At 57.8% G+C, this 111,693-nt stretch carries 112 protein-coding genes, 3 tRNA genes and 2 pseudogenes (2 of these 117 cut by a window edge); 46 read left to right on the forward strand and 71 right to left on the reverse strand.

Annotation, left to right across the window (positions count from 1 at the left end; translation table 11 throughout):
* The 18 genes from GQE98_RS09640 to GQE98_RS09725 all read right to left on the reverse strand — a co-directional run.
* A protein-coding gene (locus tag GQE98_RS09640) for a hypothetical protein (RefSeq protein WP_161315433.1) crosses the window boundary here: on the reverse strand, positions 1–759 show its 5' portion. The gene continues 60 nt to the left of window position 1, outside the view; only the first 759 of its 819 coding nucleotides appear in the window; the start codon lies at positions 757–759; the stop codon falls past the left edge of the window.
* A 1-nt stretch (position 760) separates the two neighbouring features.
* Complete coding sequence (locus tag GQE98_RS09645; RefSeq protein WP_161315434.1) at positions 761–4,102, reverse strand: phage tail protein; 3,342 nt, start codon at positions 4,100–4,102, stop codon at positions 761–763.
* Positions 4,102–4,515 (reverse strand): NlpC/P60 family protein, encoded by a 414-nt coding sequence (locus GQE98_RS09650; RefSeq protein WP_161315435.1) that lies wholly within the window; start codon positions 4,513–4,515, stop codon positions 4,102–4,104. The genes GQE98_RS09645 and GQE98_RS09650 overlap by 1 nt, the downstream gene beginning before the upstream one ends.
* Complete coding sequence (locus GQE98_RS09655) at positions 4,508–5,353, reverse strand: DUF2163 domain-containing protein (RefSeq protein ID WP_161315436.1); 846 nt, start codon at positions 5,351–5,353, stop codon at positions 4,508–4,510. Before GQE98_RS09655 ends, GQE98_RS09650 begins: the two co-directional genes overlap by 8 nt.
* Positions 5,350–5,958 carry a DUF2460 domain-containing protein gene (locus GQE98_RS09660; RefSeq protein WP_161315437.1) on the reverse strand — a complete coding sequence of 203 codons (609 nt, stop codon included), beginning with the start codon at positions 5,956–5,958 and terminating at the stop codon, positions 5,350–5,352. Before GQE98_RS09660 ends, GQE98_RS09655 begins: the two co-directional genes overlap by 4 nt.
* Before the next feature lie 3 nt (positions 5,959–5,961).
* Positions 5,962–6,705 (reverse strand): hypothetical protein, encoded by a 744-nt coding sequence (locus GQE98_RS09665; RefSeq protein WP_161315438.1) that lies wholly within the window; start codon positions 6,703–6,705, stop codon positions 5,962–5,964.
* A complete protein-coding gene (locus GQE98_RS09670) occupies positions 6,695–7,003 on the reverse strand; it encodes a hypothetical protein (protein WP_161315439.1) in 309 nt (102 codons plus the stop codon). The genes GQE98_RS09665 and GQE98_RS09670 overlap by 11 nt, the downstream gene beginning before the upstream one ends.
* A 53-nt stretch (positions 7,004–7,056) precedes the next feature.
* Positions 7,057–7,449, reverse strand: coding sequence for a hypothetical protein (locus GQE98_RS09675; protein ID WP_161315440.1), 393 nt, complete (start codon positions 7,447–7,449; stop codon positions 7,057–7,059).
* A 10-nt stretch (positions 7,450–7,459) separates the two neighbouring features.
* Entirely contained in the window at positions 7,460–8,365 is a 906-nt protein-coding gene (locus GQE98_RS09680; protein WP_161315441.1) for a phage tail tube protein, read from the reverse strand.
* Positions 8,366–8,377: 12 nt separating this feature from the next.
* Entirely contained in the window at positions 8,378–8,767 is a 390-nt protein-coding gene (locus GQE98_RS09685; protein ID WP_161315442.1) for a phage tail terminator-like protein, read from the reverse strand.
* Complete coding sequence (locus tag GQE98_RS09690) at positions 8,764–9,123, reverse strand: hypothetical protein (RefSeq protein WP_161315443.1); 360 nt, start codon at positions 9,121–9,123, stop codon at positions 8,764–8,766. The genes GQE98_RS09685 and GQE98_RS09690 overlap by 4 nt, the downstream gene beginning before the upstream one ends.
* A gap of 2 nt (positions 9,124–9,125) precedes the next feature.
* Positions 9,126–9,596: a DnaT-like ssDNA-binding protein gene (locus GQE98_RS09695; RefSeq protein WP_161315444.1), complete on the reverse strand. Its 471-nt coding sequence runs from the start codon at positions 9,594–9,596 to the stop codon at positions 9,126–9,128.
* Between the two features lie 68 nt (positions 9,597–9,664).
* Complete coding sequence (locus GQE98_RS09700) at positions 9,665–10,936, reverse strand: major capsid protein (RefSeq protein ID WP_161315445.1); 1,272 nt, start codon at positions 10,934–10,936, stop codon at positions 9,665–9,667.
* Positions 10,876–11,580, reverse strand: coding sequence for a hypothetical protein (locus tag GQE98_RS09705; protein WP_161315446.1), 705 nt, complete (start codon positions 11,578–11,580; stop codon positions 10,876–10,878). The genes GQE98_RS09700 and GQE98_RS09705 overlap by 61 nt, the downstream gene beginning before the upstream one ends.
* A 66-nt stretch (positions 11,581–11,646) precedes the next feature.
* Positions 11,647–12,969 carry a DUF4055 domain-containing protein gene (locus GQE98_RS09710; RefSeq protein ID WP_161315447.1) on the reverse strand — a complete coding sequence of 441 codons (1,323 nt, stop codon included), beginning with the start codon at positions 12,967–12,969 and terminating at the stop codon, positions 11,647–11,649.
* Positions 12,966–14,306 carry a phage terminase large subunit gene (terL, locus tag GQE98_RS09715; RefSeq protein WP_202526215.1) on the reverse strand — a complete coding sequence of 447 codons (1,341 nt, stop codon included), beginning with the start codon at positions 14,304–14,306 and terminating at the stop codon, positions 12,966–12,968. Before terL ends, GQE98_RS09710 begins: the two co-directional genes overlap by 4 nt.
* Positions 14,299–14,700 carry a terminase small subunit-like protein gene (locus tag GQE98_RS09720; protein ID WP_161315449.1) on the reverse strand — a complete coding sequence of 134 codons (402 nt, stop codon included), beginning with the start codon at positions 14,698–14,700 and terminating at the stop codon, positions 14,299–14,301. The genes terL and GQE98_RS09720 overlap by 8 nt, the downstream gene beginning before the upstream one ends.
* 284 nt (positions 14,701–14,984) lie before the next feature.
* Complete coding sequence (locus GQE98_RS09725) at positions 14,985–15,497, reverse strand: hypothetical protein (protein ID WP_161315450.1); 513 nt, start codon at positions 15,495–15,497, stop codon at positions 14,985–14,987.
* 423 nt (positions 15,498–15,920) lie between these two features.
* Between GQE98_RS09725 and GQE98_RS09730 the strand changes: the two genes are divergently transcribed.
* The 5 genes from GQE98_RS09730 (at position 15,921) to GQE98_RS09750 (ending at position 20,025) form a co-directional block, all read left to right on the forward strand.
* Positions 15,921–16,931 (forward strand): cysteine synthase A, encoded by a 1,011-nt coding sequence (locus tag GQE98_RS09730; protein WP_161315451.1) that lies wholly within the window; start codon positions 15,921–15,923, stop codon positions 16,929–16,931.
* A 16-nt stretch (positions 16,932–16,947) separates the two neighbouring features.
* The gene (locus GQE98_RS09735) at positions 16,948–17,661 is read left to right on the forward strand and encodes an alanyl-tRNA editing protein (protein ID WP_161315452.1); all 714 of its coding nucleotides are present in this window, start codon (positions 16,948–16,950) and stop codon (positions 17,659–17,661) included.
* A 38-nt stretch (positions 17,662–17,699) separates the two neighbouring features.
* The gene (gene sseA, locus GQE98_RS09740) at positions 17,700–18,557 is read left to right on the forward strand and encodes a 3-mercaptopyruvate sulfurtransferase (RefSeq protein ID WP_161315453.1); all 858 of its coding nucleotides are present in this window, start codon (positions 17,700–17,702) and stop codon (positions 18,555–18,557) included.
* A 2-nt stretch (positions 18,558–18,559) separates the two neighbouring features.
* The gene (locus GQE98_RS09745) at positions 18,560–19,117 is read left to right on the forward strand and encodes a GNAT family N-acetyltransferase (RefSeq protein ID WP_161315454.1); all 558 of its coding nucleotides are present in this window, start codon (positions 18,560–18,562) and stop codon (positions 19,115–19,117) included.
* Positions 19,118–19,209: 92 nt separating this feature from the next.
* A complete protein-coding gene (locus GQE98_RS09750; protein ID WP_161315455.1) occupies positions 19,210–20,025 on the forward strand; it encodes a hypothetical protein in 816 nt (271 codons plus the stop codon).
* Positions 20,026–20,090: 65 nt separating this feature from the next.
* On the opposite strand, the gene GQE98_RS09755 is transcribed toward GQE98_RS09750, so the two are convergent.
* From GQE98_RS09755 to GQE98_RS09770, 4 genes are all read right to left on the reverse strand, one after another.
* Positions 20,091–20,846, reverse strand: a complete 756-nt coding sequence (locus GQE98_RS09755; protein ID WP_161316261.1) for an amino acid ABC transporter ATP-binding protein — start codon at positions 20,844–20,846, stop codon at positions 20,091–20,093.
* A 27-nt stretch (positions 20,847–20,873) separates the two neighbouring features.
* Positions 20,874–21,977, reverse strand: a complete 1,104-nt coding sequence (locus tag GQE98_RS09760) for an amino acid ABC transporter permease (RefSeq protein ID WP_161315456.1) — start codon at positions 21,975–21,977, stop codon at positions 20,874–20,876.
* 1 nt (position 21,978) lies between these two features.
* On the reverse strand, positions 21,979–23,169 hold the full coding sequence (locus GQE98_RS09765; RefSeq protein WP_161315457.1) for an amino acid ABC transporter permease: 1,191 nt from the start codon (positions 23,167–23,169) through the stop codon (positions 21,979–21,981).
* A gap of 119 nt (positions 23,170–23,288) precedes the next feature.
* Entirely contained in the window at positions 23,289–24,305 is a 1,017-nt protein-coding gene (locus GQE98_RS09770) for an amino acid ABC transporter substrate-binding protein (protein ID WP_161315458.1), read from the reverse strand.
* 313 nt (positions 24,306–24,618) lie between these two features.
* Between GQE98_RS09770 and metC the strand changes: the two genes are divergently transcribed.
* The 4 genes from metC to modC are packed head-to-tail and all read left to right on the forward strand — an operon-like array spanning position 24,619 to position 28,009.
* Positions 24,619–25,794, forward strand: a complete 1,176-nt coding sequence (gene metC, locus GQE98_RS09775) for a cystathionine beta-lyase (RefSeq protein ID WP_161315459.1) — start codon at positions 24,619–24,621, stop codon at positions 25,792–25,794.
* Positions 25,795–25,846: 52 nt separating this feature from the next.
* Positions 25,847–26,248, forward strand: a complete 402-nt coding sequence (gene hisI / locus GQE98_RS09780; protein WP_161315460.1) for a phosphoribosyl-AMP cyclohydrolase — start codon at positions 25,847–25,849, stop codon at positions 26,246–26,248.
* Positions 26,245–26,946, forward strand: coding sequence for a molybdate ABC transporter permease subunit (modB, locus tag GQE98_RS09785; RefSeq protein WP_161315461.1), 702 nt, complete (start codon positions 26,245–26,247; stop codon positions 26,944–26,946). Before hisI ends, modB begins: the two co-directional genes overlap by 4 nt.
* Entirely contained in the window at positions 26,936–28,009 is a 1,074-nt protein-coding gene (gene modC, locus GQE98_RS09790) for a molybdenum ABC transporter ATP-binding protein (protein WP_161315462.1), read from the forward strand. Before modB ends, modC begins: the two co-directional genes overlap by 11 nt.
* 12 nt (positions 28,010–28,021) lie before the next feature.
* On the opposite strand, the gene GQE98_RS09795 is transcribed toward modC, so the two are convergent.
* Positions 28,022–28,723: a Crp/Fnr family transcriptional regulator gene (locus GQE98_RS09795; RefSeq protein ID WP_161315463.1), complete on the reverse strand. Its 702-nt coding sequence runs from the start codon at positions 28,721–28,723 to the stop codon at positions 28,022–28,024.
* Between the two features lie 152 nt (positions 28,724–28,875).
* Here GQE98_RS09795 and paaX point away from each other — a divergent pair, with 152 nt between their 5' ends.
* The 3 genes from paaX to GQE98_RS09810 are packed head-to-tail and all read left to right on the forward strand — an operon-like array spanning position 28,876 to position 31,977.
* Positions 28,876–29,844 (forward strand): phenylacetic acid degradation operon negative regulatory protein PaaX, encoded by a 969-nt coding sequence (gene paaX / locus GQE98_RS09800; RefSeq protein ID WP_161315464.1) that lies wholly within the window; start codon positions 28,876–28,878, stop codon positions 29,842–29,844.
* A 9-nt stretch (positions 29,845–29,853) separates the two neighbouring features.
* Positions 29,854–31,170, forward strand: a complete 1,317-nt coding sequence (locus GQE98_RS09805) for an FAD-dependent oxidoreductase (RefSeq protein WP_161315465.1) — start codon at positions 29,854–29,856, stop codon at positions 31,168–31,170.
* Positions 31,171–31,173: 3 nt separating this feature from the next.
* Positions 31,174–31,977, forward strand: a complete 804-nt coding sequence (locus tag GQE98_RS09810; RefSeq protein ID WP_161315466.1) for a phosphodiesterase — start codon at positions 31,174–31,176, stop codon at positions 31,975–31,977.
* 12 nt (positions 31,978–31,989) lie between these two features.
* Here GQE98_RS09810 and tenA read toward each other — a convergent pair whose 3' ends face one another.
* From tenA to epsC, 4 genes are all read right to left on the reverse strand, one after another.
* The gene (gene tenA, locus GQE98_RS09815) at positions 31,990–32,658 is read right to left on the reverse strand and encodes a thiaminase II (RefSeq protein WP_161315467.1); all 669 of its coding nucleotides are present in this window, start codon (positions 32,656–32,658) and stop codon (positions 31,990–31,992) included.
* Positions 32,658–32,987: a ferredoxin family 2Fe-2S iron-sulfur cluster binding protein gene (locus GQE98_RS09820; RefSeq protein ID WP_161315468.1), complete on the reverse strand. Its 330-nt coding sequence runs from the start codon at positions 32,985–32,987 to the stop codon at positions 32,658–32,660. Before GQE98_RS09820 ends, tenA begins: the two co-directional genes overlap by 1 nt.
* Before the next feature lie 67 nt (positions 32,988–33,054).
* Positions 33,055–34,173: a cysteine desulfurase family protein gene (locus tag GQE98_RS09825; RefSeq protein WP_161315469.1), complete on the reverse strand. Its 1,119-nt coding sequence runs from the start codon at positions 34,171–34,173 to the stop codon at positions 33,055–33,057.
* Positions 34,174–34,202: 29 nt separating this feature from the next.
* Positions 34,203–34,973, reverse strand: a complete 771-nt coding sequence (gene epsC, locus GQE98_RS09830) for a serine O-acetyltransferase EpsC (RefSeq protein ID WP_161315470.1) — start codon at positions 34,971–34,973, stop codon at positions 34,203–34,205.
* 213 nt (positions 34,974–35,186) lie between these two features.
* Here epsC and GQE98_RS09835 point away from each other — a divergent pair, with 213 nt between their 5' ends.
* The gene (locus GQE98_RS09835) at positions 35,187–35,846 is read left to right on the forward strand and encodes an alpha/beta hydrolase (RefSeq protein WP_161315471.1); all 660 of its coding nucleotides are present in this window, start codon (positions 35,187–35,189) and stop codon (positions 35,844–35,846) included.
* Positions 35,847–35,849: 3 nt separating this feature from the next.
* Here the strand turns inward: GQE98_RS09835 and GQE98_RS09840 are convergent, their stop codons facing one another.
* Positions 35,850–36,971: an anhydro-N-acetylmuramic acid kinase gene (locus tag GQE98_RS09840; protein ID WP_161315472.1), complete on the reverse strand. Its 1,122-nt coding sequence runs from the start codon at positions 36,969–36,971 to the stop codon at positions 35,850–35,852.
* An 83-nt stretch (positions 36,972–37,054) separates the two neighbouring features.
* On the opposite strand from GQE98_RS09840, the gene tyrS reads away from it, so the two are divergent.
* Entirely contained in the window at positions 37,055–38,308 is a 1,254-nt protein-coding gene (tyrS, locus tag GQE98_RS09845; protein ID WP_161315473.1) for a tyrosine--tRNA ligase, read from the forward strand.
* Positions 38,309–38,313: 5 nt separating this feature from the next.
* Here tyrS and GQE98_RS09850 read toward each other — a convergent pair whose 3' ends face one another.
* Positions 38,314–41,490 carry a YhdP family protein gene (locus tag GQE98_RS09850; protein ID WP_161315474.1) on the reverse strand — a complete coding sequence of 1,059 codons (3,177 nt, stop codon included), beginning with the start codon at positions 41,488–41,490 and terminating at the stop codon, positions 38,314–38,316.
* 90 nt (positions 41,491–41,580) lie between these two features.
* Between GQE98_RS09850 and GQE98_RS09855 the strand changes: the two genes are divergently transcribed.
* Positions 41,581–44,571: a bifunctional [glutamine synthetase] adenylyltransferase/[glutamine synthetase]-adenylyl-L-tyrosine phosphorylase gene (locus tag GQE98_RS09855; RefSeq protein ID WP_161315475.1), complete on the forward strand. Its 2,991-nt coding sequence runs from the start codon at positions 41,581–41,583 to the stop codon at positions 44,569–44,571.
* A gap of 140 nt (positions 44,572–44,711) precedes the next feature.
* Here GQE98_RS09855 and GQE98_RS09860 read toward each other — a convergent pair whose 3' ends face one another.
* Complete coding sequence (locus GQE98_RS09860; protein WP_161315476.1) at positions 44,712–45,242, reverse strand: hypothetical protein; 531 nt, start codon at positions 45,240–45,242, stop codon at positions 44,712–44,714.
* Positions 45,243–45,531: 289 nt separating this feature from the next.
* Between GQE98_RS09860 and bcp the strand changes: the two genes are divergently transcribed.
* From bcp to GQE98_RS09880, 4 genes are all read left to right on the forward strand, one after another.
* Complete coding sequence (gene bcp, locus GQE98_RS09865; RefSeq protein ID WP_161315477.1) at positions 45,532–45,999, forward strand: thioredoxin-dependent thiol peroxidase; 468 nt, start codon at positions 45,532–45,534, stop codon at positions 45,997–45,999.
* 3 nt (positions 46,000–46,002) lie between these two features.
* Positions 46,003–46,833, forward strand: a complete 831-nt coding sequence (locus GQE98_RS09870; protein ID WP_161315478.1) for a DUF455 family protein — start codon at positions 46,003–46,005, stop codon at positions 46,831–46,833.
* Positions 46,834–46,929: 96 nt separating this feature from the next.
* Positions 46,930–48,372 (forward strand): M23 family metallopeptidase, encoded by a 1,443-nt coding sequence (locus GQE98_RS09875; RefSeq protein ID WP_161315479.1) that lies wholly within the window; start codon positions 46,930–46,932, stop codon positions 48,370–48,372.
* A 21-nt stretch (positions 48,373–48,393) separates the two neighbouring features.
* A complete protein-coding gene (locus tag GQE98_RS09880) occupies positions 48,394–48,816 on the forward strand; it encodes a bactofilin family protein (RefSeq protein WP_161315480.1) in 423 nt (140 codons plus the stop codon).
* 70 nt (positions 48,817–48,886) lie between these two features.
* Here the strand turns inward: GQE98_RS09880 and ndk are convergent, their stop codons facing one another.
* Both ndk and GQE98_RS09890 read right to left on the reverse strand, forming a co-directional pair.
* On the reverse strand, positions 48,887–49,309 hold the full coding sequence (ndk, locus tag GQE98_RS09885; protein ID WP_161315481.1) for a nucleoside-diphosphate kinase: 423 nt from the start codon (positions 49,307–49,309) through the stop codon (positions 48,887–48,889).
* 146 nt (positions 49,310–49,455) lie between these two features.
* On the reverse strand, positions 49,456–50,298 hold the full coding sequence (locus GQE98_RS09890) for a TauD/TfdA dioxygenase family protein (protein WP_161315482.1): 843 nt from the start codon (positions 50,296–50,298) through the stop codon (positions 49,456–49,458).
* A gap of 107 nt (positions 50,299–50,405) precedes the next feature.
* Here GQE98_RS09890 and GQE98_RS09895 point away from each other — a divergent pair, with 107 nt between their 5' ends.
* On the forward strand, positions 50,406–51,050 hold the full coding sequence (locus GQE98_RS09895; protein WP_161315483.1) for a TetR/AcrR family transcriptional regulator: 645 nt from the start codon (positions 50,406–50,408) through the stop codon (positions 51,048–51,050).
* A 6-nt stretch (positions 51,051–51,056) separates the two neighbouring features.
* Here the strand turns inward: GQE98_RS09895 and GQE98_RS09900 are convergent, their stop codons facing one another.
* Together GQE98_RS09900 and GQE98_RS09905 are read right to left on the reverse strand one after the other, a co-directional pair.
* Positions 51,057–51,533, reverse strand: coding sequence for an SRPBCC domain-containing protein (locus tag GQE98_RS09900; protein WP_161315484.1), 477 nt, complete (start codon positions 51,531–51,533; stop codon positions 51,057–51,059).
* Positions 51,523–51,849: an ArsR/SmtB family transcription factor gene (locus GQE98_RS09905; RefSeq protein WP_161315485.1), complete on the reverse strand. Its 327-nt coding sequence runs from the start codon at positions 51,847–51,849 to the stop codon at positions 51,523–51,525. Before GQE98_RS09905 ends, GQE98_RS09900 begins: the two co-directional genes overlap by 11 nt.
* Before the next feature lie 126 nt (positions 51,850–51,975).
* Between GQE98_RS09905 and GQE98_RS09910 the strand changes: the two genes are divergently transcribed.
* Complete coding sequence (locus tag GQE98_RS09910; RefSeq protein WP_161315486.1) at positions 51,976–53,868, forward strand: ABC-F family ATP-binding cassette domain-containing protein; 1,893 nt, start codon at positions 51,976–51,978, stop codon at positions 53,866–53,868.
* A gap of 72 nt (positions 53,869–53,940) precedes the next feature.
* Here GQE98_RS09910 and GQE98_RS18545 read toward each other — a convergent pair.
* The 6 genes and pseudogenes from GQE98_RS18545 to GQE98_RS09935 all read right to left on the reverse strand — a co-directional run.
* Positions 53,941–54,009, reverse strand: a pseudogene (locus tag GQE98_RS18545) (hypothetical protein); the annotation flags it as partial.
* A gap of 51 nt (positions 54,010–54,060) precedes the next feature.
* Positions 54,061–54,306, reverse strand: a complete 246-nt coding sequence (locus GQE98_RS09915; RefSeq protein ID WP_161315487.1) for a CPCC family cysteine-rich protein — start codon at positions 54,304–54,306, stop codon at positions 54,061–54,063.
* 495 nt (positions 54,307–54,801) lie between these two features.
* Positions 54,802–54,969 (reverse strand): annotated as a pseudogene (locus tag GQE98_RS18445) (RHS repeat-associated core domain-containing protein); the annotation flags it as partial.
* An 18-nt stretch (positions 54,970–54,987) separates the two neighbouring features.
* Positions 54,988–55,590: a hypothetical protein gene (locus GQE98_RS09925; RefSeq protein WP_202526217.1), complete on the reverse strand. Its 603-nt coding sequence runs from the start codon at positions 55,588–55,590 to the stop codon at positions 54,988–54,990.
* Between the two features lie 6 nt (positions 55,591–55,596).
* The gene (locus tag GQE98_RS09930; protein ID WP_161315488.1) at positions 55,597–56,049 is read right to left on the reverse strand and encodes a DNA polymerase III subunit chi; all 453 of its coding nucleotides are present in this window, start codon (positions 56,047–56,049) and stop codon (positions 55,597–55,599) included.
* A 6-nt stretch (positions 56,050–56,055) separates the two neighbouring features.
* On the reverse strand, positions 56,056–57,564 hold the full coding sequence (locus GQE98_RS09935) for a leucyl aminopeptidase (RefSeq protein WP_161315489.1): 1,509 nt from the start codon (positions 57,562–57,564) through the stop codon (positions 56,056–56,058).
* Between the two features lie 130 nt (positions 57,565–57,694).
* Between GQE98_RS09935 and lptF the strand changes: the two genes are divergently transcribed.
* The 6 genes from lptF to rsmA all read left to right on the forward strand — a co-directional run bounded on the left by lptF (position 57,695) and on the right by rsmA (position 65,258).
* Positions 57,695–58,828: an LPS export ABC transporter permease LptF gene (gene lptF / locus GQE98_RS09940; protein ID WP_281351272.1), complete on the forward strand. Its 1,134-nt coding sequence runs from the start codon at positions 57,695–57,697 to the stop codon at positions 58,826–58,828.
* The gene (gene lptG, locus GQE98_RS09945; protein ID WP_161315491.1) at positions 58,828–59,922 is read left to right on the forward strand and encodes an LPS export ABC transporter permease LptG; all 1,095 of its coding nucleotides are present in this window, start codon (positions 58,828–58,830) and stop codon (positions 59,920–59,922) included. Before lptF ends, lptG begins: the two co-directional genes overlap by 1 nt.
* 12 nt (positions 59,923–59,934) lie before the next feature.
* Positions 59,935–62,094 carry an LPS-assembly protein LptD gene (locus GQE98_RS09950; RefSeq protein ID WP_161315492.1) on the forward strand — a complete coding sequence of 720 codons (2,160 nt, stop codon included), beginning with the start codon at positions 59,935–59,937 and terminating at the stop codon, positions 62,092–62,094.
* A gap of 76 nt (positions 62,095–62,170) precedes the next feature.
* Positions 62,171–63,436 (forward strand): peptidylprolyl isomerase, encoded by a 1,266-nt coding sequence (locus tag GQE98_RS09955; protein WP_161315493.1) that lies wholly within the window; start codon positions 62,171–62,173, stop codon positions 63,434–63,436.
* 18 nt (positions 63,437–63,454) lie between these two features.
* Positions 63,455–64,432 (forward strand): 4-hydroxythreonine-4-phosphate dehydrogenase PdxA, encoded by a 978-nt coding sequence (gene pdxA, locus GQE98_RS09960; RefSeq protein ID WP_161315494.1) that lies wholly within the window; start codon positions 63,455–63,457, stop codon positions 64,430–64,432.
* Complete coding sequence (rsmA, locus tag GQE98_RS09965) at positions 64,425–65,258, forward strand: 16S rRNA (adenine(1518)-N(6)/adenine(1519)-N(6))-dimethyltransferase RsmA (protein WP_161315495.1); 834 nt, start codon at positions 64,425–64,427, stop codon at positions 65,256–65,258. The genes pdxA and rsmA overlap by 8 nt, the downstream gene beginning before the upstream one ends.
* Here the strand turns inward: rsmA and gmk are convergent.
* From gmk to fabD, 8 genes are all read right to left on the reverse strand, one after another.
* A complete protein-coding gene (gmk, locus tag GQE98_RS09970) occupies positions 65,255–65,905 on the reverse strand; it encodes a guanylate kinase (protein WP_161315496.1) in 651 nt (216 codons plus the stop codon). The two genes, rsmA and gmk, sit on opposite strands and share 4 nt — an antisense overlap.
* A 12-nt stretch (positions 65,906–65,917) precedes the next feature.
* Positions 65,918–66,808: a YicC/YloC family endoribonuclease gene (locus tag GQE98_RS09975; protein ID WP_161315497.1), complete on the reverse strand. Its 891-nt coding sequence runs from the start codon at positions 66,806–66,808 to the stop codon at positions 65,918–65,920.
* Positions 66,809–66,884: 76 nt separating this feature from the next.
* Entirely contained in the window at positions 66,885–68,039 is a 1,155-nt protein-coding gene (locus GQE98_RS09980; protein ID WP_161315498.1) for a chorismate mutase family protein, read from the reverse strand.
* Between the two features lie 87 nt (positions 68,040–68,126).
* Positions 68,127–69,104, reverse strand: a complete 978-nt coding sequence (gene mltG, locus GQE98_RS09985) for an endolytic transglycosylase MltG (protein WP_161315499.1) — start codon at positions 69,102–69,104, stop codon at positions 68,127–68,129.
* A 22-nt stretch (positions 69,105–69,126) separates the two neighbouring features.
* On the reverse strand, positions 69,127–70,386 hold the full coding sequence (gene fabF, locus GQE98_RS09990) for a beta-ketoacyl-ACP synthase II (RefSeq protein ID WP_161315500.1): 1,260 nt from the start codon (positions 70,384–70,386) through the stop codon (positions 69,127–69,129).
* Positions 70,387–70,443: 57 nt separating this feature from the next.
* Positions 70,444–70,674 carry an acyl carrier protein gene (locus tag GQE98_RS09995; protein ID WP_161315501.1) on the reverse strand — a complete coding sequence of 77 codons (231 nt, stop codon included), beginning with the start codon at positions 70,672–70,674 and terminating at the stop codon, positions 70,444–70,446.
* 181 nt (positions 70,675–70,855) lie between these two features.
* Entirely contained in the window at positions 70,856–71,593 is a 738-nt protein-coding gene (gene fabG / locus GQE98_RS10000) for a 3-oxoacyl-[acyl-carrier-protein] reductase (protein ID WP_161315502.1), read from the reverse strand.
* Positions 71,594–71,616: 23 nt separating this feature from the next.
* Positions 71,617–72,570, reverse strand: a complete 954-nt coding sequence (gene fabD / locus GQE98_RS10005; protein WP_161315503.1) for an ACP S-malonyltransferase — start codon at positions 72,568–72,570, stop codon at positions 71,617–71,619.
* 198 nt (positions 72,571–72,768) lie between these two features.
* On the opposite strand from fabD, the gene rpsF reads away from it, so the two are divergent.
* The 12 genes from rpsF (at position 72,769) to GQE98_RS10065 (ending at position 83,735) form a co-directional block, all read left to right on the forward strand.
* Entirely contained in the window at positions 72,769–73,203 is a 435-nt protein-coding gene (gene rpsF / locus GQE98_RS10010; protein ID WP_161315504.1) for a 30S ribosomal protein S6, read from the forward strand.
* On the forward strand, positions 73,203–73,439 hold the full coding sequence (rpsR, locus tag GQE98_RS10015; RefSeq protein WP_161315505.1) for a 30S ribosomal protein S18: 237 nt from the start codon (positions 73,203–73,205) through the stop codon (positions 73,437–73,439). The genes rpsF and rpsR overlap by 1 nt, the downstream gene beginning before the upstream one ends.
* 46 nt (positions 73,440–73,485) lie before the next feature.
* Positions 73,486–74,439 carry a DUF2232 domain-containing protein gene (locus GQE98_RS10020; RefSeq protein ID WP_161315506.1) on the forward strand — a complete coding sequence of 318 codons (954 nt, stop codon included), beginning with the start codon at positions 73,486–73,488 and terminating at the stop codon, positions 74,437–74,439.
* Positions 74,439–75,050 (forward strand): 50S ribosomal protein L9, encoded by a 612-nt coding sequence (gene rplI / locus GQE98_RS10025; RefSeq protein ID WP_161315507.1) that lies wholly within the window; start codon positions 74,439–74,441, stop codon positions 75,048–75,050. The genes GQE98_RS10020 and rplI overlap by 1 nt, the downstream gene beginning before the upstream one ends.
* A 170-nt stretch (positions 75,051–75,220) precedes the next feature.
* Positions 75,221–76,699: a replicative DNA helicase gene (locus tag GQE98_RS10030; RefSeq protein WP_161315508.1), complete on the forward strand. Its 1,479-nt coding sequence runs from the start codon at positions 75,221–75,223 to the stop codon at positions 76,697–76,699.
* 17 nt (positions 76,700–76,716) lie between these two features.
* A complete protein-coding gene (alr, locus tag GQE98_RS10035; protein ID WP_161315509.1) occupies positions 76,717–77,829 on the forward strand; it encodes an alanine racemase in 1,113 nt (370 codons plus the stop codon).
* Positions 77,830–77,833: 4 nt separating this feature from the next.
* Positions 77,834–78,610, forward strand: a complete 777-nt coding sequence (locus tag GQE98_RS10040) for an MlaE family ABC transporter permease (RefSeq protein WP_161315510.1) — start codon at positions 77,834–77,836, stop codon at positions 78,608–78,610.
* 5 nt (positions 78,611–78,615) lie between these two features.
* Complete coding sequence (locus GQE98_RS10045; protein ID WP_161315511.1) at positions 78,616–79,392, forward strand: ABC transporter ATP-binding protein; 777 nt, start codon at positions 78,616–78,618, stop codon at positions 79,390–79,392.
* Positions 79,393–79,459: 67 nt separating this feature from the next.
* Positions 79,460–80,839, forward strand: a complete 1,380-nt coding sequence (radA, locus tag GQE98_RS10050; RefSeq protein WP_161315512.1) for a DNA repair protein RadA — start codon at positions 79,460–79,462, stop codon at positions 80,837–80,839.
* Between the two features lie 8 nt (positions 80,840–80,847).
* Entirely contained in the window at positions 80,848–81,543 is a 696-nt protein-coding gene (locus GQE98_RS10055; protein WP_161315513.1) for a CvpA family protein, read from the forward strand.
* Positions 81,540–83,012, forward strand: a complete 1,473-nt coding sequence (gene purF, locus GQE98_RS10060) for an amidophosphoribosyltransferase (RefSeq protein WP_161315514.1) — start codon at positions 81,540–81,542, stop codon at positions 83,010–83,012. Before GQE98_RS10055 ends, purF begins: the two co-directional genes overlap by 4 nt.
* Before the next feature lie 24 nt (positions 83,013–83,036).
* Positions 83,037–83,735, forward strand: a complete 699-nt coding sequence (locus GQE98_RS10065) for an SDR family NAD(P)-dependent oxidoreductase (protein WP_161315515.1) — start codon at positions 83,037–83,039, stop codon at positions 83,733–83,735.
* Here GQE98_RS10065 and der read toward each other — a convergent pair.
* Genes der through GQE98_RS10080 form a run of 3 tightly spaced genes read right to left on the reverse strand, consistent with a single transcriptional unit; the run spans position 83,732 to position 87,088 of the window.
* Positions 83,732–85,069, reverse strand: a complete 1,338-nt coding sequence (gene der, locus GQE98_RS10070) for a ribosome biogenesis GTPase Der (protein WP_161315516.1) — start codon at positions 85,067–85,069, stop codon at positions 83,732–83,734. The two genes, GQE98_RS10065 and der, sit on opposite strands and share 4 nt — an antisense overlap.
* Before the next feature lie 17 nt (positions 85,070–85,086).
* Positions 85,087–86,436: an outer membrane protein assembly factor BamB family protein gene (locus GQE98_RS10075; protein WP_161315517.1), complete on the reverse strand. Its 1,350-nt coding sequence runs from the start codon at positions 86,434–86,436 to the stop codon at positions 85,087–85,089.
* A 4-nt stretch (positions 86,437–86,440) separates the two neighbouring features.
* Complete coding sequence (locus GQE98_RS10080) at positions 86,441–87,088, reverse strand: tetratricopeptide repeat protein (RefSeq protein WP_161315518.1); 648 nt, start codon at positions 87,086–87,088, stop codon at positions 86,441–86,443.
* A gap of 164 nt (positions 87,089–87,252) precedes the next feature.
* On the opposite strand from GQE98_RS10080, the gene GQE98_RS10085 reads away from it, so the two are divergent.
* From GQE98_RS10085 to GQE98_RS10095, 3 genes are all read left to right on the forward strand, one after another.
* Positions 87,253–87,432: a hypothetical protein gene (locus GQE98_RS10085; RefSeq protein ID WP_161315519.1), complete on the forward strand. Its 180-nt coding sequence runs from the start codon at positions 87,253–87,255 to the stop codon at positions 87,430–87,432.
* Positions 87,433–88,371: 939 nt separating this feature from the next.
* Positions 88,372–88,563, forward strand: coding sequence for a hypothetical protein (locus tag GQE98_RS10090; protein WP_161315520.1), 192 nt, complete (start codon positions 88,372–88,374; stop codon positions 88,561–88,563).
* Between the two features lie 87 nt (positions 88,564–88,650).
* Positions 88,651–89,268, forward strand: coding sequence for a glutathione S-transferase family protein (locus tag GQE98_RS10095; protein WP_161315521.1), 618 nt, complete (start codon positions 88,651–88,653; stop codon positions 89,266–89,268).
* 39 nt (positions 89,269–89,307) lie between these two features.
* On the opposite strand, the gene GQE98_RS10100 is transcribed toward GQE98_RS10095, so the two are convergent.
* The 7 genes from GQE98_RS10100 to GQE98_RS10130 all read right to left on the reverse strand — a co-directional run bounded on the left by GQE98_RS10100 (position 89,308) and on the right by GQE98_RS10130 (position 96,888).
* Entirely contained in the window at positions 89,308–89,697 is a 390-nt protein-coding gene (locus tag GQE98_RS10100; protein WP_202526218.1) for an MAPEG family protein, read from the reverse strand.
* Between the two features lie 235 nt (positions 89,698–89,932).
* Positions 89,933–91,480, reverse strand: coding sequence for a glutamine-hydrolyzing GMP synthase (gene guaA / locus GQE98_RS10105; RefSeq protein WP_161315522.1), 1,548 nt, complete (start codon positions 91,478–91,480; stop codon positions 89,933–89,935).
* A 72-nt stretch (positions 91,481–91,552) separates the two neighbouring features.
* Positions 91,553–92,050, reverse strand: a complete 498-nt coding sequence (locus GQE98_RS10110) for a tetratricopeptide repeat protein (RefSeq protein WP_161315523.1) — start codon at positions 92,048–92,050, stop codon at positions 91,553–91,555.
* Between the two features lie 138 nt (positions 92,051–92,188).
* Positions 92,189–93,499: an RsmB/NOP family class I SAM-dependent RNA methyltransferase gene (locus tag GQE98_RS10115; RefSeq protein WP_161315524.1), complete on the reverse strand. Its 1,311-nt coding sequence runs from the start codon at positions 93,497–93,499 to the stop codon at positions 92,189–92,191.
* On the reverse strand, positions 93,496–94,959 hold the full coding sequence (guaB, locus tag GQE98_RS10120; RefSeq protein WP_161315525.1) for an IMP dehydrogenase: 1,464 nt from the start codon (positions 94,957–94,959) through the stop codon (positions 93,496–93,498). Before guaB ends, GQE98_RS10115 begins: the two co-directional genes overlap by 4 nt.
* Before the next feature lie 172 nt (positions 94,960–95,131).
* Positions 95,132–95,878 carry an RlmE family RNA methyltransferase gene (locus GQE98_RS10125; RefSeq protein WP_161315526.1) on the reverse strand — a complete coding sequence of 249 codons (747 nt, stop codon included), beginning with the start codon at positions 95,876–95,878 and terminating at the stop codon, positions 95,132–95,134.
* On the reverse strand, positions 95,875–96,888 hold the full coding sequence (locus tag GQE98_RS10130) for a Ppx/GppA phosphatase family protein (protein WP_343044217.1): 1,014 nt from the start codon (positions 96,886–96,888) through the stop codon (positions 95,875–95,877). The genes GQE98_RS10125 and GQE98_RS10130 overlap by 4 nt, the downstream gene beginning before the upstream one ends.
* A 299-nt stretch (positions 96,889–97,187) precedes the next feature.
* On the opposite strand from GQE98_RS10130, the gene GQE98_RS10135 reads away from it, so the two are divergent.
* Positions 97,188–97,261 (forward strand) — tRNA-Gln (locus GQE98_RS10135).
* 10 nt (positions 97,262–97,271) lie between these two features.
* On the opposite strand, the gene GQE98_RS10140 is transcribed toward GQE98_RS10135, so the two are convergent.
* From GQE98_RS10140 to GQE98_RS10155, 4 genes are all read right to left on the reverse strand, one after another.
* Complete coding sequence (locus GQE98_RS10140) at positions 97,272–98,507, reverse strand: acyl-CoA dehydrogenase family protein (RefSeq protein WP_161315528.1); 1,236 nt, start codon at positions 98,505–98,507, stop codon at positions 97,272–97,274.
* Positions 98,508–98,703: 196 nt separating this feature from the next.
* The gene (locus GQE98_RS10145; RefSeq protein ID WP_161315529.1) at positions 98,704–99,207 is read right to left on the reverse strand and encodes a hypothetical protein; all 504 of its coding nucleotides are present in this window, start codon (positions 99,205–99,207) and stop codon (positions 98,704–98,706) included.
* 163 nt (positions 99,208–99,370) lie between these two features.
* Complete coding sequence (locus GQE98_RS10150) at positions 99,371–99,976, reverse strand: hypothetical protein (RefSeq protein WP_161315530.1); 606 nt, start codon at positions 99,974–99,976, stop codon at positions 99,371–99,373.
* Positions 99,977–100,133: 157 nt separating this feature from the next.
* The gene (locus GQE98_RS10155) at positions 100,134–100,385 is read right to left on the reverse strand and encodes a hypothetical protein (protein WP_161315531.1); all 252 of its coding nucleotides are present in this window, start codon (positions 100,383–100,385) and stop codon (positions 100,134–100,136) included.
* A gap of 150 nt (positions 100,386–100,535) precedes the next feature.
* Here GQE98_RS10155 and GQE98_RS10160 point away from each other — a divergent pair, with 150 nt between their 5' ends.
* A complete protein-coding gene (locus GQE98_RS10160; RefSeq protein ID WP_161315532.1) occupies positions 100,536–100,916 on the forward strand; it encodes a PilZ domain-containing protein in 381 nt (126 codons plus the stop codon).
* A 2-nt stretch (positions 100,917–100,918) separates the two neighbouring features.
* On the opposite strand, the gene GQE98_RS10165 is transcribed toward GQE98_RS10160, so the two are convergent.
* Complete coding sequence (locus GQE98_RS10165) at positions 100,919–101,176, reverse strand: hypothetical protein (protein WP_161315533.1); 258 nt, start codon at positions 101,174–101,176, stop codon at positions 100,919–100,921.
* A 175-nt stretch (positions 101,177–101,351) separates the two neighbouring features.
* Between GQE98_RS10165 and GQE98_RS10170 the strand changes: the two genes are divergently transcribed.
* Positions 101,352–102,632, forward strand: a complete 1,281-nt coding sequence (locus GQE98_RS10170) for a pentapeptide repeat-containing protein (RefSeq protein WP_161315534.1) — start codon at positions 101,352–101,354, stop codon at positions 102,630–102,632.
* 15 nt (positions 102,633–102,647) lie between these two features.
* Here the strand turns inward: GQE98_RS10170 and GQE98_RS10175 are convergent, their stop codons facing one another.
* From GQE98_RS10175 to GQE98_RS10210, 8 genes are all read right to left on the reverse strand, one after another.
* A complete protein-coding gene (locus GQE98_RS10175) occupies positions 102,648–102,950 on the reverse strand; it encodes a hypothetical protein (RefSeq protein ID WP_161315535.1) in 303 nt (100 codons plus the stop codon).
* Positions 102,951–103,051: 101 nt separating this feature from the next.
* Positions 103,052–103,126: transfer RNA gene (locus GQE98_RS10180), tRNA-Glu, on the reverse strand.
* 29 nt (positions 103,127–103,155) lie between these two features.
* Positions 103,156–103,230, reverse strand: a tRNA-Glu gene (locus GQE98_RS10185).
* 92 nt (positions 103,231–103,322) lie between these two features.
* Positions 103,323–105,110 (reverse strand): single-stranded-DNA-specific exonuclease RecJ, encoded by a 1,788-nt coding sequence (gene recJ, locus GQE98_RS10190; protein WP_161315536.1) that lies wholly within the window; start codon positions 105,108–105,110, stop codon positions 103,323–103,325.
* Positions 105,111–105,123: 13 nt separating this feature from the next.
* Entirely contained in the window at positions 105,124–106,083 is a 960-nt protein-coding gene (gene glpX / locus GQE98_RS10195; RefSeq protein WP_281351274.1) for a class II fructose-bisphosphatase, read from the reverse strand.
* A gap of 59 nt (positions 106,084–106,142) precedes the next feature.
* Positions 106,143–107,435 (reverse strand): homoserine dehydrogenase, encoded by a 1,293-nt coding sequence (locus GQE98_RS10200; RefSeq protein WP_161315537.1) that lies wholly within the window; start codon positions 107,433–107,435, stop codon positions 106,143–106,145.
* Between the two features lie 2 nt (positions 107,436–107,437).
* Entirely contained in the window at positions 107,438–108,646 is a 1,209-nt protein-coding gene (locus tag GQE98_RS10205) for an LL-diaminopimelate aminotransferase (RefSeq protein ID WP_161315538.1), read from the reverse strand.
* Between the two features lie 102 nt (positions 108,647–108,748).
* Positions 108,749–109,879, reverse strand: coding sequence for an OmpA family protein (locus GQE98_RS10210; protein WP_161315539.1), 1,131 nt, complete (start codon positions 109,877–109,879; stop codon positions 108,749–108,751).
* A 217-nt stretch (positions 109,880–110,096) separates the two neighbouring features.
* On the opposite strand from GQE98_RS10210, the gene GQE98_RS10215 reads away from it, so the two are divergent.
* Positions 110,097–111,693, forward strand: the 5' portion of a protein-coding gene (locus tag GQE98_RS10215) for a PHA/PHB synthase family protein (RefSeq protein ID WP_161315540.1). It continues 242 nt past the right edge of the window; 1,597 of the gene's 1,839 nt are visible here — the first part of the coding sequence; the start codon lies at positions 110,097–110,099; its stop codon lies off the right edge, out of view.

Here is a 111,693-nt window from a genome sequence, read left to right on the forward strand (position 1 = left end):
GCCGCTGTCCTGCCAGGCGACCAATTCAAAATAATCCCCGGGTGTGACGGCCAGCACCGGCGAGACAAAGCTCTGCATGGTGCGGTTCGTTTGCGCGTCGATATGCTCGAACGGGCGACCGTCGAAACTGCTCGATCCGTTTTTCTCGAGCAGGATTTCACGGGTGCCGCTCGAATTGCTGTCCCAGCGGACCTGCCCGCTCACGATCACTTTCGACACCCCGCTCGGTACGGTCAGGCGGCTGTTGTTGGTGGAATTGTCGTGATAATCGTCGGTATCATAGCTTTCGCTCGCCCAGTTGAGCGTAGTGTTGGTGCTGTCGGCAATGCTCTGGTTGGAACTCATCTTGACCAGCGCCCCTGCGTGGGTTCCGCCGCCCCCACCGCCCGAGGTACTGTCCGTCAGGCCGAGGACATCCGTCCCGTCGCAATAGAAGAGCCGGGTTTCCCCGTCCAGCACCTGCCCCGCCGCGCCGGAAGCGGTCTTGACCGTTGCCGTCTCCCCGCTCGCATTGGTCACCATGAAGGGGCGCTTGATCTCCGGCACGATGAAGTTAAAGCCGCCAGAGGGGCTGCCGCCGATGACATGGTGCCAGGCTTCCCGGAACTCGGCATCGCTGAGCGTTATGTCGCCCGCGCTCGGATCATGGCTCGCAATCTCATCACAGAGCGCGGATTCCAGCTTTGCGTCCGCGTCGTTGGAGGTGACGTAGGCAAGTGCCTGGCTCTCGGCGATCTGCGGTAAATCAAGTTCTGACATGCTAGATAATCTCCGTTGCCGGAAAACCCCGGCCTATGGTTTCAGAAAGTTGATAAAGGGTAAGGGAAAGCTCCGGCACCGCGACTTCGGAAGCACCGAAATCCGCGTTGAAGTCGGCCAGCTCATAGGTATATTCCGTGACGTCATACACGAATTTGGAGACACTCTCCCCGTCATAGGTAAAGACCAGCTCATACCGCTCCGACGCTTCGGAGAGCGGGACGCCGCCGCTCAAACTGCCGCCGCCGATCCGCGTACGCCGCTGCCAACTCAAGGAGAGGTCCCCGCCGTCACGCTCTCCCGTAATATGGACCGGTGCGTAAGGTTTGAGGTCATTGCCGGTCAGGGCCTTGATGGTTGGCGAAACCTCCTCAATCAGGCGGCCCGCCCCCACCGCTTTCCAGCGGCGCGGCATATCGATTGTATTGATCGCGGCAAAGCCACCCCCGATATCGCCGGAGCGCAGCAGGATCGCCCGCTCCCCCACCTTGTGCGAGCCGGTCGCCCCTTCCGTGCCGCGGCGACCGCGCAGAAGGGTCGAGAGGCGATAACTGCCATCCGCATTCTCCGACACATTAGCGAACTGGATAATCTCCTCGCCGACAAGCAGGGCATTCCCGCCGTTCAACAATGCGGATGAGGTAATGCTTTCGAGTTCGTCCCCGCCGCTCACAAAGCGGATATCGAGGCTGTTGGTTTCATCCGTCTGAAACGGCGCCGTCGTATCACCAAGGGCAGTTAGCGTCACGCCCCAGACAGCCTCGTTGCTGATTGCGCCCTCCACCTGATAGCTGTCCTCATCGAAGGCGGAATAGAGGGTGCCGCCGGTCCAGCCGGACTGATAGCCATCCATGGCGAAATAGAAGCGGCTTCCGTTCCCCGCCGTCGCGTCCTGGTCCCTGAGCAACGGCAGATCGAGGAGGAACAACTCCGCATAGCTTCCCTTGCGGATCAGCACCTGTTCATAGCCCGAACCCGCATCGCCAACTTCCGCCGCGTCATAGCTCAAGGGGGAAAGGGTCACGGCCTCGGTCTCAATCGTCATATCCGCGCCGAAATGGGACTGCATCAGCCGGGCGCTGCTGGTCGCTCCGTTGATCTCAAGGCTCAGCACATCGGCCGGGTCGAGCGCAAGGTATTTCAGCGGCAGCGACGCGCTCACCGTCTGTCGCTCGGCCCAGGCGGAATAGAGCGTTTTCGCCGCCGCCTGCCGCGCGAGATCAGCGGTCAGCGCCATCGGCAGATCCCGCGCGATCTGGTTGCGCCCGAACATGGTGGCGACGGGACGGAAGGCGCGCTTCTCCGACTGGGTGCCGATCTGGTAGCCCGCATCGGACGCAAGATAGGAGAGCGATATCTTCTCCGGCAGTTCGCTTTCCTGCAACCGGCGCATGGCGGGCGGCGCGATCATCTCCTTATCCGTGATGGTCACGCCGCTGTCGGCCTGATTGCGGGGGATGAATTTCAGCATATCGCCGCTCTCCACCGCATCGAAAAAGGCATAGTCGCTGAGCGGGGTCAGCGCCTCGGCAATCGACATCGGGCGGCTCACCAGATAGCCCGGTATGCTGCCCGAAAGGGCGGAGACATCGACATCCTCATCCGTCAGACGCCCACGCGCACAGAGGTCACTGACGATATCGGCAAGCTCGGCCCCCGCCCCGCTCGCGCGGCGCAAGAAAAGCCTTTTCACCCCGAAGGAACTGTTGAAAACGAACAGGCTGTCCGTCGCCGCGTCATAGACGCCATTGACGGACGCACTAACCCCATCGAACTCATAAAGATCGACCCGCTCCAGCTCTTCGAGCGTCTCGGCGCTCAAATACACTGCATAGCGCCCGGCGCTGATAAAGACGATCTCGCTGCCGTTATGCGTATGGACAAGGGAGAGGCTGCCGCTCAAATCGCTTACATCGCGACTGGCGGTGATTTCATGGGTACGCGTCGACCATTTGAAAATACGGTAATCATTCTGGAACAAAAGCTCATCGCTCGCGGGCAGATAGGCAACCAGCCGGGTGATATTGTTGGTTTCGCTCCCCGTCCCGCCCAGTGGCGTGAGATCGGCGGTGGCGATGGTAAAAATCTCACTCTCGACGGAATAGTCCGTGCCCGAAACACCCGGGCTTCCGAAAACCGACACGCGGACGATCTCAAGGTCGCTGAACACCGGGCCGGTCGCCCAGCCGGACAGGACGACCCAGGCCGCCTCATCCGCATCCGTTACCGCACCTGTGCAACCGCGTGCGGTTGTTGTTATGGTATCGACCACCTCCAGCGCCTCATCGAAGATCACCACCTGATAGCTCTGCTGCGATCCGGCGACCTGGAACTGCGCGCCGTTAAGCGGGTTGATGATATCGGTCGAATGGGTGATGGCACCCACGCCACTCGGTAGATCGGCGCTGTCGTTGAGTTGCATTGTCTCGCCGTTCACGTGATGGATTTGCCGCCCGGCGAGCAGGGCCGCGCCCGTCCCGATCCAGAAATTGCCCTTGCGATCCCGCGAAAACCCGATCGCCGCATCGGGAAGGCGCGGAAAGTCCGTCTCCACCTCGGCTGTCGCGAGTTCCTCCAGCGTCAGGGCATCGATCTTGCGGACCATATCGACACCGCCCACCACCTCATAGCTGTAGACAAGGCCCCGCTCCGCGTCATAGGCAAAGCTGCCCGCATCGACGGAGGCAATTTCACTATCCGTGACCGGATAGGCGCCGACGCCCTCAGTGGTGACCAGCACTTCGATATTCGGGATGCGATTGCCGAAAGAGGAAAGCGACAGATCATCAAACACCAGATAACAAAGCCCGCGATAGGCGGGCGTGTTGTCCTCCCCTTCCGCCGCCTCGATAACACTGTCGGGGAGTTGGTCCTCATCACCGGGGTAGAAGCGGAACCGCACGTCGGAGGCGATCACGTCCCCCTCCGCGCCCGCATCATAGATGACCTCCCCATCGGCCCAGATTTTAAGGAGGTTCGATACCTCTCCCTCGCAGATAGCAACGGCGAAACTGGTGTAATAATTGTAACCGGTTACCTGGTATGAGCCGCCCGCGCCGCCCTTGCCGCCGCCGCTGCTGCTGGTCACAGCCTCACTTCTAAGCTCGCCCGCCCAGATAATATTCCCGGCGAGGCGCATGGTGCCATAAAGACGCGGGATCGCCGCGCCATAGCTTGCACCCGTGACATTGAGATCGGTGAGCCGCGTGGCGGAGGATGAATTGCCTTCTTCAGGGAAGAGAACGCGGCCCAACGTCGTACCGAGGAGCCAACCAGCCCCGGCGCCGACACCGGTTACGGCGCCAATACCGGCGCCTGCGAGTCCAAGTGCCAAAGTCGCCATTAATGAACCTCCGGAAATGAGAAAACCACGAAGGGCGCGCCGTACGGGAGCAGTGCTTCCTCGATCACCTGCCTTCTCCGGGCATGGGCATGGATGACCGTCGGCACTCCATCGCGTTCGCTTAAAAACCCGACATGGATAGGAAAGGCGCTTTCCTTAAAAACACCGATATTTCCTATTCTCCAGTCAGTTACTGGTTTTAACTCAAGTTGTTTGTGAAGATAGCGTAGAAGCGCCCGGCCATCCTGCCGCCGCGTATATCCGGTCACATCCTCCGGTTCCAGCCCGAGAGTGCGCGCCACCAGAACGACCAGCCCGACGCAATCGACGCCCGCCTGGCTGCGCCCCTGATGTCGCCAGGGCGTGCCGATCCAGCGGCGTGCCTCGGTGATAATGTCATCGCGCTCATGCATCGCCGGTCTCCAGCAGGGCATCGGTGCCCGGAATATGCGGAAAGCCGCGGAAATTGAGATGGTTCGAATAGGTGTCGCGGCAGGTCGCATAGCGCTTGTCGCAGCCGGGAAAGAAGGAGACCTCATCTCCCGCCTGAACCTCATACGGCATTTCCAGATAAAGGGTCAGCGTCTTGCCCGATTGCGTCCAGTCACGGATTTCGCAAGAGCGCCCGACGTTCGCACCGCTGGTAAAGGTCAGCACCCCGCCATTCAGCACATCATCCGCACCGTTATAGTCGGTGAGCGTGAACAGGTCGCGCGAAGTGACGCTCGCCACCACATCGGTTTGCGTGATCGCCTCCACATCCACACCGCAGCGGCTATCGCCGAGGTCCGCGCCGCAGAGGGGGGAATAAACCTCCCCCACCTCATAGAGAAGTGCCTGGGCAAGGCCGCGTAGCTCTGCCGTGAAGGCCCCGTCCTGCGCTGAAACCTCCCCGATCCAGCCGCGCCGGAGCGGAATGGTGCCTTGGGAAAGATCCTGCCAGTTGACCATGAAAATCCGCACCTCGGCGAAGTCATAGAGTCCGGCGAAAAGATCCTCTTCGCGGATGACATCGCTGGTGAGATTGCCAATGATATCAAGGTTATCGACGCTGAAGCTGCTACTATTGGCGATGGCCGAGCGGGAATAGCCGCTCGCCGCCAGATAGGTGTCGCCGTCAATCACCAGATCCTCATCGAAATCGGTGAAGAACATTTCCGTCCCGTCCTGCCGGGTCAGCGCCCAGCAGGTCGCGAGTGTGGTCACCTCCCCGGCGATATGGCTGTTCAGGGCCGCACTGAGAGACTTCATATCCGTATCTCCACCAGTTTAACGCTCTGCCAGTGATGGATGTCCGGCCCCGGAATGGCGGCCTGCATCAAGTCCGTATCGAAGCGGACCGGCACGTCGAACTCACAAGCCACCGCGATATCCGCGTCCGTCACGGGCGCAACATCGAAGGTAAGGATGCCGGTCGTTTCATCCACGCTCCAGCCACTGGCCAGCGGTGTGCCATCGACGGACACCTCCACTGTATCGGCGACGATCTTCTTCAGCTCCCGGTCATAGGGCGGGGCAAGTTCATCATCGTCGATATAGCGCTTGAAAATCTGGAACTCGGTGGTGCTGTTATCCCCGGTGCCGATGGATTGCTCGGCAAGCTCGAAATCCGAGAAATCCTTGAGGCGAAAGCCATAGGCCCGCCCGCGCCGGGCGTGAAAGAAATTGAGGACGGTGGTCCAGTCCTCTCCCCGGCTCGGGCTGATATCGAAGCTATATTCGCGCCGCGCCTGCGCCCAGTTGATATTGCGCTGCTCAAACCCGGAGTTCAGTATCTGCACCGTGGTCGAAAAGCGGGGCCCGCCCACTGCGCCATAGGAGATGCGGGTCGGGAATCTGACGTCATGAAAGCTCATGGTTTAACCGTTCCTTCTAAGGCTGCGTTGTGCCTGACGAAGCGCTTCGCCCTGGATTTGCGTCTGGCTGAGGCGGAAACTCGCCGCATCGGGCGTCGAGATATTGAACGCCATATTGATGACGGGTGCCGCTGTGGCATTATTCGCTTGCCGCTGCTGCGCCGGGGTTTCGATCGTCACCCGCTCCCCCCGCGTCAGACGGAGGGGCACAAGATTCTGGTCCACCCCTGTCGCGCCGCCGACGGTGAACTGCCCGCCGGTCGAAAAGCCGGGGATCAGGCTGGTGAGCGATGAACCGCCACCGCCGCCGAAAAACGCACCCGCAAGTTCGGTGAGCAACCCGCCCGATCCGCCAAGGCTCTGACCCGCCGTCGAGGTAAAGGTCTTTGTGCCGAGGCGAATGAGGTCGGCTTCCAGCCCTTGCAGGACCGTCTTGAAATCCTTGCCCGACAGGAGCAGTTTCTCGAACGCGCCCTCGAACGCGGTGCCGATACCCGCCGCGACCTTGCCCGAAATCTCCGCGAAATCAGTCATTTCCTCCTTCGCGGTTTGTAGGCCGGCGTTCAGATCATCAACGAAACCGCCCGTCCCGCTTGAGCTGGCAAGCCCGTTTTGCAAGCCGGAAAACTGCTGCGTCAGGCGCGCGGCTTCTTTTTCTGCCTTGCGGGTCTTGTCGCCGAGCGTGTCGAGATTTCTGAGCAACCCGTCCAGCCCGCCGAGGGCGGTGAAATCACTGTTATTTGCCATTTTCCAAATCCTTTTTATGCATCGCTGCTTTCCGCTGCCAGAGCGCGAAGAGATCGAGGAGGAGCGCGATCTCAAATCCCGTGGGGTGAAGGCCGAAGCGCGCCTCGATATCCTCCGCAATTGCTGCTGGGCGCGGCAGAACCCCCGCCGCATGGAGGGGCAAAAGCGCCATAAACCAGCTCCATACATGAGCAAGGCAGGAAGGCGGCGGTGCGGGCGTTTCTGTCTCCGCAATCTTCCGGCCCGTTACTTTGGCAAGCTGCTGATGAGCCGCCGCTCGGGTGATACCGGGGCCCACCTCCTCTGCCAGATGAAACTGATGCGCCGCCCAGTCCTTCAGCCGGGCGGCGGTCAGGGCAAAAAATTGGCCCGGTCCTCCACGAAGGCGGCGACCTGCTCCCGTATCCAGAGATGTTCCCGATAGAGTTTTATGACATTCGCGGGCGTGGTGTCGTAGGTGACGCCATCGAACTCGATATTCTCAAAACGCTGCGTGATCGCGGCGAGCCGTTCAATCAACCGCTCCTCCAACTCCGCCGCGGTCAGTTCCAATTTCCGTTCCGCAATCTGCCGGTCAATCTGCGCGCGGAGACATTTGCGGTAAGTCTCCGCATCCTCGCCCTGCAGCCAGATAACGGCCGGAAGCGTTTCTCCCGTTTTCGGATGACGGAGGGTGAGCGGCGCGCCCGCCTCCGACCGGACCTTCAGATCGAAGGCCGCGACATCAAATACATTCTTTGGCATATTACACCTCTTAAGCGGCTGTCCGGGTGATCTTGAGATTGGTCGCCTCATCGCTGTCATAGAGCGCGGTGAAGGGGAGCGAGAGGGTGATTGGCCCCGCGCCCAGCGTCGGGTTCTCCGCCCCGGTGTAGACGATCCGCGGGAGGACGAATTTCAGGCTGCCGCCGTCCCCGCTGCAGGTCAGGATGAGGCTGCTCTCGGTGCGGGCGGCAAATTTGTTCAGCAGCGCCGCGTCCTCGAAATAGGTGGTGATCTCCCCGGTAATACGCGATTGCCCGGCGAGGAGGCTGCTTGCCTCATCCTCCCCAATGACGAAGGCCTGCTCCAGGGCGTTATCGATATTCAGATCCAGCCCGACAACAATACCGATGCTGCTGCCCCCCTCTTCCAGCGAGCCGGAGAAACTGTCCATCGGGTCATTAGCGGCGGCGGCCGTCGGGCTGCCATCCACGGAAGAGGAACTGATCGCGGAGGATTTGCCGATCACGCCGAACGTGCCGGTGATTAGCCGGTCGGGCCGGACGTTGAGGCGCAGGCGGTCGATCACGCAGCCGGTCAACAACTGATACTGCCCGATGTCGGCGAAGGCCCGCTCAAAAGTGAAGCTCGGCTGGCTCGCCCCCGCCTTTAACACATCCGATGACCAGCTTGACTGCATCACAGTGGCGAGCAGGTCATCAAACGCGCCATAGGAAAGTTCCGTCTCGATCGTGCCGGAGACGGTCTTCTGCCCGTGTAGCAGATGAGCGATCTGCCGGTCGCTCCTGATTTCCGCGCTTTCCAGTGTCGTCTTGGAGAGGCCGAGGCTACAAGCCGTATGGCGGATCGCCGTCATGTCCGGGGAGGACGGCGTCGTGCCGAAGGTTTCTTCGGCGATATAACTCAGCCCGTGCCGGGCTCCGGTGGCAAAAGTCATGGATTTCGCTCCTTAAAAATAGCTGCGCCAGGAAATGCTGAGCGGCAGGGCGACTTTCTTGAGATTTCCCTCATTGGCACCGAGGGACGCCCCATCGAGATACACATCGAGGCTGTCGAAGGTCAGCACCCGGCCCTTGTCAAAATGGGCACGAAGGGCATCGATGCGGCTCTGGGCGGCAGTCATGTCGGCGTCATGCACGGTGATGCGATACTCGCCCGTATGCAGCTCCACCGCGCTAACGCCTAAGAAAATTCCCTCCGCCGGGGCGGGCAGGAACTGAACTTCCAGATAGGCCGTGCCGTGGGCGGGGTAATAAGGCGCGCCCGGAAAGGCCACATCGTCAGACTCATAAGCCTGAAGCCGCGCATCCAGCGCCGCCTGAATTTTGCGATAGCTCATTGATAGCTCACCTCGTAAAGAATGCTCGCGCCGGTATCGACGGCAACCGCCTGCAGCAGGGTGAAAGTCGAAGAGCCGATAATCAGGTCGTCATCCGCTTTCGGTGTCACGTCCTCGCATTCGATCAGCGCGTGATGGAGCGTGGGGTTTATTGGCGTGCCCACCGCATTTGCGGTGTCGGAGAGGGATTTCTCCGTCCTCACCAGTCGGATGGTGGTGTCGGTTGTTGTCTCACTCGCGCCGCTGCCGGGCTCATACGCGCCTTGGGTCTTCTGACGGAGTGTGGCGCTCACGGCCACCTCGCCGATGGTATCGAAAAGATCGCGCACCATCTGCCGGATCATGTCATGACGCATGGCTATCCCCTCACCATCTGGCTGTCCTGGGCGCGCGCTCCGATCTGTTGCAGCAGGCGAAAGACGAAGCTCATGCGCTTTCTGCCTTCCTCATACGTCATCTCAATGGGGCCGATTTTCTGCCGTGTTATCTGCCGGTCATCGAGGCCGTTGGGATCGCGGAGAAAAATATCCGCAAGCTCCAACGTCGCGGTGCGAAGCGCATGAGGGATGCCGGTCATGGCCCGCCCGTCGCGGTCATAGGCGCCACTTCGCGGCCATTTCAGGCCCTGATCCCAATCAAGGACCCTGCCGGGATAGAGATAGCTGTCGATATGCAGGGCCGCCCGGATCAGGGCAAGTTCGCGCTGGCCGTCCGTGGCGCTGGTCCAGTCATCATTGGCAAGCGCAGTGAAATGACTGTCCGCCTCGTCAAGGGACACGTAACTCGTCGCCCCGGTCACGCCGCTGCCGGTTTCGGTTATCAAGGTCATGGATTTTTTCCTGCTAGATCAGAAAAGAAAAAGGGAGCGGCGATGTTTCGCACCGCTCCCCACTCCGGTCAGCCAGCGAGACGGACCGCCAGCTCGGGCCGGACCAGCGCGACACCCCAGAGAATGTCGAACTCCCAGACGACCTGCTTGTACTGTCGCGCCACCTCAAGGCGGAGCGAGATGCCAGTCATCGGATCGGTCATCGACAGGATCTGGCTGCCAAGTCCCATGTCCTGCGTGCTATGGGCCAGCGGACGGTTGGCGAAGGCAAAGGCGTCACGGTTGAACACCAGGTTGACCACATGATCATCGACGAAGGTCATTGCCGCGTTATCCGACGGCGCGGAACTAATCGCCGGGGCGATGGTCAGGGTCGATTCCGTGCCCAACAGGTCCGTTGCGGCCTGCACCACATATTGCTGCGTATCGCCATCTATGGTGAAGATATCCCCGACGGCGGGCTTGGTCGTAAAACCATCGGCGATGAGCGTCGTGCCTGCCTGCGATCCGCCTTTCACCAGCGGCGTTCCCTCCGCCCCGGTGACATGGGTGGCAACATGATCATCGCTGTACCAGTCGATGCCATATTTGCGGCCGATCTCGCCTTCGATCTTGGCGGAGCTGCTGCCCGCTCGGTCCGCATCGGCGAAGGCCGCAAGATCAAGCGCGTTGGATTCCGCATCGAAATCAAGCACGCCATAGCGGTACTCTTTCGGGGCCTTTTGCTCCAGCAGCAGCTTTCTGGCTGCCGTCGCATCGCTCGCATCCGACGCAAAGGGTGTCGTGCCCGCCGTGCCGACCAGACCATAGATGCCGGTATATTTCGCATGGATCGACTGGTTGACCGCATTGGCAAGCGCACGAATAGCCGCGCTTGCCTGCACGGGCATGAAATTCTCCCGCGCCTCGACCTCCATCATTTCCTTGTCGGTGAGATAGAAATCCGCCTTCTTCCAGTTGTTAAGCTCGATCTGCACCTTCTCAAGCGTTGAACTGGTCGGTGTCGGCGGGGTGGTGCCGGGCGTCACGTCATCCGCCGTCAGGTCGGACGGCAGGATCACATCGATGGTGTCGCCCTTCTCAGCCGCATCGGCACTGAAATCGCCATTCACGAGGCGGGGCATCACGGTCTGTTCGCGCAGGGCCATCAGGCCGCGCGCAAGGATCTTCGGCATGGCGGCCGAGATATCATTTGCCATTGTCATATCTCCAGATTGGGAATTTGAAATATAGATGGGGCCCATCCCGGACCCGTGCCGCCTCTCGCGGACTTGGTTCACTACATCGAGACCGATACCTTCCCGGCGGCGATATCCTCGATCCGGGCGTTGAGCGCCCATTGGTTCTGTCCGTTGATGGTCGCGAGATTGACGGGAACCCCGCTCGGGTCCATGCCGCTTCCCTTGCTGCCGGTCGGGTTGAAGGCGCGGGCAAAGACGGGGGAGCTGCGCATTTCCGCTACCAGATCCTCAACAGTCAGGGGCACCCCTTCCGCCTTCTCGCGGAGGGAGCCGTCGGTATCAATAATTCGAAGGGATGGCGCCCCCTCCTCCTCAACCAAAGTGACGGCGGCGCGGATATGGGGCATCAGAAGCTCGACGCTCCCGCCGGCTTTGAGCAGGGCTTCTGTTGCATGGGTCGTGATCAGGAAGTCGGCATTTCGCTCTTTCAGTCGGGCGATTTCCTCATCCTTCTCCGCCAGGATCGCGTCGAACTGTTCGGTAAATTCCGCAGTAAGCGCCTTCTGCTTATTCGCCCATGCAGTCTCCGGATCACGGCCGAGCGTCTGCCAGGCCTTCAGTTCCTTCTCGAAATTTTGCGCATTGCCGCGCTCCTTCTCCAGCGCCGAGAGCAGCCCGGAGACATCCAGCTTCTCTGCCAGATGAGGGTCGAGGGTGAACCCCTCCTCCCCCGGTTGGTAAAGGCTGCGATAGGCTTCCGGCACCTCGTTCAGGTCGGTTACGTCATTGGGAAAGTCAAACATGGAAAACCTCAATAAAAAAGCCCCGAAACGGGGCCCTGCAAATTAAAAGATCAAATCGTGTCGGCGCTAGTCGGCGGCGGCGTTCGCCTGTAAGCTGTCGCCAAGAAGCCCGCGCGCCTTTGCCTCGCGGATCAGTTCCTCCCCGCTTACATCGCCAAGGCGGCGCGCCTCCAGCAGGAAGTCAAGATCGCGCTCGCTCGCCTGCGCCGCGCCAGATTTCGCCGCAACTGCAATGCTGCCGGTGAGCGGCATCTCCATCCAGGAGGCGAACAACGACAGCAGGGTGTTGAGGCTATCCTCCAGATTCATCGCCATGGCCGACAGCGGCGAGAGCGCATCGGCGGCATCCAGCGCGCGGCCGGTTGCCGTCTCCCGTTCCTTCGGGGTTTCAAACTGCAACCCGAACAGCAGCATGGCTTTTTCCAGCGCTTCCAGCTCCTTCGCGCCTGCCTCCAGCGCCGCGCCGGAGCTTTCGACATAGTAATATTTGCCCTCGCTCTCGCTGGTGGTCAACACCTTGTTGGGGCCAACCTCGATCGGGCCGTCAATCTCCGGGTTGTAGCCGGAGGCCGCGAGGATCGGGAAGGACGCGACATTGAGCGCGTTGCGCTGATCGGAGCGGATCTGGTAATGCTCCAAATTCAAAAAGGCGAGATCCTCAAGCGGCGGCTCGGCCTGCAAAAATCCTGTCCGCGCGGTATATAGCGTGACGAGCGGAATACGGCCCAAGGTATTCTCCCCGGCGTCCGACTCCTGCCAGACGCCTTTTTTATCCATACGGTAAAGACGCCAGTGATCCGGCTCGATCACGCGGATCTGCTCCTCCTCCCGCTCCTCATAGCCGTGATAGCGCAGCGCCTTCTCGCGGATGCGGATCTGCGTGAGCACCTTGTCGCCGCCCCGGACATCCCACTGTGCGGCAATCAGTTGATCTGCCCGGACATGCACCGCATAGGGCCGCGCGCCCTGCTCCCGCTCCTCGGCGAGCGACTGGCCGTCCACCGCCGCTGGAAAATCCACCAGCACATGCGAGAGACCGAAGACCAGCGCATCCTCGAACCAGTCGCGGGCAAAGACATTGAGGCCGCGCCCCACCAGATCGATATTGCGCAAAATGCTGACCATCTCCTCCGGCATATCGTCGGAAAGGATCAACGGTTCGGCAAAGATGCGGCCGACCAGGCGGCTCACCGTACGGCGGAAATGATTGCGCAGCACGGTCCGGCTCGCCCGCTCCGTATAGATGGCGCTGTTCTCCGCCGGATGGCGCGGCAGATAGCGCGTACCCGCCGCCCGCATGGCCAGCGTCCCGCCCATCAGCGCCTTCGGCAGCGCCCAGCGCGCGGCCATCGCATCATACAGCTGGGAGGATGTGGAAGGATCGTTCATGAATACATATCCCGTTGTGATTTCTGTGAAACTTGGGTCAGCGCGTGAAACGCCTCGCAGACCGCATCGACCTGATCGTCATGGCGGCCGGTGGGGAAATTCTCAAGCTCAGCAAGAAAATCCGCATTCCACGACCCCTCGACCAACTTTACATTGCCCGCCTCGGCCTGCGACGAGAACGGCATGGCGCGGACAATCTTGCTGCCCGTTACGGGCTGGCTTTTTACCCGGAAGCCCGCGAGCAGACGAACCAGCGCCTGAACTTGCGCCTTGCCGGCCTGTCCCGGGTCCTGCGGAAGTGCGATTTCCGCCTCCCGCCCGTCACTCATCGCGAGATTGCGGATGGCGCGTTCGACTTCGTTTGGCGAGCCCCGCAGCCGTTCAACATGCTCGACATAAAAGACCCCGCCCGCATCGCGCGCAAGCCGTGCCCCGACCGTCCAGTCCGGAGACGCACCCGGTTCCATATGGCTTGCCGCCAGGTCCCAGCCCCGCACCCGGCGGGCCGACACCGGAGCCGCCTCGACAACCGGAAACCAGCTACGGCGAAAATAGGCGCCGGCCGCAGGGCGGATTTTCCAGTTCCCTTTCAGCAGCCTTTCCCGATCGACAGTCGAGAGCGCCGCAAGGTTAGCCCGATAACCCGGGTCCCGTTCCATCAGCACCCGGTTATCCTCTATCGAGGCCGCGATAAAGGTCACGGATTTGGCGATCTGCCCGGGATGCGCTGCCTCCAGCGCGCATTTGTCTTCGCCCCAGATCAGGCTGTCTTCATCGCGGACGAACCAGCGCAAGACTCCAGAGCGGCTGGAAATCGGATAGCCGGTTTCCGGATCGATCCACCAACGGATAAAATCGGCGACCCAGCTATCCGCATCCGGATTACAGGTTGCCCGCACATAAGGCCGCGCCCGCCCGGTGGAGCGGTTGCGGCTCAACAGATAGAAGAACTGGGTTTCAGTAAAATGGGTTAGCTCGTCAAAGCCGATAAAGACCAGTTCCGATCCCTGCCAGTCATATTTGTTCTTTTCATGCTCCAGATGGCCGAAGCTGATCGAGGCGCCGCTCGGGAACTTCCAGCTGAGCTCGCTCTCCTTCGCCTGACCGCCGAGGGTGCCATAAAGCGCGGCGGAGGCGTCCCAGAGACCGCCCTCATTCCGCACCTGTTTCGAGGTGCGGCGGAAGATCACCGCCTTGAATTCTCCCCGCACCGCATGACGGAGGGGCTCCATCAACAGGGCGAAGCTCTTGCCGCCACCGGCCGCGCCGCCATAGATGGCGATATCGGCGGAAGTGCCAAGAAACATCTCCTGCGGGCCGGGCTGCGGTTTAATCACGGCCATTTTCCGGCAGGTACAGACGAGGCACAGGGAAGCTACGCTTGCCCTTGTCATTGGCCGCGCCGTCCCCATATTGCGCCGGCGCAAAATGCGCCATCAGCCATTTGCGCGTATCGATCCGCAGCTTGGAACGAGCGATATTTTCCTTTGGTTCTGTTTGCGCCGCATTGTCATTGGCGCTATCGGCAATCTCCAGAATTTCCCCGGCGAAGACATCAGCAACGAAGCGTCGCACGGTTTCCTCCTCCTTCTTCTGGAAGACCGATCCCAAGAGGGCCACAATGTCATTGATCCGCCCCACCTGCTTGATTTCCTCCAGCAGCGGCAGGGCGACATTGCGGCGCCAGATCTTGTTATGCAGGGCAGATTTTAACAGCTCGATAGTTGTCATACCGGAAGCCTCAATTCTTAACTGAACATTATTAATTTCTATCTTTAGGTGTTTATCTCGCCAGATATCACCCCGCCCAAATAATATTTCAGGCCGAAGGAAATATTCTTACGGGAGTTTCCCGTTAGGGGTCAGGGAAAATTTTCGTTGTTTTAATTGGTTATTTTTCCAAAAAGAAAGGCCCAGTGAAATACTTTGATTTCGCTGGACCCAATTTCCGACTATGACTATCAGTATAGTTTAATATTCCCCACCTGTCAACTGTATTCTATTATTTAGTGTTTTTAGACTCTATTGTAAAGTTCCACGCCTTTGAGAAGTTGCGCGCGGGCAAATCCATTACGCTTCTGCCGCTCTCGATCTACGGTCCGGCAGCTTTTCCCGAAAACAATGATGTCCAGGACGACAGAAACCAGAATTCCCGCCGCCTGCGCGGCAACCGCCCAGCGCATAAAGCGGCGCATGACATCTACTTGCCAATCCTCCATGTTACCCTTGGACGATGGTTGCCAATTATAGGATTGCGTTCTCATACCAAGGCCCGCCGTGCGAAGATGAAATCCGCGCGCGATCATTTCGCTGGCCCGGATTTGCCTCTCCTCTGTCAAAATCAAGTGGAAACTGGGCTCCCGTGACCTGCTGCGTGATTTGCGCAGTCTGTTTTTTGGGCCAGCGCGCTGACTGGCCTTAAAGCTTTTTGGAGTATCGCCAGTTTTCGACGCAGATAAATGGTCCATTGGTTTATGCGATGCGGGAAGATCCCGAACATCGCGAGCGCCATTCGATTTACAATTCATATTTCCTCTCATTCATAGGATTGCTGGGTTATCGTTTTCATGGAAACCAGCCACGGAGGGCATTCTGCCGTTCCGTGGTGAGTGACGCAGTCGGAACTGTGTACGCGCAGGAATGTCAAAAAAGTAATTCGATTTGCCGCGCCTGTAGAGGAAGAGAATTTTCGTGGATGAAATGCTTAAAAGGCAAATTCAGACAACAATAAAATCATAAACAGAATATATTTAACATATAAATACTATTTATAGTATAAAACATTACTTATATTTCGTCAACTGATAGTAAACGAACAACACCACTGACGCGTAATTAAGGAACAAAAAATCTGCTTGAAATTATTTCCGCCCAAAGCTTGACCATGGCGCGGTAAATTGCCAGATTAACAACAATGAATTGGTAATAACTACAAACCACAGAGCATCCCCATGGAAATCCGCAAAGACTTTATCGACAGCATTGGCAACACGCCGCTTATCCGCCTGACCGCCGCCTCAGAGGCAACCGGGTGTGACATATACGGCAAGGCTGAATTCCTTAATCCCGGCGGATCGGTGAAAGACCGCGCGGCCCTTGCCATCGTCAAGGATGCAGAAGAAAAAGGCCTGCTCAAGCCCGGCGGCCTGATCGTTGAGGGAACTGCGGGCAACACCGGCATTGGCCTCGCCCTTGTTGCCAATGCCAAGGGTTACAAGACGATTATCGTCATGCCGGAAACCCAGACCGACGAGAAAAAGGCCCTGCTCCGCTATTGCGGGGCGGATCTGCGCCTCGTCCCGGCGAAACCCTATAAGGATCCGGACAACTACATCAAATATTCCGGCCGCCTGGCCGAGGAAATGGCAAAAACCCATGCCGCCGGCGTCATCTGGGCCAACCAGTTTGATAACGTCGCAAACCGTCAGGGCCATATCGACACAACGGGCCCAGAAATCTGGGATCAGACGGACGGCAAGGTGGATGGCTTTATCTGTGCGGTCGGCAGTGGCGGGACGCTGGCGGGCGTCGCGACGGCACTCCGGGCGAAGAACCCGAACGTCAAGATCGGCCTTGCCGATCCGATGGGCGCGGCGCTCTATAACTACTACAAGAATGGTGAAATGAAGTCCGAGGGCAGCTCGATCACCGAAGGGATCGGACAGGGCCGCATCACCGCCAACCTGGAAGGGCTGGACATCGATCTGCCGTTCCAGATCGACGATGTCGAGGCGCTCAATGTGCTCTATGACCTGAACATTCATGAGGGCCTGCAACTCGGCCTTTCCTCCGGCATCAATGTCGCCGGCGCCATCCGCATGGCGAAGGAAATGGGCCCGGGACATACGATTGTCACGGTTCTGTGCGATACGGCGCAAAAATACTTTAGCAAATTGATGGACATTGATATGCTGACCGAAAAGAACCTGCCGGTTGCCCCCTGGCTCTCCGGCAATAGCTGACCAACCGGAGTACAATATGACACACCCCCTCTTTCGCGACGACGCTTACCTAACTCAAACGTCGGCGGTGGTGAAAGGCGTGAACGAACGGGGTGGCATTATTCTGGACCAGACGGTCTTCTACCCCACCGGCGGCGGACAGCCGGGCGATAAAGGCACCCTGACCCTGGCCGATGGCGCGGTGATTGAGATTGCCACCACGGTCAAAGGGGACAGCCCGGACGAGATTGTCCATGTCCCCGCGGAGGGAAGCCCCCTTCCCGCCGTTGGCGCCGAATTGACCGCCGAGATTGACTGGGCGTTCCGCCATCGCCTGATGCGCATGCATAGCTGCCTGCATCTTCTGTCCGCCGTCCTTCCCTATCCGGTAACGGGCGGTCAGGTGTCTGATGGGAAAGGGCGGCTTGATTTCGACCTGCCCGAAGCAACACTCGACAAGGAAGAGATCACCACCGAGCTCAACCGGATCATCAATGAAAATCACCCGGTCAGCAGCGACTGGATCAGCGAGGAAGAGCTTGATGCAAAGCCCGACCTGGTGAAAACCATGTCCGTCCAGCCCCCGCGCGGCGCCGGGCGCATCCGCCTGATCAAGGTGGCGGATGTAGATTTGCAGCCCTGTGGCGGGACGCATGTGCGCAATACATCCGAGATCGGCGCGGTCTGCGTGAGAAAAATTGAAAAGAAGGGTCGGCAAAACCGTCGGGTGAAGCTAGAATTTATGGAATGAGACCAATTCCAATTCGGCAATCAAGGTGTAACTAAAAAATGTCCTACATAAATTCATCCTCCCTTGTCTCCACTGAATGGCTGGCGGAGCACGCCGATGCCCCGGACGTGCGCATTGTCGATGCGTCCTGGCATATGCCCGCAATGAACCGCGATCCGCGGGCGGAATATGACGCGGAACATATCCCCGGCGCGGTCTTCTTCGATATTGACGAGATTGCAGACACCGACAATCCGCTTCCCCATATGGTGCCAAGCCCGGAAAAATTCTCCAGCCGGATGCGGAAACTGGGCCTCGGTGACGGCAACCGGATCGTCGTCTATGACTCCCTCGGTATCGTCAGCGCCGCGCGAGCCTGGTGGCTGCTGCGGCTGTTCGGCCATCAGGATGTTGCCATTCTCGACGGCGGCCTGCCCAAATGGAAGGCGGAGGGGCGCCCGGTCGACGATATGCCGGTGAAGCCCGCCGAACGTCACTTCACCTCCCGCATCAACAGCTTCCTGCTACGCGAGAAGGACCAGGTTGCCCGGAATATAGACCAAAACCGCGAACAGGTGCTCGATGCCCGCTCCGCCGGTCGGTTCGACGGCACGGAGCCCGAACCGCGTGAGGGACTGCGTGGCGGCCATATCCCGGGCTCAAAAAACCTGCCTTACACAGCTCTCCTTAACGACGCGGACAAAACCTTCCGTCAGGCGGAAGAACTTAATGCAGCTTTTAGTAGTGCAGGTATTGATTTAAAGAAACCGGTGATTACATCTTGTGGATCGGGAGTCACCGCCTGTGTTCTGGCGTTTGGCCTGCATCTTCTGGGCCATCAGCGCGTCGCCGTTTATGATGGATCCTGGACCGAATGGGCTCTCGATGAGGAACTACCAGTCGAAACCGGAAAGTAATAATGTCTCTCAAACGACCACCGAAACCGACCAGCACGGGTAAATGGCCCGTGACCATTACCTTTCTTGAAATGACGGCGCGGCAACATGCCGCCCCGCCCCCGCCACCGGCAGTTCCCCATGCGATTATCCGCGCGGAGAAGCCGACCGTCTCCTTCTATCGCTATCTCTATAACACGGTCGGGCGTGACTGGGGCTGGATCGACCGCCGCCGTGTTCCCGATCCAGAGCTTGAAGAAATTCTGCATGCGCCGACGACCGAAGTCTATGTGCTCTATATCAATGGCGTCCCGGCAGGCTTTGTCGAGCTGAACAGCGCCGACATGCCCGAGGCCGTCGATGTCGCCTATTTCGGCATTATGCCCGAATTTATCGGTATGCGGCTCGGCCCCTATTTCCTGAATTGGGCCCTCGATGAGGCCTGGGTGAAGGAGCCGGAGAAAGTCACCATCAACACCTGCACGCTCGATCATCCGAAGGCGCTGCCCCTGTATCAACGCGCGGGCTTTGACCCCGTCCGCCGCCGCGAGATCGAGATTGACCCGATAGAGGACCTTTGATCGCCAGGAAGTGATCGCCTCCGCGTTGACCGGCACGCAATATAAGTTTATTCTGATATATATGCTGGTTTGACACGCGCGGAGGTATTCCAATGGCGTCCCTGAACAAACGACTACGCTTCTCCCTTTTTACTGCCGCATCGCTCGCGGGTGCCGTGGCCGCCCTGCCCGTGCTTGCCGCGCCGCAAATTCTTGCCGTGGCGTCAACTGACCTGAAAATTCCGGTCACCTGCGCGGCCGGGGAATGCACGGTGGAGCTGACCACGATCTGCCTGCAGGAGCATCGCGCCTCCCCCAACATCGGCGCGGGATATTATGTGCATGGGGATACGCACTTCGACCTGAAGGGACAGACCACGACGGGCCAGGAAATCTCCCTCGCCCATCTTCCACTGGAGATTACCGCCGCGCGGGGCCATAACGCGGTCCGCCTCGCCTTTCGTGAAGCCCAATTGCATAAATACGGCCCGCTCGAAGTGAGCCTTTCAGTACCGGAGAATCTCTCCCTTGTGCCGCTGCCTATCGCCAATGATGTGAGACCGCAGACGGAGGAGGATATCCTGATCGCAACCGGCCCCCTCCGCAAAGTCGCCACCCGCCTTGTCGATCTTGATGAAGAAAAGCGTCACGCGGCGGAGCTGATCAATCAGGCAATTAACCGCCTGCCTTGGCGCGGCCGGGCGAGTGATGAGGAGCGCGCCGCCGTCCGCGCGGCCTATGACGGCATTACTAGAAATTCCGGCTTCGGGAACGGTGCGATGAACAACGCAAACGACGTCGTCAATAAATGCTATGACCGCACCATGGCCGGCAGTCTCAGCTTCCGGGGCTGTTTGGGAAGCTGGCACGACCACCTGATCGGCAAGCTCAATACAAAATACTGGAACTCACTCGACGCGGGGAGTTAGACACTTACACCCCACAAAAAAACCCGACGATTTTTCGCCGGGTTTCTTTTGATCTGAACCGATTATCAGCCGTTGTGAAGGATCTGGCTGAGGAACAGCTGGGTCCGTTCGCTTTGCGGATTCTCGAAGAATTCGGTCGGCGGCGCCTGCTCGATAATCTCGCCCTCGTCCATGAAGATCACCCGGTCAGCGACGGTCTTGGCGAAGCCCATTTCATGGGTCACGCAGATCATGGTCATCCCTTCCTCGGCAAGGCTGATCATGGTGTCCAGCACCTCGGAGATCATTTCCGGATCAAGCGCCGATGTCGGCTCATCAAACAGCATGATGCGCGGATTCATGCAGAGCGAGCGGGCAATCGCCACACGCTGCTGCTGACCACCGGAAAGCTGGCCCGGATATTTCAGCGCCTGCTCGGGGATTTTCACCCGCTCCAGGAACTTCATGGCAATTTCCTCGGCCTCCGCCTTCGGGGTCTTGCGAACCCAGATCGGCGCCAGCGTGCAATTCTCCAGAACCGTCAGATGTGGGAACAGGTTGAAATGCTGGAAGACCATCCCCACCTCGCGGCGGATTTCATCAATCTTCTTCACATCGTTGGTCAACTCGATCCCGTCGACAATGATCTGGCCTTGCTGATGCTCTTCAAGGCGGTTGATGCAACGGATCATCGTTGACTTGCCGGAACCGGACGGCCCGCAGACAACGATTTTCTCTCCCCGCTCCACCGTCAGGTTGATGTCTTTCAGGACATGGAATTCCCCATACCATTTATGCATCCCGATCAGTTGGATCGCGACATCAATATCCGATTGAGTCATGGCTGCTTCACTCATATTTTCCACCCCTTATCTTTTATGACCGGTATGGAGCTTGTTCTCCAACCAGATGCTATAACGTGACATGCCGAAGCAGAAGACCCAGAAGACAGCGGCCACGAAGACATAGCCTTCGGTCGCCATCCCGACCCATTCCTTATCGGTAGTTCCGGCCTTGACGATGCTCAACAGATCCAGCAGACCGATGATCAGCACCAGTGTCGTGTCCTTGAACAGGCCGATAAAGGTGTTGACGATCGACGGGATCGAGATCTTGAGCGCCTGAGGCAGAATAATCAGCCCCATCGCCTGCCAATAGCCGAGACCAAGGCTTTTCGCCGCCTCCATCTGGCCCTTTGGAATCGCCTGCAGTCCGCCGCGCACCACCTCGGCCATATAGGCCGCGGAGAAGAGCGACATACCGACGAGCGCCCGAATAAGCTTATCGAAGTTCACCCCTTCCGGCAGGAACAGTGGCAGCATAACCGAGGCCATGAACAGCACCGTAATCAGCGGTACGCCACGCACAAACTCGATAAAACCAACACAGAGCATCCGTACGATCGGCATGCTAGACCGTCGCCCGAGCGCAAGGACAATACCGAGTGGCAAGGAAACGAAGATCGATACCGACGCCAGCACCAGGGTCAGGAAAAGTCCGCCCCACTGGGAGGTTTCCACTACTTCCAGCCCGAAGGAACCGCCGTAGAACAGGAAGTAGCAAGCAACCGGCACAAACACGAACATGTAGATCGCCGACCATTTCTTGTCCTTGACCACATCCGACAGGACGAAGAACAGACCGATCGCCGCGAGAACATAACCGACATCGACACGCCAGCGCTCCTCGACCGGATAGAAGCCGTACATGATTTGACCGAACCGGGCCTTGATAAAGACCCAGCAGGCCCCCGTCCCGGTGCAGTCTTCCCGAGTTTCCCCGACAAAATTGGCATTTATGAAGGCGTAAGAGACAATGCCGCTCACGGCCCACCAGATCACATAAAGCGACACCACCGTCAGAAGAGCGTTCAACGGGCTGGAGAACAAATTCTCCCGCATCCATCCGATAACGCCGGTTTGGCTGACGGGGGGCGGCAGATCCTCATGGCGTTCTGTTTTAACTATTGCCATCTTATCTCTCCACCAATGCAATGCGTTTATTGTACCAGTTCATAAACATCGAAATCAGGAGGCTTATGGACAGGTAGAATATCATCGTGATCATAATGCACTCAATCGCCTGACCCGTCTGGTTGAGCGAGGTTCCGGCGAAGAGGGCCGTAATGTCCGCGTAGCCGATGGCCGTGGCGAGTGACGAGTTTTTCGTCAGATTGAGATACTGGCTCGTCAAGGGAGGAACAATTACCCGGAGCGCCTGCGGCAGAATCACCAGCCGTGTCGTTATTCCCGGGCGCAAGCCCAGCGAATGCGCCGCCTCCGTCTGGCCATGGCTGACTGCGTTGATGCCGGAGCGGACAATTTCCGCAATAAAGGCACCCGTATAGATCGACAGTCCTAACAAGAGCGCAAGGAACTCCGGTTCCAGCGACCATCCGCCAGTAATACTGAATCGGCCGAATTCCGGATAGTTGACGGTGAACGGATTGCCCATGATCAGCGAGGCGATGACCGGAAGAGCGATAATCAGTCCGATGCTGGCCCATAACACCGGGAAAACCTGCCCGGTCAGATCCTGCCGCTTATGCGCCCATTTCCGGATAAAGATGGAGGCCACGATGGCCACGAGAAACGCCACCGTAATCAGCCAGAACCCGTTGGACGGGATGATGGCCGGGAAACTGACGCCGCGGTTATTGATCAGGAAGTTTTCACCGATCTGGATACTGTCCTTGGTCAGCGGCAGCACCGAAAGCACTGCGAAATACCAGAACATCAGCTGCACCAGCAGTGGGATATTTCGAATTACCTCAATATAAACGGCGGCGATCTTGTTGACGACCCAGTTCTTGGAAAGCCGCAGGACGCCGAATATAAATCCGATGATGGTCGCAAGGAAAATGCCGGAAATTGAAACGGCAAGGGTATTGATAATACCGATAATAAGAACATCAAGATGGGTAGATGTCTGGCTGCTGTAGTCCATCAACAGGACGATGCCAATGCCAAAACCCGCAGGCTGGCTCAAGAAATTGAACCCGGACGCGATTCCGCGTTTTTCCAGGTTTATAGCTGTATTATGTCCGACGTACCAAACAAAGGAGACGAAAAGCGCAATGACGAGAATCTGATAAAAGATGGCCCGGTATCGCGGGTCTCTGAATATGCTATCGCCGGTTACCGAACCTTGTACATCTGTGGTCATACACTGTTACCTCCCCAGGCATTACAAGAACTCTTGGTCGCTAAAAAAAGAAAAAGAGTACATGTGTTCCGGTGAAGGGACATGTACTCTTTTCCATTACTTACATCAGCGAACCGACCTTAGCGCAGTGGTGGAGCGTAGAGAATGCCTCCCTTGTTCCACTGGGCATTCAAACCACGAGCAATGTTAAGGGCTGTCCCTTCACCAAGGTTGCGGGCAAAGCTTTCACCATAGTTGCCAACATTCTTGATGATGTTGTAGGCCCAATCATTGCTGAGGCCGAGCTGCTGTCCAAGGTCACCGGAAGTGCCCAGCATACGCTGGATGCCCGGGTTCTTGGTGTTTGCTTTCAAATCATCGACATTTGCCGAAGAGACATTCAGCTCTTCCGCCTCGATCATGGCGTTCAATGTCCAGCGGGCAATATCACCCCACTGGTTGTCGCCGTGACGGACGAGCGGGCCGAGTGGCTCTTTGGAGATAACTTCCGGCAGAACGATATGGGCTTCAGGATCAGCAATCACTGAACGCTGTGCATAGAGGCCGGACTGGTCTGTCGTGTAAACGTCGCAGGTATCTTTCAGATAAGCTTCGCGAACCTCGTCTGCCGTGTCGAACACGACTGAGTCATACTTCATGCCATTCGCGGTGAAGTAGTCGGCAAGGTTCAGCTCGGTTGTTGTACCGGACTGCACACAGACCCGGGCGCCGCTTAGTTCAAGCGCTGATTTCACACCAAGGGCCTTTTTGACCATGAAACCCTGACCGTCGTAGTAGTTAACGCCGACGAATTCAAAACCAAGGTTCACGTCACGGCTGAAAGTCCAGGTCGTGTTCCGGGCCAGCACGTCAATTTCAGCGGACTGCAGGGCTGTAAACCGTTCCTTCGCAGTTGTCGGCGTGTATTTGACCTTGTCCGGATCACCGAAAATGGCAGCAGACATCGCACGACAGAAGTCTACGTCAAAGCCTTCCCATTTACCTTCATTGTTTGGCGCGGCAAAGCCCGCCAATCCGGTAGTAACACCACATTGGATGAAGCCCTTGGCTTTCACATCATCCAAGGTTGCTGCGGTTGCCGCTGTCGCGATAAAAGTCGCGGCTGTTGCGACAGCAATAAAACTCGCTTTTTTCATGAAATGACCTTCCTGTCCATTGATAACTTTGGCAATTTTTTCTCCGGTAAATCACATACTTCTCTTAAGTACTACACCCTTATCCTGAGCGCTTTAGTGACTAAACCTTAAAGATCACAATCTATGTTATTATGACCTTCTAAGTGCTTGACGATAGTATATTTATACATCCCGTCAATGTAAAAATATGCTGCACCTGCGAAAAAAATACTTGGAACCCCATTTAAAGAGTTAAAATTTGCCCTTTAATCTCTGGCGTCCATCCTATATTGATTTAGAAACAACAGTTCCTAATCAACAGGCATTTCTTCCTATGAAAGATGAAACAAAAATCGTAACCGCCGGGCGCAACCCGGAAGGGAATTTCGGTATCGTCAATGTACCCGTATACCATGCATCAACCATCCTCTTTCCGTCATTGGCGGAGCTGCAGAAGACTCATGTCGCACGCGCGGCGGGAGAGCGGGTTGTCTCCTACGGTCGAATCGGCACGCCGACCACCTGGTCGCTGGAAGACGCGGTCGCCGAACTTGAAGGCGGATACCGTGCGCAGGTTTACCCCTCCGGCCTTGCAGCTTGCGCGAACGCCATACTGGCTATGGTCAAGACCGGCGATCACATGTTGGTGACTGATAGTGTTTATGGTCCTGTCCGTGTCTTTTGCGACAATTTTCTCTCGCGATTCGGCGTCGAGGTGACCTATTATGACCCGCTGATCGGCGCTGGAATAGGCGAATTGATGCGGCCGAACACCACCGTCGTTTATACCGAGGCACCGGGCTCACAAACATTCGAGATGCAGGATATCCCCGCCATCGCGGAGGTCGCGCATGCAAAGGGCGCGGTCGTCCTGACGGACAACACCTGGGCCTCTCCCCTCTTCTTCAAACCGTTCGAGCATGGCGTCGATATCTCGATCCAGGCGGGAACGAAATATATCGTCGGGCATTCCGATGTCATGATCGGTACTGTCACCGCGACGAAGGATTACTGGCCGGCGCTGCAAAAGGGCGCCAACATGCTTGGCCAGAGCGCCGGACCGGACGATGTCTATCTGGCCCAGCGCGGCATCCGCACCCTTTCGGTACGACTGAAACAGCATATGGAAAACGGCCTCGCGGTTGCTGAATGGCTAAAAGGACGCCCGGAAGTCCATTCAGTGCTGCATCCTGCCCTTCCCGATCATCCTGGTCACGACATTTGGAAGCGCGATTTTCTTGGCGCGTCGGGGTTGTTCTCAATGCGGCTCAAGGAAGTTTCCAGGGAAGCGCTCGCCGCCTTTCTCGATGATCTTGAACTGTTCGGCATGGGGTATTCCTGGGGCGGGTATGAAAGCCTGATTATTCTGGCCGACCCGACGACCTACAGAACGGCGACGACATGGGACAATACAAATCCGCTGTTGCGGCTTCATATCGGGCTTGAAGCGGTGGACGACCTGATCGCGGATTTAAAGAACGGCTTTGATAGGCTAAACGCGGTAAAATAGAATATCAGGTCGAATCAGTGACTGATTCGGCCAAACAGGGTAAGATAACCACATGAATAATGACATTCTGGACAAGATCACCTTTGACACAGGCGGCCTCGTCCCGGCGATTGCCCAACAGCATGACACCGGCGAGGTTCTGATGATGGCCTGGATGAACCGGGACGCCGTGCTGGAAACCCTTGAAAAGGGGCAGGTCTGCTACTGGTCGCGCTCCCGCGGGAAGCTATGGCGCAAAGGAGAAAGCTCGGGCCATGTCCAGCGGCTTGTCAATTTCCGCATCGACTGCGACGGTGATACGCTCCTCCTGCTGGTCGATCAGACAGGAGTCGCCTGCCACACGGGCCGCCATAACTGCTTCTTCCAGAGCGTGCGCGACGGCGAGGTCGAGATAATCAGCGAGGTGGAAATTTCCCCGGACGAGATGTACGGGAATAAAAGCGGCGGCAAATGACCGTCTCCCCGGCAGAGCTGGACGTGATCCTGCTTTCCCTGAAAGTCGCGCTCTGGTGCGTGGGCCTCTCGCTCCTGCCTGCGCTGCTGATCGCGTGGGTGCTGGCGCGGCGGGAATTTTACGGCAAGACGGTGCTCAATGTCCTGATCCATCTGCCGATCGTCCTGCCCCCGGTGGTGGTCGGTTATTTCCTCCTTGTTCTTCTCGGTAATCGTGGCCCCGTCGGTGGCTGGCTGCTGGAGAATTTCGGCATTTCCCTCATCTTCAACTGGAAGGGCGTCGTCGCGGCAACGGCCGTGATGTCCTTTCCCTTTATCACCCGCGCCATCCGTCAGGCGATCGAGGCGGTAGACCGGAACCTTGAAGTCGCGGCCCTCACCCTTGGCCGGTCTCCGGTCATGGTCTTTCTCACCATCACCCTCCCACTGATCATTCCGGGTATTCTCGCAGGCATTACGCTTGGGTTCGCCCGCGCACTAGGAGAGTTTGGCGCGACCATCACCTTTGTCGCCAACATTCCCGGCGAGACACAGACCCTGCCGCTCGCCATCTATTCGCTTCTTCAGACACCTGATGCTGATACCGCTGTCTGGCGTCTCGTCATCATCTCCGTCGTGCTTGCCTTCGTCGCGATTGCCCTATCCGAATGGCTGACCCGCCGATCGGTCCAGCAGCTGGGAGGGAGGGATGATGCTTGAAATCCGCCTGAAGAAAACCGTTGGCCGCTTTCATCTGAATGCCACCTTCAGTGCGGAGCATGGCCTCACTGCCGTCTTCGGTCCGTCCGGCGCGGGAAAGACATTACTGGCCAAAACGCTCGCTGGCCTGGTAACGCCGGATGAGGGACATATCGAGATTGGTGGCCGTACGCTCTACAACACGGCAAAAAATATCAATATCCCCGTTCATCAGCGGCATATCGGCTTCGTCTTTCAGGAGCATCGCCTGTTTCCCCATTATTCGGTGCGGGGTAATCTCACTTATGGCCGGGGACCGCAGCGCAGCAGCAACCCGATCACATTCGACAAAGTCGTCGAGATTCTCGGGATAGGTTCCCTGTTGGAGCGAAAGCCAGCCTCCCTTTCCGGCGGAGAGCGCCAGCGGGTTGCTATCGGCCGGGCACTGCTCAGTCATCCGAAAATCCTCATCATGGATGAACCGCTATCCAGCCTTGATGAGGGCCGCAAGGCAGAAATCCTGCCTCTGATCGAGGCGCTGAAGTCCGAGTTTGATCTCCCCACCCTCTATATTTCCCATTCAATTGAGGAAATTACCCGTCTCGCCGATACGATCCTTCTCCTCGACAACGGGGAAATGAAAGCGGCGGGCCCAACCGGCGACATCCTCAGTCGGCTTGACCTGATCCCGTACGCGGGCGGTTATGATGCCGGAACACTGATCGAAGCGAAGGTCACGTCTTATGAACCCGGTCATCACATGTTGACACTGGAAACGGAAAGCGGCGGAAAACTCCTTATAACCGGCGGCGCGAAGGAGATTGGAACGCCGGTCCGCCTGCGCATTCGCGCCCGCGATGTCGCCCTGTCCAAGTCGGAGCCCAAATCCCTCTCGATCCTTAACCGGTTCAAGGGGCGCGTTGTCGATCACTGCAGCGGTGCCGAGGGGATGGAGGAATTGCTCCTTGATGTCGGCTTCCCCCTGACGGCGCGGATCACCCGCAAATCCTTCGAGGAAATGAAACTCAGCAAGGACACACCCATCTGGGCATTGGTCAAGGCGGTAACGATCAGTCGGTCCTGATGGGATAATAGATTAACGGTTGCTCTGGCTCGGCGTCATGGCGAGGGTCTTGATATAGTCCTCAATCGCGCCCTTGTCCTTCAGGTACAGCGTCTTGCCCTTTTTAAGGACCATGCCCTCATGGCCAAGCTGCCCGAGGACGCGCGCCACGGTCTCGCGCGTGGTGGACACCCGGCTCGCAATCACGCTCTGGGTCGGCATCGGATAGATTAGCCAGCTACCTGCGGTCAACGGGTCCGGCTCCGCCATACGCAGGAGTTCCTGGCAGACCCTCTGCACCGCACCCAATGTCGACAGGTCAAGGATGCGGTCGTCATTGATACGGATAATCCGGGCGAGCCGCTGTAACACCGACATCATGATGGACGGATTGCGCATCAGCAAATCACGGAACAGCTCCGGGCTGAGACTGGCCAGCAGGCAGCGTGAACTCGCCACTACATTGGCCGAACGCGCCCGGCCGTCAATCGCTGAAAGTTCGCCGAAATACTGTCCCTCACCCACAGTCGCATAGGTTACCTCGCGACCAGAGACGCCATAGTTGACGATATTGACGCTTCCCGTGACCACGAAATACATGTCCCGGCTGTCCGTAGACCGCTCCAGGATCTGTTCATTCGCGCCATAGGTCCGCCAGACACATTTCGCGGCGATACTTGCCCGCTCTTGAGGTGTCAGTTCTTTCAGCAGTTCTATCTTGTCAAGATTTTGCATGTCCGCTGGACCGTCGCCCCTCTTATCGCTTAAGATTGGAACTGACTATAAAGTATAAATTGGAAAATCAAAACAAGAAGCTAAGGGTAAACAGTGTCGGGAATGAACATGACTCGAACAGGGCATCCCCACCCTCTTGACACAGGGATCGCATGAACCAGACGGCAAGCATCGATCCGCGGATCACACCCCTGTTCAAGAAGCTGGACCTGAAAGCGAAATCGCTACTGGTCACGGTCTGGGGGGACGCGGTCTTGCCTCATGGCGGAACCGTCTGGCTGGGCAGCCTGATTACGCTGGTCACCCCTCTCGGCCTGAACGACCGGGTTGTGCGCACTGCCGTCTTTCGCCTGCAAAAGGAAGGATTTCTCTCCTCCCGACAGATCGGACGGCGGAGCTTCTACAACCTGACGGAAACCGGCGCCCATCGTTTCGCCGAGGCTTCCCACCGCATCTATGCCGCCGGCGATATTCCCTGGGATGGCAAATGGTTATTCCTCTTTGCGCTCCGCCGGGAGCTTGCAGAGAAAGACCGTCGCAAACTGGAGACGGAACTCGGCTGGCTTGGCTTTGGCAATCTTGGCGGTGGCGTTTACGCCCACCCGACGGCCAGCGCGGAAAGCGTCGATAGTCTGCTCAGTGACCTTGGCCTTGCGGGGAAAGTCACGGTCTTGAGCGCAACCGGCAGCGGAAATGCGCCATTCAATGCACCGGAAATCCTCGTCGCCAAGGGCTGGACCCTGAAAGATCTCGAGGCGGACTACGCCCGGTTTATCCGCCATTTCGCCCCGTTTTCCGACATTATGCAATCAACCACAACCCTTGATGAAAAAAAATGTTTTATTATTCGCAGCCTCTTGGTGCATGATTACAGACGGGTTCTCTTGCGGGACCCGATGTTACCGGCGGAACTCCTGCCGGATAAGTGGAACGGCAATCAGGCCCGCGCCCTGTTCCGGGACATATACAATCTGGTCTGGGAGGGAGCAGAAGCGTATCTGATGGAAATACTTGAAAATGCGACAGGGAGACTACCGCCTGCATCGGAGGATTTTTACCGACGCTTTGGTGGACTGAAGAAGCATTCGCTCCGTAAAACAATAGTTCAAGAACAAGAATGAGTCAGGGAAATGTCAACAGGGTTAAAGATTTGTATCGTCGGCTCCGGTCCGGCAGGAATGTATGCCGCAGGCGCCATCGTCAAGAAAAATCCCGAAAGCCAGATTGATATCATCGACAAGCTGGCCACACCATACGGGCTGGTGCGCGCCGGCGTCGCGCCGGATCACCAGACCACCAAGAATGTTACCCGCGCCTATGACAAGATCATGGAGAACGACAATGTCCGCTTTGTTGGCAATGTTGGCCTATCCACCGACATTCCACTGGAGAAACTGCGGGAGCTCTATGATGTGGTGGTGATCGCGACCGGAACACCGAAGGATCGCAGCCTCGGTATCCCCGGGGAGGACAAGGAGGGCGCCTTCGGGGCGCAAACCTTCGTCTACTGGTATAACGGCCATCCGGAATTCCGGGATGCGGTGCCTAACCTCGATATCGAGACGGCGGTCGTCATCGGTAACGGCAATGTCGCGCTGGACGTTGCACGTATCCTGATGCGGACAGAGGATGAGATGGTCACTTCCGACCTTGCCGAGCATGCGGCCAGCGAGATTTTCAAAAGCCCGCTTAAATGCGTGCATGTGGTGGGACGGCGTGCGCCGGAGAATGCGCAGTTCTCCTCCAAGGAGCTGAGCGAGTTTGCCGAGATGACCTCCGCCAAGCCCTACACGGACAAATCCGTCCTGCCGGAGGAATTTACTTCCGACGACAAGAAGGAAGAGCGCGTGATTAACACCAATCTCGACCTTCTGCGCAGTTTCGAGCATATCCGCCCGGGGATTGAGGGACGGTCCATTCATCTGGACTTCCTGGCCAGCCCGATTGAGATTCTGGGTGGCGACACCATCACCGGCGTCCGTTTCGAACGAAACAAGATCGTCGATGGCAAGGCCGTTGGCACCGGGGAAACCTACGAGATTGACTGTCAGCTGCTCGTTTCCTGCATCGGCTATGAAATGGGCATCCTTGAAGGGCTGCCTGTTGAGAAGGGCATCATCAAGAATGACGAGGGGCGCGTTGCCGACGGGCTCTATGTGGTCGGCTGGGCAAAGCGCGGCCCCTCCGGCACCATCGGGACAAACCGTATCGACAGTCAGAATGTGGTTGAAAAAATACTGGCCGATTTTGAGGGCGGCGGCGATCCGGCGAAGACCGGCCCCTCTGGTCTTGACGCCTGGTGCCAGGAGAAAGGCATTCAGACGGTTTCCTTCGATGACTGGAAGAAGATCAACGAAGCGGAAGTGGCCCGCGGTGGCGGAAAATCTCCGAGGAAGAAATTTGTCCGTACCCGTGATATGTTGTCGATTGTGACGACTAAAGGATAGGCCATGCTGATCGCGCAGTTAAGTGATTGCCATATCACCATTCCAGAGGAAGACTTCGCCAAGCTTTATAATCCTGCAGACAAACTGCGGGAGGCGGCGCGGCATGTAAACAACAGCGTCAACCGGCCGGATCTTGTGTTTCTCACGGGCGATCTGGTGAACACCGCCAAGGCAGAGGAATATGAGGTCTTGCGCGGGATTCTGCCTGAATTCGAGATGCCGGTCTATCTGCTCCCCGGCAATCATGATGACTGCACCCTCCTGCGGGAGATGTTCCCCGACCACGACTATTTGCCGACGGACGGGAAGCTGAATTATGTAGTGGAGGGATGGCCGCTCAAATTCATCTGCCTCGACACCAATATCCACGGCAAGCCGCAAGGCCATTTGGGACATGAGCAACTCAACTGGCTGGATCAGGAGCTAACCCGCGAGACAGACCGCCCCGTCGTGATCTTCATGCATCATCCGCCGTTCAAGACCGGCCTGACCAGCATGGACGAGATGGGCCTCCTCGATATGGATGACTTTGCAGAGGTGATATCCCGTCATAAGAATATAAAAAGGGTTCTCTGCGGCCATCTGCACCGGTCAATCCAGAAGCTTATCGGCGGGACGCTCGTGCAGGTCTGCCCCTCCACCTCCCATCAAATCAGGCTTTTGCTGGCGGAGAATAATGAGCTTGGAACGACCTTTGAGCCGCCGGAATATCTGCTCCACTACTGGACAGAAAAAGACGGCCTCGTCACCCATAACGATTACGTAAAGGATTATAAGGTCGCCTGGACCCTGAAAGGAGAGATGTAAAAGGCGCTGTGCCTAAGCCGCGCCCAAGCCCATCTGCCAGAAGTCCGACTCCAGACGGGTGGCCGTGGCGAAGGTTTTAGAGAGATCAGGAAACCGCGCCTGGGTAAATCTCTTGATGGCGAGAGCGTCAATTTCCGCCGTCATATCCGTGACCAGCTGCTGATACTCATTGCCCGCGTACATCTCGATCCAGGTGATGTACGGGTTTCCCTCAATTTTAGTCTCCCGCGATTTGGCGAGCCGCGCCCCGATTTCCCCATAGCCAATGGCGCAGGGAGCCAGCGCGACCATCAGATCGAGCAGATCGCCCGCCATTCCGCGCTCCAGCACGAAACGGGTATAGGCGATATTCTCCGGCGCCTCCTCAAGAGTTTCCAGCTCCGCCGCGGTAATGCCCCAGTCGGCGCAATAGCCCACATGCAGTTCCATCTCCATCTCGAGAATTGCCTTCACCCCGGCAAGCGCCGAGCGCATCTCCGTCAGGTTATCGGCCTTGTAGATGGCGAGCGCATAGGCCCGCGCAAACTGGATCAGGAAGAGATAATCCTGCTTCAGGTAATGCTGGAATGCAGCCTTGGGGAGATCCCCGCTCTGCATGCCGGCAACAAATTCATGGTGGGTATAGGCCTGCCATGCCGCTGTGTTATCGGCCTTTAACTGTTCGAAAAGCGCGAGCGCCATCAGAGCATCATGTTGTTCGACCCGCCGGGCAGGGTCACGACAAGATCATCGAGTTCCTCGGTAATTTCAATCTGGCAGCCAAGCCGCGAGGTACGGGTCAGACCATAGGCGAGATCAAGCATATCCTCCTCATCCTCGGTCGGTTCGGGCAGGCGCTCGAAATCCTCGTCCGAGACGATGATATGGCAGGTGGAACAGGCAAGGCTTCCTTCGCAGGCACCTTCAAGATCGATATTATTCTGGTGGGCAATTTCCAGAATTGTTCTGCCGAGCGGCGCATCAACTTCCTGTCGGCTGCCATCGGGCTTGATAAAGGTCATTTTCGGCATGCGGACGTCAACTCCTGAACTTATCTTCCTGTTTTACCTATCCTGCCCATTGCGTCCTGTCCAGAACTTAGGCAGCGAATTTCGGTGATTTCCGTTGATAGAGGCGGGTCCAACTTTCGATAAGCCGCCCGATCTCTGCATCAGTGGTGCTCCAGCCGAGACTGATGCGAATGGCAGAACCCGCCTCCTCCTCATTGGCGCCCATGGCTGTCAAGACATGGCTGGCCTTGACCTTGCCAGACGAACAGGCCGAGCCCGCGCTGACAGCAATGCCATCAAGATCGAGGGACATGACCTGAAGTTCCGAGGCGACACCCGGCATGGAAATGGCACTGGTGTTCGGCAATCTTGGCGCATTACGGCCGTAAATGTTGCTCTCCGGCGAAATCTCAAGCAGCCGCGCCTCCATAAAATCGCGCAGTTCCGCAAGAGCGCTGTAGTCGTCCAGCCCTTTCTTCGCCGAGAGGGCGGCAACGCCCATCCCGACAATCCCGGCAACATTCTCTGTTCCGGCCCGGCGACCGAGTTCCTGTCCCCCGCCCCGGATAAAAGGCGGTACGGCAAGCCCGTCCCGAAGGACCAGCGCGCCCATGCCCTGCGGTCCGCCGAATTTATGTGCCGAAACGGTCATCATGTCAGCGCCCAGCTCGCTGAAGGCAATGGGAATCTTGCCGACGGCCTGAATGGCGTCACAGTGAAAAAGGCCGCCCCGTTCATGGATAATGTCCGCGATCTCGCGGGCTGGCTGGATCACGCCTGTCTCGTTATTGGCGAGCATGACGGAGACAAGCGCCGGACCGTCCGCCGCGTCCAGAAGATCGGTTAGCGCCACAAGATCAAGCAGGCCATTGGAATGGAGGGGGAGATGGCAGGCCCGGGGCCCCGCCGCGGCGAGTACGGAATCATGCTCCCCTGCGGAAATAAATAAAGGCCGGTCCGGGAAGCAGGACAGGGCAAAGTTATTCGCCTCCGTCCCGCCGGAGGTAAAGATAATTTCCGGCGCCTTGCAGCCAAGAAGTTGAGCTACGGACCCTCGCGCCTCCTCCACCCGGTTACGCGCGGTTCGGCCCGCCTGATGCACGGAGGAGGGATTACCCCCCGCCGCCAGGATTGCCACCATGGCAGTCACCACCTCGGGCCGGGTGGGCGCAGTCGCATTAAAATCGAGATAAACATTTACGGCCATACGAATAATCCGACCCGGCGGCTGGAAAGTTAAAGGTCAGTGTCCGTTTTCGCCTTGTTTGCGGCGCGCGTGGACGGTTTCTTCTTGGGCTTAATGGCGATCGGAGCCTCAGCTTCGTTCCGGCGCTCATTCTCCAGTTCCTCAACGCGCATGGACAGCGACTGCACCTTGTCGAGCAGCCCGTCCATTACCTTGAAAACCGGGTCGGGCAAATCATGATTCCCGACGCCATAGGCAGCGAATCTGTTATCCTGCGTACTTTTTGCCGCGCCATTTACCGCGCGCGCCGGGACGCCGACAACCGTGGTACGCTCTGGCACATCCTTCAATACGACCGAGTTCGCCCCAACGCGGGCACATTTTCCGATGGTAATGGGGCCAATGATCTGAGCGCCCGAGGCGATGATCACATCGTCCCCCAAAGTCGGGTGGCGCTTCACGCCGCGCTGTGAATCAGAATCGACGGAAGGTGCAACACCGCCCAGCGTCACGTCATGATAGAGTGTCACATTATCGCCGATTTCCGCAGTTTCCCCGATCACCACACCCATGCCATGATCAATAAAGAACTTGCGACCGATCTTCGCCCCGGGGTGAATTTCAATGCCGGTGAGGAAGCGGCTGAACTGCGAAAACAGCCGCGCGATCAGGCGCCATTTGCGTTCCCACAGCCAATGAGCAAGGCGATGCAGGACAATGGCATGGAAGCCCTGATAGAGCAGCGCAACCTCCAAACGGGTTCGTGCCGCGGGGTCGCGTTCCATCACGCAGGTAATTTCTTCGCTAATATGCTTGAACATTTGCCCTTACCTTCTGTATTGTGCCGCTCTTGTAGCGGAATTCACCTGAGGTTTAAAGCGCCCATACCTTACAGATATATGTATATCAGGGGAACCGTCAAGGAAGCCTTTGCCTTTCCACTGACGTGTTTTTCACTGGCGAAAGCCGAAAAATGGACCATATTCAGGGTGTATCCGGCTCGAAATGTAAGCTGCTGTAGGAATTAGAAAAAAATGCCCGACGTTATTTTTAATGGACCCGAAGGACGCCTGGAAGGGCGCTATCACCATTCTGACGATCCAAACGCTCCTCTCGCCCTGATCCTCCATCCGCATCCGCAGTATGGCGGAGCCATGAATAACAAGGTTGTCTATAATCTCTTTACCACCTTCAAGAAACGCGGCTTCTCTGTTCTGCGCTTCAATTTTCGCGGTGTCGGCCGCAGCCAGGGCGATTATGATCATGGCGTGGGCGAATTGTCCGATGCCGCCGCTGCGCTCGACTGGATGCAGACCCATAACCCGAACGCCCCGGCCGTCTGGATCGGTGGTTTTTCCTTCGGTGCATGGATTTCCATGCAGTTGCTGATGCGTCGGCCGGAAGTTGCCGGATTTATCTCCGTCGCCCCGCCCGCCAATATGTATGACTTCTCCTTCCTCGCTCCCTGCCCGTCCTCTGGTATCATCATCCATGGCGATCAGGATGTGCTGGTTCCGCGGAAAGATATCAAGAAGCTCGTGGAAAAGCTGAAGGCGCAGAAGGGCATTACCATTCATTATGACGAGATTCCCAACGCTGACCATTTCTTCGAAAACAGCCTTGATAAGCTGATGGGGTCTGTCGATGACTATCTCGACATGCGCCTGAATGGCGAAGGCGAAGAGGAAGACTGACCTTCAAGCTGTCGCGCGCGCGCCTGAGGGGGCCGGATAGAAATGCCCACCCGTCATTGGTTCGGGTACGCCCGTCGTTGTCGGGAGGCTGAGCGGAAAGCCGCGCCGGCTCCTGACTGCCAGAAAGGCGAAGGCTTCGGCCTCCAGATCATCACCGCGCCAGCCGACGGCCTCCACCGGCTCAACCGGGACGTTGACCACCGCCTTGATGGCCTCTACCAGCGCCGGGTTCTTTCTCCCGCCACCCGTCAGTAGCCAGCGCGCCGGTTTGCCGGGCAAATGAGGCAGTGCGCGGCGGATGGTCTCGCTGGTGAAATGCAGGAGTGTCGCCGCCCCGTTCTCTAGGCCAAGCCAGGAAATCGCCTTGGCCACGTCGAACTGGTCCCGGTCGAGGCTCTTTGGCGGTTTGAGGTCGAAATACGGATGATCGAGCAACTTCGCGAGTACCGCCTCGTCCGCCTTTCCCGACGCGGCGATGCGTCCGCCCTCGTCAAAGGGCGCGCCGTTATGGCGGAGAATCCAGTCGTCCATCAGCGCATTCGCCGGGCCGGTATCGAAGGCCAGCACTGTCTCTCCGTCGATATAGGTGACATTGCCCACCCCACCAAGATTGAGCACGGCAAGCGGTCCGTCGAGATCGCGGGCAAGCGCCTGGTGATAGAGTGGCGCGAGGGGAGCCCCTTCGCCGCCCGCCGCCACATCGTCATGACGGAACTCGGCCACCGTATCAATCCCCGTCAGTTCCGCCATCATCTCACCATCGCCAATCTGCACGGTCACGCGGTTCTTCGGGTCATGAAAGATCGTCTGGCCGTGAAAGCCGATAAGGTCGATTTCGTCCGTCGAAAGGTTATTCGCGGCCAGCAGTGCAAGTACAAAGTCCGCCTGCAACCGGGTAAAATCCGCAATCAGGTTTCCCGGCGCGCCTCTTTTCCCCAGCACCTCACGCAGTCGCGCGCGGAATTCCGGCTCATAAGGAACGGAGCGAACAGGGCCATGGCTGAAAATCTCGACACCGTCCGTCTCGATAATTGCCGCATCCACCCCGTCGAGCGACGTTCCGCTCATCAATCCAAGGGCGCGAAGGGGTTTATTCGACCCCTGTTTTTGTTTTATTAACGTCATGTGTCATACCGCACTTTTAATCTGGTTCCCAAATGTGCTAAACGATGGCGCTCTTTAACCTCAAAGTAACAGAATTATATTCCATGACCGAATTACGCTCCGACTTCCTGAAAGTCTTCACTGAACGCGGCTACCTGCATCAATGTACAGATATCGACGCTCTGGATAAAGCTTTTGCTGACGGAATCGTGACCGCCTATATCGGTTTTGACTGTACGGCGAAAAGCCTCCATGCGGGCAGCTTGATGCAAATCATGATCCTGCGCCGCCTGCAAAAGGCCGGACACAAGCCGATCGTGCTGATGGGCGGCGGGACAACGAAAGTCGGCGACCCGACCGGGCGCGATGAAAGCCGCCCGCTGATCACCGATGAAACCATCCAGGAAAATATGGACGGCATCAAGAAGGTGTTCGAGAAGTTCCTCACCTTCGGTGACGGCCCGACGGACGCGATCATGGTCAATAACGCGGACTGGCTGGACGACATTAAATACATCCAGTTCCTGCGTGAATACGGACCGCATTTCTCGATCAACCGGATGCTCTCCTTCGACAGCGTGAAACTCCGGCTGGAGCGCGAGGAGTCCATGACCTTCCTCGAGTTCAACTACATGATCCTGCAGGCCTACGACTTCGTCGAGCTGAAGAAGAAATACAATTGCAGCCTGCAGCTTGGCGGCTCCGATCAATGGGGCAATATCGTCAACGGCGTCGAACTCGGCCGCCGGACCAACGGCTTTTCCCTGTTTGGCCTGACCTCGCCGCTGCTCACCACCGCGTCGGGCGGAAAAATGGGCAAGACGCTGGGCGGCGCGATCTGGCTTAATGAGGATATGCTGAGCGCCTATGACTACTGGCAGTTCTGGCGCAACACCGAAGATGCCGATGTCGGCAAGTTCCTGCGCCTGTTTACCGACATCCCGATGGACGAGATTGCACGGCTTGAGAAGCTCGAAGGGGCGGAGCTGAACGAGGCGAAGAAAATCCTCGCCGATGCCTGCACCGAGATGGCCCATGGCAAGGCCGCAGCCGAAGCTGCCGCCGAGACCGCGCGCCAGACTTTCGAAATGGGACAGACAGCGGAAGGCCTGCCGACACTGGACGTGCCGAAGGGCGAGCTTGAAGCCGGTATTCTTGCCGCTGCGCTGTTTCAGCGGGCGGGCCTCGCCGGATCAAATTCCGAAGCGCGTAAACTCATCAAGGGCGGCGGCGCCCGGCTCAATGACGAGAAGATTTCAGACGAAAAAGCAATGATCAGCCTCAGCGACCTTGATGCTGACGGTCGGATCAAGCTCTCTGCGGGCAAGAAGCGGCACTACCTGATCCAGCCTGTCTGACCTGCTTATGGGCTCTCGCGGTTGTTGGGCTTGTTGGTGGACGGCGGCTGGATATCGTCCTGGTCCCAGGGCTCGAAGAACATGCGCCGGAGGATACCGGGGGCCAGCGCCGATACGGCGTTGACGTCTATATCCGGATCTTCAAGCCCGCCTGTCACCTTATAGGAGAAGCCGAAGATCCCCTCCCCCTTCTTGCCGACGAGCAGGGTGCCGAGGATGGGTATATTCCCAAGCATGGAGTTCAGCGTATAGGAGGGGATCACAGTACCGTACATGTCGATCTTGTTGGCCGGCTGATCCACCTTCCCGGTTAGCGTAATCCCGATAGACCCAATCGCGCGAAAATCCTTGGTGGTGAAAATGCCGTTCTCATAAGTAAAGGGCCCCTCCACCGTCGCAAAGACCATTCCCTCCCCGCGCAGCAAATCAACAATACCACCGAGCGAACCGAGGGTCAGGATCTTGCCAAGCACCGGAGCATTCACGACACGCACATCCTTGATCTTAACCGTTCCTTTCGCCGGGCGGGAGGGCTGGCTGTCATCGATCTCGGCGGTCAGATTCAGGTTGCCGTCGCGGAAATCATCATAGAGGTCAAGGCCGCGAAAGAGCGATCCTGCGTCATCGGATATGAAACTGACCTGCCGCCCCCTGATGGATGGCTTGATCTCGAAATCAAAACTCTTCTCGCCCTTGAACTGCCCGGTTGCCATACCCGAGGTAATCAAGTTCCCGTCAACGTTCATTCTCGACGTGACATTATCAAGGGTCAGGCCCTGGTCCAGCAATACCCGATCAAGATCGATATCGATTACTATTTGCCGGTTTTCTTCGGGACCATCGATATCCGCCTCATTCAGATCATAGGTCGCGACCACGAAGGGTTTCAGGTCGAACTGCGCGCCATTGACCTTGATCTTCATGTCGCCCTCTGTTGGCTGGGAGAAGGTGACATTGAAGTTACTCTCCCCAAAATGAACATTGGGCAGTGTAAGCTCGGTCAGTAAACTCTTCTCCATCACGGCCGTGCCTGTCGCCGTCAAATCCCCCGCCGTAACCGCAATATTACTGAGCGTGGTGACATCCGTCGCGGTAGTGCTGATGTCCGCCGTGAACTGGCCTGCTTCGCCCGCCGCCTTTGTCCAGTGGAGGGCCTCCACCTGGACGGTTGTCTCCGTGATATCAAGCTTGATTGCGCCGCTCGCGCTACCGTCGGGCTTGGTTTCTAGGGTCACATCCGCCGTCATGGGGCCCTTGAAATAAGGCGTGTCGAGATGGAGCGCCTTTCGCCCCGCGTCATCGGGTGTGGCCGTCAGCACATAGCGCCGATTCCCTTCCCTCGTCCCCGTAAACCAGCTTTCCGCCTCGATTTTACCGGGAACCCCGTTCAGCGCCGCCGTACCTGATACCTGCACGCCTTTCGGGTTAACCGCGACTTTAAGCGCGCCCTTTTCAAGGGTGACATCCTCCGCCACGTCGGGAATGGTCGCATCGGTGAAATCGCCATTTGCCGCATACTTTACATTCTCGAGCTGCAAATCGAAGCGAAGCGGAAACTTGAAGGAGGCATCGACTGTTCCCGTCCCCGTCATTGCCGACGGGACAATGCCATAAGGCGTTGCAAGGCCAAGCGGTTCCAAATCAAGGAAGGTAAAGATTTCGCGGCTGCTTCCCGTCACCCGGATGACGATATCGGCAAGCTGGTCATATTTGTCGAACTCGTTAACAATCACCTTATCGGACGTCACATTGAGGCTGCCAAGCTTACCGGTCAACGCGCTGATCGTGACGCCGGTTTCGGTGAGGACCCCGCTACCGGAGATATCCGTCACCTTGGGAAGCGGTGCATAATAATCGGCAGAGGTGCCCTTCAGGTCGAATTTCAGCATCACGGCATCCTTGGGAATTTCGCCGCTTTCCAGTGCACCGGGCGGTAGTTCAATCTTGAAGTTCGCCGTCGGCACCTCTCCGCCGCGAATATTCTTCGTCACCCAGTCATAGCCGTTGCTCGCCATGGAGTAGGGCCAAAACCGCCCGAGATCATCGACCTTGAGATTGTTCAATCCCCCTTCAAGCGTAAGGCCCATGCCAACATCTGCCACGTCAACGACCCCGTTCATCGCCACCGACGTGCCCAAGGTCTCGGCCTTCACGCTTTCAAGGGTGACTTTCCTGAAATCGCCCGTTACCTCACCCGAAACCGAGACGCTATCGATGGAGAGCGGCTCTTTATACAGCTCCGGCAGGTCAACCTTGCCGGGGCCCGCCGTCACATCGAAGCCAAGAGTATCAAAGCTGAATTTCTCATCAAGATCGACATTGACATGCCCGGACAGGGTTAGGTCAATACCCTTCAGGATTTCAAGTTCCGCCACCTGCGCCCCGACCAGCGGGAGCGGCAGGTCATTAAACTGGCCATCGATCAGTGTGCGCTTGAGCTGCCGGTCATAGTCACCAAACGCCACCACCGAGACATTTTCGTTGCCGACCTTGATCGTTCCGCTGGCCTGACCGCGCAGGCCCTGGTTTTCACGCCAAACGAAGACATCGGCCCCGGTCGCCCGCCAGAAACGGCCTAATATTTCATCCTCGATAAAGACTGCGGAATCATAAATCTCCACCCGTTCAAGATACCCGGTCAGGCTATCGGGGTTCGGCTCCTTGCTGAGCTCCTTCAGGATATCGAGATATTCTTCCTCCGCGGCGGCGACCTCATCAGACGAACTTCTCTCGGTATCGCCGCTGGTTCCCGTCTCCCTCATCAGGCTGTGTTGATAGCCGAACTTGATTTCGCCCGCCTTGTTCCGGGTGAGGCGGATTTTGAGGCCGGTAAATTCCAGCTCCGCCGGGGCAATCCGCCCGCGCAGCATCGCCGCCCCGCTGAACACCATCGTTACATCGGGGATGGAGGCAACCCGGCGTTTCTCATCCGATATCTCCAGATTCTCAATGGCGACATTCAGGTTCTTGTCGCGGCCGTTCCATTCCAGCTCCAGCTTGCGGAAGGAGAAATCAACCTCCGGATATTGCGCTTCCAGAATCTGAACGACATACGGCTCGATAAAGGATAGCGACATTGGCCCGCGCGACAACGCTGCGACCAGCCCCAGCGCTACGATAAAGACAAGAACGACGGCTCCCATCAGGATCCGGTACAATAATCTGGAGGATGCTTTGACCAATTGCAGATTCGCTTTGAATAAGGCTTGTATAAAAAAAGTCTGTCCCGATAATCAACCTCACTATCGTAAACCATGCAACCCGGATTAGGAATGCAGGATATAACAGAAATTAAAAAAATTCCCTTTGCCGACGTGGTGGCGGAGCTTCCCTCCCCCGGCGATGCGGAGCAGCTTGCTGTCGGCCTTGAAAGCTGGAAAGAAGTGACGGCGGAGGATCCGACGCTTGCGGAGTTTGCGGGCAACCTCGAAACCTCGGCGGCGGGGGCGCGCATCCTCGCCAGTATTTTCGGGAACAGCCCATTTCTTTCCACCTGCCTGCTGGCCGAGCCACATCTTCTCCGCCATCTGGTTGAAGACGGAGCAGAGGAAACGCTTCGCTGGATATATAATGCGCTCCATGCAGACTGCCCTCTCGACGTGGATCGCGATGCGGTCATGGCGGCGCTGCGCATCGCCAAGCGGCGTATTGCCCTGCTGACCGCGCTCTGCGACATGGGGAAAGTCTGGGAACTGATGAAAATCACAGGCGTGCTCTCAAAGTTTGCCGATACGGCGGTGGAAATTTGCTGCCGTCATCTCCTGAAAGCTGCGAGCGACAAGGGCGAGCTGGTCCTGCCCCACCCGGATGACCCGACAAAGGACAGCGGCCTGATCATTCTCGGCATGGGCAAGCTTGGCGCGGGCGAGCTCAACTATTCCTCTGATATCGACCTGATCGTGCTGTTTGACGCGCAGAAAATCACCTATACCGGCCGCCGCTCGGTTCAGGATTGCTTCGTCCGCCTCGCCCGCAACCTCGTCACCATGATGCAGGAACGCACCCGCGATGGCTACGTTTTCCGCACCGATCTTCGCCTGAGACCCGATCCCGGCGCAACGCCGATCGCGCTCTCCATCGGGGCGGCCCATGTCTATTACGAAAGTCAGGGACAGAACTGGGAACGCGCCGCCATGATCAAGGCCCGCGCCATCGCCGGGGACATTGTCGCCGGGCGAGAGTTTGTTACTTTCCTGACGCCTTTCATCTGGCGCAAATCCATGGATTTTGCGGCAATCGAGGATATTCAGGCAATCAAGTCCCAAATCCACACCCACAAGGGATTTTCGAAAATCTCCCTCGAAGGGCATAACATCAAGATCGGTCGCGGTGGCATTCGCGAGATCGAGTTTTTCTGCCAGACCCAGCAGCTGATCGAGGGCGGGCGCAACCCGCTGCTACGCGAGGTGACGACGCTTGGCACCCTCTCCCAGCTTGCGGCTGCGGGCAAAATCGGCACCTCTGTGCGGGAAGAGTTGCAGGAGGCCTATATTTTCCTCCGTGAGTTGGAGCATCGCCTGCAGATGACCCATGACGAGCAGACCCAGCTCCTGCCGGAGGATCCGGAGGAGTTCCGAAAACTCGGCGTCTTTTTTGGCTACGACGATGCGGCGGAATTCCGTGCCAGCCTGCGCGCGACGCTTGAAACCGTGCAGGGCCATTATGACGCCCTGTTCGCGTTTGAGAAAACGACAGACCGCAAGGCCGGCCGGCTGGTATTCACCGGGGCAGAGGATGATCCGGAAACGCTCAACTCCCTCGCCGAGCTGGGGTTCGAGAATACCAGCGCCATCTCCCAGAAAATCCGCGAATGGCATCACGGCCGTTACCGGGCGACGCGCAATGTTCGCACGCAGCAGATCCTCACCGCGTTGATGCCGCAAATCCTCGAGGCGCTGGGCGATACCAGCAACCCCGACGCCGCCTTCACCCGTTTCGATGTATTCCTGCAGAAACTACCCGCCGGGGTCCAGCTGTTCACCATGTTCAAGGCACATCCGAGCCTGCTCAAGTTGCTGGCGAAGGTCATGGGCATGGCGCCGGAGCTGGCGGAGACCCTGTCCCAGAACCCGATGCTGCTGGATGGCGTGCTGGACAGTGAATTTATGGCACCGCTGCCGCCGAAAGACTATCTCGCCGCTGATCTTGAACTGATCCTCTCCACCGCGCGGGATTTTCAGGATGTCCTCGACTACACGCGCCGCTGGGCGAACGACCGCAAGTTCCGCCTCGGCGTACAGATCCTCGATAATGTTGATCATGGCACCGGTCTTGGTGCGACGGTGGCCGCCGGCCCTGCCTTCTCCGACGTGGCGGACGTGATATTGGAAGCGATACTGGTTAAGGTACGGGAGGAATTCGCCCGGACCCACGGCGTCGTCCCTGGCGGACAATTCGCCGTGATCGCCATGGGCAAGCTCGGCAGCCGCCAGATGACCCCGACCTCCGATGCGGACCTGGTCTTCCTGTTCGAGACCCCGGAAGAAGACATGATGACCGATGGCAAAAAGCCAATCTCGGCGGGCCTCTACTATACCCGTTTCTGCCAGCGCTTTATCAATGCGCTCAGCGTTCATACCGGCGAGGGAAAGCTCTATGAGGTCGATATGCGGCTCAGGCCTCATGGCAAATCCGGCCCCATCGCACTGCCAATCGAGAGTATCCGCAAATATTATCTGGACGAGGCCTGGACATGGGAGCATCTGGCCCTCACCCGGGCACGCGTGATCGCAGGCGATGCGGCTCTCTGCGAGAAGACCGAGAAAATGCTGCGCGAGATCGCCCTCACCAAGCGCGATAATGAGAAAATCCGTACAGATACCCTCGACATGCGGGCGCGGGTATTGAAACAGCATGGCAGCGACAACCCGCTTGCCATCAAGCATGCGCACGGCGGGCTGATGGACCTTGAATTCCTCTGCCAGTATCTCCGCCTTAAGCATGGCCCGGATCATCCGGACATTCTTGATCCCAATTCCATGGACAGCCTGAAGGTCATGAAGTCGGAAGGGATTTTAGCGCCGGACGTGGCCGACAGGCTGGTCGAAATCCTCCGGCTTTACCTCAATATCAGCGGCCTCAAGCAGCTCTGCCTCGGCGGACGGAAAATCGACGAGACCATCCCGCTCGCGCTGAAAAATGCTCTCGCGGCCACCGCGGAGGTTGATAATTTCGACGAGCTCGCTAAAAAGCTCAAGACCGCACAGGAGGATATCGACCGGCTCCTGAATGACTACCTCGCCGGTGACGCAGAAAAGGAGTGACCCATGCCCGACGTTGGAGAGAAAGCCCCGGAATTTAACATGCCCACCGATGGCGGGGTATTCAGAGCATATGGCGTTCCATTGCAGCGTCGGTAACCTTCATCCTCTCTCCTACTTTTTTATACATGTAAATGTCATAATCAAGGATAATTGATGCCGTGGTGTTTAAGCATTTTCATAAGATTTGTGCTTTCTAAGAAATCTCTATTCTTTGGTGATAGTCGATTAAGATCGACTTCCACGGCCCGGCTTGCGTTGTCAGTTATTGACCTGACCCCTCCAAAACGATTGACCTCAACTTGATAACCATCATCTTGGGCACCTATACTTCTAATGACACCTGAACTAAAACCGTCTACTTTCTTGGATAGGGATGTTGCCTCCTTAATCCGCATATAATAATAATAAGACATACATTTTATATCATCCGCCACCCGCTTCGCTTTTTGCCTATAAATAATGGATTTTTCATCGCCTCTAGAAATTTCACTTCCAAGCAGATAGTAGAAGACAAGCCGCTTTCTTTGTTTGTGACTTACCTGTCTTTCTAACTTTTCGCATGCAGCATCAACCATCTTCAGAGCATCAACGATACTTTGAAGATTTTTCGTAATCTTTCTTCCTAGATAGAATACTTTCAGTGAAAGAAGTTTTTCGTTGCTGACATACAAACCTATCACTCCTAAAATTTTTAAATGAACTAAATTTTATACTGAGTCATCCAAAGCAATTCGCCAAAGACCCCTATTCTCATGTATTCTGATAAATGATGATTCTTCACCTGAATCAGTGACAATATACAGCCGTTCATCTGCACGGATCAAAAAAACCTAGAACATCTGACAATCAGTACAATTGTGCAATGTTTGAGTAAATGTTAAAAGGTAAACTACGGCATTTCAAGAGTTTATGTATGTTTACGATAACTGTTTAAGTTGTGTGTTTGATTGGATCTAAATTATGACGGTACTGCAAGTTGGAGAGAAAGCCCCGGAATTTAACATGCCCACCGATGGCGGGGAGGATGTGAGCCTGTCTGCCCTGAAAGGCACGCCCTTTGTGCTCTATTTCTACCCCAAGGACAACACCCCCGGCTGCACCACCGAGGCGAAGGATTTCACCGCCAGTATCAAGGAATTCGACAAACTCGGCGTGAAGGTGATCGGGGTTTCCCGTGACTCCCTCAAAAAACATGCGAATTTCCGCGAAAAGCAGGAGCTGGAAGTCATTCTCGCCTCCGATGAGGATGGCGCGACCTGCGAGGCGTTTGGCGTCTGGGTCCTCAAGAAGAACTACGGCCGTGAATATATGGGGATCGAGCGCTCGACCTTCCTGATCGATGGCGAAGGAATCATCCGCACTGTCTGGCGCAAGGTGCGCGTGAAAGAGCATGTGGATGCGGTGCTGGAGGCGGCGAAAGCCCTGTAGACGGTGACAACTCTCTCTGAACTTGCGGTCTCTGTCCTTACCGAGGCGGACGCCGCGACAAAGGCCGCCAAAAGCCGGGAAGCCGCCGCCGCTTGGCGGGCCTCAAATGGCGCGATGAAGATCGGCAGCCTGACGCCGCCCGACCGTCCCGCGCGTCCCGACCGGCCCGAACTGCTTCCCCCTGCGGAAATGCCGCGTCGGCGCGGGCAATCCGACGCAGCGCGGGCGACCCTTCTCCATGCGGTGCAGCATATCGAACTGAACGCCATCGATCTCGCCTGGGACATGGTGGCGCGCTTCACCGATCAGGACCTCCCCCGCGCCTTTTATGACGACTGGGTCCGCGTTGGTGATGAGGAGGCGAAGCATTTCACCCTGCTCGCCGAGCGGATTGCGGAACTTGGCTATTCTTACGGTGATTTTCCCGCCCATGACGGGCTGTGGGAGGCGGCGATGTCAACACGTGAGAACCTCGCCGCCCGGCTCGCCGTGGTGCCGATGGTGCTGGAGGCGCGCGGCCTCGATGTGACGCCCGCGATGATTGACCGATTCGGCAGGATCGGCGACGAAAAGAGCGTCAACGTGCTTAACATAATCCTAAAAGATGAAATTGGTCACGTCGCAATCGGCAGCCGCTGGTTCCATCATTTCTGTGAAAAGAGCGGCATCGACGCCGAAAAGACTTGGCAGGCACTTGTAAAAAAATTCTTTAAAGGCCTTTTAAAACCCCCATTTAACGAAGAGGCGCGATCAGTTGCTGGACTGCCTGTCAATTACTACCATCCGCTGTCCATGCCGCAATTGTCAAAAGAGACAAAAAACGCCAAAATTTAGCGGTCTCGGTGAGCAGTTGAAGTTAACGAGAAAATCGGTTCTATTACCTCGCATTCCCGTATTTATTGAAACTCAACAGAAGATCAGGATGAGCAAATGAAGCTGAAGGCCGTCGTGAATAAGCTCTTTACGGACCGTCAGGTTATCATTTCCACGCGTGGTCAGCTGAAATACCTCCGCCTTTCTGTTGCGGCGCAAGCCATGGGTTTTGCCGCCGCCGTCGGTTTTGGCAGCATGTTCGCCTATCTCATGGTGTCCGGCGCACTGCAATACCGGGAAGTAACGCAGCAGCAGGCGGCCCTTCTCTCCCTCCAATCAGATTTTAGCGCCGTCTCGGCGGATTTTGAGCTCGCCCAGGCGAAGATTGCCGCCACCCAGGCCGAGCTTGATCAGCAGTATATGCGCCTTGAGGATATTCTCGCCGACCGGCATGTGGTGGAAAAGGCGCTGGAATTTGCCTCTGCCTCTCCTGGTGATGCGATGGAGAAGAAATCCCTGGAAGACCGCATCCGCGTCCTTGGGGAAAGCCTGCACAGCACCAATGAGCGGCGCGAGCAGCTTGAACTGGAGATCATGCAGATCAATAAGGTGCTGTTCCAGACCGCCCGTGCACGCGATGAGGCCGACACCGACCGCCAGAAAACGGAACAGCGGCTGTCGAGCCTGCGGGGCCTCGTCAATCTCTATGCCTCGACCAAGGATGAAATTTATAAACAACTGGAAGAAACCCGCGCCGAGTTTGCCAACCTGAAGCAGGAATTCAACAACCGGCTTCACAGTGAAGACCAACTCAGCAACGAAGTCGGTGCCCTGCGGTCACGTCTGACAAAAATGTCGATGGAGAACAAGGACCTGATTGCGCGGATCCATGACCGCACCAACGAAAGCGTCATGGCCCTGCGCGAGATTATCGTGCTGACGGGCCTGGATCCGGAGAAACTGCTTGGCGCTGAGGCGGATATCGGCCTTGGCGGCCCCTTCCTCGCCGTGACACCCAGCGCGAACCTGCTGGATACGGAACAGGATTACTACGCCCAGACCCAGAAGATGGAGGCGAGCCTTGCGCGGTGGGAGTCTCTACAGACCCTGCTCAACCAGCTCCCCCTCGCCCGGCCGGTGGATGTTGGTTATATCACCTCGAGCTTTGGCAAGCGGCGCGACCCGATGAGCAAGCGGACCGCCTTCCATTCCGGCGTTGATATCGCGGGTCCGAAAAACTCCAAGGTTCTGGCCACCGCGCCGGGCGTTGTGACGTTTGCCGGTCGTAACGGCGCCTATGGCAATATGGTCACCATCGACCATGGCCGTGGTTTCCAGACGCGCTATGCGCATATGAAAAAAGTACTGGTCAAAAACGGCCAGAAAATTGAATACCGGACAGAAATTGGCGTAATGGGTTCAACCGGTCGAAGCACCGGTCGCCATGTTCACTACGAAATCATGTATGAAGGTGAGCATCAGGATCCGGTGAATTTTATCAAGGCTGGAAGATACGCGTTCAAAGCAACGCCGAAAGTCGAGAAAGCCGCCAACGAGTAAACCGTGAAGTGAGGTTGTTCCATGTTTTCCAGTAACAGCAAGAACGAGCCAAAATCCACAAAATCCAACGCCATGCCCTCGATCATCGCTGAAAATCTCAATATCGAGGGGAATCTCACCTCGGAGGGGGAAATCCAGATCGACGGCAAGGTCAGTGGCGATGTGCAGGCAAAATTACTGACCATCGGGCAGAATGCCGAGATTACCGGCGATATCAACGCGGGCACGCTGATCATCCGCGGCGCGGTGAATGGCAGCCTTCGCGGTGAGGAAATCACCGTCACCTCCACCGCGACGGTCAAGGGCGACATTATTCATGCCTCCCTCAGTATCGAGCCGGGCGCGAAGATCGATGGTCACTTAAAGCATAGCGACAACCCGCGCGACCTGCCCGAAACCGTCACTTTCCTTGACAAGTCCGAGGCCGCGAGCGGCGAGAAGTAACTCCCCGTCCGGACAGAGACAAAAAAAAGGCCCGCTAACTTGCGGGCCTTTTCTTTGGGGTAAGCTATCCTTAGCCGACGATTTCAGAGCCGGAGAAGAAATAGGCAATCTCGATCGCGGCGTTAGCCTGGCTGTCGGAGCCATGCACGGAGTTGGCTTCGATGCTTTCGGCGAATTCCTTGCGGATCGTGCCTTCGTCAGCGTCGGCCGGGTTGGTCGCGCCCATGACTTCGCGGTTCTTCATGATGGCGTTTTCCCCTTCAAGAACCTGTACGACAACCGGGCCGGAAACCATGAAGTCGCAAAGCTCACCAAAAAACGGCCGTTCCTTGTGAACGCTGTAGAAGGTTTCAGCATTTTCGCGGGTCATCTGGATACGCTTCTGCGCGACGATGCGCAGGCCGGCTTCTTCCAGCTTGGCGTTGATCTTGCCAGTCAGGTTGCGGCGGGTTGCATCGGGTTTAATGATGGAGAAAGTACGTTCAAGAGCCATTGGGTCACTCACCTTAATGTAGGGGACAAAGGAATATTTCCGCGCCTTATAGCGGGGATGCGCGCAAGGGGCAACAGATTTACGGCAAAATTGAAGCCCCGCGCGCGCAATTGTCGGCCCAGCCCTCTCCCGCGGGTCATCTTTCGTCAGTAATAGGCCGGGCTATCGGCAATGGTGAGGCGGTGGAGCAATCTTTCCTGCCCCTCATATCCGCCGGTTGCGCAATGCAGGACGGAGCGGTTATCCCAGAGGACGAGCATGTCCGGCTCCCATTTATGGCGATAGACAAATTCCTCCCGTCCCTGCCAGCGATAGAGCTCTTTCAGCCTCAACTTCGCGCTGTCGTGATCCATCCCGTCGAGATCGACCAGATAGCCGCCACCGAAAATTCCCTTCTTCCCGGTTTCCGGATGGTTGCGGATGACCGGGTGTGTCTCCGTCTTGTTCGCCTCGTCAGAGATGTTGAACCGCATCGCGCCCTTGAAATTTTTCTCCGAATAGGCGCCATCGCGGGAATAGGCCCCGCCGGCCGAGTGAACAGCGGTCAGGTTTTCGAACCGTTCCTTCATCTCCGGTGGCATTTCCTCCCACGCCAGATGCTGGTTGGAAAAGAGGGTGTCGCCCCCTTCCGTCGGGATAATCTTGCCATAAAGCATCGTGCCCGACGGCGGCACGGGCATGAAGCTCCAGTCTGAATGCCAGTTGTCGGCAAAGATCCGCCCCGTCTCATGGGCGTAGCGATGGACCGCCGCAATCTTTTCATGACCGTCGATGGGGTGAAAGAACGGATCATCCCCAATCGGACCGAGATATTCGGCAAACTTTACGAAATCGTCATTGTCCAGCTTCTGGTCCGGGAAGACGAGAACATGATGATCCATCCACGCCTTGCGGATAGTGGCCAGGTCTTCTTTACCGATAGGAGCCGACAGATCGACTCCCTCAATCCGGGCGCCGCAGGGCGCATCAATTTTTGTCACTGTAATCATTGGACATCCCCGTATTTTTATTTTCTGAAGACATATCATTAAATTTGTTGTTGACCAACAACTATTTTGATATGGTGGTATCCTCTTGATATTACATGGGATTTGACATGAGCCCTGCCACTGCCGCCCTGCGCCCGCGGAAAAACCCGGAACGTCGACAGGAATCCAGCCAGCGCATTATCGAGGCGGCGACGGAACTGTTCGCCGAAAAGGGTTATCAGCGCACAACCCTGATCGAGATTGGCCGCCGCGCGGGCTGCACGGGCACGCTGGTCAGCAACCGCTTCGGCAGCAAGGATCGGGTGCTACGCGCCGTGATCGCCCATATTCTCAACCGGTTCGAGACGGACGAAACCCTCTCCCCTCCGTCGAAGGAGAGTGATCCGCGCCCTGCCGCGGCGCAGCTTGAAACCTTCGTGGCGACCTATCTCAAGGATGTGGCCGCCCGGGGGTCGCGCATCCGGGCGCTCTATGTGCTGATGGGGGAAGGTCTTGGCTCCCTCCCCGAAATCGGAGAGGAGATCGCCCATGTGAACCAGGTGTTCCGCGGTGAAATTATGACCTATCTCACCCTCGGGATGGAAAGAGGGGAACTCCCATCCTCCCTCGATCCGGCGATCCTCGCAGGCCTGATCATCGGGCTGCTACGCGGCGTTGCCATGCAGATCCTCGCCGAGCCAGCGCATCTGCCGCTAGACGCGCTGATCACCGCCTGCCAGAAGTCCGTCCAGGCGATGATCCGCGCAGGGTAAGCCGTTTTACGCCGCGCTTTCCGTGGCGCAGGGGTTGGCGAAAACATCCATGGGTTCATCCGTCTCCAGATAGGATTTGAGGCTGGAAAGCACGAGCGGCCAGCCCCGCGAGATCCCCTCGGCCATCCCGCTGCCCGCCTCCAATTCGTCATGGGTGACGGTCAGCTTCACCATATCCTCATACGGCACCAGATCGAAGGTGACCCGGCTATGCTTGTCGGGGTTGTCATAGTCGGACTGGTTCGCCCAGCTAATGACGAGGCGTTTCGGCGGATCAATTTCCACCACGTCGCCAGCCAGCATCACTTCCCGCTTATCATTGGCGCGCACATGCTCCCAGCGCGATCCCACCTTCCAGTCGGAGACATTCTCATGGCCCCAGTAGCGGGCGGCAATTTCGGGCCGGGTAATCGCCTCGAATACCTTTTCCGGCGTCGCGCGGATATAGGTCACATAGACGAATGTTACTGTCTCACTGCTCATCATTCTCTCCTTCCAGTTCGGTTTTCAGGTCATGCAGCAGGGCGAGGCGCTGCTGCTCGAATTTCCGTATCCATCGCTCGTAAACCATCTGCAGCGGCACCGGGTTGAGGAAATGAAGTTTCTCCCGCCCCCGCTTTACCGTTGAGACAAGATTGGCCTCCTCCAGCAGCCCGATATGCTGCGTCACGGATTGGCGCTTCATGTCCAGATGCTCGCATAGCTGCCCGAGCGTCTGGCCGTTCTTCTCGCAGAGCAGGTCCAGCAGCTTCCTGCGTGTCGGATCGCCCAGCGCCTTGAATGTCTTGTCATCATCCATACTCTACTCCTTAGGATGAAATTTATGCAGGTATTTACCTGCATGTCAAGAAGAACCCTCCGATTTCGTGTCTATAGGCAATTTTCCGCCTTTCGGGCGGGCGCGCTTTCTGTTAGAGAGTGCCCCATGCTACAAATCAAGGATCTGACATACCGCATCGCCGGACGTACACTGCTGGAAAATGCCTCGCTGCATATTCCGGTCGGGCATAAATTTGGCCTGATCGGGCGCAACGGCACCGGCAAGTCAACGCTGCTCAAGATGATCACCGGGGAAATTCATCCCGACGGCGGCACGATTGAGCTGCGCAACGGTGCGCGCCTGGGTGTCCTGCCGCAGGAAGCGCCGGGCGGCCCGGAAAGCCTGATCGAGGCGGTACTCGCCGCCGATATTGAGCGCGCGGCCCTGATGAAGGAGGCGGAGACCGCCACCGACGGCATGCGCATTGCCGAAATCCACACCCGCCTTGCCGACATCGACGCCCACACGGCGGAGGCACGGGCGGCGAAAATCCTCGCCGGCCTCGGCTTCGATCATGAGGCGCAGCAGCGCTCCTGCTCGTCCTACTCCGGCGGTTGGCGGACGCGTGTTGCGCTTGCGGGCACGCTCTTTGCCGAACCTGACCTCCTTCTCCTCGACGAGCCGAGCAACTATCTCGATTTGGAGGCCACCCTGTGGCTGGAGAATTTCCTCCGCGGGTATCAGCGCACCCTCGTCATCATCAGCCATGACAAGGACCTGCTGAATAACGTGGTGACGGAAATCGCCCATCTCGACCAGATGAAGCTCGTCAAATATACCGGCAACTACGATTTCTTCGAGAAAACCCGCCGCGAGCAGATGGAACTCTTGGCTGGCATGGCCCGCAAGCAGGAAACACAGCGCAAGCATCTGCAGAGCTTTGTCGATCGCTTCCGCGCCAAGGCGTCCAAGGCACGACAGGCGCAGAGCCGCGTGAAGATGCTGGAGAAGATGAAGCCGGTCGTCGGCATTGTCGATGAACATACGGCGAGCCTGACCTTCCACGCGCCGGAGCCGCTTTCCTCCCCCATTATCACGATGGAGCATTGCGCCGTCGGCTATGCGCCGGGCAAGCCAGTGCTGCGCGGGCTCGACCTGCGCATCGATATGGACGACCGCATCGCGCTGCTGGGTTCCAACGGCAACGGCAAATCAACCTTCGCCAAGCTGCTCGCCAACCGGCTGAAACCCGAAACCGGGAATATGCAGAAATCGAACAAGCTGAAAATCGGCTTCTTCGCGCAGCATCAGCTTGACGAGATGCATGAGAACGAGACCGCCTACCAGCATCTCGCCGCGAAAATGGAAAACGCGCAAGAATCCAAGGTGCGTGCCCGTCTCGGCCAGTTCGGCTTTTCGCGCCAGAAGACCGACACGGCGGTAAAGCAGCTCTCAGGCGGCGAGAAGGCGCGGCTCAACTTCTGCCTGATCGCGGAGGAAAAACCGCATCTGCTCATCCTCGACGAGCCGACCAACCATCTTGACGTTGATAGTCGCGAGGCGCTGATCCAGGGCCTCAACGAGTATGAGGGCGCGGTCCTGCTCATCAGCCATGACCCGCATCTCGTCTCCCTCGTCGCCGACCGGCTCTGGCTGGTGAAGGACGGCGGCGTGCATGCCTATGACGGCGATATCGAGGATTACAAGAAGGAAGTGCTCGACGCCGCGCGCGGTGGCAGCAACAGCCGCAAGAATGACACGGCGCCGGGGCAGCCGAAACTATCCGGGAAAGAGGCGCGAAAGGCGCGCGCCGCAGCGCGTGCCGCTCTCGCCCCGAAGCGAAAAGAAGTTACCCGCCTTGAAAAGACGATGCAGGAGCTTGCCGCCCAGCAGAAAAAGCTCGAAGCCGAACTCGCCGACCCCACGACCTACGACAAGGGCCCGGCGCATCAGGCCAAGCTCACCGACCAGATCGGCCGCCTGAAAGCGGACCTTGCCAGCACGGAAGAAAAATGGCTCGCGCTTACGGAAGAACTTGAGGCCGAAGGCGCGGCTTAGGGCGGTTATCGTTGGCGGCGGAGCCGATAAGGCTGTCCTCCTCCCCGAAGGGTTCGGTGCGCTCGCGTCCCAGACGATGTTGCGATCCACATCCGTCATCTTCTGCGGCGCGCCGAGATGATCAGGGTGGACGAAGTTCATCTCCTCCCCGTCATTGGAGACCAGCCTGATCGCGTCGGCAAAGACCGACGATCATTTTGGCACTTCCTCCGGCAATGGCTGCCTAACATAGCGTTGGCACTCTTTTTTCACTGCGCCAAATTTCAAGAAATTAGCTTTGGCTTCAATCAGGCTTACTCCATTCGCTCCACCAACAAAGTTTGGATCTTTACTTTGAACCGGATCATCCTCCCAATAACACACAGGGCATATATCAAAAGAACCCGCAGGCATTTCGTCAAAGGTCAAGTAACTACAACATGGACAAGCATATTTCATAATTAAACCTTATTGATTGTTCCAATATTTACTTTTTCCCGTCGGCCGAAACATTGTTTTCGGGGCACCGAGAGAATTTTTTGCCGCAAACATATTCGATTTAGGATCATAAAGTAGTTTATCACCATTTGGGCGTGATTTAGTTAACGTACTTTTTGGAGGGTTACTGGTGAATTTCTGTGCCCCTTTTACATATTGGCTGGCATTTTCATATTCAGGGAACTGCTTTCCATGCTTCTTATAATGATCATATGCATTTTCCACTGCGTTACGCGATTTACTTGATGACCAAAATGGCGGCTTCTTTGCCGCTTTCCAAAATGTTTTAGCGTATTTTACACCTTTAGCCGCCACAGGCAGCAGTAACCATGGCGCTTCGTCCTTAGCGAATTTAACTAAATCGACGCATTCCGGCTCCCAATTGTTTTCATGCAGCTCCAAGAGATAGTCAATTCCCACACCAACTGCGGCACCGACCACGGCAATACAGACACCTCCACAGGCAAACTCACCCGTCGGATCCACATAATTCACCGGATTGCCGCTGACATAGCCGTAGGTGTTGATCCCGCCTGCGAGTCCGATGGGGTCGGACTGGAGGTAGCGGCCGGTGGTCGGGTCATAGTCGCGGAAGTAGTTGTAGTGAAGGCCCGTCTCCGCCTCCAGCCCCCGTAAATCCCCCTAAATCTGCGTCTCAATCCCCAGTGAGGCGATCAGTTCGAAATAGGCGAAGAGGGCGAAGAGGAAGAAGGCGAAGAGGACGAGTTCGTGCTTGAACTGGTGGGAGTGGAAGAATTGCCGGTCGCGGTGGCGGATCACGTCCATCAGCTCGTCGCCGAAGCGGATTGAGAGAAAGGTCCCGATACCAGAGAGCAGGATCACCGCCCAGTAGGGATAGGGATTGCGCAGGATCTGCCCCAGCAGATGCGTCACGATCGTGGTGTCGTAATACTGCGGCGCGAGGCTGAGGGTGGTCACATTGATAAGGATGGCGACAATCCACACCGCCACCTCCGAGATCACCATGCGGATCTGGAACAACAGCCGGAGCGGGAAATCGAGCAGGAAACCCGCATCCGCCACCGGCGTACAGAGGACGAAAAAGCTCCAGGTCAGCAGCGCCGCGATCCCGCCCGTCGCCACGTCATATTCATAGGCGAGATAGCCAAAATAACCGAGCAGGACCAATACCAGCAGCAGGAACTTGACCAGCAACTGACGGCGCGGCCGCATCGCCGATGACGCAGGCGCGGCATTTTCGGGCTGCTCTGTCATCTCATCCATGACCCATCACGCCTTCTTCTCCCACCCTGCTTCTGTCTGCTGGTAGTAGCTGACCGCAATATCCTGCTCCTTGAAGGCTTTCCAGCGGGTGCGGGCGGCGGTGAGCGCCGTTTCGTCATTACCGTCGAACATATAGAGGCAGCGCTCGAATTTCTCGAAGTCGTCGGCCGCGGCGTCCTCGGTCAGGACGAGGACATTGGCGCCGTTCGCATTCCCCTCGCCCGCGCGGGTGAGCAGGATCGGCTGCGCCGCGGGATCGAGGCCGGACTCGTCGCGCGCATGGGGCAGGAAACTCTCACCCCGGTAGGACCAGAGGCTCTCATCGAGCGCCTCCAGCCGTTTCTCCATCACCCCGCGCACAATCACGCGAAAGCCGCGCTCCGTCACCTTCTCGAGCAGACGCGGCAGCGCCCGCTCGATCGGGTCCGATTGCAGGTGATAGAAGCTGACCTCGCTCACGGGGTGCTATTTGCCCTCGTAATAGTCGCGAATGAACTTGTCGAGCAGGCGAACGCCATAGCCCGTGCCGCCCTTCGGCACCGTCGGCTTGTCGGCCTTGGACCAAGCCATGCCAGCGATATCGAGATGGACCCATGGCACATCATTCACGAACTTCTGCAGAAATTCCGCCGCGACGATGGAGCCTGCGCCCCGCCCGCCGGTGCCGATATTCTGCAGATCGGCGATGGGGGATTTCGTCTGCTTGGCGTAAGCGTCGGACATCGGCAGGCGCCAGACCCCCTCGCCCACAGCCTTACCAGCCTCGAAAATCTGCTCCGAGAGTTCATCGTTGTTCGAGAACAGCCCGGCGTTTTCGTGGCCGAGTGTGACGATGATCGCCCCGGTGAGCGTCGCGAGATCAACCATGAATTCCGGCTTGAAGCGATCCTGCGTGTACCACAGCGCATCTGCGAGCACGAGACGGCCCTCCGCGTCGGTGTTCAAAATCTCGATCGTCTGTCCGGACATGGAAGTGACAATATCGCCCGGCCGCTGCGCATTGCCGTCGGGCATATTCTCGACGAGGCCGATGACGCCGATAGCGTTGACTTTCGCCTTGCGACCCGCCAGCGCCTTCATCAGGCCGGTCACGGTGCCCGCGCCGCCCATGTCCCATTTCATTTCCTCCATCCCGGCGGCGGGCTTGATGGAGATGCCGCCGGTATCGAAACAAACGCCCTTGCCAACGAAGGCGAGCGGCTTGCGGCTGGCCTTCTTGCCGGTTGCGCCGTTCCACTGCATGACGACGAGGCGGCTTTCCCGGCGGGAGCCCTGCCCCACACCGAGCAGCGCGCCCATGCCAAGCCGCTGCATCTTCGCCTCGTCCAGCACCTCGACATGAACGCCCATGTCCGAGAGCGCAAGGCACTGCTCGGCGAAGCTGTCCGGATAGAGTGTATTGGCCGGCTCACTCACCAGGTCTCGGGTGAGGAAGACGCCTTCGGCCAATGCTTCCATATCGGCGAAAGCCTTGCGTGCAGTCGCCGAGCCCTTGCAGGACACCGTCATGCGGGTGAGTGTCGGTTCCGATGCTGCATCCGTGCTGGTCTTGTATTTCTGGAAACGATAGGAGCCGAGCATTGCGCCCATGGCGACAGAGGCCGCAGCCTCATTCGTTTTGATATCTTCCGCGCCAAGTTCGTCAAGGATAACGGTGACACTGCGCGCACCGGAACTGTTCAACCTTTTGACGAGGGACCCGCCGAGATTTTCCATATCCAGCTGGCCGAGCTTTTCCGTCTCGCCCAAGCCGAACAGGACAACGCGAGACACCTCAAGGCCGGTCGGTGCGACAATCTCCAGGAAATCACCCTTCTTGCCAGTAAAGCGGCTTGTCTCCAGCGCGCGGGAAAGGGCACCATTGGTCTTTTCATCCACTTCCTGCGCGGTCGGGGACAACGCTTTATCGGCATAGATCGCGACCGCGAGCGACCCGCGTTTGGGAAGGGAGATTTCAGAAAATGCGAACTTCATGGAAAATTCCTATTGTTTTCGTTATTTGAATCAGCGATACGGTGCGTCATCAACTATTTGTGCATAATATTTTTCATAGCGCGTCCTTTCCTGACTGGCAACAAGCAAAACTATCGCTATACTCCCCAACATGAAAAATATTAACCGTTATATTATGAGGCAATTGGCTGTACCAATGCTCTTTATAACCTTTTCGCTGACCGGGGTGATCTGGCTATCGCAGTCACTCAAGTTTGTCGAAAAGCTGATTAACGGTTTACCGGTTTCCACCTTTCTCTATCTCTCTTTATTGCTGCTCCCCGAAATCCTGCGTTATACGCTTCTGCTGGGGCTGTTTTTCGGGACATTGTTCGCCTTTAACAAGCTTTATTCCGATAGTGAACTCATCGTTATGTGGGCAGCGGGCCTCAGTAAATCGGCACTCGCCAAACCGGCTATTTATCTCGCGCTGATTATTGCGCTGATCATGTATTTTCTCGGCTTTCTCCTGGTACCCTATGGAAACCGGACGGTGACGGAGCTGCGGGTCGCCTGGCAGGACAGCCTTGCGGCGGTGGTCCTGCGCGAGGGGGTGTTCAATTCGCTCGCCGCTGGCGTCACGGTCTATGTCCGAGAGAAGACCTCCACCGGGGAGATGCTGGGTATCCTGGTTCATGACGAACGGGTACCGGAAAAACCCGTCACCTATATGGCGGAGCGTGGTGCCTTCGTGAAAACCGAGGAAGGTCCGCGCTTTGTGATGCATGTCGGAAATCTTCAGGAAGTCTCAAAGGACGATGCCAAGCTGAGCCTGCTCTATTTTGACCAATATACGCTCGATATCAGCCAGTTCGAGAAGAAGAGCGGTGCCCGCTGGCTCTCACCGGAGCATCGCTATATCTGGGAACTGATCAACCCGGAAGACAGCGAGCGTGTCCAGCAGGAAGCGCGCAAACTGAACGCAGAGCTGCATCAACGCATAGTGCTGCCGTTCTATGCGGTGGCGCTCGTCTTTATCGCGCTTGCCGGCGTGATGGGGGGAGAGTTTTCCCGCCGCGGTCGATCCAGGCGGATGACCGTTGCCGCCGCGGCCGGTGTCCTCCTGCTGATTTCCGCCATGGCCCTCTTTCGGGCGACGGCACAACCGGCTCTGGTCACGACAGCTCTCTATCTGTTGCCGGTGTTGATTTCGTTCGCCGCCGCTTATCTTGCGTCCGGCCGCCAACTCTGGTTTCTTGATAACAAGATAGCGCCGGATAACCTGGCCAACGGGGAGCCGGGCTGATGCTGTTACCCGAGACGCTATCGCTTTACCTTGCCAAGCAGTATCTTAAAAATGTCGTGATAATTTTCAGCGTCCTGATGACGATTGTCTTCCTCGCCGATTTTATCGAGGCCTTGCGCCGCGGCGGCGACCGAGAGGATATCACCATCGTCATCCTGCTGCAGATGGTGCTCCTGCGCATCCCGACCCTGGCGCTGAAACTGCTGCCCTTTATTGCCCTTTTTGGCGGCATGCTGACATTCTTCCGCCTTTCGAAATCCAGTGAGCTCACCGTCATTCGTGCGACCGGCGTGTCGGTCTGGCAATTCCTTTTTCCCTCCCTGTTCATTTCCTTTCTCATTGGACTGGTGGTGCTGACGGTCATCAATCCTATCGCCGCCACCATGCAGAGCCAGAACGACCGGATGGAGGCAAGGTATTTTGAGACGAAAACTAACCTGCTAACCCTCTCCACCAATGATCTCTGGCTACGGCAGGTCGATGATAAGGGGCTCTCGGTCATTCATGCGCGCGGGGCTATTAATCGCGGGCTCGACCTGACGGATGTGATCATTTTCAAATATGATACCAATGACGAGTTTATCGGCCGGATCGATGCGGAACAGGCGCGGCTACATCCCGGTTTTTGGGAACTGGATAATGTCGTCATCACCGGCCCCAATAAACCGGCCGAACGGCACGACAAGATAGAGCTTCCCACCTCCCTCACGGTACTCCAGATTCAGGAAAGCTTTGCATCCCCGGCGACGCTCTCCTTCTGGGATCTTCCGGGCTTTATCGAGACGCTGGAACTCGCCGGATTTTCCGGTGACCGCCACCGCCTGCACTGGTACAGCCTGATGGCCGGGCCGATCCTGATGCTGGCTATGGTTCTGGTGGCCGCAACCTTCTCCCTGCGCACGCTGCGTCAGGGCCGAACGGTCCTTATGGTACTGGGCGGGATCACGACGGGATTTGTCTTTTATTTCATGACGGATATCATCTATGCATTGGGGTTATCCGGGAATTTGCCGATAGTCTTTTCAGCGTGGATTCCGGCGGCGGCCATTACCCTGTTCGGGCTGGCCATGATGTTTCATCTGGAGGATGGTTAGAAGATGCGGCGGATGATGCCCTTGACCCTTGCAGCGGCTTTGCTCCTGCCGGTGCCCGTGACCCTAAGCTTTGCGGCGGACGCGGTGCCAACCGAGCTTGATACATCCAAGGAAGCGCTGCTGACCGCTGATGAAGTTACCTATTTCAATACCGAGCAGCGAGTTGAGGCCACCGGTAATGTCGAGATCGTGCAGGGTGACCGCATCCTCAGGTCTGACAGGGTTATCTACGACATCGGCGCCGACACGGTCCGTGCAGAGGGAAATGTTGTCCTGATGGACCCAACCGGCAATGTCCTGTTTGCCGATAATATGGACCTTGAGAATGAGCTCAAGACCGGCGCGATCCGGGATTTCAAGCTCCTCTTTACCGATAGATCCCGCCTCGCCGCCCATGATGCCGTGCGCGAGACGGAGAACCGTACTGTCTTGAACAAGGCTGTCTTTACAAGCTGCGAGCCCTGCCGGGAGGATCCAACCCGCGCGCCGATCTGGCAGATCAAGTCCGAGAAAGTCATTCATGACCGGACAGAAAAAACCATCACCTATCGCAATGCCTTTCTGGAATTCTTCGGCGTCCCGATTGTGTATACGCCCTATTTCTCGCATCCTGACCCGACAGTTGATCGCGAAAGCGGGTTTCTGGCACCCACGGCGTTTACCTCATCGATCCTCGGCTATGGGGTCACCACCCCCTATTACTACGTCATTTCTGAAGACAAGGACATGACCATTACGCCGACCATCACCTCGAAAGAAGGTGTGCAAATGGCCGCGGAATATCGACAGGCGGTGAAAAGCGGAAAGTTTCAATTTGACGGCTCCCTCACCTATGTCGACGAGGTGGACGACAACAATATCGAGACGGGGGACAAGGAATTTCAGGGCCATATACGCGGCGATGGTCAATTCCGCATCGATGATACCTGGGTTTGGGGGTATGATGTGTTTCGGACCAGCCACGACACCTATCTCGAGAAATATGATATCAGCGACGAAGACACGCTGACCTCCTACGCCTATCTGGCGGGGCAGCGCGGCCGAAATTATTCGCAGCTCAGCGCCTACAGCTTCCAGGGGCTGACCGAAGATGATGACGCCGGCGAGACCCCGATCGTCCCGGGCTGGTGGAATTACTCCTTTGTCGGTGAGCCCAATTCCTTTGGGGGCCGGTTCAGCGCCGACGCCGATGCCCTCGCGATTTACCGTACGGATGGGCAGGATACGGACCGCTTCTCGCTGGAGGGCGGGTATCATATCCCCTACACCACGTCGAACGGCCAGGTCATTACCTTCGATACCTCGCTGCGCGGCGATTTGTATTATGCCCATGATATCCTCGCCGACCCGGACGACCCTTCCAGCGCGACGGATCAGAACGATTTTTATGGCCGTGTCGTTCCCTCCGCCTCCGTCAAATGGCGGTATCCCTTTGTTCGGCAGGCAGGCACCATTCGCCAGATGGTCGAGCCGATCGTTGAGGGGGTCTGGTCTGATGTCCTCGGTGACAATGATACACCGAATGAGGATAGCCTGAGCTTCGAGTTTGACGATACGAACCTGTTCGGCTCCAACCGCTACGCCGGACTGGATGAGGTGGAAACCGGCGCCCGCGTGAACTACGGGATCAATATGGGCGTTTACGGGGCTTCGGGCGGCTATACGACCCTGCTGTTCGGGCAAAGCTATAACTTCAGCAACAATACCGGATTTGAAAATGGCACCGGGCTCGAAGACCAGTTCTCGGACTATGTCGCCCGTCTGGAAATCCGCCCCGCTCATTATCTGCAACTCGTCAACCGGATACGACTGGATCACGACAGCCTGTACCTCGCCCGCAATGAGGTGACAATGAAAATGGGCAGGACGGATGACTGGTTCAACCTCGGCTATGTTTATTTGCGCGATGACGTCAACAGCCTGTCACAGAACAAGCGTGAGGAAGTCTATATCGAAGGCAAGACCAAAGTCGCCGAGTTCTGGAGCGTTTATGGCAGCTATCGGCGAAACCTTGTCAATTCGGGAAATTCCGTTGACGGCACCATCGGCTTTGAATATCTCGATGAATGCTTCGGTTTCACGCTTGAGGCCAGTCGGTCCTTCACACGCGACCGGGATGTCGAGCCGAATACCAGCATCAGTTTCAAATTCAGACTGCTGCCTTTCAACTAGGCTCAGAACAGGTTATTCTATTCTCCAGCTGCGCCAAGTGACTCATATTTTGTAAAACACGTAAAGATTTGTAAGAATGCTAATCCGTCAAATGTTGAAAAGCTCCCTGCTCGCAGGCATTGCCTTCATGCTTGTCATGATGACGGCTCTGGCCCAGGACGTGCAAAAAATTGTCGCCATCGTCAATGACGAGATTATTTCCGGCTATGACCTCGATCAGCGGATAGCCCTGACAATTGCGCTGTCCGGTTTTCCCGATACGCAGGAAACCCGGCAACAGCTCATCAATCCAACGGTGGCACGCCTGATCGATGACCGCCTGAAATTGCAGGAGGCCGCGCGCTTTAATATCAATATCAGCGACGAACAGGTGCTGGAGGCCGTTGCCTTCCTTGAGAAAAATAATAACATGGAGCCTGGCCAGATGGACCGGATACTCCGCCAGAATAGTATCGACATCGAAACGATGATGATGCAGGTCCGCGCCAACCTGACCTGGAACCGTATGATCCAGCAGCTTATCATGCCTCGCATCACCATTTCGGACGAGGAAGTGGAGGCCGTGCAGAAGCGGCTGGAAAACAACAAGGGCGAGACCGAATATTTCCTGAGCGAGATTTACCTGCCGATTGAATCCAACACACCGGAAGCACAAGTGCGCGATGCGGTCGCCAATCTGGTCTCGCAGCTGCGCTCTGGTGCCTCTTTCCAGCGTGCCGCCTCCCAGTTCAGCCAGGGGCCAACGGCTGCCACCGGCGGGACGGTCGGCTGGGTGCTGGCGGACGAGGTTCCCCCTGAAATCGGGGCGGCCCTGCCCGACCTGGGTCCTGGACAGGTCTCTGATCCTATCCGGGCTGCCGACGGTTTTTATATCCTGCTGGTGCAACAGACCCGCAAGATCCTCGATGCGGATCCCGATGATGTCACCCTCGACATCACCCAGATCGTCGTTCCGGCCGGCAGCGGGGAAAATGCGACCCCGGAAAACCAGAAGAAGCTCGCCACCACCATCAGTAATGTGATCGAGGGATGCGAACAGCTTCCCACATTGCTCACCGAATTGAACAGTGCCGACAGCGGCAAGATCGGCAGGGTCCGCCTCGGCGACATGCCGGATAATATCAAGGCAATCCTGAAGGATATGGAAACCGGGGATGTCAGCACCCCCTATCTGGATGAGGGTCTTTACCGCATTTTCGTTGTCTGCGACCGCAATGACCCGCAGGCGCGCAGTAATGATCCGGAGGAAATCCGCCAGGAAATCCTGATCCGCCGGGCCGAGAACCGCGCGCGCGGCTATCTGCAGGATATCCATAATGCCGCAACAATCGAAACCCGCTAGGCCCGGGGTGGTGAGACCATGAGCGACTCCCCCCTGCTTGCCGTTACCATGGGCGATCCCGCCGGGATCGGCATCGAGATTACGGCGAAGGCCTGGTCCCTCCGGCGGGAGGAGCAGCTGGCGCCCTTCTTCCTGATCGGCGGACGGGAGGTTATCGCGGCGCAGCTGGAAACGTTCGAGCCTGAAATCCCGCTCCGGGAAATCTCCTCCCCCGACGATGCGCGGGCGGTGTTCGCAGATGCCCTGCCCCTCCTGCCGCTCGACCCTGCGCTCAGCGACGCGGAACAAACCATCGAGGCCATCCGCCTCGGCACGGAGTTGTGTCAGCAGGGCGCGGTCCATGCCATCGTGACCAACCCGATCCACAAGAAGCGGCTGTATGAGGCGGGCTTCACCCATCCCGGCCATACGGAATATCTCGCTGCGCTCGATAACCGGCCCCGAAAATCGGTGATGATGCTCGCCTGCCCGAAGCTGAAGGTCGTGCCCGCCACCGTCCATATCCCCATCCGGGAGGTGCCGGCTCAGCTCACCGCAGAAGGTCTCACCCATGTGATCGAGACGACCCATGCAGACCTGATGACCCGCTTCAAACTGGAGGAACCGCGCCTCGTCATTGCCGGGCTCAACCCCCATGCGGGCGAGGATGGCAGCATCGGCACGGAGGAAGAAACCCTGATCCGTCCGGTGGTGGAAAAGCTCCGTTCCGGCGGAATGAACATCACCGGTCCTTTTGCTGCCGACAGCCTGTTTCATCCTGCCGCGCGGGAGAAATATGACGCCGCGATCTGCATGTATCATGATCAGGCACTGATCCCGATCAAGACACTCGATTTCGACGGCGGGGTGAATGTCACCCTCGGCCTCTCCTTCATCCGTACGTCGCCCGATCATGGCACGGCGGAGGATATTGCAGGGCGCGGCCTCGCCAACCCGTCCAGCCTGATTGCGGCGATCCAGATGGCGGCCGTTATGTCCAGCGCAAACAATGACTGAGGGCGACGACCTGCCACCCCTTCGGGAGGTGATTGCCCGCTATGGCCTCAATGCGGAAAAATCGCTAGGGCAGAATTTCCTGCTTGATCTCAACCTGACCGGCCGCATCGCTCGCTGCGCTGGAAAACTAGACGGCGAGACAGTCATCGAGATTGGCCCCGGCCCCGGTGGCCTGACCCGCGCGATCCTGGACGCGGGCGCGAAACGCCTCATCGTCATCGAGAAGGATACCCGCTGCCTGCCTGCGCTTGCCGATATCGCCGAGGCCTATCCCGACCGCCTTGAAATCATGAATGAGGATGCGCTGGAGATCGACGAGACCGCGCTGTTTGACGGCAGGGCGAAGATCATTGCGAACCTACCTTATAATGTGGCGACACCGCTGCTGATCAAATGGCTGAACAAGCGGGAACGGTTCTCGAGCCTTACCCTGATGTTCCAGAAGGAGGTTTCCGACCGGATCACGGCGGTCCCCCGCACCAAGGCCTATGGCCGTCTCAGCATTCTCTGCCAGTGGCTGTGCGAGACTAAGCGGGAGTTTGACATCTCGCCGCGCGCCTTCACCCCGCCGCCGAAAGTAACCAGCACAGTGGTAACCCTGCGCCCGCGGGCCGAGCCCGCCTTTCCCGCCGATCAGGCTGTATTGGAGAAGGTGGTCGCCGCCGCCTTCGGGCAGCGCCGCAAGATGCTGCGCGCCAGCCTCAAACCCCTCGGCAAGCCGCCTGAGGACATGCTGGAGAAAGCCGGGATCACCCCAACCCGTCGGGCCGAGGAACTATCGGTTGAGGAATTCTGCGCGTTGGCGCGAGTCTACGCGGCGGCCTAATACCCTTCGCGCAGACGGCTGACAAACTGGATCAGGCCGGTGCGGCGGGTTCGGCGGACGCGCTCCGCGGTCAAAATCGCCTTTACCTCCGCAAGACAACGGTCCAGATCGTCATTGATGACCACATAGTCATATTCGCTCCAATGGCTGATCTCCTCCGCCGCCTTGGACATCCGCTGGTCAATTACCTCGGCGGAGTCCAGTGCCCGTGTCTTCAGGCGCTTTTCCAGCGCCTCGGTTGACGGTGGCAGGATAAAGACGCTCACCAGATCGGTGCGGGCCTTGTGGGCGAGCTGCTGCGTGCCCTGCCAGTCGATATCGAAGAGAATGTCCTGCCCCTCCGAGAGGGCGTCCTCCACGGGGCCGCGCGGTGTGCCGTAATAATGGTTGAAGACCTTCGCGTGCTCCAGCAGTTCATCGCGATTGATCATCAGGTTGAAGTCCACCGGCTCAACAAAGTAATAATCCTTGCCATCCTGCTCCCCCGGGCGGCGCGGGCGGGTGGTGGCCGAAACCGACATGACCAGATTGTCATCCTCCTTCAGCAGCGCGCGGGAAATGGTGGTTTTTCCGGCGCCCGACGGGGAGGAGAGCACTAGCATGAGGCCCCGCCTCGTGAGGGCCTCTGTCTCGACTTCAGGTGACATCTTCAACTCTTCCTACTCAATATTCTGTACCTGTTCACGCATCTTGTCGACCAGCACCTTGAGATCAAGGCCGATCTGGGTGAGGTCCCGGTCATGGGCCTTGGAGCAGAGGGTGTTAGCCTCGCGATTGAACTCCTGGCAGATGAAATCGAGCCGTCGCCCCACACCGCCTTTCGTGCTGCCTTCCAGCAGCTCGCGCGTGGCGGCGACATGGCCGGTAAGCCGGTCGATCTCCTCGGAGATATCCGCCTTTGTCGTCAACAGGGCAAGTTCCTGCTCCAGCCGTCCCTCCTCCAGCTCCGCTGCCTCCAGGATCAGGGCCATCTGCGCCTTGATCTTGGCACGGGTCCGCTCGGGCCAGCTTTTGGTGATTTCGCTGGCACGACCGACCAGCGTTTCAATTTCGTCCAGCTGCGCGAGCAGAACCGGGTGCAGCTGCGCCCCTTCTTCTCCGCGCGCCTGTTCAAGGCTGTTAATCAGCTCCTCCGCCGAGGTCAGCAGCGCCGCCGCGAAGGTCTCCGCATCGACATCTGCCGCCGGGTCCTCCTTCGGCTCGATCACGCCGCGCAAGCCCAGCATGCCGTCCATACGCGGGCGGCGGGCCTGCCCGTCCTCCACATAGTTCCCGGCAAGGGTAAGAAGCTCTTCAAGGAAATCCTGATTGACGCGATAGGCGACGCCGGCGGTCCGGCTTTCAAGCTGTAGGTGAAGGTTGATATTGCCCCGCTCGAACCGGGCCTTGACCGCTTTGCGCAACTTGTCTTCCAGATAGTCGAAGCCCGAAGGCAGGCGGCAGCGTACTTCCAGCCCCCGGCCGTTGACGCTTTTCACTTCCCAGAGCCAGCCGACCCCCTCAAGGGAGCCACTCGCCCGGGCAAATCCCGTCATACTGTTAATGGTCAAATTGGCCTCATGCGCAAGGGTAAAGGGTCTGGATCCCTGTATATCCGCTTCCGCGGAAAGCGACAAGCGCGGGAGGTTATTTTTTGGACGCGGGAGAGACAGTGGGCTTCGGTGATTTGGGCTCAAACACAGCAACCACGATACTGACCCCGCGCTGCACACCCGCAAACAGGATCGCAGAGAGAATCCCACCCGCAAAGGCGGTCATATTGAGGGCAAACTCTGCCGTCGCGTCCTTCATCGGCACCCAGATTTCGAGGGTCATGAAAAAAGCCGCACCGATGAGGCCACCAAGGGATCCGCGCAACCCTGGCGATGTGCGCACCCCGCCATCGAAATGACGACGGCGCACCGCCAGCGCGATGTTGAGGGTAAGAAGCGTGAGCGCCCCCACAACGCCCCAGAGAAAGGCGGCGGTCACCCCGATCGACCAGGTAAGATCGGCCGCAAACTCCTCGGTAAACATCTGCCCCGTGAGATGCCGCGCCAGCAGCAGGAGCGGAAAGACGATGACCGTCAAAATTATGATTGAAAGCGGGACCGTCCAGAGCAGCGGCGCGCCGGCCGCACTGTCCCGCAGGGTGGTGCCGTTCACCCCGGTGGTGGCAAAACTCTCGGCGGAGATTTTGCGATAGGCGGCCTGCAGGGTGTGATAGCTGGCATCCTTCTCCGCCGGGGTGGTTGCCGCGGCGCCTTTTGTGATGGCGGTATCGAGAGCGCCAAGCTCCGCAGGGGACAGCTCCGAGGGATGGTCTAACAGGTAATCGGAGAGGCCCCGCGCCTTTTCAATCAGGCTATCGAGGTCTCCATGACCGTCGCCCGTCTTGTCCGCCTCAATCGCCTCGACCGCCTTACTCGGCTTGTCCGGTTCGTTCGGTTCGTCCAACTCTGCGTTATTCACCTCTGCCGCCGCCCTTTCGGGGGAAGCTTTTTCCCCGCTTTCCACCTCAACAGCGACTTCCGGTGGGTCAGGCTCCTCGCGGGGAAGTTCCTGCCCGCTTCGAATCGGCGCTGCGGATGGCTCGAGTGGGATCTCTGCTTTTCGGTCAAGCGCCGGGTCAGGCATCGGCGCAGGCGTTTTTCCCGCGGACTGATTCTTGATATTCCGGTTTACGAGATCGAGGGAGGAGGCATCCAGCGTCTCGATTTCCTTGCGCAAATCAAGCAGCGCTTCGCGCAGTTCCTGACGCTGCCTGAGCAACGTCTGAAGGGTATCCGTACTCACAGCCATCAAGCCTCACTGCTCCATCGTCCGTTATTTCGGACAATGACGCGCGGGTCTGTTTATTTGTGTCAAATCAGCTGGTGAGGGCAGAAATCACTGCTTCTTGTTCAGTTGCCGCCATTTGCGGACGTTGTCGTTATGCCCCGCCAGCGTCGCGGAGAACGCATGCCCGCCCGTGCCATCGGCAACGAAATAAAGATATTTTGTCTCTTCGGGCTGCAATACCGCCGTCAGGCTTTCAAGGCCCGGATTAGCAATCGGCCCTTTCGGCAGGCCCATCATCTGATAGGTATTATAGTCATTCGGCGTCGCAAGATCCTTTTTGCTGAGCGGGCGACCGAGATCGCTTTTCCCGTCCGTGACCCCATAAACCACAGTCGGGTCCGATTGCAGCTTCATGCCTCGCCGCAACCGATTGAGGAATACGCCGGCAACCCTTGGGCGTTCCTTGGCGATGGCGGTTTCCTTCTCGACGATGGAGGCAAGGATGACCAGCTCTTCCGGTGACTTGATCTCGGGTGGGAACGGTGTGGCGGCAATGACCGAGGAAACCGCCTCCTGCATCGCCGCGGCCATACGCCCAACCAGTTCCTCGCGACTGTCCCCAAGGCGATAATGGTAGGTTTCAGGAAGAAATGCCCCTTCGGGCATATCGCGGGTTATTTCCCCCTCCAGCCCCGGGGCGGCCTCGACAAGCGCTTTTATCTCCCGGCTTTGCAAGCCCTCGGGGATGGTCAGCCGCCGCGAAATCACCTTGCCCGAGACAAAAAGCGCCATCAGATCCATACCGGAAATATTCGCGGGAACAAGATACTCTCCCGCTTGAAGCCGCGCTGCATTATCTTCAATTCTTACACCAAGAATGAAGGACAGATCATTGTTTATAAATTGATTTTCTTCCAGATCAGACGCGAGGGAACGCAAACCCGTCCCTTTTTCAAGGACATAGACTGTCTCTGTTTCAAGCGGTCCATCGGCCGTGAACAGGTGCCAGCCGTACCCGACCGTGCCCGCCAACAGGGCGGCACCGATCAGGACAACGGCAACAAGACCATAGACAAGACGCTTCATGCGGTCCTTACCCGTCTTGGGATTAGACGCGTTTCATCACGAGGCTGGCGTTGGTGCCGCCAAACCCGAAGGAGTTGGACAGAACCGCATCCAGCTTTTTCTCCTGCGCGGTATTCGGCACAAGATTGATTTCCAGACCGTCAGACGGATCATTCAGATTGATCGTCGGCGGCAAGATACCCTCGTTCAGCGCGAGAATGGAGAAGACGGCTTCCACACCCCCCGCTGCACCCAGCAAATGGCCTATCGATGACTTGGTGGAGGACATGGCGAGCGTGTTCGAGTTCGCACCGAACAATCGTTTCACCGCGCCGACCTCAATCTCGTCACCGAGCGGGGTTGATGTGCCATGGGCGTTGACATAGCCGATATCCTCAGGATTCAGGCCGGATTTCTTCAGCGCCATCTGCATGGACCGGAACCCGCCGCTACCATCGCTCGCCGGGGCGGTGATATGATGGGCATCGCCAGAGAGACCATAACCAACTACCTCGGCATAAATCTTCGCGCCGCGTTTCTTGGCATGCTCATATTCTTCAAGAACAACAACACCCGCACCCTCGCCCATGACAAAGCCGTCGCGTCCCTTGTCATAGGGGCGAGAAGCCGTTTCCGGTGCATCATGGTAGGATTTTGAGAGCGCCTTGGCGGAAGCAAATCCCGCAATTCCGAGACGACAGATCGCCCCTTCTGCGCCACCTGCGACCATCACGTCGGCGTCATCATCGGCAATCATCCGCGCCGCATCACCAATCGCATGGGCACCGGTTGAACAGGCGGTCACGACCGCATGGTTCGGCCCCTTGTAGCCATGGCGGATGGATACCTGGCCGGAGACCAGGTTGATCAATGCGCCGGGAATAAAGAACGGGCCAATGCGCCGGGGTCCACGTTCATGCAGGGTGATGGCATTCGCCTCGATCGAGGGCAGGCCGCCAATGCCGGAACCGATAGTCACGCCGGTCCGATAGGCATCCTCATCGGTTGTTGGTTCCCACCCGGAATCCTTAATTGCCTCTTCGGCGGCGGCAATACCAAAGAGAATGAAAGAATCAACTTTACGCTGTTCCTTCGGCTCAAGAATATCGTCCGCTATAAAGGCATCCGGTGTTTCCGGATCGATTGGCACTTCGCAGCCATAACGAACCGGTAGATCCGTTGTATCGATCTTGGTGAGCATTCCTGCCCCGGATTCACCATTGATCAGCCGTTTCCATGTCGGCTGGACACCGTTTGCCAGAGGGGTCACAAGCCCCAAACCGGTTACCACCACTCGTCGCATGCGTCACCCAATGATTTGTTTCAGGAAAGGGGTTTCGGGGCACAAGGCCCCGCCCGATCAAGCAGCTTCGATATGCGTGATCGCGTCTTTCACTGTCAGAATTTTTTCGGCGGCGTCATCCGGAATCTCGATCCCGAATTCTTCTTCGAACGCCATCACAAGCTCAACTGTATCCAGGCTGTCTGCCCCCAGATCGTCAATGAAACTCGCTTCGTCTGTTACTTTGCCTTCATCTACTCCGAGATGCTCAACGACGATTTTTTTAACACGCCCTGCGATATCACTCATAGCTGTATCCTTAGATAATCCGACAGTTCAAAATTATATGTGCTCATTCCTTACCCCCAAGGTACTAAAAATTCAAGCACCATTGGCGGTCAATTTGGTGCGGCTTCCTAACATACTTTAAACATCTTGCAAAGGAAACCTCACCGCGATTTGATTTTAGAGGTGGAACAACCCGCCCCCATCAAATCATAGCCATGCCACCGTTTACATGTAGCGTCTGCCCGGTGACATAGCCTGCTTCATCAGAGGCGAGATAGATGACCGCCGCGGAAATGTCCTTCGGATCACCCAGTTTTCCAGCGGGAACCGCGCCGAGTAACGCCTCTTTCTGGGCATCAGGCAGCGCGTCGGTCATTGCCGTTGCGATAAAACCCGGTGCCACGCAATTTACCGTGATCCCGCGTGTCGCGACTTCCTGCGCAAGGGATTTCGACATACCGATCATCCCCGCTTTTGAGGCCGCATAGTTCATCTGTCCCGGATTGCCGGTCACCCCGACAATAGAGGTAATGCCGATAATTCGCCCGAAGCGCCGCTTCATCATGCCGCGAAGCGCGTTGCGCGACAGCTTGAACGCCGCCTTGAGATTGACATCCATGACCAGATCCCAGTCCTCATCCTTCATCCGCATGGCGAGGCCATCACGGGTCAGCCCGGCATTATTGACCAGAATATCGACCTGACCCATCGCTTCCTCGGCTTGCTTGATCAGATTATCGACCGCCGCACCGTCGGACAGGTTGCAAGGCACCACATGAACGCGGTCCTTCAACTGCTCTGCCACCACCTTAAGGGCGTCTTCTCGCGTGCCGGAAAGGGCAACCGTCGCGCCCTGCTTATGCAGTTCCTGCGCAATCACCGCCCCCAGTCCGCCGGACGCACCGGTCACGAGAGCGCATTTTCCTGATAGGTCAAACATATTAAATTTACTCCCGAATCCGTTTAGATTTTAGCCAGAAAGGCGTCGATATCAGCCGGTGTCCCGACAGCGGAACCCGTCATCTCACGGTTAATCCGGCGAACCATGCCGGTCAGGATCTTACCGGCGCCCAGCTCAACAAGGTCAGTGACCCCCTGCTCCCCCATATAGAGCACGCTTTCGCGCCAGCGGACCCGCCCCGTCACCTGCTCCACCAGAAGCTGGCGGATTTTGTCCGGATCGCTCACCTCGCTCGCCGTCACATTGGCAACCAGCGGTACGCGCGGCGGCACAATGACAACATCCTGCAGGCGCGCGGCCATCTCATCGGCGGCCGGCTGCATCAGCGGACAATGGAACGGCGCACTCACGGGGAGCAGCATCGCCTTCTTGGCGCCCTTCTCCTTCGCAATCTCGATGGCCACCTCGACGGCACCCTTATGACCGGAGAGAACCACCTGCCCGTCCGCATTATCATTGGCGGCCGCAACGACCTCACCGGCCGCGGCCTTTTCACGCGCCTCGGCAACGACTTCCTCGACGGGCTCGATATTAAGACCCAGAAGCGCGGCCATCGCGCCGACACCAACCGGTACGGCCTGCTGCATGGCCAGGCCACGCGCTTTCAGAAGCCGCGCCGCATCAGAGAGGGTCAATGCGCCCGCCGCCGTCAGGGCCGAATACTCGCCCAGTGAATGCCCGGCGACATATTTGGCAGTCTTGGCGAAATCCATATTGCCGTCTTTTTCAAGGATGCGGACCACCGCCATGCTGACCGCCATCAGGGCGGGCTGTGCATTCTCGGTCAGGGTCAGCTCCTCAATCGGGCCTTCAAACATCAGCTTGGTGAGATTCTGCGAGAGCGCCTCATCCACCTCTTCGAAGACTTCACGGGCGGCGGCATGGCTCTGCGCCAGCTCCTGCCCCATACCGACGGCCTGGCTGCCCTGGCCGGGAAAAATAAATGCACGTGTCATGGTTTTATGGGTCCAATTCTGATCAAGTTCCTGCCACAGTCATATTGCAGCAAAATTTCCTGTCAAGCCTACTTGCATATAGTGCTAAATTCTGTATAGTCCGCGGCCTCAATACTCCTTGCCGACGGAGGTCGGCTAAGTCTGTTCGGTTACATGTTGTAACTCCAGGCACTAAAGAGCCATAAGGAGCTTTAAAATATGCCTCTCTATGAGACAGTTATTATTGCGCGTCAGGACATCTCTACCCAGCAGGTGGAAACACTGACCGAAAATATGTCCAGCTTTATCACCGATGGTGGCGGAACAGTCGCCAAGGTCGAAAACTGGGGTCTTCGCAATCTTGCCTACAAAATCAAGAAAAACCGCAAAGGCCATTACGTCCTCCTCAATCTCGACACACCTGTCGACGCCATGAAGGAAATGGAACGCAACCTGCTTCTGAATGAAGACGTGCTGCGCCACATGACCATCAGGGTGGAAGAGCTGGAAGAAGGCGATTCCGTCATGCTGCAGAGCCGTAGCGCCCGTCCGGAACGCCGCCGCGATTCTGACGATGATGACGATACCGCGAAATCCGCGAAATCCTCTGATGAGGACAAATCCGACGAAAAAACTGACGAAGGGGAAGAATAATGGCTGACGCACAACGCCGCCCGTTTTTCCGCCGCCGCAAGACCTGCCCGTTTACAGGGGACGGCGCGCCGAAGATTGACTATAAAGACGTCAAGCTTTTACAGCGCTACGTTTCGGAACGCGGGAAAATCATGCCGAGCCGGATCACTGCCGTTTCCGCCAAAAAACAACGCGAACTGGCCACGGCCATCAAGCGGGCAAGAAATCTTGCACTTCTGCCGTTTCTGGTAAAATAGAAAGCCGGGGGCGACGCGTTTTTGTCGGCCCTGGATTATATCGACAATGGTTAAGGAACTGGTAGTTGCCGCAGCGCTCGGTGTTTTAAACACGGCGCTTGTCATGCTTTCCATAGCGGGAAATGCAGGTGGCACCTCTTTTGGAACGGCGCTCCAGACCCTGATCTTTTGGATATTGTCACTTGTCCCGCTATTTGTGTCCGGGCTGGGATTTGGGTTAAGAAGTGCCCTGATCTCTATCCTGACCAGCGTACTGGTCGCAGCAATTGCGATCAATTCGAGCTTCGCTCTGGCCTACGCAGTGATTTCCGGTGTTCCGGTTATCCTGCTGGTGCGTCAGGCGCTGCTATGGCGGGAGAATGACGGCGTAAGATACTGGTATCCGACCGACTACCTGCTAATGTGGTGGGCGGGTGTCTGCATCGGACTGACGTTGCTGGCCATGGGTCTGCTGAGTTGGGACGATGCAATGCGGCAGGGTCTGATCGACGGATTCGACCAGATGCTGACGCAGGTTACGGAAATGCAGGGTGTCGCTCCGGCGCTGACCGGCGCGGAATTTGTGGCTCTGTTGCCGCAGTTTCTGGGCCCAATGTGGGGAGTGTTTGTTCTGTTGAGCGGCTGTCTGGCACAAGGGCTGGTGGTCCGCTTTAACAAGAATATCCGGCCGACACCGGAATTGACGAAGATGGCGCTGCCAAAATGGCTGGCGCTGGCCTTCATCGGAGCGACGGTGCTCAACATCCTGTTGGATGTGACCGTCCCTCTACTGGGGGCGTTTGTGATCACGCTGGAGATACTGTTCTTCCTGCAGGGAATGGCGGTCATCCATGTGGTGTCGCATAGATGGAACGGCCGCTCGTTTATTCTGGGCGCAATCTATGTGGCGACGGTTATGATGTTATGGCTGGCCCTTTTAATCGCGATATTGGGGCTGATGGAAAATTGGGTTGGGTTCAGGCGCCGCTTTGCCGTACCCCCCCGCCAGGAGGAAGACTGATGGAAGTAGTATTACTGGAAAGAGTTGAGAAGCTCGGTCAAATGGGTGACGTCGTTTCGGTCAAGAACGGCTACGCCCGCAATTACCTGTTACCGCAAAAGAAGGCGCTCCGGGCAAACAAGGAAAATCTCTCGATTTTCGAAGCCCAGCGGGCCCAGCTTGAAGCGGACAACCTGAAACGCCGCGAAGAAGCGGAAAAAGTGGGCGAGAAGCTCAACGGCGAGGCTGTTGTCCTCATCCGTGCCGCTTCTGAATCCCAGCAGCTATACGGCTCTGTCAGCACCCAGGATATCGCCAAGGCGATTACCGAGGCTGGCTTTACCGTGAACCGCAAGCAGGTCGAGCTGGACAAGGTCCTGAAAACCCTTGGCCTGCATGACATCCGCGTGCGCCTGCACCCGGAAGTCGTCGTTTCCGTCACGGTCAACATTGCCCGCTCTAACGAAGAAGCGGAAATCCAGGCCCGCGGCGAATCTGTTGAGGAAGTTGCCGAAGCCAAGCTCAATGATCGCGATGAAGCGGTTGTCAATGTCTTCGAATCAACTGCCGAAGTGGATGTCGACGAACTTGAGCAGGTTGCCACCGGTGAAGAAACAAAAGACGACGCGTAACCCGCCTCTTCTTTTCGATATGAAAAACGGTGCCTTTTGCGGCGCCGTTTTTTTATCCCCAGAGTTCACAGGCTGTGGATAATCGTTATCCACAGAAATTCAGACGCTCTTTTTAGCCCATTCTCAGAATCCACGTGAATAGCAGTCGAAGGCTGTGCTAGTATTCTTCCATGGAAACCGTATCGCTTAACGAAGACCTCATCGACAAGGAAAAATCCGAGCCCGCTTTTCGCACGGCGCCGCATAATATTGACGCGGAGCAGGATCTACTCGGCGCGATTCTTGTTAACAATGAGGCGGCCTCGAAGGTCACGGGCTTCCTGAAGGCGGAACATTTCGCCGAAGAGGTGCATCGGCGTATTTACGATGCCGCGACGTTGCTGATCGAGCGCGGCGAAATCGCCGATCCGGTGACGCTCAAATCCTATTTCGACCGCGACGAGGCCCTCGCCGACATTGGCGGCTCGCAATATCTGGCGCGGCTGGCCGCCTCCGCCACCACCATTATCAATGCCGATAATTACGGCCGCCTGATCTATGACCTTGCAATGCGGCGGGAACTTATCCAGCTGGGTGAGGAAATCGTCAACACGGCCTATGATTCGGATCTGGAGGAAACCTCCCAGTCGCAGATCGAGAATGCGGAGCAGAAACTTTTCGCCCTCGCCGAGAACGGGGCCCATGAAGGGGCGCTGATGCCGGTCCGCTTTGCCGTGGACGAGGCGTTGAAATCCATCGAGGAAGCCTTCCAGCGTGATGGCAACCTTGTCGGGGTGACAACGGGCCTGAAGGACATGGATGGAAAACTTGGCGGTCTTCATAAATCCGACCTTCTGATCCTCGCCGGACGGCCCTCCATGGGGAAAACCTCCCTTGCCACCAATATCGCCTATAACGCGGCCAAGGCCCATCATGCGAGCGGCGGCAAGGAGGGCGCAGTTGTCGGTTTCTTCTCCCTTGAAATGTCTGCCGAACAGCTCGTCGGGCGTGTTCTTGCTGAGGCCACCGAGATCAGCTCCGAAAAGCTCCGTCGCGGGGATCTGACCGATGACGAATTTGCCAACAAGTTGGTGCCGGAAACGGCGCGGCTTTCAGAACTCCCGCTCTATATCGACGATACGCCCGCGCTCTCCATTGCCGGGCTGCGGACCCGTGCCCGTCGCTTGAAACGCAGCCACGGTCTTGGTCTGGTCGTGGTTGACTATCTGCAGCTGATGAAAGGCTCCGGTCGACGCTCGGATAACCGGGTTCAGGAAATCTCTGAGGTAACGCAGGGCCTGAAGGCCATCGCCAAGGAACTCGATATCCCGGTCATCGCCCTCTCCCAGCTCAGCCGCCAGGTTGAGAACCGGGACGACAAGCGTCCGCAGCTTTCGGATTTGCGCGAGTCCGGCTCGATCGAGCAGGACGCCGACGTGGTCATGTTCGTTTACCGTGAAGGCTATTACGAGGAACGCAAGGAGCCCGGCGAAGGTACGCCTGAACATGCGGAATGGCAGGAGCGTATGTCGCGCCTTCATAACCTCGCCGAGGTCGTCATTGGCAAGCAGCGGCATGGCCCGATTGGCATTATCAAGTTGCACTTCAAACCCGAATTCACCCGCTTTGGCGACTATGTCTCCGACGAGTATCTACCGGATCATCATTAAGTAGGAGCGGAGCAGGCATGGAGCGGAAACTTGCCGGGGCGCATCTGACGATTAATCTCGGTGCACTCAAGAAGAATTACGGACTGCTGCGGGACAAGGCCGCGCCGGCGGAATGCGCCGCCTCGGTCAAGGCGAACGCCTATGGCCTCGGGATTGAGCGGGTCGGCCCGGCGCTCTATGCCGCCGGTTGCCGCCGGTTCTTCGTCGCCCTGCCCGGTGAAGGTATTACGCTGCGTGAGTTATTGCCGGACGCCAAGATCCATATTCTTGCCGGCCTCCTTCCCGATACGGAAGAAACCTATCTTGAGCATCGGCTCGATCCTGTCCTCAACTCCCTGCATGATATCCGCCAGTGGGCGGCGTTCGCGAAAAACCGTGGCCCGCTCCATGCGCTCTTGCATCTGGATACGGGAATGACCCGGCTCGGCCTGCTGGAGAGTGAAATCAGGGAACTTGCCGCCACCCCCGAGCTTCTGGATCATCTCGAGATCGACTTTGTGATGAGCCATCTCTCCTGCGGTGACGTCCCCTCTGATCCGATGAATCGGGAGCAACTGGAGAGACTTCAGTTTTTCCGCAGTATCCTGCCGCAGAAATTACAGGACACGCCGGTCTCCTTCGCCAATTCCGCCGGGATATTCCTCGGGCCCGATTATCATTTCGACATGGTCCGGCCGGGGATTGCGCTGTTTGGTGGCAACCCCCAGGCGGACGCGCCCAATCCGATGCAGGAGGTGGTGCAGTTACGCGGACGAATCCTGCAGGTTCAGGACGTTGACAGCGAATTTCCCGTTGGCTATGGTGCGACATTCCGCACGGAGGGGTCGAGCCGGATAGCCACCGTTTCGGTGGGCTACGCCGATGGCTATTTTCGCGTCCTTGGGAATAAGGCTGAATGTGCGATCAAGAGTATCAAGGTTCCAGTAGTAGGGCGCGTTTCCATGGATATAATTACCATTGATGTCAGCAAGATCCCCGAGGAGGGCTGCATGCCTGGTGCCTTTGTCGACCTGATCGGCGGCGCCGTACCCCTGGATGAAGTTGCGGCCCACGCGGAGACGATTCCTTACGAAATTCTCACCTCGCTCGGCAGCCGATACTACCGCGAGTATCTGGAAGACGCGGGCTGAGGACATGGACAGAAATTTTTTAGCCACCATCGGCCGGGTTTTCATCTCCTTCATGGCAGCGGTCGGCCGTATTGCCATCTTCACCGGCCAGGCTCTGCGCCATTGTGTTATCCCGCCCTACTATCTGCGCCTGCTCGGCAAGCAGATGATGGATATCGGCTACTACTCCCTCCCCGTTGTCGGGATGACGGCGCTGTTTACCGGCATGGTGCTGGCGCTGCAGATTTATGTCGGGTCGTCCCGTTTTAACGCCGAGAGCGCGGTCGCGACCATCGTCGTCATCGGCCTCACCCGCGAATTGGCGCCGGTGCTGTCCGGCCTGATGATCGCCGGGCGTGTCGGTGCGGCCATTGCCGCGGAAATCGGCACCATGCGGGTGACCGAGCAGATTGACGCGCTTGTCACCCTCTCCACCAACCCGTTCAAATATCTGGTGGCGCCGCGGCTGATTGCCGGGCTGGTCACCCTGCCCTTTCTCGTGCTGATTGGCGATATTATCGGGGTGTCGGGCGGCTTTCTGGTGGCGACGGAGAAGCTTGGCTTCAATGCCGGCAACTATCTTAACAACACCTTCGAGTTTCTGGAAATGCGCGACGTTGTCTCCGGCCTGATCAAGGCCAGCGTGTTTGGCTTTATCGTCACCCTGATGGGCTGCTATCACGGGTTCAACTCGACAGGCGGCGCGCAAGGGGTTGGCAAGGCAACAACGAACGCGGTGGTCTCCTCCTTCGTGCTGATCCTGATCAGCGACTATTTCCTCACCGTCCTGCTGATCGACTAAGGATCATGGCCGAGACACCGAAAATCGAGCTTAGAAATGTCTGCAAGTCCTTCGGCAAGAAGGTCATTCTCGATAACCTCAACCTTTCCATCGCCAAGGGGGAATCGCTGGTGGTGATCGGCGGATCGGGTACCGGCAAGTCGGTCATGCTGAAATGCATCCTTGGCCTGCTTAAGCCCGAAAGCGGCGAAATCCTCATCGACGGGGAAGACATCACCAATTCCAGTGGCCACCGGCGCGAACAGGTACTCCGCAAGACCGGCATGCTGTTCCAGTATGCGGCGCTGTTCGACAGCCTGACCGTCTGGGAGAATGTCGCCTTCGGCCTGATTCAGGCCCATGGCATGAAACGCAAAGAGGCGAAGGACATCGCCATCCAGAAGCTGGCGTTGGTCGGCCTCGGCCCCGAACTCGCCGATAAACGAACGGCGGAGCTATCAGTCGGGATGCAGAAGCGCGTCGGCCTTGCCCGCGCTATCGCGGCAGAGCCGGAAATCATCTTTTTCGATGAACCGACGACCGGCCTCGACCCGATCATGGGCGACGTGATCGATAACCTGATCCGTGATTGCACGCAGGATCTCGGCGCTACCACCCTGACTATTTCCCACGACATGGAGAGTGCGCAAAAAATTGCAGACCGCATAGCCCTTCTTTATAAGGGAAGTGTTGTGTGGGCGGGGCTCGCCTCGGAAATACATACCTGCGGTGATCCCTATGTGGAACAGTTTGTCCATGGCGATGTGGATGGACCGATCAAACTGGATATTTTAAAACCCTGAGTGGCGGACGGCCGCCCCTATTGACTCTATGATGGCTGTGACCGGATTATATTGGACGGAAAGCTGAATGGCGCGATCCAGCGAACAATTCACCTGCCAGAGCTGTGGCGAAACCTACCGGAAGTGGCAGGGACGCTGTGACTCCTGCGGAGAATGGAACTCCCTGCTTGAAAGCACGGCCGATGTCGCCGTGCCGAGCGGGCTCAGCACCGGCAAGGGCCGCGCGCTGACCTTCACGGCGCTCAATGCGGACATCTCCGAATATAAACGCACGGCCAGCCAGATCGGCGAGCTGGACCGGGTGCTGGGCGGCGGCTTCGTCCCCGGCTCCTCCATCCTGATCGGCGGCGATCCGGGAATCGGCAAATCCACCCTGCTTCTGCAGGCGGTCGCGAGAATGGCGATGGCGGGCTCCCCCTGTATCTACATCTCCGGGGAGGAGGCAACGCAGCAAATCTCCATGCGCGCGCAGCGGCTCGGCCTTGCAGATGCGCCGGTGCAGCTGGCCTCCGCCAACTCGATCCGCGATATCATCACCAGTGTAGAGAAGGCGAAAACGCCAAAACTGCTGGTCATTGATTCGATCCAGACCGTCTTCGCCGACAATCTGCCGAGTGCGCCCGGCACAGTCGCGCAAGTACGCGCCTCCGCGCAAGAGCTGATCCGGTTGGCCCGGAAAACCGGCACCAGCGTCATCCTCGTCGGTCATGTCACAAAGGACGGGCAGATCGCCGGCCCCCGCGTGCTGGAACATATGGTCGATACCGTACTCTATTTCGAGGGCGACCGCGGCCATCAGTTCCGGATTTTGCGCGCGGTGAAGAACCGCTTCGGCGCGACGGACGAAATTGGCGTGTTCGAGATGTCAGACAGCGGGTTGAAGGAGGTGTCGAACCCCTCCTCCCTGTTTATTTCCAGCCCGGACAAGACAATCAGCGGCGCCTCTGTCTTCGCCGGGATGGAAGGAACCCGTCCGCTGCTCGTCGAAATCCAGGGATTGGTCGCCGCCACCTCGCAGGCGACGCCACGCCGCGCCGTGATCGGATGGGACAACGCCCGCCTCGCCATGATCCTTGCCGTGCTGGATACGCGCTGCGACCTTTCCTTTGCGGGCAGTGAGGTCTATCTCAATGTTGCAGGCGGTCTGCGCGTGCAGGAACCGGCGGCGGATCTGGCCGTTGCGGCGGCGCTTGTCTCTTCCGTTTCCGATATCCCAGTGCCGCCGGGGAGCCTGTTTTTTGGCGAGATCGGGCTCTCGGGAGAGATTCGCCCGGTTGGACAAACAGACGCCCGGTTGAAGGAAGCCGCAAAACTCGGCTTTACCACCGCCATTATTCCGGCAGGCAGCAAGGTAAAGGCCGGGACAATGAAAATAATTGAAATTGAACATTTACGGGAAATTGTCTCGCTCTTCTCTGAGACCAAACCGATGACCCGGGCAGTATAGGAGTACCCATGGAAAACTTGCCAATTCAAGGCGCCGATGCTGTGATACTGGTGATCCTTCTGATCTCCGCGATCTTCGGCTTTGTCCGTGGCTTCGTGAAGGAAACGCTTTCTGTCGCGGGCTGGATTGGCGCGGTTTTCCTCAGCCTCTATCTTTTTCCGATGTTGCAACCGATCGCGCGGGAGTTCATTCTCAACCTGCTGATCGCAGATATTTTAACCGGGGCGGTGATTTTTATTCTCTCGCTCGTCATTTTGTCCTATATCAGCCATGCAATATCGGAAAAGGTCAAGGCGTCGAGCCTTGGAGCGCTGGATCGCTCGCTCGGAATTTTCTTCGGCATCGCACGCGGTGCCATATTGCTCGGGATAGCCTGGCTGATTTTCGTCCAGTTCATTCCCGAGAAGGACCGGCCGGAATGGATATTGCAAGCGAAGATGCTGCCGATTATTGAAGGAAGCGGTGAATTCGTAGCGCGGCTGTTGCCGCCTGATATGCAAGCGAACCTGAATATTTCGAAGGAAAGCGACAAAGGCACCATGGATCGCCTGAAAGAGAAATATGATGAATTGCCGGAAGGCGTGAAGGACGGCCTGAAAAACAGTGTCGATGATGCCGTAAACCTCCTCGACAAGGGCTATGATAACCAGTCGCGCCAGCAAATGGAAAACCTAACCAAGAGCACACAGGAAAAACCCCAATGACAGAGCCTTCCGCCGCCCATCTTTCGTGCCATCCTTTTGACGATGACAAGCTGCATGAAGAATGCGGGGTTTTCGGAATTTACGGCCATTCCGAAGCGGCCGCCCTCGCCGCCCTCGGCCTGCATGCCCTGCAGCATCGCGGCCAGGAAGCCGCCGGGATCGTCAGCCATGATGGCAAGCATTTCCATAGCCACAAGGCCATGGGCAAGGTCGGGGACAATTTCTCGACCGAGGAAGTGATCAAAAGCCTGAAGGGCAGCGCCGCCCTCGGCCATAACCGCTACGCCACCACCGGCGGCACCGTTCTTCGCAATGTCCAGCCGATCTTTGCCGATCTTGCCAACGGTGGCCTCGCCGTCGCCCATAACGGCAACCTGACCAACGCCTCCACCCTGCACCGCCGCCTTGTGCAGGAGGGCAGCATCTTCCAGTCGACCATGGATACCGAGGTTATCATCCATCTGGTCGCCAACAGCAAGAAGACCCGCATTGTCGACTGCCTGATCGACGCCATGTCGAAAATCACCGGCGCCTATTCCCTGGTCTCGCTGACCAGCAAGAAGTTGATCGGCATGCGCGATCCATTCGGCGTGCGGCCGCTGGTGCTCGGCAAGCTCGAAAACGCCTATATCCTGACGTCCGAATCCTGCGCCCTCGACATCATCGGCGCGGAGTTTATCCGCGATGTTTCGCCGGGCGAGGTTGTCGTGGTGGATGACAGCGGGATCAGTTCCCACTTCCCCTTCTCCGCCCCGCCCAAGCGCTTCTGTGTGTTCGAGCATATCTATTTCTCCCGCCCCGACAGCGTGGTCGAGGGACGCTCGGTCTATGATGTGCGCAAGGCCATCGGCAGCCAGCTCGCGCTTGAAAACCCGGTCGAGGCCGATCTCGTGATCCCCGTGCCGGACAGCGGCACCCCCGCCGCCATCGGCTATGCGGAGCAGTCGGGCATCCCCTTTGATCTGGGCATCATCCGTAACCATTATGTCGGCCGCACCTTTATCGAGCCGACAGACCAGATCCGCCATCTTGGCGTCAAGCTCAAGCATAACGCCAACCGCGCCCTGATTAACGGCAAGCGCGTCATCCTCGTGGATGATTCCATCGTCCGCGGCACCACCTCCACCAAGATCGTGCAGATGGTGCGCGAAGCCGGCGCAACGGAGGTGCATATGCGCATCGCCAGCCCGCCAACCACCCATAGCTGCTTCTATGGCGTCGATACGCCGAGCCGGGCGAAACTCCTCGCCGCGCAGTATGAGCTTAAAGAGATGTGCGCCTTTATCGGCGCGGACAGCCTCAACTTCATCTCCCTCGACGGTCTTTACAAGGCCATGGGCGAAGAGGGCCGCAACGCGAAACAGCCGCAATATTGCGATGCCTGCTTCACCGGCGACTACCCGATTGAGCTTGTCGATAACGACACCGGCATGGACAAGGAATTGACCCTGCTCGCCGAACGATATTAAACCGATAAATTAGCGAAAGATCCCATGTCCGGTAAATTACAAGATAAAGTGGCGCTGATCACCGGCGCCTCCAGCGGTATTGGCGCGGCAGTGGCGAAGAAATTCGCGGCCGAGGGTGCCCATGTCATCCTCGTCGCGCGCTCCGTCGGCGGTCTGGAGGAAGTGGACGACGAGATCCAGAATGCGGGCGGCAGCGCGACGCTCGTCCCGCTTGATTTGCTCGACACCGCCGCCATCGACGGACTCGCCATGCCACTCTTCGAGCGCTGGAAAAAGCTCGATATCCTCGTTGGCAATGCGGGCATGGTCGGCAAGCTGATGCCGACGCAGCAATATGTGCCGGAACTGTGGGACGATGTGTTCAAGCTCAATGTCCATGCGAACCAGCGGCTGCTCCGCGCTCTCGATCCGCTGCTCCGCCAGAGCGAGGCGGGCCGTGCGCTCTTTGTCACCTCCAGCATTGCCCATGAGAACAAGCAGTTCTGGAGCGCTTATGCCGCGAGTAAGGCCGCGCTTGAGACGATTGCCAAAACCTACGCCCACGAGGTCGCCAAAACCAACGTCAAAGTGAACCTGATCGACCCCGGCCCGACCCGTACCCGCCTCCGCGCCATCGCCTACCCCGCCGAAAACCCCGAGGACCACCCGCTCCCCGAAACAAAAGCGCAGATGTTCCTCGACGCCGTGCTGAGTGAGGAGAACGGGACGTTGTTTAAAGCTTAGCCCTTATCCGCGTAAGGATTTTTCCCCGTTCTTGGGAAAAGGCGGATGGGGACGGCGGGGAGTTTGAAATCCTCGCGCAGGCCATTGATCAGATAGCGGATATAGCTTTCCGGCAGTTCACCGCGCGATGACATAAACAGGCTGAAGGTCGGCGGGCGGGCCTTGACCTGGGTCATATAGCGAACCTTGAGGCGGCGGCCCTTGGCCATGGGCGGCGGATGCTGTTCCAGCATAATCTCCAGCCAGCGGTTAAGACGCGCGGTGGAGATGCGGGTGTTCCAGAGCTCATAGACCTCCAGCACCGCCGGGATCAGCTTTTCCACCCCGCGCCCCGAGAGCGCGGAAAGGGTAATCACCGGCACGCCGCGCACCTGTGGCAGCGAGATGGAGAGCCGGTCGCGGATCAGCTTGAGCGTGCCCTGCCGGTCCTTCACCGTATCCCATTTATTCACCGCGATGACGAGGGCGCGTCCCTCCTCGATCACATGGGCGGCGATGGTCAGGTCCTGTTTCTCAAAGGTTTCCTCCGCGTCAACCATGAGGACAACCACCTCGGCCATGCGGATCACCCGAAGACTGTCGGCAACGGAGAGCTTTTCGAGTTTCTTCTGTACCCGCGCCTTCTTGCGCAGGCCCGCCGTATCGACGAGCTTGATGGCGCGGCCTTCATAGTTCCATTCAACGGCGATGGCGTCGCGCGTAACCCCGGCCTCCGGCCCGGTCAGCATGCGATCCTCCCCAATGAGGTGATTGACGAGCGTGGATTTCCCCGCATTCGGGCGGCCAACGATGGCGAGTTGCAGAGGCTTTTCCTCGTCGTCCTCGTCCCCCTCGCCGTCCTGCTTCTCGAACGGGAGCAGCACATCGAAGAGTTCCGCCATGCCTTCGCCATGCTCGGCGGAGAGCGCGACCGGCTCCCCAAGGCCCAGCGAGAAACTCTCCATCAGGCCCGGCATCCCGGCCTTGCCCTCGCATTTATTGGCAACGAGAATGACCGGCGTTTCCGATTTCCGGAGCCAGCCCGCAAAATGCTTGTCCAGCGGCGTGATGCCGGTGCGCGCATCGATCAGCATCAGCGCGACATCGGCCTCGGCCAGGGCGATTTCCGTCTGGCGGCGCATGCGGCCTTCCAGGCTATCGTCGAACCTTTCCTCCAGCCCCGCCGTGTCAATCACGCGGAAATTGAGGCTGCTGATGCTGGCCTCGCCTTCGCGGCGATCGCGGGTGACGCCCGGCGTGTCATCGACAAGCGCCAGCTTCTTGCCCACCAGACGGTTGAACAAGGTCGATTTGCCGACATTCGGACGGCCAATGATCGCAACAGTAAAAGACATGTTCTTAATTCAATATGTTAACGCAACGCCACCAGATCGGCGTTGTCAGTCAGGATATAAAGGGTATTCCCGGCGACGACCGGCGGGATTGACGCATTGTCGGAAAGCTCAATCTGGCCGAGAACTTTTCCGTCATAGGGGGACACCGATACGGCCACGCCGTAATTGGAGACGAGGACCAGCCGGTCACTCACCAAAATCGGGCCCGTCCAGATGATCAGGTCGCGCTTTTCTTCCGGGTCCTCATACTTGCCGAGCGGCCGGACCCAGCGGATCAGGCCATTGCGCCGCGACATGCAGACGAGATCGCCATCGGTCGTGACCACGAACAGGAAGTCACCCGCGACCCACGGGGTCTGCAGGGTCGAGATTTCCTGATCCCAAAGCCGGTTGCCCGAGCGAAGATCAACGGCGATCATGCGGCCGGAATAACTGGCAGCATAGACGACGCCCCGGTCGATGACGGGGAAGGCATTGATATCGGTAAGTGAGGTGAGCGAGCTGTAAGAGCGGCGACGGACGAGCTGTTCACTCCAGGCCGGTTGCCCGTTGCCGGCGCGCAGGGCATAGACCTCCCCGCTTGCAAAGGGCACAACGACCGTGCTGTTCGCGAAGGCCGGGCTGGCCGCGCCCAGAAGGCCGGTTGTTTCCACCCCGCCCTCAAAATTCCAGTTTATTTCCCCTGTCGCCGCATCCAGTGCGAAGATTCGGCTGTCAAAGGTGATGGCGAAGACCTGCTCTTCCGCAATGGTCGGCGCCGCGCGAACCGGTACGTTGAGGCTGGTTTTCCAGATAATCTCTCCGTTTTCCCCGTCCAGCGCAATAATATCGCCATAGGAAGTGGTGGCGAAAAGGCGGCCGTACTCATAGGAAACCCCGCCGCCGATGCTGCCCTCATCCTCATCCTCGGGGGTCAGGTTGCGCTCCCACAGCTTTTTGCCGTCCTCTGCCGAATAGGCGGTGACGGTACTGCTGGCGTCCATAACATAAACGTTGCCATTCGCAATCACGGGAGAGGAGAACATACGGCTCTCATCATCCGACCCATCGCCGATATCAACGCGCCAGGCTTCCTTCAATTCGTCGCCAAGTTCAAGATGATAGAGCGTGTGGGAGGGGATGCCGCCGGCCTGCGGCCAGTTCGCATTTTCATACGGCGCAGGTAGACGGACTTCAAGATCAGCGAGGCCCGCATCGGCCTCCAATGTCTGTTCCAGCGAGAGGATCGAGATCCGGTCGCCGGGCAAGGGGGGCGGCTCGTCATTGCCAAACCAGGAACAGGCGCCAAGTGTCAGCAGCGCCGCGCCGACAAGGGTCGGGCGGGTGACGCGCTGGAAACTAATTCTGGAAGCTGGGTGCAGTCGCATCCGTTCACGCACCCTCAATCGCGGCCAGAAGCTGGGCCACGCGGCTTTTGACATCCTGCGGGGCGGCGGCATCATTCTGAATCACGGTCAGAATCTCCTTCGCCTTCGCATTATCGCCATCCTTGATATAGGTAAGCGCGAGCAGCTCATTGGCAGTGGCGCTCCACAACGCGCCCGATTCCGTCAGCGGGGCAATCCGCTCCCGAACCTGGTTGGTAGTCCCGTTATCGAGCAGATAATAGCCGGCCAGCAAATTGGCGAGCGTGGAAAATTCCGGATCTACCGAGCTATCGGCCGCGAGCTTGTCATAAATGATGAGGGCTTTCTCCCCCTCCCCGGCGTCAATCATGGCGGCCGCTTCACGCAGGCTCGCAAGTGGACGGTATCCGGCATTCCCCGCTTCGGCGAGCCCGGCAAAGGCGGCGGCGCCCTCATCCAGTTTTCCATCCGCGACCAGTGCTGCGGCGGCCTCGAATTCGGCGCCCTGCTCACGGGACTGGTTCTGCGTATAATTCTGCCATCCGACATAGGCGGCAGTCGCGACAACAATCAAAATCGCGGCGCCGATCACATATTTGCCATAGGCCTTCCACAGCGCCAGGGATTTTTCCTTGCGGACATCTTCATTCACTTCATTAAAAATATCGGCCACAAAAAACTCCAGTTCCGCCATCAAAATCCGGTGCAAAATAAACTGCCGGACCAATTTAAGCAAATGTTGTCTCGTCCTCCGGCAAATTTTTGATATTTTGGCCGGATGACTATGTATGTTTATATATCACGATTGACTATATAACCATTCGGATAAGGAATTTCATGGTCGAAGGTCAAATTTTACAACTGGTCGCCCTGTTGGCGGTACTTATTCTGGTCCTGCCGGGCTTTCTTTACTACACGCGGCGCTCGGGCAAGGCGGTTTTGTTGCGCAACATCGCGATCTGGCTTGGCGTGGCGCTGGTCGTCGCGTTCCTCTACAAGACCTTCGGCGGCGGTTAAGAGGCACGAACCGGATGTTGCGGGGACTCCCCTCCAGGGCATTCGGGTATGTAAGGGGAAAGACGCCGGTCCCGATCCGCATTCGAAAACGAGGCCCTGGCCAGGAGCTCATCTCTTTCTGCTGGAAAGTTCCCTGTTGGTGGCACGCGGCGGACAACACGCGCGCCTCTCTTCTCAAAATAAAGACAGAGGTCGCGGCAAATTTCGTCCGAGGGGTCCTACCTGGGCGTCCGAAAATCATTGGCAAAGCCGAAGTGCAAGTTCATTCTTGAAAAAGCGCCGACCCGCTTTGATTTTGACGATGTTGATTTTTATCCGGCACAGGACTTCCTGATTATCCGCAAGGCGCCATTCAAACTAGCGTCCCATAAAAATTGTCCCAATTCCGGCGATACCAATTTGTAGAGGGTCTCTTCATTCTGGTATCATCAACATCGCTATATATAGGGAATTTGATATCCAATCTGTCCTTTAACCTCCTTAAAATTCCCCCTATAAAAAGGGGCGAAGTGGCAGTGAAAACCAATTCCATCTAGCCTGTGCAGTATAGCACGACCGCCCTTCATATGCAATAACTCTAATGAAAAAACCACATAGATACGGGTCAAGCATTCCCCGCCCACATGCCATTCGCGCGACCTCAAAGGCTACCCCCGCACAAGTCCCCGTTTTGTCAAAATAAATTTCCGGTGAGACAGCTAGGCACTCTCAAATTCCGGTGCCTGACATCCACCGCGAGTTGTTCCCTTTAAACGCTATTTTTCAAATGCTGCCGGATACGCGAATAGGGAAAAACCTGACCAGCGCGAAAAATATACCCTACGGGAGCCTCCAAGCTATGAATCCCGCCTCGTCTGCTCTTTACGGTAATTTCATGTTTTGGCCTTAATCTGATCCGATATGCAGCGTTCTTAGATAGAGAACCGGAGTTTAGAGTAGATGGCCAGTCAATCCCTCGATAAGCGCAAACGGGCAATTGCACAGAACCTCATTGATACCTGCGGATTGCAGCGCGCCGTCCATGCGGCGAAGCAATATGGCTGGAACGATATCGCCGAGGAAATTGAAGGCGAGATCGAACGGAGTAGCCAGCTTGGCCGCCGCCGCACCGATCCCCCTATTCATCACTAGGGCTTCGCGCCCTCACCTTTCTATCCGTTATTGACAATGCCGGCCCCGCGCGGGCATGGTTCTGGAAAAATACGGGGAGGATGAGGGATGAAATTGTACTGGATAAAGGCGCAGGCACCATTGCGCGCCCTTGCGCTCATCAAGCATCTGGGTGTAGAGGCGGAGTTGATCCAGATCGACCCAGTAACGGGGGGTCTCCATACGCCCGAATATAAAGCGCTCAATCCCAACAAGAAGGCCCCGACGATGGTCGATGGCGATATTACCCTCTTTGAGTCGGCGGCAATCATGGCCCATATCTGCATTAATGCAGGCTCCGACATGTGGCCAACGGAAAACCTTGACGAGCAGGTCGAAGTGTTGCGCTGGCTCTCCTGGAACGAGGGACACTGGGTCGGCGCGGTCGGCCCTTATTATGTCGAGAAAATCGTGAAGAAGACCTTCAACATGGGCCCGCCCGATACGGCGGTTCTGGAAAAAGCCGAGAAGAACTTCATCAAATATGCGAAGGTGCTGGACGCGCATCTTGAGGGACGCGATTTCGCCGCGGCGGGCCGGCTGACCATCGCCGATTTCTCCCTCGCCTCAATGGCGCGCTATTGGAAAGAGGCGGATATGCCCCTTGCCGGTTTCCCGAACATCACGCGTTGGCTTGACGGGCTCATGGAAATCCCCGCCTGGAAAGACCCCTGGCCCGCAAGCTAAGCCGTTGCCGCGGCGGAAACCATCCCCGCCGTCTTTCTGTCAGATCAGATAGGTATAGAGCAGCCACAGGCTCGCAACGATCAGGGCGATGAAGGTCAAAACCATCCCGATTGCCCGGAACCGGAAATTCATATTGGCACCGCTGAAGCCGATGGCATGGCAGCAACGGCCGACAAACAGGAGCGACCCCAGCGCAATCAAGACATAGATGCTGACGGTGCGCATCTCCAGAAAAGTCATCAGCAGGAGGGTAATCGGCACATACTCGATGAAGTTGCCATGGGCGCGAACGGCCATTTGCAGCGCGTTATCGCCACCATCGCCCAAGGAGATCTTGCTGCGCCGTCTGGCCTTGACGGTCCGGATGCTCAAAAGCACAAAAACCAGCGCGAGAAGCGCCGCGAATATGGGTGTAATCGTCACATGCATGTTTATCGTCCCTCTATTGTCGCCCAAACAGACGGCACCTTTCCATCATGCCCCGGCGACAGGCGCCCAGACAAGGGTGAAAAGGTCATTCTGCCGGGCGCAGCGTCTACAGAAATTCCGAAGAAAAATCGTCGCAATAAGATTGCAGCTTAAGACAAAGAAAATATCGACGCCGATTGCCGCCGCCGCAAACCATCCAATTCCGTGCGAGAAATACGTCCCTCTCGCCCGTGCCCTATTCCCACTCAATCGTTCCGGGAGGTTTGGATGTGGTGTCGTAGACGACGCGGTTGATGCCTTTCACCTCGTTGATGATGCGGGTCGAGACGCGGCCCAGAAACTCATGGGTGAAGGGGTAGTAATCCGCGGTCATACCGTCGGTCGAGGTGACGGCGCGGAGCGCACAGACATATTCATAGGTGCGGTTATCGCCCATCACGCCGACGGTGCGCACAGGAAGCAGGACCGCGAAGGCCTGCCAGATCTCGTTATAGAGCCCGGCCTTCCTGATCTCGTCGAGATAGATGGTATCGGCTTTGCGCAGGATTTCCAGCCGATCGCCGGTAATGCCGCCGGGAATGCGGATGGCAAGGCCCGGCCCCGGGAAGGGATGCCGATCAACCAGTTCCGATGCCATGCCGAGCTCCCGCCCAAGATCACGCACCTCGTCCTTGAACAGCTCACGGAGCGGCTCGACCAGTTTCATGTTCATGCGTTCCGGCAGGCCGCCAACGTTATGATGCGACTTGATGGTGACAGAGGGGCCACCCGCGAAGGACACACTCTCGATCACATCCGGGTAGAGCGTGCCCTGCGCGAGGAATTCCGCGCCGCCGACCTTGCTGGCCTCCTCATCAAAGACATCAATGAAAAGGCGACCGATGGTCTTGCGCTTCACTTCCGGATCCTCAACGCCCTCAAGTTCGCCGAGGAACAGATCGGAGGCATCACGGTGGATCAGCGGAATGTTATATTTATCACGGAACAGGCTCACCACCTGATCTGATTCGCCTGCCCGCATCAGGCCCGTATCAACATAGACGCAAGTCAGCTGGTCGCCGATCGCCTCATGGATGAGGACCGCAACAACGGAACTATCGACCCCGCCCGACAGACCGCAGATCACCTTGCCATCGCCGACCTGACGACGGATGGCATCGATGGCCTGATCCTTGAAGGCGGCCATGGTCCAGTCACCGGCGAGACCGCAGATACGATGCACGAAGTTAGAGAGCAGCGCGGCGCCGCGCGGCGTATGCACAACTTCCGGATGGAACTGCACGCCGTAGAATTTCTTCGTGTCATTGGCGATGCCCGCAAAGGGCGCACCGCTTGACGTGGCGACGACGGAAAACCCGTCAGGAATGGCCACCACATGATCGCCGTGGCTCATCCACACCTGATCCTGGGTTCCCGCCTCCCACACGCCATTAAAAAGGTCGCAATCCGCGACCACATCGATATCGGCGCGACCGAATTCGCGATGGTCCGGCGCCTCCACCTTGCCACCGAGCTGGTTGACCATGGTCTGCTGCCCGTAACAGATGCCGAGGACGGGCACGCCCATCTCGAAAACCGCATCCGGTGCACGCGGCGTCTCTTCGCCGATGACCGAGGCCGGACCGCCCGAGAGAATAATCCCGGAGGGGTCAAAATCGTCCAGCCGCTCAGCCGCTGTATTGAAGGGAATGATTTCGCTGTAAACCCCTGCCTCCCGGACGCGCCGCGCGATCAGCTGGGTGACCTGACTACCAAAGTCAATGATCAGAATACTGTTTTTCATAAACGGGGTTTAGACAGTTTGGGGGTGCCTGTCCAGCCCGTTTATGCGATGTTTTGCCGTTTTTTGCGGGACTTAGCTTTGCTTCGCCTTATAGTCCTCGACCGCGCGTTTCAGCATGGTGTATTCGGGACAGCCGAAGAAGCAGAGCGCATCAAGCTTGACGAGATGCTCTTCCGCCATTTTCAGGTTGCCGGTCTGCAAATAAGCCTCGCCGATATATTCGTTCGCCCCCTTGTGTTCGGGGTCAATATCGAGTGCCTTGTTATAGTTGGCAAAGGCCGCATCGTAGTTTTTCAGCTTGCGGTTGGCGTAGCCGAGATAGTTATAGGCGTCGGCGTTATTGGGTTCGCTTGATGTCACCTTGGTGAAGGCGGCAATGGCCGCGTCCCACTGCTCCGCGTCGATGGCGGCCTTGCCCGCGGCAAAGTCCGCATTTTGTGAGGATTCCGCCTCGGTCGCACTACCGCCGTCACCGCTACCGCCGCTGCCCGCTGCGAAGACAATCTGCGCGGCCAGTAACTGCGCCGCAAAGACCGTGAAAATTGCCAGAATAAATTTGCGAAACGTCATTGTGCCCAATCTCCCCTTCGTATCAATGCCTTGTGTTCAAGGCTTTACGGTCCATCCGCGGTTTTGGATCATCATTATATCGCAAAATAGGGCCGTGCCGATTCACGAGATGGTGAAGCATCCCGTCCTGTAGGAGATTTATTCGCTGGTTACACGCTTTTCAAGAACCGCCGTAAAAAAGCCGTCCGCCCCGCCTTCTGTTGGGGTCAGGGAGAGAACGTCTTGCGCCCACCCGCCGTCGAGTCCGGCACTTTCCCAAAGATCGCGCACCGGCAGAAGCCTGAACTCCGGATGTATTGATAAAAAAGCGTCAACCTGGGCGTCATTCTCACACCCCAGGATCGAGCAGGTGGCATAGATGAGACGCCCACCTGGGGCGACGAGTGGCGCGGCGCGCGCCAGAATATCCGCCTGCAGGGCGACCAGTTCGTCAAGCCGCTCAGGGGTCAGTTTCCATTTCTGGTCCGGCTGTCGCCGCCAGGTGCCGGAGCCTGAACAGGGCGCATCGACGAAAACCCTGTCAATGCAACCGATTAGCGGTGCAAAAACCTCGTTATCCGTCTCATCACCGGCAATCGCCAACGGCTCAATCAGGGACACCCCTGCCCGCCTTGCCCGGCCCGCAATATCGCGCATTCGCCGCGCCTCCGTATCGAAGGCATGGATCATCCCCGCGTGGGCCATGGTTGCAGCCATGGCGAGGGACTTGCCGCCGCCGCCTGCGCAGAAGTCAATGACGGTCATGCCGGGTTGAGCCTCAGCCAGACGGGCGGAGATTTGCGCGGCCTCGTCCTGCAATTCGATCAGCCCGCCTTCGAGCAGCGGATGACGGCTGAGATTGACACGGCTCTTCAAGGTAATTCCATCCGGTGAGACGGTCGTCAGATCCGCCTCGACCCCTTCTTCCTGAAGGGTTGCGAGGATATCCTCGCGGGTGGCTTTGAGCGTGTTCACCCGGAGCGTGACTGGCGCGCGACTGCCATAGGCAGCCATGATCACCCCGGCTTCATCGCCATATTGTTCGATGATTTTATCGCTCAGCCATATCGGGAAATTCCCCGCAGCTTCCGCTGGCATGGCGGAAAGATCCAGCGTTGCAGCCGTCGCAAGCGCCGCGGCTTCTTCCGGGCTTGGTTCCGCAAGGCCGTGGGGTCCCCCGAACCAGCTCGTCGCGAGGGTTTCCGGCGCAACATCCTCAAACAGGATCAGACTCAGGAAACAACGGCTTCGGGGCGAGGGTTCAAGTCCCGCCTCAAGTGCCGCCCAGTCCAGCTCTCCTTGACGGCGCAGCGCGCGATAGACGAATTCCGTCACCCAGCGGCGATCCTTCGATCCGGCATAACGCCTGTTTCGAAAATAGCTTCCAATATGCTGTTCAGCGGGAGTTGCTGCCGCGCCAATCAGGTCCAGAAGTTCAGCGGCGGCCGCCAGCCGTGCAGCAGGTATCATCCGTTTTGCCGGTAGTTCGGCGCCTCGCGGGTGATGGAAACGTCATGCACATGGCTCTCGGTCAGGCCCGCATTGGTGATGCGAACGAAGCTCGCGTTCTTCTGCAAAGTCACGATATCCTTAGATCCGGTATAGCCCATAGCCGCCTTGAGGCCACCTACGAGCTGGTGAACGACCGCGTTTGCCGGGCCGCGATGGGGCACCCGCCCCTCAATTCCTTCAGGCACCAGCTTAAGGTTATCAGAGACTTCCTGCTGGAAATAACGATCCGCCGAGCCGCGCGCCATCGCGCCGAGGGAGCCCATTCCGCGGTAGGATTTAAACGACCGGCCCTGATAGAGGAACACTTCCCCCGGGCTTTCGTCCGTCCCGGCGAGGAGCGAGCCAATCATGGCGCAACCTGCCCCGCCTGCCAGCGCTTTCGCCAGATCACCTGACGTCTTGATGCCGCCGTCCGCAATTACGGGAACGCCGCTTGACTGCGCGGCTGCCGCGGCGTCCATGATCGCGGTGAGCTGCGGCGTGCCGACACCGGCGACAATCCGCGTCGTGCAGATGGAGCCGGGTCCGATACCAATTTTCACCGCGTCCACTCCGGCGTCAATAAGGGCCCTCGTGCCTTCCGCCGTGGAAACATTGCCGCCGATCACCTGGGTTCTGTTGCTGAGTTTCTTGATGCGGGTCACCGCCTCCAGCACCCGGCTGGAATGACCATGCGCCGTATCGACGACGACGACATCCACCTCGGATGCGATCAGCGCCTCGGCCCGCGCAAAGCCGTCATCGCCAATGCCGACGGCGGCGGCGACGCGAAGCCGCCCCTGCTCATCCTTCGAGGCATTTGGAAAAAGGGTCGAACGCTCGATATCCTTGACCGTGATCAGGCCGATGCAGCGATAGTCATCATCAACAACCAGCAGTTTCTCGATCCGGTGCTTATGCAGAAGACGCTTGGCCTCTTCCTGCGTTGCGATCTCGCGCACAGTCACCAGACCTTCATGGGTCATCAACTCGCTGACCGGCTGGCGGGTGTCGGTGGCAAAGCGCACATCGCGGTTGGTAAGAATACCGACCAGCTTGCCGGAATTACGTTCCGTCACCGGAATGCCGGAGATCTTGTTTGACTGCATCAGGTAGAGCGCTTCGGAGAGCGGCTCATCCGGGGCGATGGTGACCGGGTTGACGACCATCCCGGCCTCAAATTTCTTGACCCGCCGAACCTCGTTCGCCTGCTCTGCGATATCGAGGTTCTTGTGGATCACCCCGATGCCACCGGCCTGCGCCATGGCAATGGCCATGGGTGCCTCGGTCACTGTATCCATCGCGCTGGAGATAAGCGGAATCCCGAGCGTGATCTCGCGTGTCATCCGGGTCGTCGTGTCAACCTGCATGGGCAGGATTTCGGAGGCCGCCGGTTGCAGCAGTACGTCATCAAAGGTAAAGGCTTCACGAATATTCATGGCAACTCCAGGCGCGACGCGCAATATATGGTGGAGATCATTCCCCGCCGGTGCAGATATATACAGCCACCGCCGGTTTGATCTATGGAATTGCCGCGCAATCATACAGGCAGATTTCAAAATTCATAGGGCGAATTTTGCCTGAGATGCGTTTTTTTTGGAGCGGGCGGAATTACGCCTGTTCATCATCCTCCACATCGCCTTTTCCGCGGAAACCGGTGGCGATGACATAGGCCTCGCGGCTGTCGGCGCGGCTGGCCTCAGGCTTGGCGTGGCGGACATGGGTGAAATTCTTCTTCATCTGCTCCAGCAATTCATTCTCCGTGCCACCCTTCAAGACCTTGGCGATAAACACGCCGTCCGGTGCGAGCACATCAATCGCGAAAGCCAGCGCCAACTCACACATGAATACGATGCGCAAATGATCGGTCTGCTTATGGCCCGTTGTCGGCGCGGCCATATCGGAGATAACGGCATTCGCGGGCCCGCCGAGAGCTGCCTTCACCTTGTTATCGGCGTCCTCTTCGGTGAAATCGAGCTGCATGACCTCCGCGCCGGGGATGGGTTCCATCTCGAGAATATCCACGGCAAGAACCTTGCCCTTGCCCTTTTCGGCGCCGACGCGGTCCACTGCAACCTGGGTCCAGCCGCCGGGCGCCGCACCGAGATCGACGACCGAATCGCCGGATTTCAGGAGGTTATAGCGCTCATCCAGCTGCAACAGCTTGAACGCCGCGCGGCTGCGCAGGCCCCGTGTCCGCGCCTCGGCCACGTAAGGGTCGTTGAGTTGGCGTTGCAACCAGTGAGTGGAGGAGTTCTTGCGCCCCCGTGCCGTCTTCACCTTGGTATGCAGAAGCCGTCCGGTCATGCCGGTGCCGGTGCCGCTTTTGCCGCCGGGGCGTTTTATTCCTCTACTCATGATACAGCATTCGGCTCTCTCGCCGCCTTCTTGTTGTTTTGCCGGGACGCGGCCTCCGCAGCCTTCTGACGATCCCGCTTTGCCCGGCGCATCATGCCGAGCAGCATTCCCTCGCGCAGGCCCCGATCGGCCACACGCAGTTTCTTCACCGGCCAACGGCTGTGCATCGCCTCGACAATCGCGCAGCCGGAGACAACGAGATCTGCCCGCTCCCGCCCGATACAGGGTTCGTTCAGCCGCGTCTGGTAATCGCTGGTGGCGAGTCGGTGGCAAATATCGATCATGGCCTTGGTATTCAGCCAGGCCCCATCCACCCGGCGGCGGCTGTAGCGTTCCAGCCCGAAATGTACCCCGGCGAGTGTTGTGACCGTGCCGGAAGTGCCCAGCATCTGCACCCGGCCCTCGCGGATCTGTCCGGCGATTCCATGCGCCGCCTCGAACTCATCGACATAACGGCAGACGTCGGTGATCATCTCGGCATAGGCATCGTCGGAAATCTCCATTCCGCCATGACGCTCGGTGAGTGTCACCACACCGACGGGGATCGACATCCAGCCAAGAACCTCACTCTGCTTGGGGCCCTTGAGACCGAGCCAGACCAGCTCCGTGCTGCCCCCACCGATATCGAAGACGAGCGCGTTCTGATGCCGGTAATCAATGAGCGGACTACAGCCCTCGGCGGCCAGCGCCGCCTCCTCCGCCGTGGTGATGATATCAAGATCAAGCCCGCAATTAAGGCGCACCCGATCTAGAAAATCGTCGCTGTTGTCCGCCTTGCGGCAAACTTCCGTCGCGACGCAGCGCATATGGGTGACGCCAGCGCGACGCATTTTGTCCGCACAGATGCCGAGCGCCTCGACTGTTCTCTCAATCGCCTCCTCGGACAGCTGGCCGGTGAGGCTGACACCTTCTCCGAGCCGTACGATCCGCGAAAAGCTATCGATGACACGGAATCCCTTGCCCTGCTGCTTCGCGATCAGCAGCCGACAGTTGTTAGTGCCCAGGTCCAGCGCGCCGAATGTGTCAGGCGCGTATTCACTGCCGTTTTGATACTTGCGTCGATATCTTCTGCGATCTCTATTGTCTGTTCTCCGGGGTTGTGATGTGGCCACCCAGGACTACCTCCAGGTAAAAATTCCGCGGGAGCGACAATAAGAGCCGCAATCCCTTTTCCCAATGTTAGCAGTTTTCGACGGAAGGTTCATATATATATTTTTGCGCGCCTGCGCGTTTAAGGGGCGTTGACAGCGCGCCGCGGAATTGCTAGTAAGCCGCCTGCCCCGCATTCGCGGGCGCACCACCGACATGGTGGGGAATCGTCTAATGGTAGGACAGCGGACTCTGACTCCGTCAATCCTGGTTCGAGTCCAGGTTCCCCAGCCAACCTCCTTCGCTACAAATCCACATCCCCCTTCAACAATCTCTGCGCGATGGTCTTGTTCAGGATCTCGTTGGAGCCGTCGGCGATATTGATAATGCGCAAATATTGCCAGGCCTCGGCGAGGCCGATCTCGTTGGTGAGGCCCATGGCGCCGTGGGCCTGCATCGCCTGATCGACGGCGCGCAATCCCACTTGCACCGAATAGGCCTTGGTCATGGAAAGCTCCTTGATCGCGGCCTCCCCCTGATCGAGGAGTTTCGTCGCGTTCAGCCCCATCAGATGCGCCGCATGCAGCTCCGTCGCGGCGGTGGCGAGCGGGAAACTCACGCCCTGATATTCCGCAATCGGCTTACCGAAGGCGATGCGTTGCTTGGCGTACTCAAGCGCCAGCTCCACCGACCAGCGCCCCAAACCCACCGCGCGGGCCGAGTTATAGATCCGCCCGAGCGACACCCCATAGAGCGCCGCACCAAAGCCGTTATCCAGCTCGCCGACAACCTGCCAGGGCTCGACACGCAAGTTCTCGAACACCAGTTCCGCCTCGTCCCCGCCAATATGGCCGAACAGCTTTACCACGCGCTGCACCTCGAAACCCGGCGCATCCGTCGGCACAAGGAAGGCGGAAATGCCGCCCTTTTTCGCCGCCGCCTTTTCGGCATCGGTCACCGCAAACAGCACGCAGTAATCGGCGATCGGCGCGTTGGAGGTCCAGATCTTGCGCCCGTCGATGACCCAGCCGTCCCCGTCCTTGCGGGCGCGCGTCTTGATCATGGAGGCGTCTGATCCCGCGCCCGGCTCGGAGAGGCCAAAGCACATGGATTTTTCGCCAGACATGAGCGGACCCAGAATCTCGTCCCGCGCGCGATCTGTCACCTTTTCGAGCAGCCGGCTCGGCCCGAAGGCCCAGTGCGACAGCGCATAGAGCATCATCCAGTTGTGCGGCCCGCAGCTGTGGAACAGCTCCTCCCAGCAGACATAATAGGCCTGCATCCCGAACCCGCCGCCGCCCAAGGCCTCCGGCACGCACATATGGTAATAGCCCGCCTCCGCCGAGGCCATGCGAATTTCCTTGATCAGCGCCCGCACCGGCGCGGAGAGGCGCCCGTCCTCGTCATATTTCAGGCGGGGATTTTCCAGAAGATCGCGGTTCTTCTCATGCCGGGGGATCACCTCCTGCTCGGCAAAGGCGCGAATGCCATCGCGTACCTGTTCAACCGTGTCGGGGAGTTCGAACGCAATTGCGGCCATTTTCCTGCTCCTTTTTATGGAAATTTCAGACGTGATCCGGCAACCTTTCCCGCGGCCGGATTTTCCCTTTTTTTGTTATTTATGCAGCTTTTTCTGAGCGTCTGGTTCTGCTTGTTCTTGTTTTATCGACGCAAAACTCTGCACATATTAGCAATTAAAGTAAAGCGGGAAGTACGGCGCCGGGGCCGGCGTCCGGTCAGCTGCTGAAATGCCGGATATAGGCCAGCCCGTCCGGAATATCGAAGACGAAGGAGAACAGGATCACGCCGGTCATGACGGCGGACCAGAGGCGGTAGGCCGTCCCCTCCTGCCGATCCAGAAAGGGCCGCTTTATCAGCAGCAGGACCAGTGCAGGCGTCCAGCAGACCACATGCATGATCGAGATCGCCCCGGAGAGCATCGGCAGGCCGAGGGCGCCAAAGACGGCATGCCCTGTGGCGAGGGAGAGAATAAAACCGCCCGCCGCCCAACGGGCAATAGGCCGCCGCCAGACGAAAAAGACTAGCCCGGTCAGGAAGGTCAGCATCAGGAAGGCGAGCCAGATTTTGACCCAGAGCGGCATCGCCATCATCGCCGCCCCGTCAAATATGTTGAGCGGTCCTGTCCCGCTGATATATTCCTCTGCGGCGAAGGCGGTCGCGCTCCACAGGAGGGACCCAAGCCCGGCCAGCACCGGTGCCAAAATGGATTTGATTGTCATGTCTGCCCTCAAGTTTTTTCCATACTATTTACGCTACGCACCGGCAGCAGACCCGTAGATATGGATAGCAGGAAAAACTCTCAACCGGTAATTTCAGCTCTCACCCAATCGTGATTCCCGCACTCATTCCGGTCGCAGAAAGTTTATTGGAAGAGACGGAATCTCACGTGCGGATGATGTCGCTGTCGTCCTTGGGAGCGGGCGGAGCGAGGAGGTTCTGGCCGCGGGCGTTGAGCCGGGAGGGGATTTGCAGGAGCTGCGTCGGCACGCGGATTTCCTTCGGCAAATAGGACCACAACAGCAAGGTCAGCAGTACGCTGAACGGCGAGAGTAGCAGGCTCAGCATCGCCCAGGTGATGACGGCCGCGCCGAGGCTGGTGATATTCTCAGACCCCTCCAGCTGGGCAATCACGACAACCAGTACGGCGAAGGCATGAGGCAGATAGAGCCCGATCCAGAGTGCGTCCATAAAGCGGCGTTCCTTGCGGCGGTGCCAGACACGCCTGTACAACCGGACGGTGACATAGGTGAGCGGTGCAAATAAGGCAAAGAGAAGCCCGGTTGTGCCGAGAAGCGAGAGAATCCAGCGGTTACCCGCCTCCCCCCGCAGGAAGATATCAAGCCCCACTGTCACCCCGGCGACCAGGAGCGCGGCCAGCAACGGCGCGGCGACAATTCCCCGCTCCGTCCAGGAGCTCGCCTTGGCGCGTTTGATCGCGGCCTGCCAATGAGGTGTCAATTTTTCCTTGAGATCAGATACGAGCGGCATTTTCTACACAACAACAATTTTGGGAACGCGACGAACGCCGACTACCCGTGATACACCGACAAGATGTAGCATATTCGTCAGCTTTGCCAAACCAGATTTTAACCATAATCCCGGCTCTCGGGCCGTGAACCTGCGGGCGCGGAACCTGCCGCTGCCGTTACCGGGCGCCAAGCCCGTCGATGATGCCGGAAATTTCCTTGAACTCATGTGACAGCGCCTTAAGGGTTTGTGCCTGTTCCCGCGTTGCGGGCCCCTCCTGCTCCGTGCCTGTGGTCTCAAGTATCAGGTCAAGCGCCGCGATATTGGTGCCGGTTGCCCGGTCCGCGATCGATTTGCGGTTAAGACGTGGCGCTTTCGAGAATTCGGATTTCAATCCCTCGACGAGCGTGGCCATTTCCTGTTGCCGCATGACGGACCCTTTCCTGATAAATGCGTCCCCAGAATAATCCCGGAGCGTAAACGAAAGGTTAACGACCGCTCTCCTATCCTTGGTTTATGGCGATTTCGGGGCGATGCAAACGACTTTTTAACCAATGTCGGCGAGACTAAGCCTTTACCAATGGCAAGACCCCGTGAAACCGCCGCGCCAACAGGAGCCAGAATGAACCCGATCGACCCAGAGAACCGCCGCGCCCACCGCCGCGTCAGGATAGGACAGGACACCGATATCACCCTAGACGGTGACCGTCATCCGGCCCGCATCCATAATATCTCGCTCGGTGGCGCCGGATTGCAAATGGACATGCGCCTGCCGGACGCTACGGAAATCAGCATCGAGATCGAGAATATCGGGATCATCCCTGCCCGCATCGTCCGCCAGATGGAGAACGGCGTCGGGGTCCAGTTTGAGTTTTCAGAAGAGAAGGAACAGGCACTGATCCGGAAGATTGCCGGCCTGGTCGCCAGAAAGCGCCGGGAGCGGTTTCACGTCGTCAACTGACGTCAGCCACCCTGTCGCCCGGCATGGAGCAACTGCCGCGCGTCCTTATGGAACATCTCGGCCAGTTCATATTCCTTGCGAAGTTCAAGAATCGGCTTCGCCAGATCCTCTGGCTTCAGTCCACCATCCTCCGAATAGTCAGCAAGTGCCCCCGCACCCGCATTAGCCGCCAAATGAAACCCTTTTCGCAAATAGGCTTCACGGCGATCACTCACCCAAATCTCAAGAGCGTCGACCTGTTCCTGGGTTACGTGAAACATTTCTTTTTATCCTCGGCTGTGCTTCGTCAAATTAACGCAAAATGCAACTAACTATTAATATTGTCTGTTTATAAAAAATCAGACGGCAGATGGTTTCTGCCCCATAAGTATGTGAGATAAATGTTAATCTAGTCTTATCAACGACAAGACAGGATTTATACAAAGTGAGCACCGTATGACATCGATGACGCCACAGGAAATTATGGAAATGCTTGCCGAGCATGCAAGGTGGCTCTCAAACCCCAAAAAAGGGGCGCAGGCAAATTTCAAGCATGCCGATTTTACCGGGGCGAATTTTGCCGGGGCAAAACTGCAGAAATCCTGCCTGTCGGGCTGCAAGCTCTCGCGGACGATCTTCCGGGGGGCCAACCTGATCGCGGCCGACCTCTACGCCGCCGATCTCACCAAGGCCGATTTACGCGACAGCCTCCTGATCCGCGCGGATTTGCGCGGCGCAGAACTGAGGGGCGCAAAACTCAATGGCGCGAATTTGCAGGAAGCGGATTTTCGTGGTGGCTCCCTTATTCTTTCGGGCGGCGAGACCGTCACCTTTCCAGCCGGGGATCTCTCCGATGCTGAGTTGGAGAACGTAGTCGCGGAAAAGGCCAACCTCAATGGCGCCAATCTTGAAGGCGCGGCGCTCGGCAATGCCAATTTCGCCTATTCCCAGCTGCGCGGTGCGAATCTCTCGAATGCGGACCTGCATGGCGCGGGCTTCATGGGCTCGGACATGGCGGATTGCGACCTGTCGGGCGCTGATCTTGCCGGGGCGGACCTCAGTAATGTCAATTTGTCCGGCGCGAATGTCGAGGGATGCAATTTCGATAATGTAAAGCTCGACGGGGCGAAGTTGGACAATGTGGATTTTTCAAAATCAATGTCTGCCGCGTCCCATCTGGTGGAAGAGGCAGAGACAACCCCGCTTCCGCCGAACCTTCAGGCGCTTCTCAAGACACATTTCCTGTGGGTCGAGACCAACGGCCTGAAAGGCGAGCGTGCCGACCTTTCCGGGATGGACCTCTCGAGCATGGATCTCTCCGGCTGCGCTTTGAGTGGTGCGACCATGAAGGGGGCGAACCTCAAGGGCACGAACCTCCGCGGCAGTCAGGTGGTGATGTCTGACATGTCCCAATGCATCATGGAGGATGTGGACCTTACCGACGCCGTCATGGAAGGCGTCAACCTGTCCCGCTCAAACCTGAAAAACGCGATCCTGAAAGGGAGTATCATGACCGCCGTGGACCTCAAGGGCCCGAACGGGGAGTCGATTGGCAAGAAATGGCCGGCAAACCTCTCGGCCACCAATTTCACCGGTGCCGATCTTGAAGGCGCCAATATGACCGATGCCAACCTGATTGACGCCAATTTCAAGGGCGCGAAGCTGAGCGGTGCAATCTTCGAGGGCGCGGACATGGAAGACGCCCGCTTCGACGAGAACCAGAAGATCAGCGCCTAGGCACTATCCCGCAGTTCAGTGGATCTTTTTATCGCCGGTGCCGCTGTCAACTTCATAGACATGCACAAAATAGCCGGCCATCGGATTGCGATCCAGATACTCGATCAGGTAGTCGCGGCAGGCCACGGACGCATCCGGGATCATATACTGCCACAGCGGCTCCATCGGGCTGGTTTTCGTGTCATGTTGTGAAACACTGACCGAGCCTGCCCATTTCACGTCAAATCCGTTCAGGTAATTCTCCGCGTAGTGACGGAAGACGGCGGCCTCATCAATATTCACTCCGGCTTTATGTTCAAAACACAGGCGCAAATTCATCAAATTCTCCGTCAGTTAAAGTCACAGCAGTCGCAATTACCCTATACTTAGGGAACAGGATGCAAAAGGAAAAGGAACAAATTATTCGCCCGCCGCGGCGATGGCATCCCCTAGGAGAATCGAACTCCTCTTTCCAGAATGAGAATCTGGCGTCCTAACCGATAGACGAAGGGGACGCAAAGTAAGGGTATAGCCGCGGACCGGATGGTATCCCCTAGGAGAATCGAACTCCTCTTTCCAGAATGAAAATCTGGCGTCCTAACCGATAGACGAAGGGGACACATATCCGGTCGCAGGGGCAGGATTTACCGATCTTCGCCCGACATATCAAGTAAAAAATTGGAATTTTTTCAAATTTTCCCGCGGACGGGGTTATGCGAGGCGGTAGGCGTCCTCTATCAGCAACTGGGCCGAGACATTTCCGCGCCAGTTATTCTTTCTCAGATGCCCGGCAATATGAAAACTACCGCCGTTATGGCCCAGCAGGGCATCCCCAAGCGGCGTTTCCAGCGCCCGGAAGCAAATCCCTGCCAGACGCCCGCGACCGGCCATCCCGGTGAAGATACAGCGCACATGATTTTCGCCGACAATACTCGCCTGCACCAATCGGACACGCGGTAATGCGAATCTCGGTTCCGGGTTGCCGGCACCGTAAGGCCCCGCCTGTTCCAACAGCTCAACAAGCTCCGGCGTCGCCCCCTCAATGGAGAGCGCACCATCAAGGCCGAGGCTGGCCGTCTTCGCCGCCTCTGACACGTCCTTAGAGAGCCGTTCATTGAGGAAGGTCCGCAGATCATCAATCCGGTCTGCCCCCACCGTCAGGCCTGCCGCCATCATATGGCCGCCCCCCGCAACGATAAGCTCCTTATGCCGGGCGACGCCGATGGCGGCGCCCATATCGACACCGGGGACCGAACGGCCGGAGCCCTTGCCCGTCCCGTCCTCCAGCGCGATAACAACCGCCGGGCGTTGATAGGCATCTTTTAGGCGGCTGGCGACAATGCCGATCACGCCGGGATGCCACCCCTCCCCGGCGACGACAATTACCGAATCATTCTTGAGACTGCTTTTCTCCACCTTCAGGAGGGCTTCCGCCTGAACCGCAGCCTCGATCTCCTTGCGTTCCTTGTTATAGCGATCGAGATGTCCCGCCAGTTCCCGGCATTTTTCCGGGCTGTCACTGGACAGCAGGTCCGGCCCATATTCAGGTCGCCCGACGCGCCCGCCCGCATTGACACGCGGTCCGAGCAGGAAGCCCGCGTGATAGGTGCCCGGTGTCTCATCCAGCCCGGCGACATCGGCCAGCGCCGCGAGCCCCGCATTGCCCCGCCGCGCCATCACTTTCAGCCCTTGCGCGACAAAGGCCCTGTTCAGCCCGATCAGCGGCACAACATCGCAGACTGTGCCAAGCGCCACCAGATCGAGCCAGTGGCGCGGGTCCGGCTCTGGCCGGGCCTCGTTATACCAACCCGCGTTCCGGAGTGCGCGGTTGATTGCCACCACCAGCAGGAAGGTCACGCCGACAGCGGCGAGATAGGTAAATTCCTGGCTCTCGTCATGGCGTTTGGGATTGATGACGGCAAGCGCCTCAGGAAGTCGCGTTTCCGCCTGGTGATGATCGACAACGATCACATCCAGCCCGATCTCCCGGGCGTGTTTCAGGACATCGAAGGAAACAATCCCGCAATCAACGGTGACGACCAGATCGATCCCCCGCCGCTTCAGCGTGTCCATCGCCGGCGCATTGGGGCCATAGCCTTCCTTCATGCGGTCGGGAATATAGATATCAAGGGGTTGGCGTATCGAATTAAAGAATCGCTTTAAGAGGCCCGAAGACGTCGCGCCATCCACGTCATAATCGCCGAAGACGGCAACCTTCTCCCCCGCTTGTATTGCGGCAGCGATGCGCGTCGCCCCCGCGTCCATGTCCTTGAAGCTGGAGGGATCGGGCAGCAGATTGCGCAATGTTGGCGTCAGATACTGCTCCGCCTCCTCCAGCGGGACGCCGCGCCCGGCCATAACCCGGCCGACGATTTCGGGCACGTCAAGCCGCTGGGAGATGGCAAGACCGAGACGCTCATTCTCGGAGCGCAGCCGCCAGCGCCGGGACGTCAGCGAATTTTCAACATCCAGAAAGGCCGGCGCGAGTGGCGCGTCCATTAAATGACTCCGATTACTTGACTCTGTGATCACCCCGGATGTAGCGCACCGTGCCGGAGTAGGAGCGCATCACGATGGTTTCCGTATAGACCCGGTCGCCCCGCTGACGCACACCGCGCAGCATGGAACCGTCGGTTACGCCAGTTGCCGCGAAAATAACTTCGCCGGCGGCCAGTTCCTCAAGATTGTAGATACGCTGAAGGTCGGTGATGCCCCATTTGGCGGCGCGGGCCTTCTCGTCATCATTGCGGAAAACCAGCCGACCCTGCATCTGTCCGCCGATACAGCGGAGCGCGGCCGCGGCAAGAACGCCTTCCGGGGCGCCGCCAGTGCCGACATACATGTCGATGCCCGTGTCGGGATTTGCGGTCGCCATCACGCCAGCGACGTCACCGTCGGAGATAAGCTGGATGCGGGCGCCGGTTTTACGGATATCGGCAATAATCTCGGCATGGCGCGGCCGGTCGAGAACACAGGCCATGGTCTGGTTGACCGGCACGCCCTTCGCATCGGCAATCGCGCGGAGATTTTCACCCGCGCCCTTGTTGATATCAATGATCCCTTCGGGGTAGCCCCCGCCAACGGCGATCTTTTCCATATAGGTATCCGGCGCGTTCAGGAAGTTCCCGGATTCGGCGAAGGCGATCACGGCCAATGCGTTCGGCCCGCCCTTCGCGGTCAGTGTCGTGCCTTCCAGCGGATCAAGTGCGATGTCGATTTTCGGGCCCTTGCCGGTGCCCACTTCTTCGCCAATATAAAGCATCGGGGCTTCGTCCCGCTCCCCTTCGCCGATGACGATCCGGCCTTCGATATTCAGGAGGTTGAGGGCGGTCCGCATGGCGTCCACGGCGGCCTGGTCGGCGGCCTTCTCATCGCCGAGGCCGACAAGATTACAGGCGGCGCGTGCGGCGGCTTCCGTCACACGGACAATTTCCAGGGTGAGATTTCTATCCAAATGCGAGGATTTAGTCATATTTCTTCTTCCATTACTCGAGACGCGATCATCCTGTCGCGCACTATTCTACCCAACACCTATAGCGAAACAATGCGAATCATGCGAGGTTTTGCAACACTATGGGTGAAATTTTCTATTTTTCCAAGTGCCCGCACCAGCGCCGCCTCCTGCACCTCATGGGTGACAAGGATGACAGAAACCGCCTCCTGCTTGGAGCGGCCGCGCTGTAACAGGCTCTCGATGGAAATGTTTTCGTCGCGGAATACGGCCGACACATCGGCAATCACGCCCGGCTGGTCATATACCGTCAGGCAGACATAATAGGCGCCCACATGATCGGCGACCGGGACTTTCGGGATATCCGTCATTTTCTCGACCGGGATGCCGAAGGTCGGCGTATGGCGGCCAAGGGCAATATCGACAATATCGGCAACCACCGCGGAGGCCGTGGGCCCCTCGCCCGCGCCACGCCCGACATAGGACGTCTCGTCAACAAAGTCGCCATCGACAACCACGGCATTAAAGACGCCGTTTACATTGGCAATGGTGGTATCGTGCCGGATCATGCAGGGATGGACCCGCTGCTCGATCCCCTTCTCCGTCCGCCGGGCGACGCCAAGCAGCCGGATGCGGTAGCCGAGCTCACTCGCCGCGGTGATATCGGCGGCGGTGACATTGCGGATCCCCTCGATATAGACGCTGGCGAAATCAACTGGAGTGCCGAAGGCAACGCTAGTCAGGATCGCGAGCTTATGCGCCGCATCGACGCCGTCAATATCAAAGCCGGGGTCGGCTTCGGCATAACCAAGGTCCTGCGCGTCCTTCAGGATCGCGTCGAATTCGCCGCCCGTCTCCTCCATCTCGGTGAGGATATAGTTGCAGGTGCCATTGAGGATGCCATAAACGCGGGAAATCGCATTGCCCGCCAGCCCTTCGCGCAGCGCCTTGATGATCGGGATGCCACCCGCAACCGCTGCCTCATAGGCGAGTTGGGCGTTATGCGTCTCGGCGAGTTTAGCCAACGCGTTGCCATGCTCTGCGAGCAGAGCCTTGTTCGCGGTGACGACCGGCTTGCCGTTCAAAAGGGATTTCACGCAGAGATCTTTCGCAACGCCGTCACTTCCGCCGATAAGTTCAAGCACGATATCCACATTTGGATCATCGGCAAGGTCGCGCGCATCATCATGCCAGGTAATACCGTCAAGCGAGACCCCGCGATCCTTGGTTTTGTCACGCCCGGAAACGGCAGTCACGGTCAGATGCGCGCCGGAACGCGCCTCCAGCAAATCACCATGTTCCTTGATAATCTTCAACACACCCGCACCGACAGTGCCGAGCCCGGCGATACCAATTCTTACATTTGTACTCACGATCAGGACGCCTCTTTTTTGGCGAGATGCTGATCTGCATTCGCCATGAATTTCTTGATATTGCGACTCGCCTGGCGAATCCGCTGTTCATTCTCGACCATGGCAACACGGACAAAGCCGTCCCCATGTTCTCCAAAACCAAGACCGGGCGCGACCGCAACCTTCGCCTCCTGTAGCAGGAGCTTGGAAAATTCCAGGCTGCCCAGATGCTTGAACGGTTCTGGGATCGGCGCCCAGGCAAACATGGTCGCCTCGGGCGATGGCACGTCCCATCCCGCGGCGGCAAAACCGGAGATCAACACATCGCGCCGCTGTTTATAAAGCTGGCGAAATTCCTCGACACAATCCTGCGGGCCGTTAAGCGCCGCCGTCGCCGCCACCTGTATCGGCGTAAAAGCACCATAATCGAGATAGGACTTGATACGGGCCAGCGCGCCAATCAGTCGCTTATTCCCCGTTGCAAAGCCCATGCGCCAGCCGGGCATGGAATAGGTTTTCGAGAGCGAAGTGAACTCGACCGCGATATCGCGCGCGCCCTCCACCTGCAGGATCGATGGCGGCTTGACGTCGCCGAAGTAAATCTCCGCATAGGCCAGATCGGACAGGATATACATCCCGTGTTCCTTGGCGAATTTCACGACTTCCTTGTAAAATTCGAGATCCACTGTCATCGCCGTCGGGTTAGACGGGAAATTCAGGATCAGACAGGTCGGTGTCGGGATGCAGTGACGTACCGCGCGTTCCAGTCCGGCAAAGAAATCAATCCCCGGCCCAACCTCGAAATGCCGGACAACGGCGCCCGCGATGATAAAGCCGTAAGGGTGGATCGGGTAGCTCGGGTTTGGGGAAAGGATAACATCGCCCGGTGTCGTGATCGCCATGGCAAGGTTGGCCAGCCCTTCCTTTGAGCCAAGGGTCGCGATGGTTTCCGTCTCCGGGTCAATCTCGACATCAAAGCGGCGCTTGTAATAGGCGGCATTGGCACGGCGCAGGCCAGGAATTCCCCTGCTGGTCGAATAACGATGGGTGCGGCCATCGCGCACGGTCTCCACCATCTTCTCGACGATATGCTTGGGCGTCGGGCTGTCGGGATTGCCCATACCGAGATCGATAATGTCCTCTCCCGCCGCTCGCGCCTGCGCTTTCATTCGATTGACTTCTTCGAATACATATGGCGGCAAGCGTTTTATACGGTGGAAATCGGGATCCATCGGCCTCTTCCTGTTACATTAATAAAACGGTTCCCGGCGTGCATTTCAGGCACTCCGGGTTCCTGGGACTATTCCTAAGCGGGGTATTTAAACGACTTTGTGTTAATTTAGAAGAAAGATTTCCGCACGGCGGTTCATTGCTTCCGCACTTGGCATTGGTTCGGCGACCCGGGGTTCGGCATCGCTGACGGATTCGATCACCAGATCCGCGGAAGACACCCCTGCCTTGATGAAATATTGCGCAATCGCCGCCGCCCGCGCTTGCGAGGCGTTGAGATTGACAATCATATGCCGCTCCTCCGACATTTCCCGCGTCCGGCTGGAGGCATGGCCGACAATCTTGAGCGTGCCGCCCGCCGCGATTTGCGCGCGAGCTATACGGTCGAGCTTGACCCGATCCGCGGAACTGATGCGGTGGGAGCCTTGCGCGAAATAAATGGTTTCGATCGGCGACGAGCCATCAGACGCGGCATAATTGGGGATAGTCCGCCCGCCATCATTAAGCGGTGGCGTCAGAGAGACCGAACCGCCGGAGGAAGACGAAGAAGACGTTGACGACGCCGGTGCAGATGATGCAGTTGCCGCCGGGGCGGCCGTGTCTGGCGCGGCGGATGATGTGCCAGTCGCGCTAATCGTATCCGGCAGGCGGGTTGCATTCTGGGCGGCGAGTTGCCGCTCGAACACGCTGGTAACGGGCGGTTTCTGGGCCGCTTCGCCGCTGATGACCTGCTCCCGAACCGGAGATGCTGCCGGGGCGGCCTCAGATGCGGACTCCGCGACCGACGGGTCCGGCAGCGGGGTTTCCGTCACCGGCTCCTGAGCAACTGCGGCAACTTCGGGCATCTCGGGTTCCGGTGCTTTTTCCTTGATCACCTCTGTCACGGTCTCCGTGACCACGGCTTCAGTCTTTACGTCCTCGACAACCGGTTTCGGCGGCGCGGCAAGTGGCGGCTGGAGAGAGGTATCAGCACGGAGCGTCTCCTCACTATAGCGGGCATTGTCGCGGTCGGCACGAAGCCCCTCCTCGATTTTCTGCGCTTCCGCCAGTGATGCAACCGATTCCGGCTTTTCCGGTACTGTGTTCAGGTTCGGATATTCCGCCGCGTCCTCCTCCTCGGTATTATCCGTGGAGCAACCGGCCCCCGCGAGGACAGCGAGCAACAAAACCCCGCCCAGCAAAAGGCGTAAGGATCGTGAAATACGATATTCGAATGCGTGTGGCGTCATGATCATCGAAACATCCGTCCTGCCTTTCCCGTCATCAGCCAGAGGCCTTCGTTGAGATTGGCAAGTTTTTGATATAATCTATTAAAAAACGTCGCTATCATAAAACATATGGGAGAAAATTTCGCAATGTTTTCTGACTATTTCAGTAAGGTAAGAAAATTTTAAAGAACCTGAAATCCGTTAGTGACCACTGTACAAAGCAACTCAGGGAGAAGTAGCTGATATGTCGAAGAAAGAACCGCTCGAAACCAGCCAGGAAGCCCTTGAGGCATCAAAAGAGTTTGCCGAGAACTTCGCCAAGATTGCCGCGCAGAGCCAAGAAGTCGTCACCGAGTTTCTGAACAGCCAGCAGCCAACCCATATCGATCCCGACCCCGCCACCGTCAGCAAGACTTTCATGGACCTGATGAACAAGATGATGGCCGATCCGGGCAAGATCATCGAGGCACAGGCCGCGCTGTGGAAAAATTACATGGATCTTTGGCAAAATGCCGCGCTGCGGGCCACCGGGCAGGAAGCCAAACCATTAGTCTCGCCGGAAACAGGCGACAAGCGGTTCAAATCCGACGAATGGAGCCAGAACCAGATTTTTGACTATATCAAGCAGTCCTACCTGATGACCGCCAGCTGGATCCAGGAAACGGTTGCAGATGTCGATGGACTGGACAAGCAGACCAAGAAAAAAGCCGAGTTCTATACCAAGCTCTATACGGACGCCATGTCGCCGACGAACTTCTTCTGGTCCAACCCGGATGTTCTGAAAAAAACCGTGGAGAGCAAGGGAGAGAATCTTGTCCATGGGCTGGAGAACATGCTCGACGACCTCAAGCGGACCAAGGGACAGCTCATCCCGAAGATGACAGACGAGACCGCCTTTGAGGTTGGACGCAATATTGCCGTAACGCCCGGCAAGGTTATTTTCCAGAATGACCTGATGCAGCTCCTCCAGTATGCGCCCGCCACGAAAGAGGTGTATAAACGCCCGTTGCTGATCACGCCGCCCTGGATCAATAAATTCTATATTCTCGATCTCAAGGCCGAAAATTCCTTCATCAAATGGTGCACCGAACAGGGGTATACCGTGTTCGTCATCTCCTGGGTCAACCCGGACGAGCGGCATGTCGACAAGACATTCGAGAGTTACATGTCCGAAGGTGTTCTCGCCGCACTCGACGCGATCGAGGCCTCGACCGGGGAGCGTGAAGTTACCACCATCGGCTATTGCATTGGCGGGACGCTGATGGCGTCGACGATGGCCTATCTCGCCGCAATCGGGGAAGAAGACCGGATCAAGGCGACCACCTTCTTCGCCGCCCAGCTCGATTTCGAGGAAGCGGGCGATCTGCTTGTCTTTACCGATGAGGATCATATCCAGATGGTCGAAAGCAAGATGAAGCGCGGCTATCTCGAAGGCAAGGAAATGGCCAACACCTTTAACCTGCTGCGCTCCAACGACCTGATCTGGTCCTTCGTGATCAACAACTACCTGCTCGGCAAGTCGCCCTTCCCGTTCGACCTGCTGTACTGGAACACCGACGCGACCAACATGCCGCAAAAGATGCATAGCTTCTATTTGCGCAATATGTACCAGAAGAACCTGCTGCAGAAGCCGGGCGCCCTCACCCTCGGCGGGCAGCCGATCGACCTGTCCAGGATCAAGACGCCGATCTTTATCCAGGCCAGCAAGGAAGATCATATTGCGCCGTTCAAGTCGGTGTTCAAGAATACCAAGATGTTCAGCGGCCCGACGGAGCTGATGCTGGCCGGTTCCGGCCATATCGCCGGGGTCATCAACCATCCCGCCGCGAATAAGTACCAGC

The sequence above is a fragment of the Sneathiella litorea genome (assembly GCF_009882915.1).
Taxonomy (GTDB): Bacteria; Pseudomonadota; Alphaproteobacteria; order Sneathiellales; family Sneathiellaceae; genus Sneathiella; species Sneathiella litorea.

What these genes read in the sequence shown, in the direction of transcription:
- GQE98_RS09645 (WP_161315434.1), bottom strand. Translation starts at nt 4,102, where the DNA reads ATGGCGACTTTGGCACTTGGACTCGCAGGCGCCGGTATTGGCGCCGTA.
- GQE98_RS09650 (WP_161315435.1), bottom strand. Translation starts at nt 4,515, where the DNA reads ATGCATGAGCGCGATGACATTATCACCGAGGCACGCCGCTGGATCGGC.
- GQE98_RS09655 (WP_161315436.1), bottom strand. Translation starts at nt 5,353, where the DNA reads ATGAAGTCTCTCAGTGCGGCCCTGAACAGCCATATCGCCGGGGAGGTG.
- GQE98_RS09660 (WP_161315437.1), bottom strand. Translation starts at nt 5,958, where the DNA reads ATGAGCTTTCATGACGTCAGATTCCCGACCCGCATCTCCTATGGCGCA.
- GQE98_RS09665 (WP_161315438.1), bottom strand. Translation starts at nt 6,705, where the DNA reads ATGGCAAATAACAGTGATTTCACCGCCCTCGGCGGGCTGGACGGGTTG.
- GQE98_RS09675 (WP_161315440.1), bottom strand. Translation starts at nt 7,449, where the DNA reads ATGCCAAAGAATGTATTTGATGTCGCGGCCTTCGATCTGAAGGTCCGG.
- GQE98_RS09680 (WP_161315441.1), bottom strand. Translation starts at nt 8,365, where the DNA reads ATGACTTTTGCCACCGGAGCCCGGCACGGGCTGAGTTATATCGCCGAA.
- GQE98_RS09685 (WP_161315442.1), bottom strand. Translation starts at nt 8,767, where the DNA reads ATGAGCTATCGCAAAATTCAGGCGGCGCTGGATGCGCGGCTTCAGGCT.
- GQE98_RS09690 (WP_161315443.1), bottom strand. Translation starts at nt 9,123, where the DNA reads ATGCGTCATGACATGATCCGGCAGATGGTGCGCGATCTTTTCGATACC.
- GQE98_RS09695 (WP_161315444.1), bottom strand. Translation starts at nt 9,596, where the DNA reads ATGACCTTGATAACCGAAACCGGCAGCGGCGTGACCGGGGCGACGAGT.
- GQE98_RS09700 (WP_161315445.1), bottom strand. Translation starts at nt 10,936, where the DNA reads ATGGGCGCTCAACGCCCGGATCGAGGATATCGCCGCCGGGAAGGTATC.
- GQE98_RS09705 (WP_161315446.1), bottom strand. Translation starts at nt 11,580, where the DNA reads ATGTTTGACTTTCCCAATGACGTAACCGACCTGAACGAGGTGCCGGAA.
- GQE98_RS09710 (WP_161315447.1), bottom strand. Translation starts at nt 12,969, where the DNA reads ATGAACGATCCTTCCACATCCTCCCAGCTGTATGATGCGATGGCCGCG.
- GQE98_RS09720 (WP_161315449.1), bottom strand. Translation starts at nt 14,700, where the DNA reads ATGACAACTATCGAGCTGTTAAAATCTGCCCTGCATAACAAGATCTGG.
- GQE98_RS09725 (WP_161315450.1), bottom strand. Translation starts at nt 15,497, where the DNA reads ATGAATTGTAAATCGAATGGCGCTCGCGATGTTCGGGATCTTCCCGCA.
- GQE98_RS09730 (WP_161315451.1), top strand. Translation starts at nt 15,921, where the DNA reads ATGGAAATCCGCAAAGACTTTATCGACAGCATTGGCAACACGCCGCTT.
- GQE98_RS09735 (WP_161315452.1), top strand. Translation starts at nt 16,948, where the DNA reads ATGACACACCCCCTCTTTCGCGACGACGCTTACCTAACTCAAACGTCG.
- sseA (WP_161315453.1), top strand. Translation starts at nt 17,700, where the DNA reads ATGTCCTACATAAATTCATCCTCCCTTGTCTCCACTGAATGGCTGGCG.
- GQE98_RS09745 (WP_161315454.1), top strand. Translation starts at nt 18,560, where the DNA reads ATGTCTCTCAAACGACCACCGAAACCGACCAGCACGGGTAAATGGCCC.
- GQE98_RS09750 (WP_161315455.1), top strand. Translation starts at nt 19,210, where the DNA reads ATGGCGTCCCTGAACAAACGACTACGCTTCTCCCTTTTTACTGCCGCA.
- GQE98_RS09755 (WP_161316261.1), bottom strand. Translation starts at nt 20,846, where the DNA reads ATGACTCAATCGGATATTGATGTCGCGATCCAACTGATCGGGATGCAT.
- GQE98_RS09760 (WP_161315456.1), bottom strand. Translation starts at nt 21,977, where the DNA reads ATGGCAATAGTTAAAACAGAACGCCATGAGGATCTGCCGCCCCCCGTC.
- GQE98_RS09765 (WP_161315457.1), bottom strand. Translation starts at nt 23,169, where the DNA reads ATGACCACAGATGTACAAGGTTCGGTAACCGGCGATAGCATATTCAGA.
- GQE98_RS09770 (WP_161315458.1), bottom strand. Translation starts at nt 24,305, where the DNA reads ATGAAAAAAGCGAGTTTTATTGCTGTCGCAACAGCCGCGACTTTTATC.
- metC (WP_161315459.1), top strand. Translation starts at nt 24,619, where the DNA reads ATGAAAGATGAAACAAAAATCGTAACCGCCGGGCGCAACCCGGAAGGG.
- hisI (WP_161315460.1), top strand. Translation starts at nt 25,847, where the DNA reads ATGAATAATGACATTCTGGACAAGATCACCTTTGACACAGGCGGCCTC.
- modB (WP_161315461.1), top strand. Translation starts at nt 26,245, where the DNA reads ATGACCGTCTCCCCGGCAGAGCTGGACGTGATCCTGCTTTCCCTGAAA.
- modC (WP_161315462.1), top strand. Translation starts at nt 26,936, where the DNA reads ATGATGCTTGAAATCCGCCTGAAGAAAACCGTTGGCCGCTTTCATCTG.
- GQE98_RS09795 (WP_161315463.1), bottom strand. Translation starts at nt 28,723, where the DNA reads ATGCAAAATCTTGACAAGATAGAACTGCTGAAAGAACTGACACCTCAA.
- paaX (WP_161315464.1), top strand. Translation starts at nt 28,876, where the DNA reads ATGAACCAGACGGCAAGCATCGATCCGCGGATCACACCCCTGTTCAAG.
- GQE98_RS09805 (WP_161315465.1), top strand. Translation starts at nt 29,854, where the DNA reads ATGTCAACAGGGTTAAAGATTTGTATCGTCGGCTCCGGTCCGGCAGGA.
- GQE98_RS09810 (WP_161315466.1), top strand. Translation starts at nt 31,174, where the DNA reads ATGCTGATCGCGCAGTTAAGTGATTGCCATATCACCATTCCAGAGGAA.
- tenA (WP_161315467.1), bottom strand. Translation starts at nt 32,658, where the DNA reads ATGGCGCTCGCGCTTTTCGAACAGTTAAAGGCCGATAACACAGCGGCA.
- GQE98_RS09820 (WP_161315468.1), bottom strand. Translation starts at nt 32,987, where the DNA reads ATGCCGAAAATGACCTTTATCAAGCCCGATGGCAGCCGACAGGAAGTT.
- GQE98_RS09825 (WP_161315469.1), bottom strand. Translation starts at nt 34,173, where the DNA reads ATGGCCGTAAATGTTTATCTCGATTTTAATGCGACTGCGCCCACCCGG.
- epsC (WP_161315470.1), bottom strand. Translation starts at nt 34,973, where the DNA reads ATGTTCAAGCATATTAGCGAAGAAATTACCTGCGTGATGGAACGCGAC.
- GQE98_RS09835 (WP_161315471.1), top strand. Translation starts at nt 35,187, where the DNA reads ATGCCCGACGTTATTTTTAATGGACCCGAAGGACGCCTGGAAGGGCGC.
- GQE98_RS09840 (WP_161315472.1), bottom strand. Translation starts at nt 36,971, where the DNA reads ATGACGTTAATAAAACAAAAACAGGGGTCGAATAAACCCCTTCGCGCC.
- tyrS (WP_161315473.1), top strand. Translation starts at nt 37,055, where the DNA reads ATGACCGAATTACGCTCCGACTTCCTGAAAGTCTTCACTGAACGCGGC.
- GQE98_RS09855 (WP_161315475.1), top strand. Translation starts at nt 41,581, where the DNA reads ATGCAGGATATAACAGAAATTAAAAAAATTCCCTTTGCCGACGTGGTG.
- bcp (WP_161315477.1), top strand. Translation starts at nt 45,532, where the DNA reads ATGACGGTACTGCAAGTTGGAGAGAAAGCCCCGGAATTTAACATGCCC.
- GQE98_RS09875 (WP_161315479.1), top strand. Translation starts at nt 46,930, where the DNA reads ATGAAGCTGAAGGCCGTCGTGAATAAGCTCTTTACGGACCGTCAGGTT.
- GQE98_RS09880 (WP_161315480.1), top strand. Translation starts at nt 48,394, where the DNA reads ATGTTTTCCAGTAACAGCAAGAACGAGCCAAAATCCACAAAATCCAAC.
- ndk (WP_161315481.1), bottom strand. Translation starts at nt 49,309, where the DNA reads ATGGCTCTTGAACGTACTTTCTCCATCATTAAACCCGATGCAACCCGC.
- GQE98_RS09890 (WP_161315482.1), bottom strand. Translation starts at nt 50,298, where the DNA reads ATGATTACAGTGACAAAAATTGATGCGCCCTGCGGCGCCCGGATTGAG.
- GQE98_RS09895 (WP_161315483.1), top strand. Translation starts at nt 50,406, where the DNA reads ATGAGCCCTGCCACTGCCGCCCTGCGCCCGCGGAAAAACCCGGAACGT.
- GQE98_RS09900 (WP_161315484.1), bottom strand. Translation starts at nt 51,533, where the DNA reads ATGAGCAGTGAGACAGTAACATTCGTCTATGTGACCTATATCCGCGCG.
- GQE98_RS09905 (WP_161315485.1), bottom strand. Translation starts at nt 51,849, where the DNA reads ATGGATGATGACAAGACATTCAAGGCGCTGGGCGATCCGACACGCAGG.
- GQE98_RS09910 (WP_161315486.1), top strand. Translation starts at nt 51,976, where the DNA reads ATGCTACAAATCAAGGATCTGACATACCGCATCGCCGGACGTACACTG.
- GQE98_RS09915 (WP_161315487.1), bottom strand. Translation starts at nt 54,306, where the DNA reads ATGAAATATGCTTGTCCATGTTGTAGTTACTTGACCTTTGACGAAATG.
- GQE98_RS09925 (WP_202526217.1), bottom strand. Translation starts at nt 55,590, where the DNA reads ATGGATGAGATGACAGAGCAGCCCGAAAATGCCGCGCCTGCGTCATCG.
- GQE98_RS09935 (WP_161315489.1), bottom strand. Translation starts at nt 57,564, where the DNA reads ATGAAGTTCGCATTTTCTGAAATCTCCCTTCCCAAACGCGGGTCGCTC.
- lptF (WP_281351272.1), top strand. Translation starts at nt 57,695, where the DNA reads ATGAAAAATATTAACCGTTATATTATGAGGCAATTGGCTGTACCAATG.
- lptG (WP_161315491.1), top strand. Translation starts at nt 58,828, where the DNA reads ATGCTGTTACCCGAGACGCTATCGCTTTACCTTGCCAAGCAGTATCTT.
- GQE98_RS09950 (WP_161315492.1), top strand. Translation starts at nt 59,935, where the DNA reads ATGATGCCCTTGACCCTTGCAGCGGCTTTGCTCCTGCCGGTGCCCGTG.
- GQE98_RS09955 (WP_161315493.1), top strand. Translation starts at nt 62,171, where the DNA reads ATGCTAATCCGTCAAATGTTGAAAAGCTCCCTGCTCGCAGGCATTGCC.
- pdxA (WP_161315494.1), top strand. Translation starts at nt 63,455, where the DNA reads ATGAGCGACTCCCCCCTGCTTGCCGTTACCATGGGCGATCCCGCCGGG.
- rsmA (WP_161315495.1), top strand. Translation starts at nt 64,425, where the DNA reads ATGACTGAGGGCGACGACCTGCCACCCCTTCGGGAGGTGATTGCCCGC.
- gmk (WP_161315496.1), bottom strand. Translation starts at nt 65,905, where the DNA reads ATGTCACCTGAAGTCGAGACAGAGGCCCTCACGAGGCGGGGCCTCATG.
- GQE98_RS09980 (WP_161315498.1), bottom strand. Translation starts at nt 68,039, where the DNA reads ATGGCTGTGAGTACGGATACCCTTCAGACGTTGCTCAGGCAGCGTCAG.
- mltG (WP_161315499.1), bottom strand. Translation starts at nt 69,104, where the DNA reads ATGAAGCGTCTTGTCTATGGTCTTGTTGCCGTTGTCCTGATCGGTGCC.
- fabF (WP_161315500.1), bottom strand. Translation starts at nt 70,386, where the DNA reads ATGCGACGAGTGGTGGTAACCGGTTTGGGGCTTGTGACCCCTCTGGCA.
- GQE98_RS09995 (WP_161315501.1), bottom strand. Translation starts at nt 70,674, where the DNA reads ATGAGTGATATCGCAGGGCGTGTTAAAAAAATCGTCGTTGAGCATCTC.
- fabG (WP_161315502.1), bottom strand. Translation starts at nt 71,593, where the DNA reads ATGTTTGACCTATCAGGAAAATGCGCTCTCGTGACCGGTGCGTCCGGC.
- fabD (WP_161315503.1), bottom strand. Translation starts at nt 72,570, where the DNA reads ATGACACGTGCATTTATTTTTCCCGGCCAGGGCAGCCAGGCCGTCGGT.
- rpsF (WP_161315504.1), top strand. Translation starts at nt 72,769, where the DNA reads ATGCCTCTCTATGAGACAGTTATTATTGCGCGTCAGGACATCTCTACC.
- rpsR (WP_161315505.1), top strand. Translation starts at nt 73,203, where the DNA reads ATGGCTGACGCACAACGCCGCCCGTTTTTCCGCCGCCGCAAGACCTGC.
- GQE98_RS10020 (WP_161315506.1), top strand. Translation starts at nt 73,486, where the DNA reads ATGGTTAAGGAACTGGTAGTTGCCGCAGCGCTCGGTGTTTTAAACACG.
- rplI (WP_161315507.1), top strand. Translation starts at nt 74,439, where the DNA reads ATGGAAGTAGTATTACTGGAAAGAGTTGAGAAGCTCGGTCAAATGGGT.
- GQE98_RS10030 (WP_161315508.1), top strand. Translation starts at nt 75,221, where the DNA reads ATGGAAACCGTATCGCTTAACGAAGACCTCATCGACAAGGAAAAATCC.
- alr (WP_161315509.1), top strand. Translation starts at nt 76,717, where the DNA reads ATGGAGCGGAAACTTGCCGGGGCGCATCTGACGATTAATCTCGGTGCA.
- GQE98_RS10040 (WP_161315510.1), top strand. Translation starts at nt 77,834, where the DNA reads ATGGACAGAAATTTTTTAGCCACCATCGGCCGGGTTTTCATCTCCTTC.
- GQE98_RS10045 (WP_161315511.1), top strand. Translation starts at nt 78,616, where the DNA reads ATGGCCGAGACACCGAAAATCGAGCTTAGAAATGTCTGCAAGTCCTTC.
- radA (WP_161315512.1), top strand. Translation starts at nt 79,460, where the DNA reads ATGGCGCGATCCAGCGAACAATTCACCTGCCAGAGCTGTGGCGAAACC.
- GQE98_RS10055 (WP_161315513.1), top strand. Translation starts at nt 80,848, where the DNA reads ATGGAAAACTTGCCAATTCAAGGCGCCGATGCTGTGATACTGGTGATC.
- purF (WP_161315514.1), top strand. Translation starts at nt 81,540, where the DNA reads ATGACAGAGCCTTCCGCCGCCCATCTTTCGTGCCATCCTTTTGACGAT.
- GQE98_RS10065 (WP_161315515.1), top strand. Translation starts at nt 83,037, where the DNA reads ATGTCCGGTAAATTACAAGATAAAGTGGCGCTGATCACCGGCGCCTCC.
- der (WP_161315516.1), bottom strand. Translation starts at nt 85,069, where the DNA reads ATGTCTTTTACTGTTGCGATCATTGGCCGTCCGAATGTCGGCAAATCG.
- GQE98_RS10075 (WP_161315517.1), bottom strand. Translation starts at nt 86,436, where the DNA reads ATGCGACTGCACCCAGCTTCCAGAATTAGTTTCCAGCGCGTCACCCGC.
- GQE98_RS10085 (WP_161315519.1), top strand. Translation starts at nt 87,253, where the DNA reads ATGGTCGAAGGTCAAATTTTACAACTGGTCGCCCTGTTGGCGGTACTT.
- GQE98_RS10090 (WP_161315520.1), top strand. Translation starts at nt 88,372, where the DNA reads ATGGCCAGTCAATCCCTCGATAAGCGCAAACGGGCAATTGCACAGAAC.
- GQE98_RS10095 (WP_161315521.1), top strand. Translation starts at nt 88,651, where the DNA reads ATGAAATTGTACTGGATAAAGGCGCAGGCACCATTGCGCGCCCTTGCG.
- GQE98_RS10100 (WP_202526218.1), bottom strand. Translation starts at nt 89,697, where the DNA reads ATGCATGTGACGATTACACCCATATTCGCGGCGCTTCTCGCGCTGGTT.
- guaA (WP_161315522.1), bottom strand. Translation starts at nt 91,480, where the DNA reads ATGAAAAACAGTATTCTGATCATTGACTTTGGTAGTCAGGTCACCCAG.
- GQE98_RS10110 (WP_161315523.1), bottom strand. Translation starts at nt 92,050, where the DNA reads ATGACGTTTCGCAAATTTATTCTGGCAATTTTCACGGTCTTTGCGGCG.
- GQE98_RS10115 (WP_161315524.1), bottom strand. Translation starts at nt 93,499, where the DNA reads ATGATACCTGCTGCACGGCTGGCGGCCGCCGCTGAACTTCTGGACCTG.
- guaB (WP_161315525.1), bottom strand. Translation starts at nt 94,959, where the DNA reads ATGAATATTCGTGAAGCCTTTACCTTTGATGACGTACTGCTGCAACCG.
- GQE98_RS10125 (WP_161315526.1), bottom strand. Translation starts at nt 95,878, where the DNA reads ATGAGTAGAGGAATAAAACGCCCCGGCGGCAAAAGCGGCACCGGCACC.
- GQE98_RS10140 (WP_161315528.1), bottom strand. Translation starts at nt 98,507, where the DNA reads ATGGCCGCAATTGCGTTCGAACTCCCCGACACGGTTGAACAGGTACGC.
- GQE98_RS10145 (WP_161315529.1), bottom strand. Translation starts at nt 99,207, where the DNA reads ATGACAATCAAATCCATTTTGGCACCGGTGCTGGCCGGGCTTGGGTCC.
- GQE98_RS10150 (WP_161315530.1), bottom strand. Translation starts at nt 99,976, where the DNA reads ATGCCGCTCGTATCTGATCTCAAGGAAAAATTGACACCTCATTGGCAG.
- GQE98_RS10155 (WP_161315531.1), bottom strand. Translation starts at nt 100,385, where the DNA reads ATGCGGCAACAGGAAATGGCCACGCTCGTCGAGGGATTGAAATCCGAA.
- GQE98_RS10160 (WP_161315532.1), top strand. Translation starts at nt 100,536, where the DNA reads ATGGCAAGACCCCGTGAAACCGCCGCGCCAACAGGAGCCAGAATGAAC.
- GQE98_RS10165 (WP_161315533.1), bottom strand. Translation starts at nt 101,176, where the DNA reads ATGTTTCACGTAACCCAGGAACAGGTCGACGCTCTTGAGATTTGGGTG.
- GQE98_RS10170 (WP_161315534.1), top strand. Translation starts at nt 101,352, where the DNA reads ATGACATCGATGACGCCACAGGAAATTATGGAAATGCTTGCCGAGCAT.
- GQE98_RS10175 (WP_161315535.1), bottom strand. Translation starts at nt 102,950, where the DNA reads ATGAATTTGCGCCTGTGTTTTGAACATAAAGCCGGAGTGAATATTGAT.
- recJ (WP_161315536.1), bottom strand. Translation starts at nt 105,110, where the DNA reads ATGGACGCGCCACTCGCGCCGGCCTTTCTGGATGTTGAAAATTCGCTG.
- glpX (WP_281351274.1), bottom strand. Translation starts at nt 106,083, where the DNA reads ATGACTAAATCCTCGCATTTGGATAGAAATCTCACCCTGGAAATTGTC.
- GQE98_RS10205 (WP_161315538.1), bottom strand. Translation starts at nt 108,646, where the DNA reads ATGGATCCCGATTTCCACCGTATAAAACGCTTGCCGCCATATGTATTC.
- GQE98_RS10210 (WP_161315539.1), bottom strand. Translation starts at nt 109,879, where the DNA reads ATGATCATGACGCCACACGCATTCGAATATCGTATTTCACGATCCTTA.